86 protein-coding genes and 6 tRNA genes are annotated in these 92,156 nt (G+C 61.6%); 46 read left to right on the forward strand and 46 right to left on the reverse strand.

Annotated features, from left to right (window positions below):
* Positions 1 to 269: 269 nt before the first annotated feature.
* The 11 genes from rfbC to F3J44_RS25735 all read right to left on the reverse strand — a co-directional run bounded on the left by rfbC (position 270) and on the right by F3J44_RS25735 (position 17,122).
* A complete protein-coding gene (rfbC, locus tag F3J44_RS25685) occupies positions 270 to 818 on the reverse strand; it encodes a dTDP-4-dehydrorhamnose 3,5-epimerase (protein ID WP_167277242.1) in 549 nt (182 codons plus the stop codon).
* Positions 818 to 1,708, reverse strand: coding sequence for a glucose-1-phosphate thymidylyltransferase RfbA (rfbA, locus tag F3J44_RS25690; protein ID WP_167277244.1), 891 nt, complete (start codon positions 1,706 to 1,708; stop codon positions 818 to 820). The genes rfbC and rfbA overlap by 1 nt, the downstream gene beginning before the upstream one ends.
* Entirely contained in the window at positions 1,705 to 2,610 is a 906-nt protein-coding gene (gene rfbD / locus F3J44_RS25695) for a dTDP-4-dehydrorhamnose reductase (RefSeq protein ID WP_167277247.1), read from the reverse strand. Before rfbD ends, rfbA begins: the two co-directional genes overlap by 4 nt.
* Complete coding sequence (gene rfbB, locus F3J44_RS25700; RefSeq protein WP_167277250.1) at positions 2,607 to 3,683, reverse strand: dTDP-glucose 4,6-dehydratase; 1,077 nt, start codon at positions 3,681 to 3,683, stop codon at positions 2,607 to 2,609. Before rfbB ends, rfbD begins: the two co-directional genes overlap by 4 nt.
* A gap of 320 nt (positions 3,684 to 4,003) precedes the next feature.
* Complete coding sequence (locus tag F3J44_RS25705) at positions 4,004 to 5,290, reverse strand: hypothetical protein (RefSeq protein WP_167277252.1); 1,287 nt, start codon at positions 5,288 to 5,290, stop codon at positions 4,004 to 4,006.
* Entirely contained in the window at positions 5,287 to 7,881 is a 2,595-nt protein-coding gene (locus F3J44_RS25710) for a rhamnan synthesis F family protein (RefSeq protein ID WP_167277254.1), read from the reverse strand. The genes F3J44_RS25705 and F3J44_RS25710 overlap by 4 nt, the downstream gene beginning before the upstream one ends.
* Positions 7,882 to 7,900: 19 nt before the next feature.
* Positions 7,901 to 9,778 (reverse strand): hypothetical protein, encoded by a 1,878-nt coding sequence (locus F3J44_RS25715; protein ID WP_167277256.1) that lies wholly within the window; start codon positions 9,776 to 9,778, stop codon positions 7,901 to 7,903.
* Between the two features lie 51 nt (positions 9,779 to 9,829).
* Positions 9,830 to 12,217, reverse strand: a complete 2,388-nt coding sequence (locus F3J44_RS25720; RefSeq protein WP_167277258.1) for a glycosyltransferase — start codon at positions 12,215 to 12,217, stop codon at positions 9,830 to 9,832.
* On the reverse strand, positions 12,214 to 14,724 hold the full coding sequence (locus tag F3J44_RS25725; protein WP_205300191.1) for a glycosyltransferase family 2 protein: 2,511 nt from the start codon (positions 14,722 to 14,724) through the stop codon (positions 12,214 to 12,216). The genes F3J44_RS25720 and F3J44_RS25725 overlap by 4 nt, the downstream gene beginning before the upstream one ends.
* 104 nt (positions 14,725 to 14,828) lie before the next feature.
* The gene (locus F3J44_RS25730; RefSeq protein WP_167277261.1) at positions 14,829 to 16,286 is read right to left on the reverse strand and encodes a DUF4214 domain-containing protein; all 1,458 of its coding nucleotides are present in this window, start codon (positions 16,284 to 16,286) and stop codon (positions 14,829 to 14,831) included.
* A gap of 17 nt (positions 16,287 to 16,303) precedes the next feature.
* Positions 16,304 to 17,122 carry a hypothetical protein gene (locus F3J44_RS25735; protein WP_205300192.1) on the reverse strand — a complete coding sequence of 273 codons (819 nt, stop codon included), beginning with the start codon at positions 17,120 to 17,122 and terminating at the stop codon, positions 16,304 to 16,306.
* A 651-nt stretch (positions 17,123 to 17,773) separates the two neighbouring features.
* Here F3J44_RS25735 and F3J44_RS25740 point away from each other — a divergent pair.
* The 11 genes from F3J44_RS25740 (at position 17,774) to F3J44_RS25790 (ending at position 31,572) form a co-directional block, all read left to right on the forward strand.
* Positions 17,774 to 19,597 carry a type I secretion system permease/ATPase gene (locus tag F3J44_RS25740; protein ID WP_167277263.1) on the forward strand — a complete coding sequence of 608 codons (1,824 nt, stop codon included), beginning with the start codon at positions 17,774 to 17,776 and terminating at the stop codon, positions 19,595 to 19,597.
* A 12-nt stretch (positions 19,598 to 19,609) separates the two neighbouring features.
* Positions 19,610 to 20,935, forward strand: coding sequence for an HlyD family type I secretion periplasmic adaptor subunit (locus tag F3J44_RS25745; RefSeq protein ID WP_167277265.1), 1,326 nt, complete (start codon positions 19,610 to 19,612; stop codon positions 20,933 to 20,935).
* 2 nt (positions 20,936 to 20,937) lie between these two features.
* Positions 20,938 to 22,347, forward strand: a complete 1,410-nt coding sequence (locus tag F3J44_RS25750) for a TolC family outer membrane protein (protein ID WP_205300193.1) — start codon at positions 20,938 to 20,940, stop codon at positions 22,345 to 22,347.
* Positions 22,348 to 22,807: 460 nt separating this feature from the next.
* The gene (gmd, locus tag F3J44_RS25755) at positions 22,808 to 23,839 is read left to right on the forward strand and encodes a GDP-mannose 4,6-dehydratase (RefSeq protein ID WP_167277270.1); all 1,032 of its coding nucleotides are present in this window, start codon (positions 22,808 to 22,810) and stop codon (positions 23,837 to 23,839) included.
* Positions 23,840 to 23,844: 5 nt separating this feature from the next.
* On the forward strand, positions 23,845 to 24,735 hold the full coding sequence (locus F3J44_RS25760) for a GDP-mannose 4,6-dehydratase (RefSeq protein ID WP_370526789.1): 891 nt from the start codon (positions 23,845 to 23,847) through the stop codon (positions 24,733 to 24,735).
* A complete protein-coding gene (locus F3J44_RS25765) occupies positions 24,732 to 25,877 on the forward strand; it encodes a glycosyltransferase family 1 protein (protein WP_167277275.1) in 1,146 nt (381 codons plus the stop codon). Before F3J44_RS25760 ends, F3J44_RS25765 begins: the two co-directional genes overlap by 4 nt.
* The gene (locus tag F3J44_RS25770) at positions 25,874 to 27,001 is read left to right on the forward strand and encodes a glycosyltransferase family 4 protein (RefSeq protein WP_167277278.1); all 1,128 of its coding nucleotides are present in this window, start codon (positions 25,874 to 25,876) and stop codon (positions 26,999 to 27,001) included. The genes F3J44_RS25765 and F3J44_RS25770 overlap by 4 nt, the downstream gene beginning before the upstream one ends.
* 143 nt (positions 27,002 to 27,144) lie before the next feature.
* Positions 27,145 to 28,077: an SDR family oxidoreductase gene (locus F3J44_RS25775; protein ID WP_167277281.1), complete on the forward strand. Its 933-nt coding sequence runs from the start codon at positions 27,145 to 27,147 to the stop codon at positions 28,075 to 28,077.
* Positions 28,074 to 29,078, forward strand: coding sequence for a glycosyltransferase family 4 protein (locus tag F3J44_RS25780; protein ID WP_167277283.1), 1,005 nt, complete (start codon positions 28,074 to 28,076; stop codon positions 29,076 to 29,078). The genes F3J44_RS25775 and F3J44_RS25780 overlap by 4 nt, the downstream gene beginning before the upstream one ends.
* A 42-nt stretch (positions 29,079 to 29,120) precedes the next feature.
* Positions 29,121 to 31,130 (forward strand): nucleoside-diphosphate sugar epimerase/dehydratase, encoded by a 2,010-nt coding sequence (locus F3J44_RS25785; RefSeq protein WP_167058483.1) that lies wholly within the window; start codon positions 29,121 to 29,123, stop codon positions 31,128 to 31,130.
* Positions 31,131 to 31,248: 118 nt separating this feature from the next.
* On the forward strand, positions 31,249 to 31,572 hold the full coding sequence (locus F3J44_RS25790; RefSeq protein ID WP_167058480.1) for a ComEA family DNA-binding protein: 324 nt from the start codon (positions 31,249 to 31,251) through the stop codon (positions 31,570 to 31,572).
* A 143-nt stretch (positions 31,573 to 31,715) separates the two neighbouring features.
* On the opposite strand, the gene F3J44_RS25795 is transcribed toward F3J44_RS25790, so the two are convergent.
* Positions 31,716 to 31,883, reverse strand: a complete 168-nt coding sequence (locus tag F3J44_RS25795; RefSeq protein WP_016500979.1) for a DUF2897 family protein — start codon at positions 31,881 to 31,883, stop codon at positions 31,716 to 31,718.
* Positions 31,884 to 32,033: 150 nt separating this feature from the next.
* Here F3J44_RS25795 and pyrF point away from each other — a divergent pair, with 150 nt between their 5' ends.
* Entirely contained in the window at positions 32,034 to 32,735 is a 702-nt protein-coding gene (pyrF, locus tag F3J44_RS25800; protein WP_167277285.1) for an orotidine-5'-phosphate decarboxylase, read from the forward strand.
* Between the two features lie 104 nt (positions 32,736 to 32,839).
* Positions 32,840 to 34,030: an O-antigen ligase gene (locus tag F3J44_RS25805; protein ID WP_167277287.1), complete on the forward strand. Its 1,191-nt coding sequence runs from the start codon at positions 32,840 to 32,842 to the stop codon at positions 34,028 to 34,030.
* Here the strand turns inward: F3J44_RS25805 and F3J44_RS25810 are convergent.
* The 4 genes from F3J44_RS25810 to F3J44_RS25825 all read right to left on the reverse strand — a co-directional run bounded on the left by F3J44_RS25810 (position 34,027) and on the right by F3J44_RS25825 (position 38,023).
* Positions 34,027 to 34,938, reverse strand: a complete 912-nt coding sequence (locus F3J44_RS25810; RefSeq protein WP_304622160.1) for a glycosyltransferase — start codon at positions 34,936 to 34,938, stop codon at positions 34,027 to 34,029. The two genes, F3J44_RS25805 and F3J44_RS25810, sit on opposite strands and share 4 nt — an antisense overlap.
* Before the next feature lie 217 nt (positions 34,939 to 35,155).
* Positions 35,156 to 35,998, reverse strand: a complete 843-nt coding sequence (gene kdsA, locus F3J44_RS25815; RefSeq protein ID WP_167058472.1) for a 3-deoxy-8-phosphooctulonate synthase — start codon at positions 35,996 to 35,998, stop codon at positions 35,156 to 35,158.
* A gap of 37 nt (positions 35,999 to 36,035) precedes the next feature.
* Positions 36,036 to 36,875, reverse strand: coding sequence for a lipopolysaccharide kinase InaA family protein (locus tag F3J44_RS25820; protein ID WP_167058469.1), 840 nt, complete (start codon positions 36,873 to 36,875; stop codon positions 36,036 to 36,038).
* Between the two features lie 146 nt (positions 36,876 to 37,021).
* Positions 37,022 to 38,023 carry an NADP-dependent oxidoreductase gene (locus F3J44_RS25825; RefSeq protein ID WP_167277289.1) on the reverse strand — a complete coding sequence of 334 codons (1,002 nt, stop codon included), beginning with the start codon at positions 38,021 to 38,023 and terminating at the stop codon, positions 37,022 to 37,024.
* A gap of 169 nt (positions 38,024 to 38,192) precedes the next feature.
* Between F3J44_RS25825 and F3J44_RS25830 the strand changes: the two genes are divergently transcribed.
* Positions 38,193 to 38,954, forward strand: a complete 762-nt coding sequence (locus F3J44_RS25830; protein ID WP_167277291.1) for an SDR family oxidoreductase — start codon at positions 38,193 to 38,195, stop codon at positions 38,952 to 38,954.
* A gap of 501 nt (positions 38,955 to 39,455) precedes the next feature.
* Here F3J44_RS25830 and F3J44_RS25835 read toward each other — a convergent pair.
* Complete coding sequence (locus tag F3J44_RS25835; protein ID WP_167058460.1) at positions 39,456 to 40,646, reverse strand: benzoate/H(+) symporter BenE family transporter; 1,191 nt, start codon at positions 40,644 to 40,646, stop codon at positions 39,456 to 39,458.
* A gap of 144 nt (positions 40,647 to 40,790) precedes the next feature.
* Here F3J44_RS25835 and F3J44_RS25840 point away from each other — a divergent pair, with 144 nt between their 5' ends.
* Positions 40,791 to 41,393, forward strand: coding sequence for a glutathione S-transferase family protein (locus F3J44_RS25840; RefSeq protein ID WP_167058457.1), 603 nt, complete (start codon positions 40,791 to 40,793; stop codon positions 41,391 to 41,393).
* Between the two features lie 70 nt (positions 41,394 to 41,463).
* Here F3J44_RS25840 and F3J44_RS25845 read toward each other — a convergent pair whose 3' ends face one another.
* The 5 genes from F3J44_RS25845 to F3J44_RS25865 all read right to left on the reverse strand — a co-directional run bounded on the left by F3J44_RS25845 (position 41,464) and on the right by F3J44_RS25865 (position 44,191).
* On the reverse strand, positions 41,464 to 41,829 hold the full coding sequence (locus F3J44_RS25845; RefSeq protein WP_167058454.1) for a glutaredoxin: 366 nt from the start codon (positions 41,827 to 41,829) through the stop codon (positions 41,464 to 41,466).
* Positions 41,830 to 41,887: 58 nt separating this feature from the next.
* Positions 41,888 to 42,433, reverse strand: a complete 546-nt coding sequence (folE, locus tag F3J44_RS25850) for a GTP cyclohydrolase I FolE (RefSeq protein WP_167058452.1) — start codon at positions 42,431 to 42,433, stop codon at positions 41,888 to 41,890.
* Positions 42,434 to 42,503: 70 nt separating this feature from the next.
* The gene (locus F3J44_RS25855) at positions 42,504 to 43,064 is read right to left on the reverse strand and encodes a Smr/MutS family protein (protein WP_167058450.1); all 561 of its coding nucleotides are present in this window, start codon (positions 43,062 to 43,064) and stop codon (positions 42,504 to 42,506) included.
* 125 nt (positions 43,065 to 43,189) lie between these two features.
* Positions 43,190 to 43,510, reverse strand: a complete 321-nt coding sequence (locus F3J44_RS25860) for a hypothetical protein (RefSeq protein ID WP_167058447.1) — start codon at positions 43,508 to 43,510, stop codon at positions 43,190 to 43,192.
* A gap of 90 nt (positions 43,511 to 43,600) precedes the next feature.
* Entirely contained in the window at positions 43,601 to 44,191 is a 591-nt protein-coding gene (locus F3J44_RS25865; protein ID WP_167058444.1) for a cysteine hydrolase family protein, read from the reverse strand.
* A 179-nt stretch (positions 44,192 to 44,370) separates the two neighbouring features.
* Here F3J44_RS25865 and prmB point away from each other — a divergent pair, with 179 nt between their 5' ends.
* Positions 44,371 to 45,279, forward strand: coding sequence for a 50S ribosomal protein L3 N(5)-glutamine methyltransferase (gene prmB, locus F3J44_RS25870; protein ID WP_167058442.1), 909 nt, complete (start codon positions 44,371 to 44,373; stop codon positions 45,277 to 45,279).
* 91 nt (positions 45,280 to 45,370) lie between these two features.
* Here the strand turns inward: prmB and F3J44_RS25875 are convergent, their stop codons facing one another.
* The gene (locus F3J44_RS25875) at positions 45,371 to 46,159 is read right to left on the reverse strand and encodes a hypothetical protein (RefSeq protein ID WP_167058439.1); all 789 of its coding nucleotides are present in this window, start codon (positions 46,157 to 46,159) and stop codon (positions 45,371 to 45,373) included.
* Positions 46,160 to 46,329: 170 nt separating this feature from the next.
* Positions 46,330 to 47,289, reverse strand: a complete 960-nt coding sequence (locus F3J44_RS25880) for an alpha/beta hydrolase (RefSeq protein WP_167277293.1) — start codon at positions 47,287 to 47,289, stop codon at positions 46,330 to 46,332.
* 177 nt (positions 47,290 to 47,466) lie between these two features.
* Between F3J44_RS25880 and aroC the strand changes: the two genes are divergently transcribed.
* The 3 genes from aroC to F3J44_RS25895 all read left to right on the forward strand — a co-directional run bounded on the left by aroC (position 47,467) and on the right by F3J44_RS25895 (position 50,361).
* Positions 47,467 to 48,558: a chorismate synthase gene (gene aroC / locus F3J44_RS25885; protein ID WP_167277294.1), complete on the forward strand. Its 1,092-nt coding sequence runs from the start codon at positions 47,467 to 47,469 to the stop codon at positions 48,556 to 48,558.
* A 112-nt stretch (positions 48,559 to 48,670) separates the two neighbouring features.
* The gene (locus F3J44_RS25890; protein WP_167277296.1) at positions 48,671 to 49,828 is read left to right on the forward strand and encodes an MFS transporter; all 1,158 of its coding nucleotides are present in this window, start codon (positions 48,671 to 48,673) and stop codon (positions 49,826 to 49,828) included.
* Positions 49,825 to 50,361, forward strand: a complete 537-nt coding sequence (locus tag F3J44_RS25895) for an oxidase (RefSeq protein WP_167277297.1) — start codon at positions 49,825 to 49,827, stop codon at positions 50,359 to 50,361. Before F3J44_RS25890 ends, F3J44_RS25895 begins: the two co-directional genes overlap by 4 nt.
* Positions 50,362 to 50,471: 110 nt before the next feature.
* Here the strand turns inward: F3J44_RS25895 and F3J44_RS25900 are convergent, their stop codons facing one another.
* Complete coding sequence (locus F3J44_RS25900) at positions 50,472 to 50,744, reverse strand: DUF3509 domain-containing protein (RefSeq protein WP_167058424.1); 273 nt, start codon at positions 50,742 to 50,744, stop codon at positions 50,472 to 50,474.
* Positions 50,745 to 51,011: 267 nt separating this feature from the next.
* On the opposite strand from F3J44_RS25900, the gene F3J44_RS25905 reads away from it, so the two are divergent.
* The 6 genes from F3J44_RS25905 (at position 51,012) to F3J44_RS25930 (ending at position 55,677) form a co-directional block, all read left to right on the forward strand.
* Positions 51,012 to 51,530, forward strand: a complete 519-nt coding sequence (locus F3J44_RS25905; protein ID WP_167058421.1) for an ankyrin repeat domain-containing protein — start codon at positions 51,012 to 51,014, stop codon at positions 51,528 to 51,530.
* Positions 51,531 to 51,589: 59 nt separating this feature from the next.
* The gene (locus tag F3J44_RS25910; protein ID WP_167277298.1) at positions 51,590 to 52,120 is read left to right on the forward strand and encodes a hypothetical protein; all 531 of its coding nucleotides are present in this window, start codon (positions 51,590 to 51,592) and stop codon (positions 52,118 to 52,120) included.
* 125 nt (positions 52,121 to 52,245) lie between these two features.
* A complete protein-coding gene (locus tag F3J44_RS25915) occupies positions 52,246 to 52,437 on the forward strand; it encodes a PLDc N-terminal domain-containing protein (protein WP_167058414.1) in 192 nt (63 codons plus the stop codon).
* A gap of 155 nt (positions 52,438 to 52,592) precedes the next feature.
* Positions 52,593 to 54,647 carry an LTA synthase family protein gene (locus F3J44_RS25920; protein ID WP_167277299.1) on the forward strand — a complete coding sequence of 685 codons (2,055 nt, stop codon included), beginning with the start codon at positions 52,593 to 52,595 and terminating at the stop codon, positions 54,645 to 54,647.
* A 275-nt stretch (positions 54,648 to 54,922) separates the two neighbouring features.
* Positions 54,923 to 55,159: a hypothetical protein gene (locus F3J44_RS25925; RefSeq protein ID WP_167058409.1), complete on the forward strand. Its 237-nt coding sequence runs from the start codon at positions 54,923 to 54,925 to the stop codon at positions 55,157 to 55,159.
* A gap of 185 nt (positions 55,160 to 55,344) precedes the next feature.
* Positions 55,345 to 55,677 (forward strand): ribonuclease E inhibitor RraB, encoded by a 333-nt coding sequence (locus F3J44_RS25930; RefSeq protein WP_167058406.1) that lies wholly within the window; start codon positions 55,345 to 55,347, stop codon positions 55,675 to 55,677.
* Positions 55,678 to 55,755: 78 nt separating this feature from the next.
* Here the strand turns inward: F3J44_RS25930 and F3J44_RS25935 are convergent, their stop codons facing one another.
* Together F3J44_RS25935 and F3J44_RS25940 are read right to left on the reverse strand one after the other, a co-directional pair.
* A complete protein-coding gene (locus F3J44_RS25935; RefSeq protein ID WP_167277301.1) occupies positions 55,756 to 56,556 on the reverse strand; it encodes a cytochrome c in 801 nt (266 codons plus the stop codon).
* A 66-nt stretch (positions 56,557 to 56,622) separates the two neighbouring features.
* Positions 56,623 to 56,907 (reverse strand): hypothetical protein, encoded by a 285-nt coding sequence (locus F3J44_RS25940; protein WP_167057890.1) that lies wholly within the window; start codon positions 56,905 to 56,907, stop codon positions 56,623 to 56,625.
* A 174-nt stretch (positions 56,908 to 57,081) separates the two neighbouring features.
* Here F3J44_RS25940 and F3J44_RS25945 point away from each other — a divergent pair, with 174 nt between their 5' ends.
* A complete protein-coding gene (locus F3J44_RS25945; protein WP_167277302.1) occupies positions 57,082 to 57,816 on the forward strand; it encodes an amidotransferase in 735 nt (244 codons plus the stop codon).
* A gap of 75 nt (positions 57,817 to 57,891) precedes the next feature.
* Here F3J44_RS25945 and F3J44_RS25950 read toward each other — a convergent pair whose 3' ends face one another.
* From F3J44_RS25950 to F3J44_RS25960, 3 genes are all read right to left on the reverse strand, one after another.
* The gene (locus F3J44_RS25950) at positions 57,892 to 58,863 is read right to left on the reverse strand and encodes a magnesium and cobalt transport protein CorA (RefSeq protein ID WP_167058398.1); all 972 of its coding nucleotides are present in this window, start codon (positions 58,861 to 58,863) and stop codon (positions 57,892 to 57,894) included.
* A gap of 64 nt (positions 58,864 to 58,927) precedes the next feature.
* Complete coding sequence (locus F3J44_RS25955; protein WP_167277304.1) at positions 58,928 to 59,647, reverse strand: 1-acyl-sn-glycerol-3-phosphate acyltransferase; 720 nt, start codon at positions 59,645 to 59,647, stop codon at positions 58,928 to 58,930.
* Positions 59,648 to 59,780: 133 nt separating this feature from the next.
* A complete protein-coding gene (locus F3J44_RS25960) occupies positions 59,781 to 60,470 on the reverse strand; it encodes a crotonase/enoyl-CoA hydratase family protein (RefSeq protein WP_167277305.1) in 690 nt (229 codons plus the stop codon).
* 290 nt (positions 60,471 to 60,760) lie between these two features.
* Between F3J44_RS25960 and F3J44_RS25965 the strand changes: the two genes are divergently transcribed.
* Positions 60,761 to 60,850, forward strand: a tRNA-Ser gene (locus F3J44_RS25965).
* A gap of 225 nt (positions 60,851 to 61,075) precedes the next feature.
* Here the strand turns inward: F3J44_RS25965 and F3J44_RS25970 are convergent.
* The 3 genes from F3J44_RS25970 to F3J44_RS25980 form a co-directional block, all read right to left on the reverse strand.
* Positions 61,076 to 63,214 (reverse strand): TonB-dependent siderophore receptor, encoded by a 2,139-nt coding sequence (locus F3J44_RS25970; RefSeq protein ID WP_167277306.1) that lies wholly within the window; start codon positions 63,212 to 63,214, stop codon positions 61,076 to 61,078.
* Positions 63,215 to 63,362: 148 nt separating this feature from the next.
* Entirely contained in the window at positions 63,363 to 63,740 is a 378-nt protein-coding gene (locus tag F3J44_RS25975; RefSeq protein WP_167277308.1) for a hypothetical protein, read from the reverse strand.
* Positions 63,741 to 63,861: 121 nt separating this feature from the next.
* Positions 63,862 to 65,049, reverse strand: a complete 1,188-nt coding sequence (locus tag F3J44_RS25980) for an MFS transporter (RefSeq protein ID WP_167277309.1) — start codon at positions 65,047 to 65,049, stop codon at positions 63,862 to 63,864.
* Between the two features lie 103 nt (positions 65,050 to 65,152).
* On the opposite strand from F3J44_RS25980, the gene F3J44_RS25985 reads away from it, so the two are divergent.
* A complete protein-coding gene (locus F3J44_RS25985) occupies positions 65,153 to 66,034 on the forward strand; it encodes a LysR family transcriptional regulator (RefSeq protein WP_167058378.1) in 882 nt (293 codons plus the stop codon).
* Between the two features lie 182 nt (positions 66,035 to 66,216).
* On the opposite strand, the gene F3J44_RS25990 is transcribed toward F3J44_RS25985, so the two are convergent.
* The 3 genes from F3J44_RS25990 to F3J44_RS26000 are packed head-to-tail and all read right to left on the reverse strand — an operon-like array spanning position 66,217 to position 67,706.
* Positions 66,217 to 66,780 carry an SDR family oxidoreductase gene (locus F3J44_RS25990; RefSeq protein ID WP_167277310.1) on the reverse strand — a complete coding sequence of 188 codons (564 nt, stop codon included), beginning with the start codon at positions 66,778 to 66,780 and terminating at the stop codon, positions 66,217 to 66,219.
* Positions 66,781 to 66,825: 45 nt separating this feature from the next.
* On the reverse strand, positions 66,826 to 67,296 hold the full coding sequence (locus tag F3J44_RS25995) for a GreA/GreB family elongation factor (RefSeq protein ID WP_167277312.1): 471 nt from the start codon (positions 67,294 to 67,296) through the stop codon (positions 66,826 to 66,828).
* A gap of 2 nt (positions 67,297 to 67,298) precedes the next feature.
* Positions 67,299 to 67,706: a hypothetical protein gene (locus F3J44_RS26000; protein ID WP_167058368.1), complete on the reverse strand. Its 408-nt coding sequence runs from the start codon at positions 67,704 to 67,706 to the stop codon at positions 67,299 to 67,301.
* 131 nt (positions 67,707 to 67,837) lie between these two features.
* On the opposite strand from F3J44_RS26000, the gene earP reads away from it, so the two are divergent.
* Both earP and efp read left to right on the forward strand, forming a co-directional pair.
* Complete coding sequence (earP, locus tag F3J44_RS26005) at positions 67,838 to 68,971, forward strand: elongation factor P maturation arginine rhamnosyltransferase EarP (protein WP_167277313.1); 1,134 nt, start codon at positions 67,838 to 67,840, stop codon at positions 68,969 to 68,971.
* A 48-nt stretch (positions 68,972 to 69,019) separates the two neighbouring features.
* A complete protein-coding gene (efp, locus tag F3J44_RS26010; protein ID WP_013971530.1) occupies positions 69,020 to 69,589 on the forward strand; it encodes an elongation factor P in 570 nt (189 codons plus the stop codon).
* Between the two features lie 177 nt (positions 69,590 to 69,766).
* Here efp and F3J44_RS26015 read toward each other — a convergent pair whose 3' ends face one another.
* From F3J44_RS26015 to F3J44_RS26025, 3 genes are all read right to left on the reverse strand, one after another.
* The gene (locus F3J44_RS26015) at positions 69,767 to 70,195 is read right to left on the reverse strand and encodes an organic hydroperoxide resistance protein (protein ID WP_167058362.1); all 429 of its coding nucleotides are present in this window, start codon (positions 70,193 to 70,195) and stop codon (positions 69,767 to 69,769) included.
* 141 nt (positions 70,196 to 70,336) lie between these two features.
* Complete coding sequence (locus F3J44_RS26020; protein ID WP_167058359.1) at positions 70,337 to 70,792, reverse strand: MarR family winged helix-turn-helix transcriptional regulator; 456 nt, start codon at positions 70,790 to 70,792, stop codon at positions 70,337 to 70,339.
* Positions 70,793 to 70,847: 55 nt separating this feature from the next.
* Positions 70,848 to 71,804: a LysR family transcriptional regulator gene (locus F3J44_RS26025; protein WP_167277314.1), complete on the reverse strand. Its 957-nt coding sequence runs from the start codon at positions 71,802 to 71,804 to the stop codon at positions 70,848 to 70,850.
* A 114-nt stretch (positions 71,805 to 71,918) separates the two neighbouring features.
* On the opposite strand from F3J44_RS26025, the gene F3J44_RS26030 reads away from it, so the two are divergent.
* Positions 71,919 to 72,668: a sulfite exporter TauE/SafE family protein gene (locus F3J44_RS26030; protein ID WP_167277316.1), complete on the forward strand. Its 750-nt coding sequence runs from the start codon at positions 71,919 to 71,921 to the stop codon at positions 72,666 to 72,668.
* 18 nt (positions 72,669 to 72,686) lie between these two features.
* Here F3J44_RS26030 and F3J44_RS26035 read toward each other — a convergent pair whose 3' ends face one another.
* Positions 72,687 to 73,538: a LysR substrate-binding domain-containing protein gene (locus F3J44_RS26035; protein ID WP_167058350.1), complete on the reverse strand. Its 852-nt coding sequence runs from the start codon at positions 73,536 to 73,538 to the stop codon at positions 72,687 to 72,689.
* Between the two features lie 96 nt (positions 73,539 to 73,634).
* Between F3J44_RS26035 and F3J44_RS26040 the strand changes: the two genes are divergently transcribed.
* A complete protein-coding gene (locus tag F3J44_RS26040) occupies positions 73,635 to 73,853 on the forward strand; it encodes a DUF1127 domain-containing protein (protein WP_167277317.1) in 219 nt (72 codons plus the stop codon).
* Between the two features lie 120 nt (positions 73,854 to 73,973).
* A complete protein-coding gene (locus tag F3J44_RS26045; protein ID WP_167277319.1) occupies positions 73,974 to 75,188 on the forward strand; it encodes a winged helix-turn-helix domain-containing protein in 1,215 nt (404 codons plus the stop codon).
* Here the strand turns inward: F3J44_RS26045 and F3J44_RS26050 are convergent.
* Positions 75,169 to 76,515 carry a class II 3-deoxy-7-phosphoheptulonate synthase gene (locus F3J44_RS26050; protein ID WP_167277320.1) on the reverse strand — a complete coding sequence of 449 codons (1,347 nt, stop codon included), beginning with the start codon at positions 76,513 to 76,515 and terminating at the stop codon, positions 75,169 to 75,171. The two genes, F3J44_RS26045 and F3J44_RS26050, sit on opposite strands and share 20 nt — an antisense overlap.
* Before the next feature lie 116 nt (positions 76,516 to 76,631).
* Here F3J44_RS26050 and F3J44_RS26055 point away from each other — a divergent pair, with 116 nt between their 5' ends.
* Together F3J44_RS26055 and F3J44_RS26060 are read left to right on the forward strand one after the other, a co-directional pair.
* On the forward strand, positions 76,632 to 77,387 hold the full coding sequence (locus F3J44_RS26055; protein WP_167277321.1) for a spermidine synthase: 756 nt from the start codon (positions 76,632 to 76,634) through the stop codon (positions 77,385 to 77,387).
* Between the two features lie 472 nt (positions 77,388 to 77,859).
* Complete coding sequence (locus tag F3J44_RS26060) at positions 77,860 to 79,539, forward strand: DEAD/DEAH box helicase (RefSeq protein WP_167058335.1); 1,680 nt, start codon at positions 77,860 to 77,862, stop codon at positions 79,537 to 79,539.
* Positions 79,540 to 79,641: 102 nt separating this feature from the next.
* On the opposite strand, the gene F3J44_RS26065 is transcribed toward F3J44_RS26060, so the two are convergent.
* Positions 79,642 to 80,409 (reverse strand): class III extradiol ring-cleavage dioxygenase, encoded by a 768-nt coding sequence (locus F3J44_RS26065; RefSeq protein ID WP_167277323.1) that lies wholly within the window; start codon positions 80,407 to 80,409, stop codon positions 79,642 to 79,644.
* 102 nt (positions 80,410 to 80,511) lie between these two features.
* On the opposite strand from F3J44_RS26065, the gene F3J44_RS26070 reads away from it, so the two are divergent.
* Positions 80,512 to 81,162: a thiopurine S-methyltransferase gene (locus tag F3J44_RS26070; protein WP_167277324.1), complete on the forward strand. Its 651-nt coding sequence runs from the start codon at positions 80,512 to 80,514 to the stop codon at positions 81,160 to 81,162.
* Between the two features lie 104 nt (positions 81,163 to 81,266).
* Here F3J44_RS26070 and htpX read toward each other — a convergent pair whose 3' ends face one another.
* Together htpX and F3J44_RS26080 are read right to left on the reverse strand one after the other, a co-directional pair.
* A complete protein-coding gene (gene htpX, locus F3J44_RS26075; protein ID WP_167058326.1) occupies positions 81,267 to 82,154 on the reverse strand; it encodes a protease HtpX in 888 nt (295 codons plus the stop codon).
* Between the two features lie 262 nt (positions 82,155 to 82,416).
* Positions 82,417 to 83,628: a pyridoxal phosphate-dependent aminotransferase gene (locus tag F3J44_RS26080; RefSeq protein ID WP_167058323.1), complete on the reverse strand. Its 1,212-nt coding sequence runs from the start codon at positions 83,626 to 83,628 to the stop codon at positions 82,417 to 82,419.
* A 168-nt stretch (positions 83,629 to 83,796) separates the two neighbouring features.
* Between F3J44_RS26080 and msrB the strand changes: the two genes are divergently transcribed.
* Positions 83,797 to 84,198, forward strand: a complete 402-nt coding sequence (gene msrB, locus F3J44_RS26085) for a peptide-methionine (R)-S-oxide reductase MsrB (RefSeq protein ID WP_167058320.1) — start codon at positions 83,797 to 83,799, stop codon at positions 84,196 to 84,198.
* Between the two features lie 2 nt (positions 84,199 to 84,200).
* Positions 84,201 to 84,689: a glutathione peroxidase gene (locus tag F3J44_RS26090; protein WP_167277325.1), complete on the forward strand. Its 489-nt coding sequence runs from the start codon at positions 84,201 to 84,203 to the stop codon at positions 84,687 to 84,689.
* Here the strand turns inward: F3J44_RS26090 and F3J44_RS26095 are convergent.
* Positions 84,679 to 86,994 (reverse strand): response regulator, encoded by a 2,316-nt coding sequence (locus F3J44_RS26095; RefSeq protein ID WP_240158530.1) that lies wholly within the window; start codon positions 86,992 to 86,994, stop codon positions 84,679 to 84,681. The genes F3J44_RS26090 and F3J44_RS26095 overlap by 11 nt on opposite strands.
* A gap of 182 nt (positions 86,995 to 87,176) precedes the next feature.
* On the opposite strand from F3J44_RS26095, the gene F3J44_RS26100 reads away from it, so the two are divergent.
* The gene (locus tag F3J44_RS26100) at positions 87,177 to 88,064 is read left to right on the forward strand and encodes an ATP-binding protein (RefSeq protein WP_167058311.1); all 888 of its coding nucleotides are present in this window, start codon (positions 87,177 to 87,179) and stop codon (positions 88,062 to 88,064) included.
* Positions 88,065 to 88,066: 2 nt separating this feature from the next.
* Positions 88,067 to 88,549: a GAF domain-containing protein gene (locus F3J44_RS26105; protein WP_167277329.1), complete on the forward strand. Its 483-nt coding sequence runs from the start codon at positions 88,067 to 88,069 to the stop codon at positions 88,547 to 88,549.
* 112 nt (positions 88,550 to 88,661) lie between these two features.
* Here F3J44_RS26105 and F3J44_RS26110 read toward each other — a convergent pair whose 3' ends face one another.
* A complete protein-coding gene (locus F3J44_RS26110; protein WP_167277331.1) occupies positions 88,662 to 89,429 on the reverse strand; it encodes a hypothetical protein in 768 nt (255 codons plus the stop codon).
* 316 nt (positions 89,430 to 89,745) lie between these two features.
* On the opposite strand from F3J44_RS26110, the gene F3J44_RS26115 reads away from it, so the two are divergent.
* From F3J44_RS26115 to F3J44_RS26140, 6 genes are all read left to right on the forward strand, one after another.
* Positions 89,746 to 89,821 (forward strand) — tRNA-Glu (locus F3J44_RS26115).
* Between the two features lie 4 nt (positions 89,822 to 89,825).
* A tRNA-Gly gene (locus F3J44_RS26120) sits at positions 89,826 to 89,901 on the forward strand.
* Between the two features lie 90 nt (positions 89,902 to 89,991).
* Positions 89,992 to 90,067 (forward strand) — tRNA-Glu (locus F3J44_RS26125).
* A 3-nt stretch (positions 90,068 to 90,070) separates the two neighbouring features.
* A tRNA-Gly gene (locus tag F3J44_RS26130) sits at positions 90,071 to 90,146 on the forward strand.
* A gap of 47 nt (positions 90,147 to 90,193) precedes the next feature.
* A tRNA-Gly gene (locus tag F3J44_RS26135) sits at positions 90,194 to 90,269 on the forward strand.
* Positions 90,270 to 90,685: 416 nt separating this feature from the next.
* Positions 90,686 to 92,044 (forward strand): hypothetical protein, encoded by a 1,359-nt coding sequence (locus F3J44_RS26140; protein ID WP_167277333.1) that lies wholly within the window; start codon positions 90,686 to 90,688, stop codon positions 92,042 to 92,044.
* Positions 92,045 to 92,156: the final 112 nt, after the last annotated feature.

Genomic DNA, 92,156 nt, shown 5'->3' on the forward strand with positions numbered 1-92,156 from the left:
GGAACGCCTGCCGCAGGCGTGCTCAGTGGATGATTACGAAGCCTTGCTGCCGTGGAACTGCACGCCTCATTTGCATAGCTAAGCGCTCGCCCATCTTTGGATAGGTGGGGTTCATGGAGCGCTTACAGACTAGGGCCCTGCTTGGGCAGCCGCAACGGAAAATAGCAGGGGAGAGTATCTTTGGGAAAAGGACTACAGGAAAGGTAAAAATTCTGACTTTTTCGCGGGAAAACGAGGCTGCGCTGACCCGCGCAGCCCCGCTGAAGCTATCAATCGAACAGTTCGGCGTCGCCCAGTGCCACACCCAACTGATCCTTGCCGGACAAGCTAGGCGCGAAGTCGATGGGCCATTCGATCGCGATTGCCGGGTCGTCCCAGGCAATGCAACGCTCGCTACGCGGCGAGTAGAAATCGGTGGTCTTGTACAGGAACTCGGCGGTTTCACTCAGGGTGACGAAGCCATGCGCGAACCCTGGCGGAATCCACAGCTGGTTCTTGTTCTCGGCAGACAGCACGGCACCGACCCACTTGCCGAACGTTGGCGAAGAGCGACGGATATCTACCGCCACATCAAACACCTCGCCCTGAATCACACGCACCAGTTTGCCCTGGGCGTGGGGCGGCATTTGGTAGTGCAGGCCGCGCAGCACGCCTTTCACCGAACGCGAGTGGTTGTCCTGAACGAAGTCGGGACGTTGGCCGGTCACCTCGCTGAAAACGTTGGCGTTGAAGCTTTCGTAGAAGAAGCCACGGTCATCGCCGAACACCTTGGGGGTGAACAGGAAGACGTCGGGAATTGCCAAGGGAACAGCGTGCATCAGAACACCTTTTCTTTGAGCAAGTTTTTCAGGTACTGACCGTAGCCGTTTTTCAGCAACGGTTGGGCCAAGCGCTCAAGCTGCTCGGCATCGATCCAGCCTGCGCGATAGCAGATCTCTTCCGGGCAGGCGACCTTCAGGCCTTGGCGGCGCTCCATGGTAGCAATGTACTGGCTGGCATCCAGCAGGCTGTCATGGGTGCCGGTATCCAGCCAGGCATAGCCACGCCCCATGATCTCGACTTGCAGCTGTTCTTTCTGCAGGTAGAGGTTGTTGAGGTCGGTGATTTCCAATTCGCCACGAGCGGATGGCTTCAGGTCACGGGCTAGGTCGACGACCTGATTGTCATAGAAATACAGCCCGGTTACCGCATAGCTAGATTTCGGAGTCTTGGGCTTCTCTTCAAGCGACAGCACACGACCTCTGTCATCGAATTCGGCCACGCCGTAACGCTCCGGGTCCTGCACGTGGTAGGCGAAGACTGAGGCCCCAGTTTCACGTTTATCCGCACTAACTAGCAGCGATTGGAAGTCGTGGCCGTAAAATATATTGTCGCCGAGTACCAGCGCAGATGGATCATTGCCAATGAAGTCAGCGCCAATGGTGAACGCTTGCGCCAATCCGTCTGGGGTTGGCTGGACTGCGTAGGAAAGGTTCAGGCCCCACTGGTTGCCGTTACCCAGCAGCTGTTCGAAACGCGGTGTGTCCTGCGGTGTGGAAATGATCAGGATGTCGCGGATACCAGCCAGCAGCAGTGTGCTGAGCGGGTAGTAGATCATTGGTTTGTCATAAACGGGCAACAATTGCTTCGAAACAGACAGCGTCGCTGGATGCAGACGAGTCCCCGAACCACCAGCGAGAATGATCCCTTTACGATTGGTACTGTTCATTTGTTAAGAGCTTCCATGAGCATGCGTGTGACGCCACTTTGCCAATCCGGCAAGTGTAGGGCAAAAGAGTCGCGAAGCTTGGTTGTGTCCAAGCGTGAATTCAGCGGGCGACTGGCCGGTGTAGGATACTCGGTCGTGGCAATCGGGGTAACTGTTTCCACCGCCAACAGCTCGCCATGGCTGCGCGCAAAATCAATAACATAGCTGGCGTAGGCGTGCCAGGTGGTTTCGCCAGTAGGCGCCAGATGGTAGATTCCTGCCAGCTCCGGGTTCTGCTGGGCTTGCTGGAGCGCAGCGACAGCCACATCCGCCAGCAGATCGGCACCTGTGGGCACCCCCGCTTGGTCTGCAATAACACTGAGCGTTTGGCGGTCCTTCGCTAGGCGTAGCATGGTTTTGGCAAAATTGTTACCACGCGCCGCATACACCCAGCTGGTGCGGAAGATCAGGTGCTTACAGCCCGAAGCCTCTATCAGCTTTTCGCCTTCAAGCTTCGTAGCGCCGTAGTAGTTCACTGGCGCAACCTTGTCTGTTTCTCGCCACGGAGCAGAGCCGGCACCGTCAAAAACGTAGTCGGTGGAGTAGTGCACCAGCCATGCGTCGAGGCGTTTGGCTTCGTCAGCCATCACCTGGCTAGCCAGTGCGTTCACCTTGTGCGCCAGTTCACGGTCACTTTCTGCTTTGTCCACCGCGGTGTAGGCTGCTGCGTTGACAATAACCTCAGGCGCTATTGCCCGGATCGTTTCACGCAAACCACTAAGGTCCGAGAGATCTCCAGCCAACTCGCCATAGGCTGTCTTAGCTGGATGACGGTCAAGGGCCACCACCTCACCGATTACGCTCAGCGCACGTTGCAGTTCCCAGCCGACTTGGCCATTTTTCCCAAGTAGGAGAATCTTCATGGATTATCCGCTCGCTTGGAGTAGTTGGTATCCAACCACTGCTGATAGCTGCCGCTCTTCACGTGCGCAACCCATTCAGGGTTGTCCAAATACCACTGCACGGTCTTACGAATCCCTGACTCGAAGGTTTCTTCCGGCGCCCATCCCAATTCGCGTTGGATTTTGCTGGCATCGATAGCGTAACGCAGGTCATGGCCCGGACGATCCTGTACGTAGGTCAGCAGCTCTGCATGAGGACGGAATGCCGAATCTGGTCGTAGCTCATCAAGCAGCTCACAGACGGTGCGCACTACCTCAATATTTTGTTTCTCGTTGTGACCGCCGATGTTGTAGGTTTCGCCCACCTTACCTTCGGTTACCACCTTGTACAGCGCACGGGCATGGTCTTCGACGAACAGCCAGTCGCGAACCTGATCGCCCTTACCGTAGATTGGCAGGGGCTTGCCCTCTAGTGCATTGAGGATCACCAGCGGAATCAGCTTTTCCGGGAAGTGGAACGGACCGTAGTTATTCGAGCAGTTGGTGACCAGAGTGGGCATTCCGTATGTACGTGCCCAGGCGCGCACTAGGTGGTCGGAACTGGCCTTACTAGCGGAGTACGGCGAGCTTGGCTGGTAGGGGGTGGTTTCGGTGAACAGGTCTTCCGGGCTTTCTAGGTCGCCGTACACTTCATCGGTGGAAATGTGGTGGAAGCGGAACGCCGCTTTGCGGGCTTCGTCCAGCGTTGCCCAGTATCCACGTGCGGCCTCCAATAGGTTGTAGGTGCCGATGATGTTGGTTTGGATGAATTCAGATGGGCCGCTGATTGAGCGGTCAACGTGAGACTCCGCGGCCAAGTGCATCACTGCGTCGGGCTGGTGTTCACTGAAAACGCGGTCGAGCTCATAACGGTCGCAGATGTCTACGCGCTCGAAGGCGTAGCATGCACTCTTATCGATGGATTGCAGCGACTCCAGATTGCCGGCATAGGTGAGCTTGTCGACATTGACGACCGAATCATGTGTTTCGGAGAGGATGTGGCGAATTACAGCGGATCCGATGAAGCCCGCACCACCTGTAACTAAAATCTTCACGAGTGTTTTCTACCTTGAGGTTCAGACGGAAGCTAAAGGATTCCGCAATGTCCATGATGGAAGCGTTGATCACATGAGTAGTGAGTATACCTCATAGAATTCAAAATTGCGGCCATCTACCGTTGTCATGAACAATTTTATCCACTAATTGACAGTCATAGCAGCTTGCCTTCCATTGCCAGCTAGGAGGAATACTGCTGTAGAGTGAGCGACTAGTGTGTGCAAAATATTTGTGCGTCCTAATGCGAACCATCTTTGTGGACTCTGTATTTAGCTGCGCTCCTCGAATGAGAAATGAGTGAGTGCGCAAAAAATGACTGTCATTCAGTATGATCTAATAAATAGCTTAGTTGTGATAAGTAATATTGGTTTTTGCTATCTCTCCAATGGCTCTCTGTTAGGCTTAGAATGCTAGATAACTCTGCGGGAGAGCATGTTCGAAGCTTTCTGATGATTTCCGATTCGATCCGGAAGTCAGGTCTTGGTGCTCTGATCAAGAAACGGCTTGCGAATACTACAAGAATGCAAGAAGGGGATTCCTGGTCTACAATATTCCAGTCAATATCTGCCCCGGAAAAAACCCGAACGACTCTACTAAATGTGGCGGTGAGTTGAATGGCTACAGACTCAGAAGATGATGAGCCAAATATTAGGCAAGTTTCATCTTTCGCGGCGCAAGGGTTAGTTAAAACTATGATGTTCCCTCTTACCGGAATGAGGTTGTTAAATGGTTGGCACGCAAGTTTTGTTCGGTCCACTACATAGAGGTGTTCAGTTTTTTGTGGGTTAAATTTTATTCCTAGATCGCCCGTCGTTTGAGTTAGTAAATACGGAAAGTTAGCTCTCAGATAAGTGATATTTAGTCTGTCGCAAATGAGTTCTGCGACAACCTGAGCGCCAAAATCAGTCCAGTGAGTGTCATTTTTTGAATATGTAAGATGACGCTCTGATGAAAGTTTTTCAAGAGGATCAATTATAGTCGAATGACTTTGAAACTCTGAGGTAAATTGGTCGTAGGGAGTCAATCCTAACCGTCGGTTTGGGTAGGCGTCAGGATAAACATACTCTTTTGCAGGGGCGATACAGAATCCAAACTTAATCCGATTTGTATCTAATTTTCTTCTTATTTCAATGAAGTAGTCGCGCCAAGCATCAATGTTCGTTTTGTCGATGCAATGCCTTCCGGTGTATTGCGCAATACTTTCATTGTCATCGTTATCAAGGAAAAGATAACCGTTGTGACCCTCTAGAACTGAGAGCGGAGTTAGCTCAACTGAGGCTAGCCAAGTTACAGCGTTGTTATGAATGACACCAAATTGAAAGCTGTGGCGCATTGGGAGGATGATGTTTATCCCGCAGAGAGTTGGTGCCTCTGGATAGAAACTTTTTACATCTGTCCTGGTCGTGTTAGGAGCTACATGTTGATCTGGGTTGAAATCAAAGACAAATTGAAGTGGGGCAGAGTCAGTTGCGAACGCCCACGCACGAAATGGAAGAAAGCTTGCGTCCGCTACTTCAAAGGTTTCAGTGCGCGGAAAGTCGATGGAAAACTTAAATGCGCTCTTGTCAAATTTTTTTGAATGTATTCTTGCTGTTAGTTTTGTCATGCTAAAATTATTGCCTCATCGCGAAAATTAAGAAGCTCCTTGGTTTTCTCAATCGCTTCGGTCATGAGCAAACCTTCGCCAAAATTAGCATCCATGATGGTCGAACTGTCGTAGATCGACTGCTCGCTAGCTCGGTTAACTGCTTTTATGAGGAAGTTTGAAATGTCTTCAGGTGTTCCGTTACCCATATGCAAATTTGGGGAATCACAAATCTTAAGTTTATTATCATAATTATTGGTGTAAGTTTTGAGGCCGGCGGCGAGCATTTCAAATGGAGGGTAGCTTGGGTGCGGGGAAACCATCAAAGATATACCAATCTTCGATTTTGCTAATAGCGCGGCATATTCTTCGAGGCTGACTTTGCCTAGAACTTGGATGCCCATTTCGTCAACTAAAATATGTTCATACTGTTGGCCTAGTGAAACAATCTTCCATTCTTGGCTTTCTGGGTGGTTTCGTTGCCATATCGAAATTGCCTCCAGTAGGATTTCGTTGCAGTTGCGTTCAGCGAAAGGTCGGCCATATACGAGAATTATGTTCTCTTTAGCAGTATTGTTGAGCTTTGTTAATTCAGTTTTGATGCTGGCATTTAATTCAGGCTTTAAAATGATAGTGTTTCCGCTGGACTTTTCTCGCAGGTTAAAGTATTGCTGTAATAAATCTGTATTGTAAACCTTTATCCAGTTGTTCCGATATGTCTCATCCGCCAATTGTGATTTTGAGGACCACCCATAGAAATGAGGCTCATAGTCTTGGACTAAGTAGACGTGCTGGTTGCATTTATTGAACGTAGTTTCTTGGAATGAGCAAATTTGTTGTAGGTGATTTGCGGACCACCATGATGTGGCAATAAATATATCGTTTTTCCGGATCTGGAGATCTCCCTCTGAGCGGGGGACGCCCGATACGATTTGTAGATGGTCCTCGTCTACGCAATATTTAAGTGTAAAGCATGAGTACGTTGGGAATTTTTTTAGAAATAGTGGAGATGATGCGCCGTCAGTAGTAATAATGCGAGCATCGAACCCGCAGGCTATTGCAAGCCTTTTATAGAAATCAAGTGCTGTAGCGATGCCTCCGAAGATGTGCACCGGATCAATGGTAGGGACGAGTAAATTTATTCTTGGTTTTAATATAGGTGACGCGGTGAGCGAAAAAGGAGTTAGCTCGGGATAAAAATGCCGAAGCGCAAGATTGTAGCTATCGGTGCTCTTTTTTATTTCTTGTATGGCTGGTACTGGAGTCCGCTTGTGCTCAGCGAAGTCGAAATACTGCGACGTGGATTTTCGGATTGGAACTAATGTTCTATTTGATTTTAGAACATACATGCCAAATATACGTTCATAAGCATGTGCGAGCGTGCCGTCAACCTGACCATTTTCAAACTCAAAAGAATATGGTGACACCTTAAGTTCAAATATTGGGATCAAATCCTTTGTCCGGAACCAAAACATGGAGCCAGCAGGAAAATCGAGCCTGTCTGTCATTTCCAGGGAGTGCCCTAGCATGGACATCAAAGATTTAGCGCGGCTAAAATTATGACCCCAGTTCATTTGCTCTTTAATAAAGTCTGGTGGTTCTGGATATATTATAGCGGCAGTCTTGTGCTTTTGAAAAATATCATCAATTTTGTCAATGTTTCCGAGCAGGGACTCAACACAGTAGCCCATCCAATCTGATCGGGCGGATCCGTAATGAAGCGATTTTTTTGTATGGAGATGAAGTGCAAATTCATATCTCTTGATCTCCTCTGTAAAGCCGGTCACAAATGGGGCAATATCTCTTCCCCTGTTTGGGAAAATCTTATAGTTTATACTATCGGAATACTTGTCTATCAAGTAACTGTAGTCCGTGCCTTCAATGAGTGCAGCGTAGACGTCTAGCCCGGAATTTAAGCATTGAGCAATGGTGTCGTCTGCTATGTCAATATAAAAGCAGTGCAGGAAAACCGCGCAGTTCATGCGTGTTTTTGTTGTTTTAGTGCTGGCAAATTTTATTGTGGGTTGTGTTGTTTGATATCTTTGCTGAAATGAAATCATAGGGTTAAAGAAAAGATTTCTCTTTTCTTTAAAGCCGATTGCGCAAAAATGAGAAAGCGGACTCTGGTTGGAGGATATAAAGAACTCCATAAGCCCAGCTTCGGACTCTAAATACGCAGATGTAGAAAATAACGGGCTAGGATCCTCTCCCTTTTTCCATCCTGTAGTGTGATAGTGTTGGAGCCAGTCGATCGAAGGGTCATCGTCGTAGTTATACGTCTTAACGTACCAATCTCTTCGAAAAATGTCTGACGCTTTTGGTTGTGTTGGAAGTGTACTTCCAGGGCAGGGTTCAATTTTAAGAGATAAAACATTCTCAATGCGGGACACAGTCTCAGATGAGGGCTGCTCAGTTAAGAGGGAGGTGTCACTGGAGGTTGTCGCTATTTTGGCCTTTCGCTCAGCATAGCTGATACTGTTCAAAATGAATTTGGCCATAGCGGGCTGTTCTTTCAGTGCCGCTTTGTAATGCTCAATTGCACGGATATAATTTTGAGCTTTTGTGGCTTCATTGCCTAGCTTCAAAGAAGTTGGGGTGGTTTTGCTTTGCATAGAGGTTTGTCTTGTGAGTTTAGGCTTTTGTTTGTCGTTTAGAAGAGTAAGCGCTAGACAACGTGACTTTCATGAAGTCAGCAACCTCGCACCACTCTTTCCAAGCTACATTTGCCGCTGGGTTCATCCTACTAATTTGGAGTACTTGATTTTTGAGATTTGAGATCAGTGCTGATATAAAAATTTGATCTTGGCCAGATAACTTCGACCAGATATTTGTGTCCATTTGATTGGGTTGGCTAAATCTTAGCTCAAGGCGCGCTCCTCGCTCATCAGTGCTCTCGGGAAACCAGCTCTGGAGTATTTGGCGTGTGCTTTCGGGGAACTCTAAACGAGGATGCATACCAAATTTTTTACCAGCTTCATTGACGGTCGCTAATCTAAAATCGAAACTATTAATCTCGATATGGCCTAGGTTTATATTTTTTAATGATATTCCAATGGACTGGTATTCTCCGATGTGAATCGTGTCGGATAATTGAATCTCATCATATCGAAGTGTTAGTGGCCAGTTCTGAATGCGGTTATAGAATGCTTGAGCGCCGTTGAGTAAGTTGTTTTTTGCACGAGCCTTAACTGATTTGGGTAGAAGTTTGGCTTCGCAGCGACCAATGATGCGTTCAAGTAAAAAGTTCAGTTTGCTCCAGTCAGAGGGGCCTAGATTATTAAGGTATTGTGTCTGTGAGGGATCATTGCTTGGGTGGTGAAATAAAATTTGGTCTGCGTTTTCGTTGGGTAGTTTTGAGAGTGGAAAAGATGCGCCGTTTGACTTGTCAAGGCACAAGTTGAATTGGTTTTCAGTGCTGCTGGTTTTAAAGCTGAGTTTGTTGATTTTTGTATTGCTGATGTATGCGTCTGTCAACAACCACTCGAGACTATTTCCTTGCTCTATCGGGGAAATAATAATGTCGTTACATTCCCAATAATGAGGGTTTTGCTGTAAGATGTTTTCTAGGCGATTTGATATCTTGTCAAGGTTGCTGTTGGTGATCTTTCCTGCTAACAGCTGATTCTCGTAAACCTCTTGGATTTCATGAAGTTGAGAAATTAAAAACTGATTCTCGCTCTCTAACTCAGAGATGAGCTCTGCGTTTTCAGCTTGGCTATGAGTGTTAAGCTGTGCTGCTTTTGCGATTTTTCGTAAATCTTCTGAAAATTTCAGGTTTTCTTGTTTAATTGCCAGGTAGCTCGAAATTATATCGTCAGCAGATTGGTTTTGGTCAATTGTAGGCAGGTATTTCGCTGATTTGTTTTCAGCTTCCAATATTGGTTGGCTGTCAATTGCATAGCTTCTAACTAGGCGGTTTAGAATTGGATCGATTTTGGCGGAGAAATGCCACTGTGCAGTTGTTTTAAGTGCTGAGCAAAAAGTATTATTGATTTTGCTGAGAAGTGGTGCATAATTCTGTGGGATAGTGCGAGAATTTATTAAAGTTGTTCTCTCTGGGTAGCGTTCATGCAAATCAAAAATTGCGCCAGACGCGGAGCACCATTCGTCTGACTTGCTCAGTGCTTTATATGTGGATATGGAGTCTGCTGTTACTGTAGTGCAAACATAATCTTCGTAAGGGGTGTATACAAGAAGGAAGTGAATGCCTGGGTCAAAACTGAGCCAATACTCTGCGGCACGAAGGCTTTCCGTGGTGCTCCAATGCCATAGGCCATGGCTGCGGTTAGCTAGAAAAATATCGACCGCCATCTGATCCCAGAGCTTTCCAACCTGAAGAGTTGAGAAATTTTCAGGTTGCGACCTTAGAACGTGTTCATGCCAAACACGTAAGTTTATTTCAGGGTCGCGCTTAGATGGCAGGGCTTCTTTTAATCCGCTGAGAACCAAGTTATGACATAGTTCGTCAATATGTGGTTGCGAGTTTCCAGTAATGCAAATTGCTTTCATTTTGTGTGAGTGTCGTAGATAGTGAGTGGTTTTTTCTTCGTCAACTAATTACTAGCTGCGAGGGTCTAGGGCTCCCGTGTTACTTAGAGCTAGCGCGAGCCCCCCATAAGGTCCTGTGAGATAGTCATGGCTAATCGCTGGATGATAAAATTCATCCATAAAGCCGTCTTTGGTCCATTGGCTAATAAAGTTATCTTGCTCTCGCTCGGCGCGTGCACGTTTTTCTTTTTTGTCATCTTTGCCTCTGCTGGCAGATTCGGCGTGGATGAGCTTAGCAAATGGTGTCCACGTTATTTTTAAATCAGCCTTTCGCAAACGCATGCAATAATCAACATCATTGAAGGCCACTGGGAACGAAAGTTCATCTAGGCCTCCTTGTTCTTCATATGTTTTCTTGTATGTTAGCAAGCATGCTGCAGTAACTGCGGACTGGCACCGGGCGAGCTGATTAAAGCCAAGATAGCCCGCATCTAAATCCTGTAAATTATTGCCTGAATGTGCAGCTAGCCCATTGATACCAACAACGACACCTCCGTGTTGCACCATACTGTTGGGCCAGATCAATTTAGCTCCTACGGCTCCGACATTTGGCCTAAGTAAACGAGACACCATCTCTTGAAGCCAGTCGTTATGGGTGATTTCAATGTCATTGTTAATCAGGCCAATTAAATCTCCGCTAGCATGCTTGACGGCTCGATTGTTAATGGATGAATAATTGAATGGATAAGGGTGGGGTAGCACAATTACCCCCCGAGATTTAATGTGTTCTAAATAGTTTAGTGTTTCAGGGTCGGTGGTTTGGTTATCAACTACGATAATCTCAAGGTTTGGATATTCAGTTTTGCTAAGGAGGCCTTCAATACAGGCTTGAAGCAATCTGAACTGATCCCTTGTGGGGACAATCAGACTAACCTTTGGAAGTTTTTTTGGCAGCGGCCAATGGACTCTGAGTAGAGAGGGGTATATTGGCAGCCGGCTAACGGTAGCGCTAGAGTCTAGTTGCTGACAAAGCCATTCAATTGCAATCAATCGATCGGCCGATGCTTCTGCCATTTCAGGGCTGATCGGAGTGTCAACAGAGCGATGGTATGCAATGCGTGGAAGATGTAATACTTTGGCTTCAGTTACTTGAGACATAAATGCGACACTCGCCAGCAGGTCGTGCCAGTTCACCTTTGATGATTCAATTCGGCTCGCAAGTTTTGCTAATGCTTGGATGAGAATCTCGGATCGAAAAATTGCGCCCGGAGTGTAGATATCTGCTCCAATGAATAAATCGATATCCCACACCGGCTTCAGCCATGGCAGGCTACGCTCGCCTTGGGGGCCGTCGCGGTCGCAGTCGGCAAATGCCCACGCAGTGCCATCATCCAGCAGAGCGCTGAGGTGAGGCAGGGCAAACGGTGCCAGTCGATCCCCGGCATGAATCGGCAAGATGCGATCGCACCCTGCCGATAGCAACCGGCCAAGCGCCGGCGCAAGGTCAGCCGATGGTGCGGTAGCGACTTCATGAATATCCGCACGGTTGGCGGCCAGGCTTTCCAGGCTGGTTTGTTCCAGCGCTGCATCCCCCTCGCTGACCAACAGCAGGCCGAGTTTGCCCTGCAGAGCAGGGGAGTCCTTTTCATCCAAGCGCTGGAACGCTTCGAACCACTGCGGATAACTCTCCCAGCCAGCACTCTTCGGCAAGCGCAGGCTTTGTTCATTGGCAACTGCAGTCAGCAGTTCCAGCGTTGCCTTGTCCTGGGTCGGGTCGAGCTTGCGAATCAACCCTTCCACGCCCTCTGGCCAGCAGCACAAGCGAATCGGGCTGCCCGCCAGGGGCTGCCCAAGGTCGTTGACCACATCCAGTATGTGCACTTTGCCGTCAGCCAATTCCCACGGCAGGTCGATCGCAAAGCCGTGGTCGCTGGTCGCCCGGTACGCCAAAGCTTGGTTGTGTACGTTGCAGGTGCCCTGGCCGACCACTTGGTTGCCTTCACGCACCGTCACTTGTACATGGCGGCGCGGTGCCTGTGGGTCCCAGCACCAGCCACCCACCCGCAGGCCGCCGGTGTGCCACACCTGCGAGGCGATGGAGGCGCTGTCTTGGCTGGGCGCGGTGGGCAGCAGTATCTGGCCTTCCAGGCTGAACCCCTGGTTGGCAACTTGTGCAGTGATAACCCGCGCTTCATCCAGCCAGTTCTGGCGCAACTGCACCACGAACCCGTGGTACTGGTCGCCGGCGCTGGCCTGTGGCTCGTACTGGTCGGCACGCACAAGGGCCACGCTGGCACCGTCGACGAACACCTCGATGGCCAGGCGTTGCTCTGGCTGCGCGTTGTCCATGGCCCAGCCATGCAGCACGTCACCCTGCAGGCCAAGAATGGCGCCGCTGAACGCAGGCAGGGTGACGGGCTGTTGCGCCGCCTGTGGTTGGTCCAGGAGGTGTTGGGTCATCGGTCCAGGCTCGGGGTAAAAGGCAAAGAGGTAAGGGCAGTTGCGCCGGCTTCGCTTGCCAGCAGGCCGGGGTGGGCGTACAGGGGTTGGGCCAGTTCATCGGCCAGCGCCGGTGCGCACCAGTCGCTGCCGGGGTGCTCGGCCAGGCTCAGCACGCCATCGCAGCCCGCCGCCTGGGCGCGTTCGGCCAGGCTGAAATCATGCAGCTCAGGCAGCTCGTGCACGGCGCCGGTGGCGCGCAATTGCTTGAGCCATGGGCTATTGCCCTGGGCCAGCAAGCGCAGGGGTAACTGCTCGCGGTGGATATGCCGGGCCAGCTTCAACCAGCGCTGGGCTGTGCCTGCATCTCGCAGGTGGTCACCGATCAGCAGTGCCTTGGGCATGCTGGCGGGTGCGCTGCCGCATGCCGGGTGGGCGAGTGCAAGCAACTGGGAGCCCGGCAGGGCACTGGCGTAGGTCGCCTGCAGCGCCTGCCAAGGCAGCTGCACGCTAGCAGCTTCGCGGGCAAAGCGTTGCCAGTCGTAATCGCCTTGCTGGCTGAGCAGGCGGTCGTCGTGGCAGAGAATGCGGTAGGGGATGGCCAGCAGGGCAGGGAGGTCGCACAAGGCTACCGGGCAGCGTGCCAGTTGCTGGAATACCAGGGTTTGCAGCGGCAGCTTGCGTAGGCTGTCTACCAGGGCGCCGAGCTCGTCTGGCAGATCGAATTCAAGGTTCAGGGCCAGCGGCTGCAAGGGCGCGCGCAGTACGGCCCACTCGCGATGGCTGTCGCGGTGGTAGCTCAGGCTGAAGTCGGCGCTGTCGTTCGTGCCGTCGTGAATGTACAGGGCTTTGTCGGCTTGGGCGGCCCAGCACGTGTGTTGCTCGCTCGCCGTCTTGCTTGCCAGGTGCTCAAGGCGTGCCTGCTGCAGGGCCTGGCGGGCCGGCTTGATCGGGTCGCGCAGGGTGAAGGCGTTGTAGCGCGCCGAGGCATCGGGGTAGCGTTTGCGCAGGATGGCGTTGTTGTGCGCCACGCGCATGACCTTTTCGGCACCAAACGAGATGCCGCCCTGGTGGGCGACGAACACATTGGGCGCCCCCATGTGCCGCCAGCCGTGCTCGCGGGCACGCAGGCACCAGTCGGTTTCTTCACCGTAGCCGCGTGCCAGGTGCACTTCGTCCAGGTAGCCCACCTGGTCCAGTGCGGCGCGCTTGATGTACAGGCAGAAGCCGCAGCCGGTTTCGATTTCCATGGGCGCGCTGTTCACCTGGCGGGCCAGTTCATCCAGCTCAGCCTGCGCCTGGGCGCTTGGCATGTCATGGCACACCTGGCTGCGCGGGAAGCTCATCAGCTCGCCGTTATTGGTGAAGGGCGTAACCGAGGCGATGTCTTCAGCGCCGTAGGCCACCTGGCGCAGGCGGTCGAGCCACGCGCCGTGCACGCGGGTGTCGGCGTTCAGCCACACCACGTCCTTGTTCGGGCTCAGGGCCATGGCGCGGTTCATGGTGCGGATGAAGCCCAGGTTCACGGCGTTGTGCACCAGGGTGATCTTGCCCTTGGCGGCCAGCACTTTCAGGGCCTTGGTCAGCTTGGGCTGTGGCGAGGCGTCATCCACCACCACCAGGCGGTGCGGCGTGCGGTTGAGCTTGCGGGCTTCCAGCGCGCTGTTGATGCACGCCAGGGTTTCTTCCAGGCCGTCGTACACCGGGATCAGCACGTCGACCGGTTGCTGCAGGCCTCCACCGCTGGCAGCAGGGGGTGGAACCAAAGCCGGCATGGCGTACACCGGGCTGCCCAGCAGGGGTGAGCCATCGGTAAAACGCACGTGCACGGCGGCTGTCGGGTTTGGCACGCTGATGCAGATGCCGCCATGGGTGGCAGGCAGGCCGGCGGCGCTTAGCAGTGGGTGAGGGGCGCTGGCACTGGTCGCGACCTTGGCGCCGTTGGCTTCCAGCTGCAGGGTCACAGGTGTTTGCAGGCTGCGCAGGTCGATGGCCCAGCCATGGATTTCACGGCGTTCCTCTACATAGCGCATCACGCCGAGGGTGCGGGGGGCGCCGGGCTGGGTGGCCAGCAGTTTGAGCAGCAGGGCCAGCTCCTTGCCGGAACTGATTTCGGGCAGGTAGGCCAGAATCATCCGGCGCAGCTCGGCAGGTGCAAGCGCTTCGCTGCGGGCCTGCCACAAGGTCATGCGAATGGCGGCTTCGTTGGGCTGTTGCTGCCAGGCAGTGGTCAGGTACTTGCAGGCCAGGGCGCTGTGCCCCTGGGCCAGCAGGCTACGGCCGATCAGCGCGTGGACGTCGGCGCGCTCGGGCAAGGCCCGGGCAGCGTTGGCGAAAAATAAAAAGGCCAGCTCAGGCGCCTGCGGCAGGGCCGCGATGCCTTTCCACAATTGAGCTTCCGGCCGGTACTCGGCGGTTTGCAGGGCGCGCTCGAGTGCGGCAGCCGCCAGGTCGTGCGCATTGGCCTGCCGATGGCGGTGGAAGGTGTCCATGAGCGTTTCGCGCCCATGGTCAAGAATTCTGGACATAAGCTTGGCTTGGCTACAAAAAATAAAAAGAGGGGCGACCCGAAAGTCGCCCCTTTGCATACACCCGGCCTTGCGGCCGGGCATACGCGCTACAGCAGGGCTAGTTACACCTGGCCGTGCAGCACAACGACGTTGTCGATGTGCGCGATGGCTTCGTCGGAACCAACGATGCCCAGGGCAACGTCGGCGTGGGTGCCGCCGTTGTCCAGCACAGCTTGCCATGCAGCTTTGCCAGCTTCGTCAGCGGCGCGGCCGGTAGCCGACAGGTACAGGCTGTCGATGAAGTCGCTGTCGGACTTCAGAGCAGCTTCGGCCGAGCCAACGATGCCAGCAGCCACTTCAGCACGGCTGGTGCCGCTGAACAGCTGGGATACCCAAGCGTCCAGGCCTTCTTGCTCAACTTCGCGGCCCAGTACGTTCAGGTACAGTTCGCGGACGAAGTCGCCGTTGGACTGGTCTGCAGTTACAGCTTCATCCGACAGCGCGATGCCTGCTGCCACGTCGCTCAGCGAACCACCGTTGGCCAGTACGGCTTGCCATGCAGCGGAGCCATCTGCGTCAGCGTCGCGGCCCAGCAGCGCTTGGTACAGCTCGTTGATGTCGGCAGCGGTATTGGCGCCACCGAACTCAGCCGAGTTCAGGAACTGGTTGGCGATGTCAGTCAGCGAAGTGCCATCGTTCACCAGACCAGTGAAGGCTTTGGCGCCGCCTACATCAGCGTCGCGGCCCAGGATGCCTTGGTACAGGCGCAGTGCAGCTGCTTCGTCTTCGCTGTGAGCCAGGGCCACAGTTTCAACGGTGTCACCATTGACGAAGGTCAGGAACTCAGCGTTGCTGATCAGGGCAGTCTGGCCAACGCCTTCAGCCGAAGTCAGGTTAACGCTGTAGTTGCTGCCAGTGGTGAAGTCGTAGTTGGTGCGCGAGCCGTCCAGTTGGACTACGTCATAGCCAGCACCGGTGTCAACGATATCGGTGTGGTTGACGCCGCTCAGTACGATGGTGTCGTTACCCGAGCCGGTGGTGACGTTGTTGTTGCCTGCGCCAGCGATAACGGTGTTGTTACCGTTGCCAGTCACGATGACATCGTTGCCGTCGCCAGCGTCGATGTGGGTGTTCTGGTCGCCTTTGATGGTGATGGTGTCGTTGCCATTGCCGGTTGCAACAACCAGTTCAGGCGCCGAGGTGTCAGCAGCCACTGCAATGTCAGCAACGCGGGCAGCGAACAGCTGCACAGGCGCGGCGGCCGGGGCGTCTACGGTGACGACCAGGTTGGCATCGCTCTGCAGGAAGATTGCGCGAGCGCCAGCGTTCACTGCTTCGTTCACATCTACGACAACTTGGTCATTCTGTGCGCCAGCAACGGTGCCGTGAACGACGTCGACACTGCCGGTGGTCGGCAGCACAACGGTGTTGCCAACAACGCCGGCTACGCCAACCGATTCTACGGTGTCCAGGCCCAGCAGGGAGGAGATGGCGTCAACGGTCGCGGCCGAAACATTGGCATCTACGTTGTTCAGCGATTGCAGAAGGCTTTCGCTCGATACGGGGCTATCGTATTGCATGATGTATTCCTGTTACTTCAAGCCGGTAGGCTTGCTGTACTGATTTTCTGCGGTTGCGCAGAGTGTTCCCACGGAGATTTAGAGCGGGCAGCGTTCATCTTCGTAACGGGAGTTATGGCGATATGCAGCGCCACCAGAGGCTCGGTGCCAGTGGGGCCATGCATCATCTGATTAGTTACCAGGCTTTGTGGCTCGGCGGTGCCGAACACAATGTGGCCTGTGAGTTCGTAGTGTTTGCGTTGCGGGCCGACCAGGCTGAAGCCGGCGCAAATCAGCGGCAGGCCTTCGCCACGCACGCCAACGAAAGTGCCGGTGGACACGTTGCGGCTAGGGCCGGAGCCGGCGACCATGCAGGTGTACAGCAGGTCGACACCGGCCGGCTTGTTCGGCCAGTTCACGGCAAAGCTTTCAATGAATTCGTTGCTGTTCGGGGTGCCGACCCAGCCTTCCTTGGAAGTTACTTCACCTGTGGTTTGCAGGTGGGCGGTCAGCTCCAGCGGCAGAGGCGCTGTGCTGCCGGCGATAGCTGGGGTCGGTTCACCGCCGGCCACCACGGCAAAGGTGCGCATGATGGCGGGGGAGGTGTCGATGCGGTCGATGCGCAGGTCGATTGGGTCGATCACCGCGTCGAACATGTGGTACTCGGTGATCAGGACGGTGGTGACGCCACCTTTCACACGGGCCACGATGGTGTCGCCCAGTTTGGTCAGCATGTTCTTGCTGACACCTTCGGCGGGGAAGAAGTCGATGGAGCCTTTGCCCAGCGGCGCTTGTTGCAGCGCGATGCAAACCGGCTTGTCGGCAGGGGGCTGCGAGGCATAGCGGAAAATGTACATGCCCGGCTCGAGTAGCGTCACTCGCGAGCTGATTTTCAAACCATCTAGGGTTTGCGAAGGCATAGACATGGCGTTGTTAAGCTCCTTTTAAACACACTGGCAGCTCACTTGCTCAAACCCGTGCATACACCAAACGGCCTTACTGGCCTTTCCCTGCGAAGGGGCGAAGATGCAGTGGTGTGAAAAAGTTGTCAACCGCAGTGGGTAAAAAAAATTTCATCAAAAAAGTGAACTAAATCACCTTGTTCGTGCTCCGGAGCGGTCTGGGAAGGTGGTTGAAGGGCCATCGCCAGGCAGCCTTTTTGCGTTCTAAGTAACTTGAAATCAAGAGCTTACAGGCTTTTAGTTGACTTGGGTCAAGCCTTCTGTTTTTTTGGCGCCGAAATACTGTCGCTCGTCGGGTCAGGCTACCGTCTGTCGGCATGTGTGCCGCCGCATGTGGCAATCTGATGTGTAACTAAGGTTAGGGTCGAGCCCGTCGGGCAGGGCCCTATGCCTGCATTTCTCAGCCGGTTAGCAAGTTTCATCAATCAGCCGCCAGTGGGTTGTGTATCGGGTGCCAGGTCAATGACTTGAGGAAACGAACACGCCGCTCGTCTAGACGGGTGGTACACTGCCGGCCGTTTTCGCCTTTCCTCGCGTATGGATACTATGAGTTCACTATCCGAAAATAACCTGCAGTCCGCCCTCAAAGCCTGTAAAAGCAGCTTCCTTTCGGTCGGTTTCTTCAGCTTCTTCGTCAATGCCCTGATGCTGGTACCCACCTTCTTCATGATTCAGGTGTCGGGTCGGGTTATTCCTTCGAGTAGTACCTCCACCCTGCTCATGCTGACGCTCATCTTGACGGTGCTGTTGGTGACCATGGGGGCGTTGGAGTGGGTGCGCTCACGCATCATGGTGCGCATCAGCAACCGTCTGGATGTGATGCTTAGCCGAGATGTGTACCGAGCCAGCTTCAAGCGAGCGCTAAATAGCGGTGGTGCTGATGCCACGGCGCAGTCGCTCAATGATCTGACTTCGTTACGCCAATTTTTCACCGGTTCCGGCATGTTTGCGTTCTTTGATGCTCCGTGGTTCCCGATCTACACCATCGTTATGTTTCTGTTCCATCCTTGGTTTGGCTGGATGACCGTTGCGTGTGGGGTGGTGCTTACCGTATTGGCTGTGGTCAACCATCGCGTAACGGGAAGGGCGCTAGCGACAGCGAACAAAGAAAACGTTGCATCCAACGTGATCACTACCAAGACTCTTCGCAATGCTGAAGTGATTGAGTCTATGGGGATGCTCGAAACACTCATGAATCGTTGGGCCAAGCGTCAGCGAAATATCATGCTGTTGCAGTCCGAGGCCAGCGATAAGGGCGGTACAGTCAGCTCCACATCAAAGACCTTCCGCACCTGGGCGCAATCAATAATGCTGACTATCGGTGCATATCTGGTGGTCACCCATGAAATCAACCCGGGCTTGCTGATGGCGGGCTCTTTGTTGCTCGGTAGGGCGCTGGCGCCAATTGACCAGATGATTGGTAACTGGAAAGGGTTTGTTTCCGCCAAGGTGCAGTACGACCGCCTGAGCAAGGTAATGGACGACCTGAAAAACGAACCCGAGCGCATGCCGCTGCCGGCCCCCGAAGGCCACATCCAGGTCGAAAACCTGATCGTTACCCCGCCCGGCGCCAAAACCCCGGTCCTGCGCAGCATCAACTTCGTGACCCCAGCCGGTTCCATTGTCGGCATCGTCGGCCCAAGCGCCGCCGGCAAGTCCACCTTGGTGCGTGCCCTGATGGGCATTTGGCCGCCACAGCACGGCGTGGTCCGCCTCGACGGCGCCGATATCGCCAGCTGGGACAAACAAGCCCTGGGCCCATACGTCGGCTACCTGCCCCAGGACATCGAGCTGTTCGAAGGCAGCATCAGCGAAAACATCGCCCGCTTCGACAAAGTCGACCCGGAAAAGGTCGTGCAGGCCGCGCAAATGGCTGGCGTGCACGAAATGATCCTGATGCTGCCCGACGGCTACGACACGGTCATCGGCAGCGACGGCATCAACCTCTCCGGCGGCCAGCGCCAGCGCATCGGCCTGGCCCGTGCGCTGTACGGCAACCCGCGGCTGATCGTGCTCGACGAGCCCAACTCCAACCTCGACGACATCGGCGAGCGCGCCCTAGGCGTGGCCCTGCAGAAGCTCAAGGAAACCGGCGCCACGGTGTTCATCGTGTCGCACCGGCCCAATATCCTCACGCGCCTGGACCGCATTCTGGTCATGGCCGGCGGCACCGTGTCGCTGTACGGCGAGCGTGACCGGGTCATTGCCGAGTTGGCTGCCCAGCAGGCCAAGGCCCAAGCCCAGGCCCAGCAGCGTGTTGCCCAGCCGTCGGCCCCGCAACCACCGGCGGCCGCCCCCGCCGCGCCTCACCCGGTTTCCCCCGCGGCCCCTGCCGCTGCGCCCGCAGCTCCTGCCGGCACTGGCGCGTAAAAGGATTTTCAGATGAGCAGTAAAGCGATCACCACGTTCGACCACAATTTCGACGACATGCCCACCTCCGACCGCGGCATCCGCCGCATCGGCCTCACCATTGTGTTCGTCACCTTCGGCATCTTCGGCACTTGGGCGGCGTTCGCCCCGCTCAGCAATGCCGTGCATGGCTCCGGCACGGTTACCGTGCAGAACTACCGCAAGACCGTGCAGCACCTGGAAGGCGGCATCGTCAAAGAACTGTATGCCCGTGACGGCGACTTGGTGAAGAAGGGCGACCCGCTGATCGTGCTGGACGAAAGCCAGCTCAGCTCCGAATACGAGTCCACCCGCAACCAGTTGATCGTCGCCCGCTATAAAGAGGCGCGCTTGCGCGCCGAGCGCGACGGCCTACCGGCAATTCCGGCCGTGACCATGGAAGGCACCGATTCGGACCGTGCCAGCGAGGCGCTGGCCGGTGAACAGCAGGTGTTCAAGGCTCGTCGCGACTCCTTGCAAGGTGAGATTTCGGTCAACCGTGAGCGCATCGAGCAGATGAAACAGCAAATCGCCGGCCTTAACGACATGATCCGCACCAAAACCGGCCTGGAAAAATCCTACAGTGGCGAGATCAAGCAACTGAAGGAACTGCTCGCCGAAGGCTTCGTCGACAACCAGCGACTGCTGGAACAGGAACGCAAGCTGGACATGCTCAAGACTGAAGTGGCCGACCACCAGTCGAATATCACCAAGACCAAGCTGCAGATTGGTGAAACCGAGCTGCAGATTGTGCAGTTGAAGAAGAAATTCGACTCCGACGTGGCCAAGGAGTTGTCCGATGTGCAAGCTCAGGTCTTCGACCTGCAGGAAAAAGAAGCTGCGCTGCGTGATCGGCTGTCGCGTGTGGTGATCCGTGCGCCGGAAAGCGGCATGGTGCTGGATATGAAAGTGCACACCATCGGTGGTGTAGTCAGCGCTGCGACTCCGTTGCTGGACATTGTACCGGCCTCTTCGGAGCTGGTGATCGAAGCCAAGGTCGCGACCAAGGACATCGATCGCCTTGAGCTGGGCAAAACCGCAGACATCCGCTTCAGCGCCTTCAACCAGGCTACTACTCCAGTGATTGAGGGCACCCTGACGCGCATCTCAGCGGATAGCCTAATTGAAGAGCGCACCGGCGATCCTTACTACCTCGTTCGGGTCAGCGTCACCGAAGACGGCATGAAAAAGCTCGGCAACCGCAAACTGCAGCCCGGCATGCCGGCTGAAGTCCTGATCAACGCAGGCGACCGCACCATGCTGCAGTACCTGTTGAAACCGGCGCGCAACATGTTCGCTGAATCGCTGATCGAGGAATGATTGTGCTGCGTTTGCTCCCCGGTGTACTGATGTGCATGGCCGCCTGGCAGGCGGTGGCGGTTGAAAACCAGGGCCCCAAGGGGGTGTCGGCGTCTACCTATGCGCTGGACCTCGCCGGCCTGTACCGCGAGGCCCGGCTGGAAGACCCGCGCGTGCTGATAGGCTACGCCAAGGCGCGTTCGGCGGCCGAGAAGCAGCGCGAGGCCTTCGGCCAGTTGCTGCCACAGGTGTCGGCCAATGCCAACGCCAGCCGCGTGCTGCGCAAGAATGAAACCGCTCGCGACATCTACAACAACGAAACCTATTCGCTGAGCCTTACCCAGTACCTGTACAACAAGCCGGCCTGGGAGCGCTACCAGAAGTCCAAGAGCGTCAAGGCCCAGCAGGGCCAGCAGGCCGAGGACACCCTGGCCGAGGCCACGGTAGACCTGGCCAAGCGTTACTTCGTCGCCCTGGCAGCGGACGACGAGCTGGCGCTGGTGCAGGCCGAGCGCCGGGCCACGCAGAAGAACCTCGACCGGGTGAGCATGATGTTCGACCGGCAGATGGCCAAGATCACCGACAAGCTCGACATGCAAGCGCGGGTCGACTTCCTGGCGGCGCAAGAGGTAGACGCGCGCAACCAGGTGCAGGTGAGCCGCGAGGCGCTGGCCGAAATCGTAGGCCGGCCGGTGAACGAGCCGCTCAGCCGGGTGCGTAACGACGTTGCCCTGCAGGCACCGACCCGGCCTTTGCAAAGCTGGATCACCCAGGCGATTGAAACCAACCCGATGCTCAAGGCTTCGCAAAGCGGCGCGGAGGCTGCGAATGCGGCGGTGCGCGAGGGCAAGGGCGAGCATTACCCGCAACTGGCCTTGAGCCTGAGCGCGCAACAGTCCGACCAGGGTTACGACAACACCCAGGCGCCGCGCAGCGACAGCTACGTGGCCTCGCTGGGGGTGAAAATCCCGCTCTACAGCGGTGGCTCCACCTCGGCCCGGGTGCGTGGCCTGTATGACGACCAGCTGGCGGCCGAAGAGCAAGCCGAAGGCGTGCGCCGGCAGGTGGTGAAGGAAACCACCACGGCCTACCTCACCGCCCAGTCCAGCGTCGAGAAAATCCGCGCCAACCGTAATGCGCTGTCGTCGGCGCAGAAGTCGAGCCTGGCGGCGCAGAAGGCCTTCAGTTTCGGCGTCGTGAATGCGGTAGACGTGCTGAATGCGGTGCAGAACGAGTTCAAGGCCCGGCGTGACTTGCTCAAGTCGCAGTACGATTTCATCACCAACCTGTTCCTGCTCAACCGGTGGGCAGGGGAGCTGAACCAGGACAGCGTCGACCATGTGAATGTGTGGTTGAGCCCCGTTCCTGAAACCAGTTTGCCCGGCGGTGATGTGGCCCAGGTGGACGGCGCCGCAGAGCCGCTGCGCCGCTAACCGCTCAGGGAACATTGCCCGCACCCGCACCGCCCCCCCCCCCCGTGTAGGAGCGGGCTTGCCCCGCGAACACCGGCGAAGCCGGTGCCATGCACCGCGGTGCCTGCTTCGCGGGTCAAGCCCGCTCCTACAAACCAGATGTGCACGGTATGTCCCCTGAGGCCGGTGGCGGGGAAATTCAGAAATTTCCTACGCCCATTCCGCTGGAATTGACTGTTCCCGGAACTTATCCTACGCCCCATGTCGAATAGCGTTCGGTTGTAGGGAAAAAACCGCGCTTGTACGCTGTGCAGGGGGCATTGATACCACCTGGCGAGCGCCGGCTTTTTCCAAGTCGAGCGCACCGTCCAACAGATGTATACTCCGTCATCGAACCTTAAAGTGCGCGTGGCAGGATTCGCCCGCGCCGGTCTGACATTCACACATGCCCGCACGGCACTATCGGAGTTGGTTAAGTCGCATGAAAGCAATCGTCACTGGGATCACTGGTCAAGACGGCGCCTACCTGGCGGAACTGCTGCTGGAAAAGGGCTACACCGTCTACGGCACCTACCGTCGCACCAGCTCGGTCAACTTCTGGCGCATAGAAGAGTTGGGTATCCACACCAACCCCAATCTGCACCTGGTCGAATACGACCTCACCGACCTCTCGGCCAGCATTCGCCTGCTGCAAACCACTGAAGCCACCGAGGTGTACAACCTCGCGGCGCAGAGCTTCGTGGGCGTTTCCTTCGAACAGCCCATCACCACCGCCGAAATCACCGGCCTGGGTGCGGTGAACCTGCTCGAAGCCATCCGCATCGTCAACCCGAAGGTGCGCTTCTACCAGGCGTCCACCTCGGAAATGTTCGGCAAGGTCCAGGCCATTCCGCAGGTCGAGGATACCCCGTTCTACCCGCGTAGCCCCTACGGTGTGGCCAAGCTGTACGCCCACTGGATGACCATCAACTACCGCGAGTCGTACGGCATCTTCGCCACCAGCGGCATCCTGTTCAACCACGAGTCGCCACTGCGCGGCCGTGAGTTCGTCACCCGCAAGATCACCGACTCGGTGGCCAAGATCAAACTCGGCCTGCTCGACAAGCTGGAGCTGGGCAACCTCGACGCCAAGCGCGACTGGGGCTTTGCCAAGGAATACGTCGAAGGCATGTGGCGCATGCTGCAAGCCGAAGTGCCAGACACCTTCGTGCTCGCCACCAACCGTACCGAAACCGTGCGTGACTTCGTGTCCATGGCTTTCAAGGCCGCCGGCATCGAAATCACCTGGGCGGGCAAGGACGAAGCCGAGCAGGGCACCTGCGCCGCCACTGGCAAGGTGCTGGTCGTCATCAACCCGAAATTCTATCGCCCTGCGGAAGTCGAGCTGCTGATCGGCAACCCGGCCAAGGCCAAGGAAGTGCTGGGTTGGGAGCCAAAAACCAGCCTCGAAGAGCTGTGCCGCATGATGGTCGAAGCCGACCTGCGTCGTAACGAAAAAGGGTTCTCGTTCTGATGCAAATGGCCAGCAAACGCGCGCTCATCACAGGGATTCAGGGCTTCACCGGCCGCTACATGGCAGCCGAGTTGCAAGCCCGTGGTTATCACGTCATAGGGACTGGCAGCCAGCCGTCGCAGGCACCTGACTACCATCAGGTCGACCTCACCGACGGCCCTGGCCTGCGTGCATTGCTGGCCGAACTGCAGCCGGATGTCATCGTGCATCTGGCTGCCATCGCTTTTGTCGGGCACGGCGCCGCCGATGCGTTCTACCAGGTGAACCTGGTGGGCACGCGCAACCTGCTCGAAGCCATCGCGGCCTGCGGCAAAACACCAGACTGTGTGTTGATCGCCAGCAGCGCCAACGTCTATGGCAATGTTTCCGAAGGGATGCTGGGCGAGCAGACGCTGCCCGCACCGGCCAATGATTACGCGGTCAGCAAGCTGGCCATGGAATACATGGCCCGGCTGTGGTTCGACCGCCTGCCAATCGTCATCACGCGCCCCTTCAACTACACCGGTGTCGGGCAGGCAGAGAACTTCCTGCTGCCCAAGATCGTCTCGCACTTCCAGCGCAAGGCCGACACCATCGAACTCGGCAACCTTGATGTATGGCGCGATTTCAGCGACGTGCGCGCCGTGGTGCAGGCCTACCGTGGCCTGATCGAAGCACGCCCGGTGGGGCAGACGGTGAACGTCAGCTCCGGGCAAACCCACTCGCTGCGCGAAGTGATCGCCAAGTGCTCGGCCATCACCGGCCATGCTATCGAGGTGCAGGTCAACCCGGCGTTCGTGCGCGCCAACGAGGTCAAAAGCCTCTGTGGTGACAACAGCCTCCTGCGCGCCCTGGTACCGGGCTGGCAAACCCCGTCGTTGGATGAAACCCTGGGTTGGATGCTTACGGGTAAATGAAGCTCATCCTTTCCGTCGAGCCGGTCCGCTTCCCGCTGACCGGCATAGGGCGCTACACCTACGAACTGGCCACGCGCCTGCAGAACAGCAGCGCAATCACGCACCTTGAGTTCTTTGCCGGGCGGCGCTTCCTGCCGGCCTTGCCCCAGGCGGCTGAGCAGTCCGATGCGGTGCACGGGCTCAAGCGCCTGGTGCAAAAGAACGGCTTGGCCGTGGAGGCCTACCGGCGGCTGATGCCTTACCTGCGCAAGCGTGCGCTGAAAGGGCATGAGGACCACCTCTACCACAGCCCCAATTACTACCTGCCGCCGTTCGCTGGGCGCAGCGTGGCAACGTTTCATGACCTGTCGCCCTTTACCTGGGCGCACTGCCAGGCCCCGCAGATTGCACGCTACCTGCAGAAAGAACTCAAGCAGACGCTGGCACGTGCAGACGCGCTGATCACCGATTCGCGCTACACCCGCCAGGAGCTGGCCGATTACTTCGCCTGGCCCATCGAACGCATCCATGCAGTGCCCCTGGCCAGTTCGCCGGAATTCTACCCGCGCAGCGCCGAGGCCCTGCGTGAAACGCTGGCCCGCCATGGCCTGGTGCCGGGTGGCTACAGCTTGTATGTCGGCACCATCGAGCCGCGCAAGAACCTGGAAACCCTGCTGGATGCCTACGGCAAGCTGCCATTGGCGCTGCGCCAGCGCTGGCCCCTGATCCTCACCGGCTACCACGGCTGGCGCAGCGAGGCCATTCACCAACGCATCGCCCAGGCGCAGCAACAAGGTTGGGCGCGCTACCTGGGCTTTGCCGCCAGCGAAGAGCTGCCGCTGCTGTATGCCGGCGCGCGCTTGTTCACCTTCCCCTCGCACTACGAAGGCTTCGGCCTGCCGGTGCTCGAAGCCATGAGCTCGGGCGTGCCGGTGGTGTGCTCCAACAGCTCCTCGTTGCCAGAAGTGGCAGGGCAGGCCGCACTGATGTGCGCGCCGGACGACGTCGATGGCCTGAGCGCCCTGTTGCAGCAAGGGCTTGAGGACGAAGCCTGGCGCCAGTCGGCCGTGCAGCAGGGCTTGCAGCACGCCGCCGGGTTCTCCTGGGAGCGTTGTGCCCAGGCCACCATCGAGGTCTACCGCAAGGTCAGCGAGGGACGATGATCAAGGTACTGCACTTTTTCAAAACCTATTACCCCGACTCCATGGGCGGTATCGAGCAGGTCATCTTCCAGATCGCCGAAGGCACCCGCACCCACGGTATCGAGTCCGAAGTGCTTTACCTCAGCGACCGCGGCGCGGCGCGCAACGAGCCAGTGGCGAACCACCTCACGCACCGTGCCAAGCTCGACCTGCACCTGGCCTCCACCGGTTTTTCCGTGTCGGCGCTGAAGGATTTCACCGAGCTGGCCCGCCAGGCCGACATCGTGCATTACCACTTCCCCTGGCCCTACATGGACCTGGTGCACTTCCTGGCCCGCCTGAACAAGCCGACCGTGGTCAGCTACCATTCGGACATCATCAAGCAAAAGTGGCTGCTCAAGCTCTACCAGCCGCTGATGCACCGGTTTTTCGCAAGCGTCGACCGGGTGGTGGCATCCTCGCCCAACTACGCGGCCCACAGCCCGGTGTTGACGCGCTTCAAGGACAAAGTCTCGATCATTCCCTATGGGCTGGATCGGGCCACCTATCCGCAGGCGTCGGCCAGCAAGCTGGCCTACTGGCGCGAGCGGCTGGGTGAGCGGTTCTTCCTGTTCGTGGGGGCACTGCGTTACTACAAGGGCCTGGATTACCTGCTGCAGGCGGCCAAGCTCAATGGGTTGCCGGTGGTGATCATGGGTGGCGGTTTCCTTGAGGCCGAGTTGAAGCAACAGGCAGCCGACCTTGGCCTGGGCAATGTGCATTTCCTGGGCGGCCTGCCGGACGAAGACAAGGCCGCATTGCTCGAACTGTGCTACGGCTTCGTGTTTCCCTCGCACCTGCGTTCGGAATCCTTCGGTATTTCCTTGCTGGAAGCGGCGATGTACGGCAAGCCGTTGATTTCCTGCGAAATGGGCTCGGGCACGACCTTCATCAACCTGGCCGACCAAACCGGCCTGGTCATACCGCCACGCGACGCCCCGGCACTGGCCCGGGCCATGCAGCGCCTGTGGGATGACCCAGCCATGGCCCAGGCCATGGGCGCCAAGGCCCTGGAGCGCTACGAGCAGGTGTTCACCGCCCCGGCCATGGCCGCGGCCTATGCCGATTTGTACCGAAGCCTGCTGGACCACCGCCAGCCTTCGTAATGCATCACGGCCCTTGTAGGAGCGGGCTTGCCCCGCGAAGCAGGCGCCGCGGTGCCGGGCACCGGCTTCGCCGGTGTTCGCGGGGCAAGCCCGCTCCTACAACGGTCGCGCCAGATTTTGGATTAGCGCTAAGAATACTATTCATGGACAGACGAACAATTCTTGTCACCGGCGCCAGCGGTTTCGTAGGCAGCGCCCTGTGCCGCCAGTTGAACGCCTCCGGCGCCTTCAGCGTCCGCGCCCCGTCACGCCGTGACGGTGAACTCGGCGCCGCGACCGACTGGGCCCCGCTGCTGGCAGGTGCCGACGCGGTCATCCATGCCGCCGCCCGGGTGCATGTCATGCAGGAAAATGCCAATGACAGCCAGGCCGAACACCGCCGGGTCAACACCGAAGGCACGCTGAACCTCGCACGCCAGGCTGCGGCCGCCGGTGTGCGCCGCTTCATCTTCATAAGCTCGATCAAGGTCAATGGCGAACTCAGCCAGCCCGGCCAGCCCCTGCGCGCCGATGACCCGCCCGCGCCCCAGGACGCCTATGGGGTGTCCAAGCACGAGGCCGAGCAGGGCCTGCTGCAACTGGCGGCGGCTACCGGCATGGAAGTGGTGGTGGTACGCCCGGTGCTGGTCTACGGGCCAGGGGTGAAGGCCAACTTCCTCAGCATGCTGCGCTGGGTGCAGCGCGGCGTGCCGTTGCCGCTGGGCGCACTGCGCAACCGCCGCAGCCTGGTGTTCGTGGACAACCTCGTCGACCTGGTAATGACTTGCCTCGATCACCCGCAAGCGGCCAACCAGGTGTTTCTGGCCAGCGACGGCCAGGACGTGACCCTCAGCGAACTGCTGCGCGCCCTCGGCCAGGCACTCGGGCGCCCGGCGCGCCTGCTGCCAGTGCCACCTGTGCTGCTGCACATGGCGGCGCGGGTGCTTGGGCGCGGCGACCTGGCGCAACGCCTGCTAGGCTCGCTGCAAGTCGACATCGCCAAGAACCGGCAACTGCTGGGCTGGGCACCTCCCTACACGCTGCAACAAGGACTCAACGTGACCGCCCGCGCTTTCCTGGATGCCCAACCTCGATGATCTGGCTGATGCTGGCCGCAGGCCTCGCCGCCCTGGCAATGACCGCGGGCCTGCGCCGTTACGCGCTGTCCCGCAGCCTGCTGGACATCCCCAACGCCCGCAGCTCGCACAGCCTGCCGACCCCGCGCGGTGGCGGCCTGTCGTTCGTCATCACGTTCATGCTGGCGGCACTGGCCCTGGGCTGGAACGGCCTGCTAGCGCCGTCGCATTTGGCCGGCCTGCTGGGTGCCGGCGGGCTGGTAGCGGTGATCGGGTTCATGGACGACCACGGCCATATCGCTGCGCGCTGGCGCCTGCTCGGGCACTTCCTGGCCGCTGGCTGGGGGCTTGCCTGGCTGGGTGGCCTGCCGCCGCTGCTGGTGTTCGGTTGGGAGCTTCACAGCGCCTGGCTGGGCGCTGTGCTCGGTGCGCTGTACCTGGTGTGGCTGCTCAACCTGTACAACTTCATGGACGGCATCGACGGCATCGCCAGCATCGAGGCCATCTGCGTGTGCCTGGGCGGCTGCCTGCTGTACGCGCTGGTGGGCCACCCCGAGGCGCTATGGTTGCCGCTGTTGCTGGCGGCCACGGTGGCCGGCTTCCTGTTCTGGAACTTCCCGCCAGCGCGCATTTTCATGGGGGACGCCGGCAGCGGTTTCCTCGGCATCGTGCTGGGTTTGCTGGCGTTGCAGGCAGCCTGGATAAATCCGCTATTATTCTGGGGATGGTTAATACTTTTGGGTGTGTTCGTGGTGGATGCCACGTTCACCCTCGGGCGCCGCTTGCTGCGCGGTGAGCGCGTCTACGAGGCGCACCGCAGCCATGCCTACCAGTATGCCTCGCGCCAGCACGGCAGCCATCGGCCGGTCAGCCTGGCGGTGGCGGCAATCAATCTGGGCTGGTTGCTGCCGGTAGCGTTGGTGGTGGTAGCGTTCCAGCTCGACGGGGCAACGGGAACCCTGGTGGCCTATGTGCCTCTTATACTGCTGGCGGTCAAATACCATGCTGGGAAGCGCGAGTAACATGATCACGGCTAGCGGGCATGGCACCTTGAGGAGGGCCGGATGAGCGAGGCAAACAACGACAGCGTGCGCCAGTTCCTGGTGAACCTGTCACGTCGGCAAAAACGCCTGATCCAGGTGTGCACCGACGTGCTGCTGATCTGGCTCGCCCTGTGGCTGTCGTTCATCGTGCGCCTGGGCATCGACGAGATGTACAACCCGATCCTGGAGCACACCTGGCTGTTCCTGGCTGCGCCCACCGTGGCGGTGCCGCTGTTCATCCGCTTTGGCATGTACCGGGCGGTGATGCGCTATTTCGGCAATGACGCCCTGGTCACCATCATCAAGGCGGTGACCCTGTCGGCGTTGATCCTGGCGGTGGTGGTGTACTGGTACAGCAACCACAAGGAAGTCGTGCCGCGCTCGATCATCTTCAACTATTGGTGGCTGAGCCTGGTGATCATCGGTGGCTTGCGCCTGGTCATGCGCCAGTATTTCCTCGGTGACTGGTTCACCGGCAACCATCAGATTCCCTTCGCCAACCGCGACGATGGCCAGATCAAGGTCGCCATCTATGGCGCCGGTACTGCTGGCAACCAGCTGCTGGCGGCCCTGCGCATGGGCCGGGTGATGCGCCCGGTGGCGTTCATCGACGATGACGGCGACCTGGCCAACCGGGTTATTTCCGGGCTGCAGGTGTACAAGCCCAAGCACCTGCAGCAGATGATCAAGGAAAGCGGTGCCCAGGAGATCCTGTTGGCGCTGCCACGCGCCTCGCGCTCGCGGCGCAAGGAAATCCTCGCCTTCCTCGAACCGTTCCCGCTGCACGTGCGCAGTGTGCCGGCCTTCGCCGACCTTGCCAGCGGCCGGGTGAAGGTCGATGACATCCAGGATGTCGACATCGCCGACCTGCTGGGGCGCGACCCGGTGCCGGCCCAGGAGGAACTGCTCGAACGCTGCATCAAGAAGCAAACGGTGCTGGTCACCGGCGCTGGTGGCTCGATCGGCTCGGAACTGTGCCGGCAGATCATCGGCTCGCAGCCCAGAACGCTGCTGCTATTCGACCACAGTGAGTTCAACCTGTACAACATCCTCAGCGAGCTGGAGCAACGCATTGCCCGCGAGTCGCTGCAGGTGCGCCTGTTGCCGATTCTGGGTTCGGTGCGTAACCAGCAGCATTTGGCCGACATCATGGGCACCTGGCGGGTCGACACGGTCTACCACGCCGCCGCCTACAAGCATGTGCCGATGGTCGAGCACAACATGGCCGAAGGCATTCTCAACAATGTCTTTGGCACCCTGTGCACGGCCCAGGCGGCCTTGCAGTCGGGGGTGGCGAACTTCGTGCTCATTTCCACCGACAAAGCCGTGCGCCCCACTAACGTGATGGGCAGTACCAAGCGCTTGTCCGAGCTGATTCTGCAGGCGCTCAGCCGCGAGGCGGCGCCGGTGATGTACGGCGACAGTGCCAAGGTATCCCGGGTGAACAAAACCCGCTTCACCATGGTGCGCTTCGGCAACGTGCTGGGTTCTTCCGGCTCGGTGATCCCTCTGTTCCACAAGCAGATCAAGGCCGGTGGGCCGTTGACAGTCACCCACCCGAAAATTACCCGCTACTTCATGACCATTCCGGAAGCCGCGCAACTGGTGGTGCAGGCCGGGGCCATGGGGCAGGGCGGCGACGTGTTCGTGCTGGACATGGGCGAGCCGGTGAAGATCGTGGAGCTGGCCGAGAAGATGATCCACCTGTCGGGCCTGAGCGTACGCAGCCCAAACAACCCCCATGGCGATATCGCCATCGAGTTCAGCGGCCTGCGCCCTGGCGAGAAGCTTTATGAGGAACTGCTAATCGGCGATGACGTGGCGCCAACGCTGCACCCGATGATCATGACCGCCAACGAGGATTATCTCGCCTGGGACCTGCTGCGCGAGCGGCTGGGCGCCTTGCTCAAGGCGGTGGCCGAGGATGACTTCAGCCGGGTTCGGCAGTTGCTGCGCGAGCTGGTCAATGGCTATACGCCCGAAGGCGATATCGTCGATTGGGTGTACCAGCAGCAGCGCCAGGACAGGTAGGGCGCTTTCCTACAGCCTGCGCTGTTTCTGGCGCTATCTCGCCGCACTTCGAGGCGTTAGTTTTACCGGGCAGCCAAGGAAACGCTGCCTTGTAAACTGACTCGAAGGAGTGCCTGTCATGCGCAATAACGTTCTGTCCTACCTGTTTCTGCCCCTGTTCGCGGGCCTGTCGTTTTCCGTCAATGCAACGCCCACCACTGCACCTGAGCCGGTGCCGTTGGTGAGCCAGCAAGCCATGGCCTCGGCCATGCTTAACCTGAACCAAGCGGATGCAGTTACGTTGCAAAAGGAGCTGAGCGGCATTGGTAAAGCCAAGGCCGAAGCCATCGTGGCCTACCGCGAGGCCAACGGGCCGTTCGCTTCGGTGGATGAACTGTTGGAAATCAAAGGCATCGGCAATGCGCTGCTGGAGCGCAACCGTGGCAAGTTGAGCGTGGAGTAAGCACCCTTACCCCCGTAGGAGCGAGCGTAGCTCGCGATGGGCTGCAAGGCAGCCCCTGGGGCCGCTGCGCGGCCCATCGCGAGCTTTGCTCGCTCCTACGGGAATCACAGGGAATCACAGGAAATTGCGGGGTCGCTGTCCTCCTACCGATCCTGCGCATCCTTGGCATCGGCCTCGGCATTGCGCTCGTGCACCTTGCGCAATTGCTCATCCGTCAACGGCAGCTTCTTCGCCGTATCACGCAGCATCATCAGCCCGCCGACGATCGAACCCAAGGCTATGATGAGTATCAGCCAGGCATACCAAGGCATGTGTGTTTCTCCCATTCTCAAAAAGCGCATCGCTTGTAGGAAATTCGAGCAACTGCGCCATTGGTTGGTTCCATTATAGGATCCTGCCCCCTGGCCGACCAAATCTCGCGTACAATGCGCGCCGTTTTGACTTGCCAAAGAGACCTCGACATGTCCGCCTGCCAGACGCCCCTGATCGTCGCCCTGGATTTCCCTACCCGTGACGCCGCCCTCAAGCTGGCCGACCAGCTGGACCCGGCCCTGTGCCGCGTCAAGGTGGGCAAGGAGCTGTTCACCAGCAGTGCCTCCGGCATTGTCGAAACCCTGTGCCAGAAGGGCTTCGAGGTGTTCCTCGACCTCAAGTTCCACGACATTCCCAACACCACCGCCATGGCCGTGAAGGCGGCCGCCGAGATGGGCGTGTGGATGGTCAACGTGCACTGCTCCGGTGGCCTGCGCATGATGTCGGCCTGCCGCGAAGAACTGGCCAAGCGCAGTGGCCCGCAGCCGCTGCTGATCGGCGTGACCGTGCTCACCAGCATGGAGCGTGAAGACCTGGCTGGCATCGGCCTGGATGTCGACCCGCAAGAGCAGGTGCTGCGCCTGGCCGCACTGGCCCAGAAGGCCGGCATGGACGGCCTGGTATGCTCGGCCCTGGAAGCCCCGGCGCTGAAAGCCGCGCACCCGGCGCTGCAACTGGTAACCCCAGGCATTCGCCCCGCCGGCAGCGCCCAGGACGACCAGCGCCGCATCCTCACCCCGCGCCAGGCGCTGGACGCCGGTTCCGACTACCTGGTAATCGGCCGCCCGATCAGCCAGGCGGCCAACCCGGCCGATGCACTGAGGGCCGTCGTGGCTGAAATCAGCCGCTGAAACCCGCCGCTGTGTCGCCCCCATGGATGATGTTCATCAAAACCTGAGATGCTGAGGGCCCGGCGCACGGGTGCGCCAAATCTCCATTTGCAAGAGGACGCTAGATGCAAACTGATGCACTGACCGCTTCTCCAGCTCAACGATGGGGTGCCCTCATCACGCGCTACGTGTTGCCGCTGGGCTGGCTGTCGATCATGACGGGCATGTTCTGGGTTGGCGACCGGGCGCTGTACCACAAGCTTTTCTACATCCTGCTGGCTGCACCCACGCTGGTGGCGCTGATCCTCCAGCCACGGGTCGCCAAGGCGCTGTTCAGCAACCCGCTGTTCATCGCTTTCCTGGTGTTCAGTGCCTACACCATGCTCACCGTGGCCTGGGCCGATACCGAAAACTCGTTGGGCAGCTTGCTCAAGCGGCCGCTTTACGTGGCCATGCTGCTGATGTCGGCGGGCATGATCTGCCTGCAGTCACCGCCGCTGTTCCAGCAATGCGTGCGCCTGGCTGCCGTGATAGCGGCGCTGGCCACGGCCCTGATGCTGGCGTACTTCGCCTACCATCCAGATGCCAGCGGGCGCTTCACCGGCTATGGGGCGTTCTACAACCCGCTGCTGACGGCCCACGTGCTGGGCACCTTCGCCGCCATCTGGCTGGTGGTATGGTTTCAGGGGCCGCGTGTGTTCAACCCGCTGGCGCTGGCGAGCCTGGCGGTACTGCTGGTGGCGGTGCTGGCCACCGGCTCTCGAACCCCTCTGGTAGGGCTGGCCGCAGCGTTAGGCTGGCTGCTGATGGTCAGTGACCGGCGCCGTGGCCTACTGGCCGTTGGCTTGGTGGTGCTGGGCCTGGTGGGCGTTGCCTTGGCTTACCCCGAGGCGATCCTACAGCGCGGTGTGTCCTACCGCCCGGCCATCTGGATGGAGTCGCTGCGCCAGATCGGCGAACACCCGTGGTTCGGCCATGGCTACGACACGCACATGACCGTGATCATCCCAGGCCTTGAGCAGACCTTGGCCGACCCGCACAACATCGAACTGGGCGTGCTGTACGCCGGTGGCATCGTAGGGTTGGTACTGTGGATGGCAATCTATGGCCTGGCCATGCACTTCTGCTGGCGCAACCGGGCGCAGCCCTTCGTGATGCTGGCCGCCACCTGGATGATCTTCGGGTTCGCCTCGGGCCTGACCGAAGGCAGTGCGTTCATGTCACGCCCGAAAGAGCATTGGTACCTGATCTGGATGCCGCTGGCGCTGGTGTATGGCCAATGGCTGTTGCAGCAGGCGCGCCAGCGCCTGGCTTAAGACCACACCAGGCGCCACAGGCCGCGCAAGGTCTTCCTGTTCCAATACTTCACCGGGATGTTCGAAAGGATTTCCCGGGCGAGTGGCTTGTCCCGGTTGGCGTACTTGAGCAGCATGGAGTTGCGAAAGCGCATGCACACCTGTTCGTAGCTTGGGTGGTCGCTGAAGATCGCGTAGGTCTTGAGTACGTTGTCGATCATGAAGCGGCCGTTCTTGAAGGTGTTGGTGGGGTGGTCGCGGTATTGCGCCAGCACCTCGCCCAGCACATCGATGAAGTAGCCGGCGTGGGCAATCGACAGCTCGATGTACACATCCTCCAGGCGGATCTGGTCATGGAACCCGCCCACTTTCTCCAGCGCCTCGCGGCGTAGCATCAAGGTGGCCGCCATCGGCCCGGGCTTGCGGTCCAGGAACAGGTCGTCGAAGTCCAGGCGGCGGAAGGGCAGGTTGCGGTTGCGCTGCTCGCGGGCGCCCATGACCTTGCCGTCCTGGTCGATGGTTTCGATGTTTGCCGAGCAGATGCCAACTTCCGGTTTGCCTTGCATGTAGGCCACCTGGGTGGCGATACGGTGCGGGACCATGATGTCGTCAGAGCCGAACGGCACGATCAGGTTGCCCTTGGCGCGGGCGATCGCCTGGTTCAGGGTGCGCGCCAGGCCCTGGTTGGCCTGCAGCTTCAGGTCGAAGCCATGTTGCTGCTGCAGCTGTTGCAGCAGGCGGGGACTGTCGTCCTTGGAGCCGTCGTCGATGACCAGCAGCTCGATGTTGTCGTAGGTCTGGTTGATGACGCTGAGGATGCTTTGCTCGATGTACCTGGCATGGTTATAGGACGCTATGATCACGGTCACCAGGGGTGACTCATTGGCAGGGTGTTCGGCGTGCATGTAGAAGCCTCTAAACAGGGTCATCGCTGCATTCATTCATTGCAGCTCACTTATCGCCTTTTTGCTCAAGCTTGAGGCTCACGGTCGGCAGTATTTGCCAAGGGTACTGCAAGCGCCGGGGCGGCGCGACCATTGGGCCCCTGGCGTAGCACGTTGTTACGCTCTGCGGGCAATTTATACCTATCACATGATGAAAAGGCCGACACGCGGGTGCGTGCCGGCCTTTTGGGCGGGCGGTCGATCAGGCGATAGTCAGGGGTGGGAACGACTTCACCAGGTCGTCCAGCGCCTTGATCTGCGCCAGGAACGGCTCCAGCTTGTCCAGCGGCAGGGCGCTTGGGCCATCGCACTTGGCTTGGTCGGGGTTCGGGTGGGCTTCCAGGAACAGGCCAGCCAGGCCAACGCCCATGCCGGCGCGTGCCAGGTCGACCACCTGCTCGCGGCGGCCACCGGAGGCGGCGCCCGACGGGTCGCGGTTTTGCAGGGCGTGGGTCACGTCGAAGATGATCGGCAGGTTGTCGCAGGTGCGTTTCATCACGCCAAAGCCGAGCATGTCGACCACCAGGTTGTCGTAGCCCATGCAGGTGCCGCGGTCGCACAGGATCAGCTGGTCGTTACCGGCTTCCTTGAACTTCTGCACGATGTTCTGCATCTGCGACGGGCTGAGGAATTGCGGCTTCTTGATGTTCACCGGCTTGCCGGTTTTGGCCAGGGCCACCACCAGGTCGGTCTGGCGTGCCAGGAAGGCCGGCAGCTGCAGCACGTCGACCACTTCGGCCACCGGGGCGCACTGGTGAATTTCATGCACGTCGGTGATGATCGGCACGCCGAACTCGGCTTTCACCTTTTCGAAGATGCGCAGGCCTTCTTCCATGCCTGGGCCACGGTAGGAGTGGATCGAGGAACGGTTGGCCTTGTCGAAGCTGGCCTTGAATACGTAGGGGATGCCCAGTTTCTCGGTTACCCGAACGTACTCGGCGCAGGCGGTCAACGCCAGGTCCTCGGACTCGAGCACATTGATGCCGCCGAACAATACGAACGGGGCGGTGTTGGAGCATTCGATAGTCTGGGTGATCTTGATCATTTTCTACTCTGTGAAGTCATGGGGTAGCCATGACGCTCTACCAGCGGCTTTCGAGCACACCACTGGTGAAGATTTCTCGGCGCTTCAAGCGCCCGATTTCTTCATGCTTGGCGAGCGCATACACCCGGTTGAAGGCGGCGCGTTGCACATCCGGGAAGTACTCGGCGAGCGCGCATTCTACCGCAGCATCATAGTCCGCTTCGGTGATGTAGCGGTAGATTTCTCGAAAGTAGAAAAAACCGAACTGAAAGCCCAACGTTTCGCTCAGGTAGTCGGTAGGCTCCGAGAAGCTGTTCTCCAGGTCGATCGCCTGGGCTTCGCCGCGCTTGGGTAGCATGACGTTCGCCGCCCACAGGTCCATGTGGGTAATACCCTGGGCGTGCAGGGCATGCAGCAGCTCGAAGGTTGCCCGTATCACGTGGTGTACGGATTCCGGCGCCTGGCGAACGGTGCTCATGCCGTCCACGTGCCCGGTCAGCAACTCGGTAATCAGGATGAAGTCTTGCATCAGGCCGAGTTTCGAGCGGCGGTAGCCGAAGCCTTTCAGCGCGGGGACGCGGGCGCCGCGCCTGGCTGCTTCGTGGGTGTTGATCAATTCTTCCAGCGACCAGTCGTACATGCCATTGCGCTTGGGGCTGCCACGCTGCATTCGCCATTTCTTGCGCAGCGAGTCGAGTTGTTCGCGTTTGGTGAACAGTTTGCTGGCAGAGCACGCCAGCGGCGCGCTCACCCGTTTGGCTGCAGGCGTTTGCTCAACCAGTTGTTCGAGCGCCTTGCGGGTGTGGGCCGGGATGGGAGACTGAAAGTGCAGGGTGGTGTCGCGAAGCTGCACGGTGTGAGGGAATTCGTCCTGCCATTGCTGTGTATTACCTACCACGCATCGTCCTTGTAGTGCCAAAAAGCCATAATCATTGGATCCAATGATACTGAGTTTTCACAATTTCACTACAATTTATTCACAATTGATTAATGCCTATGTGCTAGCAACCGAGGAACCGGCAGGGGCTCCCCGGTTGCAAGGGGTCAAACTTTCAACACCAGCTTGCCGAAGTTTTCACCGCTGAAGAGTTTCAGCAGCGTCTCGGGGAAGGTTTCCAGCCCCTCGACCACATCCTCCTTGCTCTTGACCTTGCCACTGGCCAGCCAGCCGGCGATTTCCTGCGCGGCCTTGCCATAGTCCTTGGCATGGTCCATTACCACGAAGCCTTCCATGCGTGCGCGGTTCACCAGCAGCGCCAGGTAGTTGGCCGGGCCTTGCACGTTCTCCTTGTTGTTGTACTGGCTGATTGCGCCGCAGATGACGATGCGCGCCTTGAAGTTGATGCGCGTGAGCACGGCGTCGAGGATTTCCCCGCCCACGTTGTCGAAGTACACATCCACGCCTTTGGGGCACTCGCGTTTAAGGCCTTCGAGCACGTTCTCGGCTTTGTAGTCGATCACCCCGTCGAAGCCCAGTTCGTCCTTCAGGTACTGGCATTTCTGCGCGCCGCCGGCAATGCCGACCACGTGGCAGCCCTTGAGCTTGGCGATTTGCCCGACGATGCTGCCCACCGCACCGGCGGCGGCGGAGATCGCCACGGTATCACCGGCCTTGGGCTGGCCGACGTCGAGCAGGGCAAAGTAGGCGGTCATGCCGGTCATGCCCAGGGCCGACAGGTAGCGTGGCAGCGGGGCCAGGCGCGGGTCGATCTTGTGCAGGCCCTGGGGTTCGCCGGTGAACAAATCCTGCACGCCGAGGGCGCCGCTAACATGATCGCCAGGCTTGAAGTCGGGGTGCTTGGAGGCAACCACTTCACCAACGCCCAGGGCCCGCATCACCTGGCCGAGCGCCACGGGCGGGATGTACGACTTGCCCTCGTTCATCCAGCCGCGCATGGCCGGGTCCAGCGACAGGTACAGGTTGCGCACCTGCACCTGGCCGTCTGCCGGCGCTTCGGCAGGCACGCGCTCAAAGGTGAAGTCGTCGCGGCGCACGGCGCCCACTGGGCGTTTGGCGAGCAGGAAGCGGCGGTTGGTCTGGGTCATGGCAGGGGTCCTTTGTGGGCTGAACGGTCAATTTAACCTGCTTATGCAGGCGGGTCCGTAAAATCACTGGTAAGCATGGTAGCTCAACCGCTGCCCTGATGATGCTGCCCTGCCGGGCAGCCGGGTGGCTAGACTCGGGCCGGTATCCCATCCCCTTCAGGAGCAGACGATGAGCATGACCTTTTCCGGCCAGGTAGCCCTGGTCACCGGTGGCGCGGCGGGCATTGGCCGGGCAACGGCGCTGGCCTTCGCCGGCGAAGGGCTGAAGGTGGTGGTGGCCGACCTCGACCCGCTGGGCGGTGAAGCAACCGTGGCGCAGATTCGCCAAGACGGTGGGCAGGCGCTGTTCGTGGCCTGTGACGTGACCCGCGATGCCGAGGTGCGCCAGCTGCATGAACAGGTCATCAAGGCTTATGGGCGGCTGGACTACGCCTACAACAACGCCGGCATCGAAATCGAGCAGGGCCGCCTGGCCGAGGGCAGCGAAGCTGAGTTCGATGCCATCATGGGCGTCAACGTCAAGGGCGTGTGGTTGTGCATGAAATACCAGCTGCCGTTGCTGCTGGCCCAGGGTGGCGGGGCGATCGTCAACACCGCCTCGGTGGCGGGCTTGGGCGCGGCGCCGAAAATGAGCATCTACAGCGCGTCCAAGCATGCCGTGATCGGGCTGACCAAGTCGGCGGCCATCGAGTATGCCAAGAAGGGCATTCGCGTGAATGCGGTGTGCCCGGCGGTCATCGACACCGACATGTTCCGCCGCGCCTATGAAGCCGACCCGCGCAAGGCCGAGTTCGCCGCCGCGATGCACCCGGTGGGGCGCATCGGCAAGGTCGAGGAAATCGCCAGCGCGGTGCTGTACCTGTGCAGCGATGGCGCGGCCTTCACCACCGGCCATTGCCTGACGGTGGATGGCGGGGCGACCGCGATCTGAGCCAACGGCCTCCGCGCGGCGCTAATCATAACTGTCTGATTTAACGGAATATCCTGTAGGAGATAACCCAGCCCTCGCGGGCTGCGCTGTCGCGCAGGGAACATTGCCAGCCGCCGCGCCGCAATGCGTGAGTGTCCAAAATGCGATACGCGAACACCACCGATTGACCTACACCGCAACCCTGGCCTGCCGAACCAGCGCCCATCTCCAGGCCAGCGCCGCCCCGGTAGGAGCGAGCACAGCTCGCGATGGGGCGCGCAGCGGCCCCAGGTCTTCAGCTTCGCAACTCATCACGCTGGGGCTGCTTTGCAGCCCATCGCGAGCTGCGCTCGCTCCTACCGGGTCCTGTGGGGCAGGCGACGCGGTGGATGGCACCGGCTACGCCGGTGTTCGCGGCGGTTCGACGCCTCGACAAGCCCGCTCCCACAGGATTCATTTTTAAATCAGATAGTTACGATTTTTTCCATAGGAGCGGGGTTACCCGCGACGGCGATAAAGGCTTCAGGCCTTGCGCGGGCTAAGTATCACCAAGGTCACCACCCCCGCCACAATCCCCCAGAACGCCGAGCCAATCGAAAACAAGGTAAACCCGGAGGCCGTCACCATGAAGGTGATCAACGCCGCCTCCCGCTCACGCGCCTCGCCCATGGCCACGGTCAGGCCGTTCATGATCGAGCCAAACAGCGCCAACGCGGCAATCGACAGCACCAGCTCTTTGGGCAAGGCCGCGAACAGCGCCGCCAGGGTGGCGCCGAATACCCCGGCAATGCCATAGAAAATCCCGCACCACACGGCCGCCGTATAGCGTTTGCGCGGGTCTTCATGGGCATGCGGCCCGGTGCAGATCGCCGCGCTGATCGCCGCCAGGTTCACCCCGTGCGAGCCAAACGGCGCCAGCAGCAAGGAAGCGAAGCCGGTGGCCGAAATCAGCGGCGAGGCGGGCACCTGGTAACCGTCCGCCCGCAGCACCGCCACGCCGGGCATGTTCTGCGAGGTCATGGCCACCACGAACAGCGGAATACCGATGCTGATGGTCGCAGCCAACGAGAAACTGGGCGTGGTCCACACCGGGGTCGCTACTTCCAGCGAGAAGCCGCTGAAGTCCAGCAGGCCCAGCACGCCCGAGAGCAGCGTACCCACCAGCAACGCCGCCAGCACGCAGTAGCGCGGCGACAGGCGCTTGACCAGCAGGTAGCTGAAGAACATGCCCAGCACCAGCAACGTGCGATGCTGGGCGGCAACGAAGATTTCGCTGCCGATCTTGAACAGGATGCCGGCCAGCAGGGCAGAGGCCAATGACGCTGGAATGCGCTTGACCAGGCGCTCGAAGCTGCCGGTCAGGCCGCAAATCACCACCAGCAACGCGCAGGTGATGTAGGCGCCGATGGCCTCGGGGTAGCTCACCCCGCCCAGGCTGGTAATCAGCAGCGCCGCCCCTGGCGTGGACCAGGCCACGGTGATCGGGGTGCGGTAGCGCAATGACAGGCCGATGCTGCACACCGCCATGCCGATCGACAGCGCCCAGATCCACGATGAAATCTGCGCCGAGGTCAGGCCGGCAGCCTGGCCGGCCTGGAACATCAGCACCAGCGAGCTGGTGTAGCCGGTGAGCATGGCGATGAAACCGGCAACTACCGCTGAAGGGGCACTGTCTGCCAGGGGCCGCAGGGGGGCGGAGGTGGCATCGGTCATGGGAGGGGTCCTTGTCCATGTGTAAGCATTTTTTCAGCCTAACGCGGGTGGCATCTATCGTTGCCATACAGCAGGCATTGCTTTTAGCCGTACAGTCGCCAACTATTGGGCACTATTGCGTAACTGCACGGGAGGGGCGGGGCGATGTACAAGGTCTATGGCGATTACCAGTCGGGCAACTGCTACAAGGTCAAGCTGATGCTCAGCCTGCTGGGCCGGCCGTATGAATGGCAGCCGGTGGATATCCTCAAGGGCGAGACCGAAACACCCGAGTTCCTGGCCATGAACCCCAACGGCAAGGTGCCGGTGCTCAAGCTTGAAGACGGCACCTGTCTGTGGGAGTCCAACGCGATTCTCAACTTCCTCGCCGACGGCAGCGAGTACCTGCCCAGCGAGCCGCGCCTGCGTACCCAGGTACTGCAGTGGCAGTTCTTCGAGCAGTACAGCCATGAGCCGTACATTGCCGTGGCGCGGTTCATCCAGTTCTACCTGGGCCTGCCAGACGCGCGCGTGGAGGAGTACCGCAAGCTGCACAAGGGCGGTTACAAGGCGTTGAAGGTGATGGAGCGGCAACTGCAGATGACCCCGTACCTGGTCGGGGAGCAGTATTCGATTGCCGATGTGGCGTTGTATGCCTACACCCATGTGGCCCACCAGGGTGGCTTCGACCTTGGCGATTACCCAGGGGTGCGGGCCTGGTTGGCCAGGGTGGCCAGCCATCCGCGGCATGTGCCGATGGTTGAGTAGGGCAGGTCTGGCTTTTTCGCGGGGCAAGCCCGCTCCTACAGCAGGGGCTTGTTCCGCGAAAAATTGGCGCTTAGGCGAAGCGCTTGTCCAGGTAGGCAATGATGGCCTTGGACTCGTACATCCAGGTCACCTTGCCTTCTTCCTCGATGCGCAAGCACGGCACCTTCACCCGCCCGCCACCTTCGAGCAGCGCCTGGCGGTGCACCTCGTCGTTCTTCGCATCGCGCAGCGCCACCGGCACGTTCAGGCGGTGAAGGGTGCGGCGGGTTTTCACGCAGAACGGGCAGGCATGGAACTGGTACAGCGCGAGGCCCTTGGCCTCCTGCTCGACACGCGCCTGGGTCGCCGCATCGCGCTTGCGCTTGGCCGGGCGGCTGATCCAGTCGCCGAACACGATGAGCTGGCCAAGGCCAACCCGCAGGGCTTTGACGATCATGGGCTACTCCTGAAATGAAAAAGCCGACCCCAGGGGGCCGGCTTGGGTCACGCGCCGATCACTTGATCAGGCTAAGGAACTCGCTGCGGGTGGAGGCGTTCTCACGGAACTCACCCAGCATCACCGAGGTGAGCATGCTCGAATTCTGCTTCTCGACACCGCGCATCATCATGCACATGTGCTTGGCTTCGATCACCACGGCAACGCCTGCGGCGCCGGTAACCTGCTGGATGGCCTCGGCGATCTGGCGGCTGAGGTTTTCCTGGATCTGCAGGCGGCGGGCGAACATGTCGACGATCCGCGCTACCTTGGACAGGCCCAGCACCTTGCCCTTGGGCAGGTAGGCCACGTGGGCCTTGCCGATGAACGGCAGCATGTGGTGTTCGCACATCGAATACAGCTCGATGTCCCGGACCAGCACCATCTCGCTGTTGTCGGAGGTGAACAGGGCGCCGTTGGTGACTTCTTCCAGCGTCTGCTCATAACCGCGGCAAAGGTACTTCATGGCCTTTGCAGCCCGTTTGGGCGTGTCGACCAGGCCCTCACGGGAGACGTCCTCGCCAAGTTGGCTGAGGATCTCGGTGTAGTTCTGTTCCAGGGACATGTATCTACCTGTGGGTAAAAATCGCAAAAAAGAAGGGTACGGCGACGCGGGCGGCGCTGCAAGCGCGGCGTTACTCGTCGCGGCCCTCCATCATGGTTCGCTTGAGCATCACGTACACCGCGCCGGTGCCGCCGTGGCGGGCCTGGCACGAGGTGAAACCGAGCACCTGCGGGTGCTGGCGCAGCCAGGTGTTGACGTGGCTTTTGATCATCGGGCGCTTGCCGTCAAGGCGCGCGGCCTTGCCATGGGTTACCCGCACGCAGCGCACTTCAAGGCTTGTGGCCTCGGCAATGAACGCCCACAGGGTTTCGCGGGCCTTCTCCACGCTCATGCCGTGCAGGTCGAGGCTACCCTCGAACGCGATCTGGCCGAGCTTGAGCTTGCGGATCTGGGTTTCCTGCACGCCGTCGCGGCGCCACATCAACTCGTCTTCGGCGCCGACGTCGATCACGAACTGGTCGGACAGGCCGTCGATCACCAGGGCCTGGCCGCTGCGCACGGTCGCGGCCTGGCGCAGGCCGGCCAGTTGCTGGCGGTCGGTTTTCGGTTTGCCCACGTCGGCGCGGTCGTGCTTGATCGGCTTTACGCCGCGCACTTCGGCGCTGAACAGGGAAAAATCGTCGTCTTGCATGGTGCCTCCACGTGGGCGGCGTAGTTTACGCGAGTGTGACCCGGCGTGCAGCTATGTGTCGCCAGTGCCGGCCCATTCGCGGGGCAAGCCCGCTCCTACAACGAAAGGGCCGGTAGCGCAAACCCCTAATCATGCTTTTTCATCAGGTGCGGCGACAGGTTCAGCTCGCGCCCACGGCGCAGGCGAATGCGGCTACGGCGCCAGAAGCGCACGCCGAAGTACAGCAACAACAGGCCCACCACCGCCAGGGTACTGGCCAGCGGCCGGTTGGCGTTGAGTTCGGCCAGGGCTGCATAGTTGCCCAGCAGCCCGGCGACACCGGCCATGGCCAGCAACACGCCGAGCGTGGCAAGCAGGGCCGACAGCCCGGCGGCAATTCGGGCGCCCCAGTTGCGCGGTTGGCGCGGGCGCAGGCGTTTGGCGTCGAAACTGCCTTTTAGCTTCATTCCAGGTTCCTCTGTGAACAACCTGAATTCGACCTGTGCGCGGGCCGTCTGGTTCCGCCCGGCTGCCGGGCGGTCATGTGGCTACCTGCCTCAGATCAAGCTGGCGGTAGGGGCAACGCAGGCGAAGTTGTCGGCCATCACGGCCATTTCGCACTCGTGGATCTGCGCGGCGGGAATCACCCGGTCCTTCAGTGCCAGGTCGCGGGTGGCCGAGGCGTCTTCCACCAGGGTGCAACGGTAACCATAGTCCTTGGCGCGGCGCACGGTGGTGCTGACGCTGGAATGGCTCATGAAACCGCACACGATCAGGTCCAGGTGCCCCAGCGCCTGCAGGGTTTCATGCAGCTGGGTGTTCTTGAAGGCGTTGGGCATGCGTTTTTCGATGACGATTTCACCCTCATGCGGCTCAAGGCCCGGGATGAACTGGCCAGCCGTACCCTGCGGGTCGAAGCGCCCGCCAACGGTGCCGAGGTGGCGAACATGGATGATCGGACGGCCAGCCTTGCGGGCGGCGTCGAGCAACCGGGCGATGTTGGCCACGGCCTCGTCCATGCCCGACAGTTGCAGGGGACCACTGAGGTACTCCTTCTGCGCATCGATGATGATCAGGCTGGCTTGGCTCAGCTTGGCCGGCGGATAGTCGCGGCCAGTGAGGCGGAACATCGTGGTTGGAACAGACATCAAGGGCTCCTTGGAAGGGCTTTTGTATACCTATTCTCCCTTGCCTTGGCGCCAATGGGAATGGTTGACAACGCAAGTGGCGTGATTACTGGCCTGTGGCTATCCGTTGGGGCATTGCGCGGAAGAAATGTGCGGGTTGGGCTGTTAGACTTTTGTACGGTCTGAATTAGGAGTCCCCCGTGATCACATCTCGTCTGCGCACCCTGCGCGACCACATCCGCTGGGCGGTCAGCCGCTTCCACGAGCATGAGCTGTTCTTCGGCCACGGTGCCGACAATGCCTGGGACGAAGCCCGCCTGCTGGTGTTGGGTGCCGTGCACCTGCCTTGGGAAATCGCCGACAGCTACCTGGACTGCCAGCTTGAGGACGACGAGCGGGTTCGCCTGCAGCACCTGCTCAAGCGCCGTATCGAGGAACGCGTGCCCACCGCCTACCTGCTGGGCGAGGCGTGGTTCTGCGGCATGTCGTTCATCGTCGACGAGCGCGTGCTGGTGCCCCGTTCGCCCATCGGCGAGCTGATCGAGAAGCGCTTCGAGCCGTGGCTGGCCGCCGAGCCTGCGCGCATCCTCGACCTGTGCACCGGTTCTGGCTGCATCGGCATCGTTGCCGCTGAGGTGTTCCCCGACGCCGAGGTGGTGCTGGCCGACCTGTCGTTCGAGGCGCTGGAGGTGGCCAACCAGAACATCGAGCGCCATGGCCTGGACGAGCGCGTGTTCACGGTGCAGGGCGACGGTTTCGCGGGCCTGCCGGGGCAGCGCTTCGACTTGATCCTGTCCAACCCGCCGTATGTCGATGCCGAAGACTTCGGCGACATGCCGGCCGAGTACCACCACGAGCCGGAAATGGGCCTGGCCTGTGGCAATGATGGCCTGGACCTGGTGCGGCGCATGCTGGCCGAGGCGGGCGACCACCTGACCGAGAAAGGCCTGCTGATCGTCGAGGTGGGCAACAGCCAGGTGCACGTCGAGGCGCTGTACCCTGAGGTGGACTTCGCCTGGCTGGAGTTCGAGCGTGGCGGGCATGGCGTGTTCATGTTGACCGCCGAGCAGTGCCGCCGCCACCAGGAGCTGTTCAAGGCCCGCGTGTGATTCATCGCGTGCTACGCTCGCGCCTACAAGGTGAATACGCCCCTTGGTAGGAGCGAGCGCAGCTCGCGAAGCGCCGCTCGCGGCGCCATGTCTACCGGGTAGCAATCCAAATCAACAACCCCGCCTGGAACACCGCAAACGCCACCAGGCAGGTGATGGTAAAGCGCAACCCGCTGTCCTCACGCCGGTACTTGGCCACCCGCTCATCGCGCTCGCGCAGTTGCCCGTCTTTCTCCAGCAACTGCTGCTCGGCCTGCTGCAGCATGCCCGCCGCATCCAGAATGCCCACCAGCTGCAATTTCTCGCTGTTCCAGCCGGCCTTGAGCTGGCTCACCTGCGTATCGAGCGTGCGGCCCTTGAGGTGCTGCGCATCGGCGTACTCAACCTCGATACCGCTGGCGGCCAGGAAGCGGTCACGGCGCAGGCGGGTGTCTTCGTTCAGCGCGTCCTTGTTCGCCAGCGCCATGCCCTCGACCCGGTAGTTCGGCCACTTGCGCTGCAGCCATTGCACCGCCTGGCCCAGCAGGAAACGGCCGAGGCCGCGGTTGAGTGGTTCCAGCTGCAGGCCGTTGTCGCTGCCGATGCTGACCTGGCGCAGGGCATGGTCAACCCGCACATCCAACTGGTTCTGCTCCTTGCGCACCTTCTGCCCCGGCAGGCGGATTTCCATGCGCAACAGGCTGTGGGCCTTGTCGTGGCGCTCGGCGTAGGCGAACTCAACGAACCGCAGCGGCCGTGCGCCACTGTTGCGGTCGGTGGGCAGGGGCGCCAGGCGCACCAGCTGGAAGTGTTCAACGGCAAGGTCTGCCCAGGGCAGGTTGGACGGTTCCGGGGCTTGCGGCTCTTCGGCCGGTTCTACAGCGGCGGGGGCTTCGCTCATCAAGGCATGTCCTCAGGTACGGGCGGGCGCTGGCCAAGGCTGCCGTGCAGCCCATTCGCAGGCTAAACCCACCCCCCTGTAGGAGCGGGCTTGCCCCGCGAATGGGCCGCAAAGCGGCCCCGAATCGCACCAATACCGCGTTATCGGCAGCCGCTGCCGATGTTTGAGGGTCAGGCCGAGGGCAACTGGTGAATGAAGCTGACCATCCGTTCACCCAGCTCACGCGCCAGTGGCAGCTCTGGGTTCAGGTAGCTGTCGCGCTGCTGGTGCATGCTTTTCGGGCTGATGCGCAGCATATGGTTCATGCCATCGATCAGCACCAGCTGGGCGTCCGGTTTGGCTGCCTTGAGGCGCTGGGCATCGGCCACGTCGACCTGCACGTCGTTGCGGCCCTGGATGATCAAGGCTGGCATCGGCAGGCGGGCGAAGGCCTTGGCCGGGTCTTGCTGGAACAGCGAAATCAGGTAGGGCTGCACGCTGGGGCGAAACACCTGGCGCAACGGTGCCGGCACGTCCAGGCTGGTTTGCCCGGCCTGCAGGCGGTCGAGCAGGGCGCTGCCGCGCGCCAGTTGTGCAGCCGGCATGCGCTGGGCCAGTTGCTCGCGCAGCACGTCGGCCATTGGCCGGCCGCTGCCGGCCAGGGTAATCACCGCGCTGGCGCCGGCACGTTCGGCGGCCAGGCTTGCGATCAGCGCGCCTTCACTGTGGCCCACCAGGATCAGCGGGCCAAAGCGTGGGTCGGCCTTGAGCTGGCGGCTCCAGGCCACCACGTCGTCGACGTAGCGCTGCACGCTGAGATCGCGCTCATCCGGCGCTGCCGGCTGGCTGGCGGCCACGCCGCGCTTGTCGAAGCGCACACTGGCGATGTGCGCGTTGGCCAGCAGCAAGGCCAGGCGCTTGAGGTTGTCGATGCGCCCGGAGGCCGGGTTGTTGCCATCGCGGTCAGTGGGGCCGGAGCCTGCAATGATCAGCACCACCGGAGGCGGCACGGCCTGCTGGGGCAGCAGCAGGCTGCCATGCAGCACACCCTGGCCGGTATCGAGGTCGATGGGGCGTTGCGACACGGTGGGGGCGGCCTGGGCCAGGCCGGTGCACAGCAGGAGCAGCAGGGCGACGAAGCGCGACATCATGCGGTACTACAGTGGGGAGATGAGGGTTTGACCCAGTGATTGGGGGAAGGTTCGCTGCTCAACGCCGTGACCATCCCGTAGGCGCGGGCTTGCCCCGCGAAGAGGCCCGCACAGGCGGCCATTCCATCTGTATACTGCCCGCTTTCGATCACTTCAGGCAGAACTCGCGGAGCGTCCATGTCCGGCAATACCTACGGCAAGCTGTTCACTGTCACCACCGCAGGCGAAAGCCATGGCCCGGCGTTGGTCGCCATTGTCGATGGCTGCCCGCCAGGCCTGGACATCTCCCTTGCCGACCTGCAGCATGACCTCGACCGGCGCAAGCCCGGCACCAGCCGGCACACCACCCAGCGCCAGGAAGCCGACGAGGTGGAAATCCTCTCCGGTGTGTTCGAAGGCCGCACCACCGGTTGCTCGATCGGCCTGCTGATCCGCAACACCGACCAGAAGTCCAAGGACTACTCGGCGATCAAGGACCTGTTCCGCCCCGCCCACGCCGACTACACCTACCACCACAAGTACGGCATCCGCGACTACCGCGGCGGTGGCCGCAGCTCGGCGCGTGAAACCGCCATGCGCGTGGCGGCCGGCGCCATCGCCAAGAAATACCTGGCTACCCAGGGCATCCAGGTGCGCGGCTACATGAGCCAGCTGGGCCCCATCGAAATCCCGTTCAAGACCTGGGACTCGGTGGAAGAGAACGCCTTTTTCAGCCCCGACCCAAGCAAGGTGCCGGAACTGGAGGCCTACATGGACCAGCTGCGCCGTGACCAGGACTCGGTGGGCGCGAAGATCACCGTGGTGGCCGAAGGCGTGATGCCGGGCCTGGGCGAGCCGATCTTCGACCGCCTGGATGCCGAACTGGCCCACGCGCTGATGAGCATCAACGCGGTCAAGGGCGTGGAGATCGGCGCCGGCTTCGCCAGCATCAGCCAGCGTGGCACCGAGCACCGCGACGAACTGACCCCGGAAGGCTTCCTCAGCAACAACGCCGGCGGCATCCTCGGTGGCATCAGCTCGGGCCAGCCGATCGTCGCGCACCTGGCGCTCAAGCCAACGTCCAGCATCACCGTGCCGGGCCGCTCGATCGATGTGAACGGCAACCCGGTGGATGTGATCACCAAGGGCCGCCACGACCCGTGCGTGGGCATTCGCGCCACGCCTATCGCCGAGGCAATGATGGCCATCGTGCTGATGGACCACCTGCTGCGCCACCGTGCGCAGAATGCCGATGTGAACGTCGCCACCCCGGTGCTGGGCCAGCTCTGATTTAGCCAGGGCCAGCCTCTTCGCGGGGCAAGCCCGCTCCTACACACCTCTTTTTTGTAGGAGCGGGCTTGCCCCGCGAAGAGGCCGGCACAGGCAGCCAAAAGGCCCCCCCATGTCCCAAATCCCCTACTGGCGCCTGTCCAGCTTCTACCTCTGCTACTTCGCCCTGCTGGGCGCCACCGCCCCCTTCCTGGCCCTGTACCTCGACCACCTGGGCTTCCCCCCGGCACGCATCGGCGAGCTGGTGGCCATTCCCATGCTGATGCGCTGCATTGCCCCCAACCTGTGGGGCTGGCTAGGCGACCGCACGGGCCAGCGCCTGCTGATCCTGCGCCTGGGCGCGTTGTCGACCCTGGCCACCTTCTCGCTGATCTTCGTCGGCAAGAGCTACGCCTGGCTGGCGCTGGTGATGGCGTTGCACGCCTTCTTCTGGCACGCGGTGCTGCCGCAGTTCGAGGTCATCACCCTGGCCCACCTGCACGGCCAAACCTCGCGCTACAGCCAGGTGCGCCTGTGGGGCTCGATCGGCTTCATCATCACCGTGGTCGGCCTGGGCCGCCTGTTCGAATGGCTGAGCCTGGACATCTACCCGGTGGCGCTGGTGGCTGTCATGGCCGGCATCTTCGCCGCCAGCCTGTGGGTGCCCAATGCCCAGCCGCTGGAGCATGGCGAGCGCCGCGAGGCGGGCGGCTTCCTGCGCCAGCTGGCCGCACCCGGTGTCATTGCCTTCTATATCTGCGTGGCGTTGATGCAACTCAGCCACGGGCCTTACTACACCTTCCTCACCCTGCACCTGGAGCACCTGGGCTACAGCCGTGGCGCCATTGGCCTGTTGTGGGCGCTGGGGGTGGTGGCCGAGGTGCTGATGTTCATGGTGATGAGCCGTGTGTTCGCGCGGTTCAGCGTGCAGCGGGTGCTGCTGGTGAGCTTCCTGCTGGCTTCGCTGCGCTGGTTGCTGCTGGGTAATCTGGCCGGTGACCCTGCGCTGCTGATTTTCGCCCAGCTGCTGCATGCGGCAACCTTCGGCTGCTTCCACGCCGCGTCCATCGCCTTCGTGCAGGCCAGCTTCGGCGCCCGCCAGCAAGGCCAGGGCCAGGCGCTGTATGCGGCGCTGTCGGGCACCGGCGGCGCATTGGGTGCGTTGTATTCGGGCTACAGCTGGAAATTGCTGGGGCCGACCTTCACCTTTGGTATGGCGAGCGCCGCAGCACTGGCGGCAGCCGTTATCATTGCCACTCGTTCGAAACCGACCAGGACCAGCAGCCGATGAGCATCCTCTGTGTTTTCCACCCGTCCAGCCCGGGCTTGCCGAACAAGGTGCTGACCCACCACGACGACATTGCCGCGACCCTGGCCGAGCAGGGCGTGCGCTTCGCTCACCAGCCCCATGCGCTGCGCGTGCGCCCAGGCAGTGCCCAGGGTGAAGTGCTGGAGGCGTGCCGCGCTCACCTTGACCTGTTGATGACCGAGCACGGCAGCGCTGCCTACAGCCTGCTCAACCGCGATGGCGCGGACCCGGCGCAGGTGGATGTGCGCGATGAACATGTGCACGAGGCCGAGGAAGTGTTTGCCGTGGTCAGCGGGCGTGCCCAGGTGGGGTTGCGCTTGGGTGAGTATGTGTATTCGGTGTTGTGCGAGAAGGGCGACCGGCTGGTGGTGCCAGCAGGGGTGCGGCGTTGGGTGGAGCTGGGGGATACACCGTTTTGCCTGGCGTTTCGATTGTTCGCCAGTGAGCGGGGGGGGGAGCCGCGGTTTACCGGTGATGAAACGGCTCGGGCGTTTCTTGGGATTGACGAGTTGTAGTGCCTGGGCTGGCCTCATCGCGAGCTGCGCTCGCTCCTACCGGGTCGTAATCCGTACCCGTACCCGTAGGAGCGAGCAAAGCTCGCGAAGAGGCCCGTACAGAAAAACCCTTAACGGTAGGTCGGCAAGGCAAACCGCTGCTGGCTCTGCAGCATCGAAATCACTGGCAATTCACTGGCCTGCTCGGCCAAGTCACGGCGAATGGCGCTGATTGCCCAGGACAGTTGCTCGGCACTGTGCAGTTGGCCATAGGTCAGCACGCGGCGGGTCACTTTGCCATCGGCGGCACGCAGGGTCAGCAACACACCACCGTCGGGGCGAGCCTGGGTGGCGACCTGGTAGGCCGAGAACACCGAGACGAACTTTTCCTGGATAAGGTCCATATCAACTCCTGACTGTTGTAGTGGCAGACGTGAGTTGACTGTTGCAGTGACCGTGCCAGTAATCGAATTCGGTAAAAACTCAATGAATACAGGTGTTTGCGGCGTTTTTGCAGAAGCACCTTCGTGCAGTCTGCATGGTCGTGCATTTTGCACAGTGCATTTTGCACGGTTGGCCAGTTGGCTATCGGCCCCATAGATTCTGAACCTTTGACCCCATGGCCATGCCTGACAAACACTTGGGCAATCTTTTCTGCCAGGAGGTTCCAGATGTCTGACCAACCCGTCGCCATGACCGATGACGAAACCGCAGCTTTCGCCGAGCAGGTGTTCGACCGCGCCCGCCAGGGCGATGCCCAGATGCTGCAGCGCTTGCTCGCCAGCGGCCTGCCGGCTGACCTGCGCAACCACAAGGGCGACACCCTGCTGATGCTGGCCAGCTACCACGGCCACCTGGAGGCGGCGCGCGTGCTGCTGGAGCATGGCGCCGACCCGCTGATTGCCAACGACAACGGCCAGTTGCCCATTGCCGGCGCAGCGTTCAAGGGCGACCTGGCCATGATCCGCCTGTTGCTGGCGCACGGTGTACCGGTGGATGCCGCCGCCCAGGACGGGCGCACCGCGCTGATGCTGGCAGCCATGTTCAACCGTGGCGAAATCCTCGACTTCCTGTTGGCCCAGGGCGCCGACCCTGCGCACCAGGACGCCCGTGGCGCCACCGCGCTGATGGCGGCACAAACCATGGGGGCAGTGCAGGCCACCGAGCGCCTGCAAGCGCTGGCCGGCTAACCCTGCGGGGGCGTTTGCGGCTATCCTTGGCGCCTTTTCACCCGCCGCAGGCCCCCTTCATGAAAAACCAGTTGCTCGAACTCATCAGCCTCATTGCCGCCGGCTGCATGCGCGATGAGGACATCGAGCGCATCGCCGACGAAGCCGCCCAGGCCTACGCCGACCCCGCCGCCTTCCTTGCCGCCAACCCGGACATCAACTACGACGACAGCTTCCCGATGCCGCTGGGCGAATGGGTGGTGCTCGGCAGCCTGCCGGACACGGTGGTGTTCCAGGCCGACAGCTATCAGGACTTGTTCCAGCACATCAGCGACTCGTTCGACAAGAGCGTGGCGTTCACCCTCAAGCCCAAGCAGCTGGCGCGTACCGAACCGCTGACCGCGCTCAACCGTATCCAGGTACAGATGGGCGCCTTGAACAAGGAAGCCGGGGGCTATGTGCTGCTGAACTTCAGCCAGTTGCTCGACGACGAGCTGCAGATGGTGATGGTGGGGCAGCAGGACCTGGACCGCGTACTGGCCCTGGGGGCCGAGGTGGGCATCAAGCTGGAGCCTGCGCTGGAGGCCCTGAAGGTCGCCGTTCACGTCTGAATCGCATCGCTCCTGCCTGGGTACATGAACCCCGTAGGAGCGAGCGCAGCTCGCGATGCGCCGCGAGGCGCGCAATCCCCAACTATGCTCAGCGCCATGGCTTACGTTCAAAGGAGCGCTGTGCAATGGGGTCCACCTTCAACGGCCTGGTCGGCCTGATCATCCTCGCCCTGGACATCTGGGCGATTCTCAACGTGATCAAGAGCAATGCCGAAATCGGCATCAAGGTGTTGTGGATTCTGCTGATCGCCTTGCTGCCGGTGATTGGCCTTATCATCTGGGCAATTGCCGGCCCCCGGGGCAATGTGCGGCTCTGACCCGGGCGCGGAAGGGCCGGCGCAGACAAAATCTGCAACAGCCCCGTGACAAAATTTTCACATTGGTTTAAACAGAATCCGCACCCGCACAATGCTGCGTTGGTCCAGTACCAGCGCCATCTCCGCAAACCCGCAATCCTAGGACTTCCCCATTCATGGCTAACACGGATGCCTTGAAGCAACAGGGCGCGCGAGCTTTCACGCCGACCTTGAAATCACACCTGGCCTACATGCTGCTCAGCGGCCTGGTGATCATGCTGATGCTCAGCCTGGTGCGCCTGGCGTTGCTGGTCTACAACAGCGACATGATCGGCGACACCCCGTACTCCACCGTTGCCGAAGGCTTCTTCAACGGCCTGCGCTTCGACCTGCGTGTGGTGGTGTACCTGAGCATTCCGCTGTTGCTGGCCACCCTGAGCCCCTGGCTGATGGCCCGGCGCGGGCTGTTCCGCTTCTGGCTGACCATCAGCTCCAGTGTGGTGATGTTCCTTGGCCTGATGGAGATGGACTTCTACCGTGAGTTCCACCAGCGCCTGAACGGCCTGGTGTTCCAATACATCAAGGAAGACCCCAAGACCGTACTGAGCATGCTCTGGTACGGCTTCCCGGTGGTGCGCTACCTGCTGGCCTGGCTGGTCGGCACCTGGTTGCTGAGCCTGCTGTTCAAAGGCATCGACCGCGCCACCCGTGGCTCGGGCCAGCGCGTGGCTGCCTGGTACAACCGCCTGGCGGTGTTCATGGTGATTCTGCTGGTGGCGGTGGTCGCTGCCCGTGGCACCCTGCGCCAAGGCCCGCCGATGCGCTGGGGCGATGCCTTCACCACCGACTCCAACTTCGTCAACCAGCTGGGCCTGAACGGCACCCTGACCCTGATCGACGCTGCCAAGAGCCGCTTCGGCGAAGACCGCGCCAACATCTGGAAGCCGGTGCTCAAGCAGGACCTGGCCACCGACACCGTGCGCAAGCAACTGCTTACCGCCAACGACGTGCTGGTGGATGCCGACGAGGCCGCCGTGCGCCGTGACTTCACCCCGCCAGCCGACCGCACCCTGGCGGTGAAGAACGTCGTGGTGATCCTCATGGAAAGCTTCGCTGGCCATTCGGTAGGCGCCCTGGGCAGCCCGAACAACATCACCCCGTACTTCGACAAGCTGGCCAAGGAAGGCCTGCTGTTCGACCGCTTCTTCTCCAATGGCACCCATACCCACCAGGGCATGTTCGCCACCATGGCCTGCTTCCCCAACCTGCCAGGCTTCGAATACCTGATGCAGACCCCGGAAGGCGGCCACAAGCTGTCGGGCTTGCCGGCACTGCTCAGCGCCCGTGATTACGACGACGTCTACGTGTACAACGGCGACTTCGCCTGGGACAACCAGTCCGGGTTCTTCGGCAACCAGGGCATGACCACCTTCATCGGCCGCAACGACTTCGTAAACCCGGTGTTCTCCGACCCGACCTGGGGCGTGTCCGACCAGGACATGTTCGACCGTGGCAACGAGGAACTGGCCAAGCACGACCAGAAGAAGCCGATCTACGCGCTGCTGCAAACCCTGTCCAACCACACCCCGTACGCGCTGCCGGCGAACCTGCCGGTCGAGAAGGTGACCGGCCAGGGCCGCCTGGACGAGCACTTGACCGCCATGCGCTACTCCGACTGGGCGCTGGGCCAGTTCTTCGAGAAGGCGCGTAAAGAGCCGTACTTCAAGGACACCCTGTTCGTCATCGTCGGCGACCACGGCTTCGGCAACCACCAGCAGGTCACCGAGCTGGACCTGGGCCGCTTCAACGTGCCGCTGCTGTTGATTGCCCCGGGCATCCAGGAGAAATTCGGCGCGGTCGACCACACCGTGGGTACCCAGGTCGACATCGTGCCGACCATCATGGGCCGCCTGGGTGGCGAAACCCGGCACCAGTGCTGGGGCCGCGACCTGCTCAACCTGCCTGCCGGTGACCCGGGCGTGGGCATGATCAAGCCCTCGGGCAGCGAGCAGATCGTGGGCCTGGTCAAGGGTGACCACCTGCTGATCGAGTCCAAGGACATGAGCCCGCGCATGTACCGCTACCAGCTGGGCAGCGAGTTCAAGGCCGAGTTGATCGAAAGCCCAGAGCAGCCGCAAATGCTGCAGCAGCTCGAAGCGTTCATCCAGACGGCGACCAAGAGCCTGCTGGACAACACCGCCGGCGTGGTCCACGGCACGCCGAAGAAGTAAGCCCCCGGGCCGCGTTGCGGCCCCTTTCCTGGGCGATACACCTGGTAGGAGCGAGCGCAGCTCGCGATGGGCTGCAAGGCAGCCCCGGCGTAATCAGCCGCGACGCTGAACCCCTGGGGCCGCTGCGCGCCCCATCGCGAGCTACGCTCGCTCCTACCACGCTTGCGCAAACCTCTTGCGAAGAGGCCGGCACAGACTGAACAAATCCCCGCGCCCAAGGTCAAGCATTTACAGGCATCACGTATTCCGTGTCCTTTGCTTGAGAGGGCTATTCAATGAAAGAGTGGGAAGTCATCTTTGCCGATCAGAAGGGCGAGCCGACCACACTGCTGCTGCACGGCGAGCAGTGCCCCAGCGAGGAGGAAGCGGCCCGCGCCATTCGTTCGCACTTGTTTCCGGTCATGGACGAACTGGACCTCAACGACTTCCAGGACCGCGCCCCATCCCCCACCGCCCGATGGCTCAAGGAGCAGAACGGCGTGGTGATCACCCGCATCCAAGAAGCTTCCTGACCTGCAGGTTGGCCCAGGGTTGGCGTAGTGCTATTGCAGGCGCTACGCTACACCCAGGCGCAGGCCTTTTCTGCGGGCCTGCACCTGTTCAATTCGCGTCTTGCATCAGCTCGAACTGCTGGCCTTGCCAGCAGGTGCGTAGTGCACGGAAAGTCTATCCATCGCTTCATTCGGGAGGACGATTCATGAGCAGCCTGAACGACGATATCAGCAGCAATGTCCTGCGCCAGATGAAAGCTGGCGGTTTCGATTTCACCCGTATCCACCCCATCGAGTTCTACGCGGTATTTCCCGACGAAGCCGGCGCCCGGCGTGCGGCTGGGCAGTTTCGCGGCGAGTCGTTGAATGCCCAGGTGCATGAGCGGGACGATGGCGCCTGGCACCTGGAACTGAGCAAGGTCATGTATGCCACCTATGGTGGGATTGGCGACTTCGAGGAGGCCTTCGAGCAGGTTGTTTCGCCCTATGGCGGTGAGGTCGAGGGGTGGGGCGTCAAGCAAGAGCGGCCTATTGCCTGAGCTATTCGCGGGGCACGCCATGCCTGTGTAGGAGCGGGCTTGCCCCGCGAATGGGCTGCGCAGCAGCCCCCGACAATCTCACCCCCTACGCCCAGCCATGTGCTTGAGGTAAGCCAACAACGCCTCCAGCTCCTGGTCACTCAACACATCCACACCAAACCCCGGCATCTTCGCCTGGGGCCAGCGTCGCAGCCCCTGCGGGTCGCGAATGTACATCCGCAGGAATTCAGGCCGGAAATACTCGGTGGGGTTATGCGGCACGTTCAGGTCAGGCCCAAACTGCGCATCCCCCGCGCCATTGAGCCGGTGGCAGGCCAGGCAGTTTTGCTGGAACAACGAAAACCCCTGGCGCACCGGGTCGTCGGCGGCCAGCTTCGGGTCGGGCAACAACGCCGGAAAGCGTTGCTCCACCGATGCCAGGCGGCGCAGGGTTGTGATCTGGAAGGGCCACTGCTCGGGGCGAATGCCGCTGGCCTGGGCATGGGTCCATACCAGGTAGAACGGCCCCGCGCTGGGCTTGCCATCGGCCAAAGGTGGCCACGGCTTGTCCGGGTCTTCAACCGCCAGCCAGGCCCGCGCCGGCCCCGCCTGCAGCAAAGGCCCGGCGGGCATCTCGGCGGCGAACCCGTCCAGCGCCACGGCCTGCAGGTGGTCGCCTGCCGTTACCCCTTCAAGCAGCGCCGCCAGGGGCACGGCGCGGTAGTGCATGGCCCGTTTGTAGGCCACATCCTGCTCGATGTCGATCTCGCGCGCCTGCGGGTGCTTGAGCAGCGCCGCGCTGTCCAGGCTGCGCACGGCGCCGCCCAGCTCCAGCTGCAATTGCGCCGCCCACAGGGGCAGGCTGACCAGAAGGGTAAGCAGGGCAAGGCACTGGCGCATAGGCAATCTCCGACCGTCAAGGCCGGCAGGTTACCTGTGCGTTGCCGAAAAAGGCTACAGCCACTGTTAGCCGAACAAGCGTGTCAGGTTCGGCAGAATCAGCAGCAACGTGGTAGCGAATAGAATGAGCCCAGCTTGGCGTAGCTTCGATTGACTGAACATGGCGGACCGCCTTCTTGTTGTTATTCCTGAATACCCGTTGGCTTCCTTGTCGCGTCGCGGGTCGATCGCAGCGGGGCGGGTGGCGCCGTTGCTGCTTGCCTCATGTATGTGGATATAAACCACGCACAGCGCCAGCGTCATCCGTGAGCCAGAACCCTTTGTTCTAAATGCTTGTTGGTTGATCTCCATTGGCTATGAGGCCATGGGCCATCCCGCTGGCATGCTCTGGCTAGACAGCGGCGTATTCACCGTTGGCGTGCCGACGAAATGTGACCGTTCGTCAGTGCGACCTACTTGCTTGTACGTGGCTTTCGCGTCAGTCTCTACAGCAGATTCCCACCCATGTCGTTCAGGACTATCCCTATGTCGTTACGCATCTGCATCCTTGAAACCGATGTCCTGCGACCGGAGTTGACCGCGCAGTACCAGGGCTACGGAAGGATGTTCGAGCAGCTCTTCTCGCGTCAGCCGATCGCCGCCGAGTTTCGTGTGTACAACGTCATGAACGGCGACTACCCGCCCGACAGCGAACGCTTCGATGCCTACCTGGTTACCGGCAGCAAGGCCGACTCGTTTGGCAGCGACCCATGGATCCAGACGCTCAAGGCGTACCTGCTGAAGCTGTACCAGCGTGGCGAGAAACTGCTGGGTGTGTGTTTCGGTCACCAGTTGCTGGCGCTGACCCTGGGTGGCAAGGCCGAGCGCGCCGACCAGGGCTGGGGCGTGGGTGTGCACCGCTATTCGCTGGCCGCCCATGCGCCGTGGATGGACCCGCAGGTTTCCGAACTGAGCCTGCTCATCAGCCACCAGGACCAGGTGACCCAGCTGCCCGAAGGCGCCACGGTGATTGCCTCAAGCGATTTCTGCCCGAACGCGGCGTACCACATTGGTGACCAGGTGCTGTGCTTCCAGGGCCACCCGGAGTTCGTGCATGACTATTCGCGGGCGCTGTTGGATGCGCGCCAGGCCTATCTGGGCGACGAGGTGTACCACAAGGCCATCGCCAGCCTGGCTACCGAGCACCAGGGCGACCTGGTAGGGGAGTGGATGCTGCGGTTCATTCAGCAACCCCGCAAGGCAAGCGACAGCGCTGCCTGAGCGAATCGCGAGCTACGCTCGCTCCTACAGGCCTTGCGCAGGCCCGGTAGGAGCGAGCGCAGCTCGCGATAGGCCCTAAAGCCAACCCGACTTCTTGAAGCTGGCATACAACCCCGCGCACCCCAGCCCAATCACCCCCAGCACGGCAAAATAGCCGTAATGCCAGCTCAGCTCCGGCATGTTCTGGAAGTTCATCCCATACACCCCGGCAATCGCCGTGGGAAACGCCAGAATCGCCGCCCACGCGGCAAACTTGCGCTGCACGATGCTCTGGCGCGACGACTCCAGCAGCATGCCGATCTCGATGGTTTGGCTGGCGATGTCACGGATACTGGCCAGGTCTTCCATCTGCCGGGTGACGTGAATCTGCACATCCTTGAAGTACGGGCGCATGTTCTTGTCGATGAACGGGAAGCTCAGGCGTTGCAGTTCCTCGCTCACTTCCACCATCGGCGCCACGTAGCGGCGCAGGCGCAAGATGTCGCGGCGCAGGCTGTGCAGGCGGCGGATGTCGTCTTCCTGCAAGGAATTGCTGAGCACGCTCTGCTCCAGCTCCTCGATTTCGCCATGAATGGCCTCGCTCACCGGCTGGTAGTTCTCGGTCACGAAGTCGAGCAACGCATACAGCACGAAGTCTTCGCCATGCTCCAGCAGCAGCGGGCGTGCCTCGCAGCGCTGGCGTACCAGGGCATAGGATTTCGAGTGGCCGTTGCGGCAGGTGATGATGTAGCCGTTGCCGGCGAAGATGTGGGTTTCGATGAACTCCAGCTTGCCTTCATGGCGCACCGGCGAGTAGGTGACGATGAACAGCGCGTCACCAAAGGTTTCAAGCTTCGGCCGGCTGTGTTTCTCCAGCGCGTCCTCGATGGCCAGTTCGTGCAGGTTGAACTGGCACTGCAGGTTGGCCAGCTCCTCGGCGTTGGGTTCTTCCAGGCCGATCCACACGAAATGCCCCGGCTTGCGTGCCCACTCGCTGCCTTCATCGATATTGATATTGGTGACCTTCCTGCCGGCGGCATACACCGCCGATGCCACGACTCGTCCCATGGTGATCCACTTATTCGGTTGCAGACGCCCTACAGCTTAACCCGTGGGGCAGAGCAGCGCCCGCCTAGGGCTCCACCAATTCCCGTTCCATATGGTCGATGCAATGCTGCATCTGGCTGCGGCACTGCTCGATCAACGCGGGCAGGTCTTGCTGGCTGAGGCCGGCAGTCGCAATGGGCGGCAACGAGCGAACGATCACCGTGCGCCGCCGCCAGCTGTTCAGGCTCAGGCGCCGGGCATAGCGGCTGACGCACACCGGCACGATTGGCACGCCGGCTTCGACGGCCATGTGGAACGCGCCTTTCTTGAAGGCCAGCAACTGCTGTTCGGGGTTGCGCGTGCCTTCCGGGAAAATCCAGATCGAGGTGTCGTCGCGCAGTATGCGTGTGGTGGTTTGCATCGCCTTGCGCGCCTGGTAGGCGTTCTTGCGGTCGACCAACACGTTGCCGCCCAGCCAGAACAACTGGCCGAACAGTGGAATCCAGCCCAGGCTTTTCTTGCCAATGGCCACGGTGCGTTGCGGCACCACATGGCCGAGCACGAACAGGTCGAAGTTGGATTGGTGGTTGGCGACGATCACGCAGCCAGGTGGCTGGTCCCACAGCGGGCCGACCTCGGCCTTGACCTTGATGCGCAGCAGCCAGGTGGCCGGCAGGCTGTAGAGGCGGGCGAATACCCGGCTGTTGTCGCGGTTGAACGGGCGCAGCAGGCCAATCAGCAGGCCGATGGCCCCCACCAGCACGAAGTGCGACGCCAGCAGGAACATGCGAAGGGAGTAGAGCATGGTACGACTCACACCAGACAGTCGCGGGGCAGTGTACGGGTGTGCACTGGCTGGGGCAAACCTTGGTGTGAGCCTGGGCGGGCCCTATCGCGACCTGCGGTCGCTCCTACCAGTCGCGATGGGGCCTACGAGGTCACCCCATATGCCCCTGGTCCAGCAAGATCGCTTCGTCCAGGGTATCGAGCAACGCCTTGCGTACCTTCAACTTGGTGTTCTTGTGCGCCAGCATGTTCAGCTTCTTCAATTCCCGGGCAACGCCCTGGGCCACTTCCAACAGCTGTTCGGCCGGCACCACCCGGTCGAGGAACCCGGCCTCCAGGGCCTCCTTGGGTGCGAACATCTCGGCGTTGATCACCGAGCGGTGGAAGGCCGCGCGGCCCAGGCGGTCGCGCGCCAGTTCGATGCCGGCGTGGTGCATGGTCATGCCGATCTGCACTTCGTTCAGGCCAATCTTGTACGGCCCTTCGACGCCGATGCGGTAGTCAGCCGACAGCAGCAGGAAGGCGCCCTTGGCCACGGCATGGCCAGGGCAGGCGACGATCACCGGGAACGGGTGCGCCAGCAGGCGGCGTGCCAGGGTGGAGCCAGCCGTCACCAGGGCTACGGCTTCCTTGGGGCCGGAGGTCATCACCTTGAGGTCGTAACCGCCGGAAAGGATGCCCGGCTGGCCGGTGATGATCACCACCGCACGGTCCTGCACGGCGCGGTCGAGCGCGGCATTGAAGGCGGCGATGACATCCGGCGAGATGGCGTTGACCTTGCCGTTGTTCAGGGTCAGGGTGGCGATGCCGTCTTCGGCGTGGTAGGTAATCAGCTCGCTCATGGCAGAGTCCTTTGGGGGGCGTGGCGACGACGTTACCCAGCGCCGCGGGCCAGGTAAAGCGGCAAGGCTGACTGGCCAGTCAGCGGCGGCGCCCTATGCCTTGCTGGGCGAGGGCAGGGCGCTGGCACCGGGTAAAAGCGCAGGCGAGATTGGCAGCTTTGCCCTGGCAACCTGCGCGTTTCAGTGGTTTGGCATAAATACATGAAAAATTTGAAAAAAATGCTTGCCAAAGAAAAGCTCTTCCACTAAATTAGCGCGCCTCGACAGGGTGAATGCCTTGAAGGGAAAACGGTGAAGTGTCCGAGTGGTCGAAGGAGCACGCCTGGAAAGTGTGTATACGAGAAATCGTATCAAGGGTTCAAATCCCTTCTTCACCGCCACATTCTGCGAAGAGCCCCCGAACTGAAAAGTTCGGGGGCTTTTTGCTTTCTGGCCCCTGCTCCCCAGGCCCCCTGGTAGGAGCGAGCGCAGCTCGCGATGCGCCGCTTGCGGCGCTCGATCTCAACCCCAGCGCCTCTCCATGGAACTAGCGCCGCGCGCGGCGCATCGCGAGCTGCGCTCGCTCCTACATGGAGATCGGCGGCCTGGGGGAGAATAGGGGGCGGTTAGAAACTCACCGATGCCGACAACCGTGCCGTGCGCGGCGCGCCCTGGAACAGGTAGTTGTCGCCCAGGTAATCGCCCACATCGCGCCAGTAGCGTTTGTCGAAGACGTTATCCACGGTCAGGCGCAGCACCGTGTCATACCCCCCGATCTGCGTGCGATAGCGGCTACCCACATCGAACACGGTGTACCCGCCCACCTGCACATTGCCCGCCTGGCTCGCATACTTGCTGGCGCTGTAGCGTGCCCCGCCAAGCAACGCCAGGCCTGGCACCGGCAGGCTGTAGTCGGCCTGCAGCGCTGCGCGCAGGCGCGGTACGTTGATCGCCTGGTGCCCTTCGTAGGCCTCTGTGCCGCTGTTGTGCACCCGTGCGCGAATCGCCGCGGCACTGGCCTGCAGCTGCAAGTTCGAGGTTACCCAGCCACTGGCGCCCAGCTCCAGGCCGATGTTCTTCTGCTGGCCCTGCTGCACGTAGCTGAAACTGCCATCCCCTTCAGGGCGCGCATACTGGTAAGCCTGGCGCAGCTGGAACAGCGCCGCACTGAAACTCATGCGTTGCCAGTCCTGCTTGATACCCAGCTCCAGTTGGTGGGAGAGAGTCGGGGCAAGAATCTCGGCCGCATTGTTCGCGTACCACGGCGCCGTGCCGCCGGCCGACAGGCCCTTGGCGTAGCTGGCATACAGGGTGGTGTCCGGGCGCGGCTTGTAGATCAGCGCAGCGTTTGGCAGCAACTGGTACTGGCGGGTATGCCGGCCGGCGTTGCCGTCCTCGTCCCAGGTGCGTTCGTCCAGGCGTATTTCGCGGGCACCGATCACGCTCTGCCATTGCTCGTTGAAGGTGATCCGGTCGCTGGCGAACAGGCCGTACTGGCGGCTGTCCAGGCGCCGCTGGCTCGCGCCCACGGGGTCGTCCGACGGGTCCACCGCCGGCGCGCCGGTGTAGATATTGCCGCTGCCTACCAGCGCGTTGTAATACGGGCGCTGGTCGAGGGTGCGGCGCTGGGCGCTGGTGCCCACGGTCAGCGCGTGGCCAACCCCCAGTGCGTCGAAGTGGCCTTCGAGCATGGCCTGGGCTTCGTCGGTGCGGCGGGTGTCGTCGGGGCTGCGGAAGTCGTAGATGTCGTAGTCGCCTTGCGGGCTGAAGTGCGACTGCCAGCCACCCTCGCTGCCCCAGGCGAACGAGCTGTAGTCATCGATCACCACCTGGCTGCGCGAAGCGCTCAGGGTGCCGGTCCAGTTGTCGTTGAAGCGGTAGGCGAAACGCCCGCCCAGGTTCAGCGAGTCGTTTTGCACAGGCTTGGCCCACTGCTGGTAGGCCAGGCGGTCGTGCGGGTCGATGCCGTGGGGCAGTTCGCTGCCGCCCAGCAACTGGTAGCCCGGCACCGAGCGCTGTTCGCGGTGCTGGTACTCGGCGTCGAGCTGCAGGGTGGCATTGGGGTTGATCTGCCAGTCGAAGGCCAGCGAGGCGAAGTCGCGCTTGCCATCGGCGTGGTCGACATAGGAGCGGATATCTTCGTGGGCCAGGTTCACCCGCACGCCGAACTGCCGTTCGCTGCCGAACCAGCCGCCCAGGTCGGTGGCCAGGTAGCGCTCGCCCTGGGCATTGGTGGCCACGCTGATGCTGCGCACATCGGCGGCGCGCTTGGTCACGTAGTTGATCAGCCCGCCGGGCGCCGAAACGCCGCTTTGCAGGCCGGCCAGGCCCTTGAGCAGTTCAACCTGCTGCTTGTTTTCCAGCGCCACGTTCTGCTCGCCGGCGATGGTCTGGCCGTTGATGCGGTAGCTGCTGGCGGCATTGAGTTCGAAGCCGCGCACGTTGAAGTTTTCGTAGTAGCCGATGGGTGCGTAGCTTTCGCCAACCGAGGCGTCGCTGTGTAGCACTTCGCTGAGCTGGCGCACCTGGCGGTCTTGCAGCAGGGCCTGGCTGAACACGCTGACCGAGGCCGGGGTGTCGAGCAGCGGTGCGGCCTGGAAACCGCCCACGGCCGCCTCGCGGGCCTGGTAGCCGCTGTCGTCGTAGGTGTCGGACACCTGCACGGGGGCCAGGGTGATGCTGTCTTCGGCCAAGCCATGGGGGCTGTGCAAGGCCAGGCCCAGGCTGAGCAGGCTCAGGGGCAGGTGAGGGCGAAGCAGGGGCATGCGGAGGGCGTCCTTGGGGCGAAGACCGCGCAGGCTTCATTCGCGGGGCAAGCCCGCTCCTACAACATCCTTGTAGGAGCGGGCTTGCCCCGCGAAAGCGCCGGAACAGGCAAAAAAAGGTGCGCTATCTTACCAGCCTCGAAGCCTTTCAGTCCGCAGGCGGACGCCGATGCTGGCGCCAGGTGTCATCGATTTTCGACCAGGTCTTGCCGTCGGTAATGGCCAGCAGTTTGCGGCCATCCTTGAACGTGGCCAAAAAAGTCACTTCCTCTTCCTTGCCGCCTAGCCAAAGGCCGGCCAGCAAGCCCACCGGGCCGGCCACCAAGGCCCCGGCCATGCCCCAGCCAAGGGCGCTGCCCAGGCTGCGGCTCGACTCCAGGCTGGCCAGGCGCAGGTCGACGACGCGGTTGAGTGAAATACGTTCGCCCGGCGAGGGGCTGCGTGGGGTCTTGAGCGTGAGCGATCCATTGCGAAACTCGCCTTCACCTTGCAAGAAGTCGCCGGATTGCACCGTGAGTCTTGTCATTGAATGATCCTTCGGGATAGGGCTAGACCAACGCCTACTGAGCGCCGCAGGGGCAGGCAAGTCAACGACAAGACGACGGAGGGTCGTGTGGCGGGTGGCCGCAGCGGCCACCCTGTCCCCTTCAGACAACGTGCAGGGCCAGCTTGCGCTTGCGCTCCGCCAACCCCCACACCACCAGCGCCACTGCGCCGATGGCCAGGCCTGCTGCCACGATCCCCTGCCATCCCTGGCGCTGGAACAATTGCGTACCCAGCAACGAGCCTAGCGCACCGCCGATGAAGTAGCAGGTAATGTAGCCCGCATTAAGCCGGGTACGGGCCTCGGGGCGCAGGGCGATTACCGCGTTCTGGTTGCTCACGTGCACCAGCTGCACGGCCAGGTCCAGCACCAGCACGCCCACCAGCAAGGCCAACAGCGAACTTTGCGCAAAGCCCAGCGGCACCCACGCCAGCAACAGCGCCACCAGCCCCACGGTAGTGCCCAGCGACCCTTTGCCGCGGTCGGCCAGGCGCCCGGCCCAGTTGGCCGACAGCGCACCGGCGGCGCCAGCCAGGCCGAACAGGCCGATCACCGCGTCGGAATACTGGTACGGCGGCTGCGCCAGGAGGAAGGCCAGGGGCGTCCAGAACAGCGCGAACAGGCTGAACGACAATAGCCCAAGCAGCGAGCGCAGGCGCAGCACCGGCTCCTCGATGAACAGGCGGAACACCGAGCCGATCAGCGCCGGGTATTTAAGCCCCGCATGGCTATGGTGTTGCGGCAGGCTGCGGTACAGGGCCAGGGCGGTGATTGCCATCAATACCGCGGCCAGCACATAGATGCTGCGCCAGCCACCCAGTTCGGCCATCAGGCCTGCTGCGGTGCGCGCCAGCAGAATGCCCAGCAGCAGGCCGCTCATCAGCGTGCCCACCGCGCGCCCACGCTGGTGGGGTTCGCTCAAGGTTGCGGCCATGGGCACCAGAATCTGTGCCACCACCGAGAACAGCCCGGTGAGCGCGGTACCCAGAATCAGCCACGGCAGGCTGGGGGAGCAGGCGCTGATCACCAGGCCCAGGGTGGCGATGGCGCTCATCACCACGATCAGCCGACGCTGTTCGAATAAATCGCCCAGCGGCGCCAGCAGCAACAGGCCGGCGCCGTAGCTCAGCTGGGCGGCGATGACGATGCTGCCAGCGCTCGCGGTGCTCAGGCCGAAGTGCTCGGCGATGCTGTGCAGCAGGGGTTGTGCGTAGTAGTTGCTGGCCACGGCCAGGCCGGTGGCGGTGGCCATCAGCAGGATCAGGGCGCGGCTCAGGGTTGGCGTATTCATGGGGAATCTCGTGGGGCGGTCAATGGTGAGCAGTATCGGGAAGTATCAGGCATGACACCAATGTATAGTTTTCAACCTATTCATCTTGAAAGCAGATAGATCGATGAACCTCAAGCAGCTCGAATACGCCCTGGCCGTTGCCGATACTGGCAGTTTCACCCGCGCTGCCGAGCGCTGCCATGTGGTGCAGTCGGCCCTTAGCCACCAAGTGGCGCGGCTGGAGGCGCAGTTGGGTGTCAGCCTGTTCGAGCGCAGTTCGCGGCGGGTGCGCCTGACCCCGGCGGGTGAAGCCTTCGTGCTCAGCGCCAAGCCAGCGGTGGAGGCTGCCAGGCGCATTGCCGATGACGTGGCGGCGGCCTGCGGCCAGGTACGGGGGCGCTTGTCGATTGGCGAAATCAGTTCGCTGACCGCACTGGACCTGGTGGAGGTGCTGGCGCTGTTCCATGGCCGTTATCCGCAGGTGGACGTGCGCTGGCTCACCGCCAAGAGCGAGCTGCTGGTGGCGGACGTGTGCGAGCGGCGGCTGGATGTGGGCTTCATTGGCTTGTGGCAGGGCGAGCAACTGCAGGGTGTGCAGCATCGCCTGCTGGCACGCGAAGCGCTGGTGGCCGTGCTGCCGCCCGGGCACCGGCTGGCGGGCAGGGCGCCGCTGGCGTTGGCCGACCTGGCCGACCAGGTATTGGTGGACTTTCCCGAAGGCACCGGCGCGCGGCGCCAGACCGATGAGGCGTTCCAGGCGGCGGGGGTGGTGCGGCGGGTGCAGTTCGAAATCGGGCATATTCGCCTGGTGGAAAAATTCGTGCAGCGGGGCATGGCGGTGGGTTTGGTGCCGGAGCGGGTGGCCCAGGGGTTTCAAGGGGTGGCGGTGGCGGCGCTGGTGGATGCCCCGGTGCGCCACCTGTATGCCGTGTGGGCCCATAGCCCGACCCCGGCGGCGCGGGCGTTTCTGGAGGTGATGGAGCAGAGCCTGGGGGTTGAGGGCTGACCTGGGCGAAGGCATCGCGTTTTCATGCGTTGGCGGTAGGCCCGGTAGGAGCGAGCGCAGCTCGCGATGGGCTGCAAAGCAGCCCCGGCATCCTGGGCTGCGAAGCTGGAAACCCGGGGCCGCTGCGCGCCCCATCGCGAGCTACGCTCGCTCCTACCAAGCGGGTGCAAACCAGGCTGGCCTCAGGCGGCAAACCCACCATCGACCGTCAAACTGGCCCCGGTGATGTAACCGGCCTCAGGCCCGGCCAGGTACGCGACGAAACTGGCAATCTCATCGGCCTGCCCGTACCGCCCAACCGCCATCAACGGAATCAGGCTTTCGGCAAACTCGCCGCTGGCCGGGTTCATGTCGGTGTCCACCGGCCCAGGCTGCAGGTTGTTCACGGTAATACCCTGTGGCCCCAGGTCACGCGCCATGCCCTTGGTCAGCCCCACCAGCGCCGACTTGCTCATGGCATAGGGCGCGCCGCCGGCGAAGGGCATGCGCTCGGCGTTGTTGACCAGGATATCGAGGCGGCCAAAGGCCTTTACCGCGTCGTCCACCGCCAACTGCAAGGCGGCGGCGTCGGCGCTGTCGGCGCGCAGGGCCAGGGCCTGGCCGCCTGCGGCCTTGACCTCCTCGGCCAGCGCCTCGGCGGGGCCGGCGGAGCTGACGTAGGTAAAGGCTACCTGCGCGCCTTCGCGGGCCAGGCGGCGCACGATGGCGGCGCCGATGCCGCGGGAACCGCCTTGAACGAAGGCCACTTTGCCTTTGCTGTAGGAGCGGGCTTGCCCCGCGAAGAGGCCCTGTCAGGCAACCTCAACGATGTAGAACACCTGCGCCCCCAAGCTAACCTCATCATCAACCCGCTTGCCCACCAATAACTGCCCCAAGGGCGAACGCGGGGTAATGACGGTCACCAGCCCCTCACCTTCACCCACCTTCAACCCCGCCGCCTCCGGCCCGAGAAACAACCGCCGCCGCCCGCCATCTTCATCTTCCAGGGTCACCAGGTTGCTCACCTGCACCCCACGCGCCGGGTCGTACTCGCGCAACAGCAACTGCTGGTAGGTGACCAGCGCCTGGCGTATTTCGGCCGTGCGCCGCGCCTGCCCGGTGGCCAGGTACGACGCCTCCAGCCCCAGGGTGTCGTACTTGTTCTCAGCAATGTTCTCTTCGGCGGTGGCGGCTTCGTAGGCGGTTTGGGCGGCGCGGCGCAGCACCTCCATGTCGGTTTCCAGGGCCGCGACGATGCGCGTGAGCAGGGTGGCCTTGTTCATGGTCAGTAACAGAACTCCAGCACCGCGGCCTGGCTCTTGTCGGTGGGCGCAGTGCGGTTCTGCGCCAACCAGAACTGGCACTTGGGGCTATTGAGGTTGCGCGGGTTGCCCTGGGCGGCCTCGGCGGCCTGCTGCACTTGCTGCTGGTGCAGGATGTCCTTGTAGCGTTCGAACATCTCGCTCTGCGCATCCTGTGGTGGTTGTGCCACGGGCGCTGAAAGCCTGGCAGCCGGTGGCGTCACGGCTGGCACCACCACCTGGGCGACCGGTTGCACGTGTTCGGGCCACAGCCGCAACGCCAGCCACAGGCTCAGGGCAATGGCCACGGCGCCGAGCCACAGGCCAAAGGCCACGCAGAAAATCAGTTGCAGCGGTTTAAGGGTGATCTTCAGTTCACGGTGGCGCGGCATGGCAGCCTCCTGGCAGGGCGGGTGAAGGTGCCATTGTCGCATGGCCACCGGGTTTTTTCCGTGCGGTGCTTTTGTCGGCGGGCATTTATCCGCAGAATTCGGGGTTTTAGCGCTGGGCGTAGGCAGGGCACATGAAAACCACCTGGGACATCTTCTGCACCGTCGTCGACAACTACGGCGATATCGGCGTTACCTGGCGCCTGGCCCGGCAGTTGGTGGCCGAGCACGGCCTGGCCGTGCGCCTGTGGGTGGACGACCTCAATGCCTTCGTGCCGCTGTGCCCAGGCAGCGACGCCAATGCGGCGCGGCAATGGCAACAGGGCGTGGAGGTGTGCGCCTGGCCTGCCACATGGCAGCCCGCCGAGCCTGCAGATGTGGTGATCGGCGCGTTTGCCTGCCAGTTGCCACCGGCCTACGTCGAAGCGATGCGCGCCCGCACGGTGCCGGTGCTGTGGCTGAACCTCGACTACCTCAGCGCCGAGGCCTGGGTGGAAGGGTGCCATGGCTTGCCCTCTCCCCAGGCCAACGGCCTGCGCAAGGTGTTCTTCTTCCCAGGGTTCACCGCCAAGACCGGCGGCCTGTTGCGTGAAGCCACGCTGCTGGCGCGCCGGCAGGCCTTCGAGCAGTCGGCCGAGGCCCGCACGGCCTTCCTGCAGGGGCTGGGTGTACAGGCCCGGCCCGGTGCATTGCTGATGTCGCTGTTTGCCTATGAAAACGCACAGCTGGGCGGTTGGCTGGATGCGCTGGCCGTCGATGCCGGCCCGGTTCACCTGCTGGTGCCCCAAGGGCGCATCCTTGGCGACCTGGCGCGTTGGCTGGGGGTGCAGGCGCTGGCCGTGGGCGAGGTGCACCAGCGCGGCTCGCTGACCGTGCAGGTGCTGCCGTTCGTCAGCCAGGACGACTACGACCGCCTGCTGTGGAGCTGCGGCTTCAACGCCGTGCGCGGCGAAGACTCGTTCGTGCGCGCCCAGTGGGCCGGCCGGCCGATGCTGTGGCACATCTACATCCAGGACGAAAATGCCCACTGGGAAAAGCTCGAAGCCTTCCTTGCGCTTTATCGCCAGGGTTTGTCGGACGACGCCAGCGCGGCACTGATGGCATTGTGGCGCGCCTGGAACATGGACGGCGACATGCACGCGGCCTGGCAAGGCGCCCGCAAACACTGGGCGCAACTGCAGCAGCACGCCCAGGATTGGGCCGCCAGCCAAGCCGCTCGGCCGGACCTTGCCAAGGCGCTGGTACAGTTTTACCGAAATTGGCTATGATATGCGGCCTCGATTTTTATAAATCCATCCAGATTCGGATACTTCGTAATGAAAACTGGTAAAGAACTGAAACCCGGTACCGTACTGCGGATCGACAACGACCCGTGGCTGGTTCAGAAAGCCGAGTTCACCAAGTCCGGTCGCAACAGCGCGATCATGAAGACCAAGCTGAAAAACCTGCTGACCGGCTACAAGACTGAAACCGTCTACGGTGCAGACGACAAGCTGGACGACGTGATCCTGGATCGCAAAGAAGCGACCCTGTCGTTCATCAACGGTGATGAATACACCTTCATGGACACCACCGACTACACCATGTACGAACTGAACGCCGAGGACATCGAAGCCGTTCTGCCGTACATCGAAGAAGGCATGGAAGACGTCTGCGAAGCCGTGTTCTTCGAAGGCCGCCTGGTATCGGTTGAACTGCCGACTACCATCAGCCGTCAGGTTGTCTACACCGAGAACGCTGCTCGCGGCGACACCTCGGGCAAGGTGATGAAGCCTGCCAAGCTGAAGAACGGTACCGAGATCTCGGTTGCCGACTTCATCCAGATCGACGAGTGGATCGACATCGACACTCGCGACAACAGCTTCAAAGGCCGCTCCAAGAAGTAATTCTTCTTGTGAAACGCAAAAAACCCGGCCTTGGCCGGGTTTTTTTTTGATCGTAAAAAGCTACTGCTGTAGGAGCGGGCTTGCCCCGCGAACACCGGCGAAGCCGGTGCCATGCATCGCGGTGCTGGCTTCGCGGGGCAAGCCCGCTCCTACAAGGGGATTGCAGCCCTGCAGGGCTTACACGGTTACGTGCAGGCGGACGTCTACGTTACCGCGGGTGGCGTTGGAATAAGGGCAGACCTTGTGCGCCTTCTCCACCAGCCCTTCGGCGTCAGCCTGGGCCAGGCCTGGCAGGTTGATGTGCAGGTCGATGTCCAGGCCGAAACCACCTGGAATCTGGCCGATGCCGACCTTGGCAGTGATCGAGGCGTCGGCGGGCAGGGCTTTTTTCTCCTGGCCGGCCACGAACTTCAGCGCACCGATGAAGCAGGCCGAATAACCGGCGGCGAACAGCTGCTCTGGGTTGGTGCCTTCACCGCCAGCGCCGCCCAGTTCCTTTGGGGTGCTCAGCTTGACTTCCAACTTGCCGTCGCTGGCGCGGGATTTACCGTCGCGACCGCCAGTGGAGGTGGCTTCTGCGATGTACAGCGGAGTGACCTTTTGCATCTTGAGCCTCACGTGTGTGCTGTGCGCCCCTGTCGATCAGGTGGCGTCATGTGGATACGGGATTTAAATTAGCGCGCAATTAGTTTGCGCGCAAGATAAATTTTCACCACTCATCCGAATGAGCATCACACAGCGTAGCCGTCAGAGGTTTTTTTGCAGGCTGTCGCGCAGTTCCAGCAGCTCGGCCTGCAGCTGTTGCAGGCGCTCCAGGCTCCGGCCGCTGGCCTTGAGGATGCAGCGTGGCACCTCGCGGGCCTGCTGTTGCAGGGCGCGGCCCTTGTCGGTGAGCTGCACCAGCACCACACGCTCGTCTTCACGGCTGCGGTTGCGCTGCAGCAGGCCTTCGCTTTCCAGGCGCTTGAGCAGCGGGGTCAGCGAGCCCGGGTCGGTGAGCAGGTGCTGGCTGATTTCGCCCACGGTCAGGCCGTCCTGCTCCCACAACACCAGCATGGCCAGGTACTGCGGGTAGGTCAGGCCCAGGGCCTGGAGCAACGGTTTGTAGACCTTGGTCATCAGCAACGAGGTGGAATGCAGGGCAAAGCAGACCTGGTTGTCCAGCAGCAGCTCGTCACAGGAAGCTTGGGAGGTGGCGTTCATGCAGGTCCTTGAATGTCATCGATTGAGGAATCTAGCACGCTAAAGGTTGGCGCGCTTATTGCCAGCGCAGCTCACTGCGCAGCGCCAGGTCCCAGGGTGGAATCGGGCTGAAGCGGCTCTTGAGAAATTCGAGCAGCAAACGGCTGCGAGAGTTCGTTTCATGTTCCAGGCGCAATGCATAAATGCCACTGGTTTCGGCCATCGGCAGGCCGTTGTGGCAGAACAGCGGCACCAGCTCGCCGCGCAGCAGGTAGTCGCTGATCAGCCAGGTGGGTAGGTGGGCGATGCCAAGGCCGGCGAGGGCACCGAACAACAAGGTTTCGGCATTGTTGGCCGCCATGCGCATGCGCGACGGGCGGTACAGGCGCTGCTGGCCGTCGACCTCGAAGCGCCAGGCGAAGGGCGGCGCCAGGCCGTCCCAGTCCAGGCCGTCGTGCCCGGGCAGTTCGCTGGGGCAAGCGGGCAGGCCGCGGCTGGCAAGGTAGGCGGGGCTGGCGCAGGCAATGCGCACCATATAAGCCAAGGGCGTGGCCACCAGGCGGGTATCGGCCAGGGGGCCGGCGCGCAGCACCAGGTCGACTTCACCCAGGTGGCTGCCGTGCAGGTCGACGAAGCTGTCGATCAGGCGCAGTTGCACATCCAGGCCAGGGTAGGCCACCAGGAAGTCGGCGATGGCCGGGGCCAGGTGGCGGCGGCCGAAGGCGGCTGGGGCATCGATGCGGATCAGCCCTTCCGGGGCATTGCTCAGCGACACCGCCTCGGCGCGGGCCAGGCGCAGTTCCTCGATGATGCGCCGGGCGCGCTCGGCGAAGGCATGCCCGGCGGGCGTGGCCCGTACCGCATGGGTACTGCGGGTGAACAGGCGGCTGCCCACGGCGTTTTCCAGGTTGTCGATGCGCCGGGCCACGGCGGACGGGGTGAGTGGGTGGCGGCGGGCGGCGGCGGAAAAGCTGCCGCTTTCCAGCACATCCAAAAACAGGCTCAGCTGGTCGGTGAGGGTATCGGGGCTCATGGCATCTCTGGCTATGCGAAAAACGCACAGCCATTTTGCGCTGCTGTGCGTTTCCCCGCCAGAGCGCAGTGGTTAGCATGCTCGCATTCAAAACAGCTGGCGGACGAGGCCCTGATGATCGAGTGGTTGTTGTATGTGGTGCTGGGCGCGGGCCTGGGCACGATGGGTGGTTTGTTTGGCATCGGCGGCGGCTTGATCGCCATTCCGGCGCTAGGGGTACTGTTCGGGCTCGACCAGCAACTGGCCCAGGGCACGGCGCTGGTGATGGTGGTGCCAAACGTGCTGCTGGCGCTGTGGCGCTATCACCAGCGCAACCGCATCGAGCTGCGCCATGCCGTGCCGCTGTCGCTGTGCAGTTTCCTGTTTGCCTGGCTGGGGTCGATGTGGGCGGTGGGTATCGATGCCCAGTCCATGCGCCTGGGCTTTGTCGGCTTCCTGGTGGCGCTGGCGGTCTGGAACGTGGTGCGGATGTTCCTCAAGGTGGCGCCGCCCAGCGCCGAGCTGCGCTATGCCTGGCCATGGCTGGGCGTGCTGGGTGGTTTTGCCGGCACCATGGGCGGGCTGTTCGGTGTGGGCGGGGCGGTGGTGGCCACGCCGATCCTGACCTCGGTGTTCGGCACTACCCAGGTGGTGGCGCAAGGGCTGTCGCTGGCGCTGGCGGCGCCCAGCACCCTGGTGACCTTGGTCACCTATGGGGTGCACCAGAGTGTCGATTGGGGCGTGGGCATTCCATTGGCGGTGGGTGGGTTGCTCAGCATCAGCTGGGGGGTGAAATTGGCCCATGCGTTGCCAGAGAAAGTGTTGCGGGCGATGTTCTGTGTGTTTCTGGTGGTGTGTGCGGTGATGTTGGGGTTTGAATTGTGACAGCGGCGTGGCCGCCAGTTACATGAACCCTTCGACGATGTAGTCAGCCATGCAATCGGTGATCGGTGACTGGCTTTGGCTGTTGCGCAGCAGCATCACGTTGGCCACTGGCAGCTGCGGCAGGCCATCGCTTTCGCCAAGGATGCGGATATGGCCGCCCACCAGGCTTTGCAATTGCGCCGTCACCGCAAGCCCTGCGCTGACGATGGCGAAAATCGCCGCCAGGCTTGGGCTGGTGTAGGCGATGCGGTAGTCGATGCCCTGGGCCTCCAGGGCATTGCAAGTCCAGGCGCGGCAGAAACAGTCGGTGTTGAACAGTGCCAACGGCATCGGCCTTTGCTCCTGGGGGCAGAAGCCTTCGGCGGCGGCCCATACCAGGCGTTCCTGGCGCAGCAGCTGGCCCACTTCGTTGCCCGGCTCGCGGGTGACGATGGTCAGGTCCAGGTCCTGGCGCAGCATCAGTTGTTTGGACGAATCGCAATGCACCTCCACCTGCACCAGCGGGTAGGCCTGGGCGAAGCTCGACAGAATGGTGGGCAAGAAGCGCATAGCGTAGTCGTCGGGGGTGCCGATGCGCACCAGGCCGACCATGTGCGGCATGCGCAGGGTGTTGAACACCTCGCCATGCAGCTTGAGGATGCGCCGCGCATAGCCCAGCAGCACCTGGCCTTCGGCGGTGAGCCGCACCTGGCGGCCTTCGCGTTCGAACAGCTGGCGCTGCAGGATGTCTTCTTCCAGGCGTTTCATCTGCATGCTGACCGCCGACTGGGTGCGGTTGACCACTTCCCCGGCGCGGGTGAAGCCGCCTTGCTCGGCGATGGCGACGAAGGTGCGCAGCACGTCGGCATCGAGGCTCTGGTACTGGGACATTGCATCAATCTCCGAGATGCATGGCATCAGAAACATTCGTTGGATTGATCTTATGCCTGGGCAGAGACTGAAGCCATCAACACGGAGGGCTTCACGATGAAAGGTCATGCCAGCAGCACCCAGCAACCTGCCTTTTCCCTGAACCACCTGTGGCACGCAGCGCTGCAGCGCCCGGTGCGTTGGTTGCAGTTGCACCGCCAGCGTGATGAGCTGGCCAGCCTCAGTGATGCGACCTTGCATGACCTGGGGTTGAGCCGGGCGGATATTCAGCAAGAGGCGGATCGGCATTTTTGGGATGATCCGTTGCGTAAGTAGGCTACACCTTTAAGGGCCCTTTCGCGGGGCAAGCCCGCTCCTACAAGCATCGCACGCATCCCTGTAGGAGCGGGCTTGCCCCGCGAAAGGGCCGCATCAGGCACCGCAAGGAGATCAGGTTTGCCCCTAGAGCTGTCCAACCACCAGGCCCGCCGCCTGGCCCTGTCCGCCCAAGGATTCGGCAAGCAGCCCGGCTCGACCCTGCCCGCCCTCAAACGCATGTTGAACCGCCTGGGCGTGGTGCAGATCGACTCGGTCAACGCCGTGGTCCGCTCCCACTACCTGCCGCTGTTCTCACGCCTGGGCGACTACCCCATGCCCTTGCTCGACCAACTTGCCTGGGGCCGTGGCCGCCAGCGCCAACTGTTCGAATACTGGGGCCACGAAGCCTCGCTGCTGCCGCTCAACCTCTACCCCCTGCTGCGCTGGCGCATGGCCCATGCCGCCGAGGGCCGTGGCATCTACCGCCAGCTGGCGCAATTTGGCCGTGAACACCCAGCGGTGATCGCCCGGGTACTGGCCGCTGTGCGCGAGCAGGGCGCCCTGGGTGCGGGCAGCCTGTCCACCCGCCAGGAACGGGCCGGTCCCTGGTGGGACTGGAGCGCGGAAAAACTCGCCCTGGAGTGGCTGTTCGCGGCCGGTGAAGTGACCGTGGCGGGCCGGCGCGGTTTCGAACGACTGTACGATGTGCCGGAGCGGGTGCTGCCCAAGGCCATTCTTGACCAGCCGCTGCCCGGCGAGGCCGAGGCGCATCAAGGGCTGATGCTGCATGCCGCCAGCGCCCTGGGCGTGGCCACCGAGCGCGACCTGCGCGATTACTTTCGGCTGGAGCCGGGGCAGGGCAGGGCGGCGCTGGCCGAACTGGTCGCCGATGGCCGCCTGCAGCCGGTGCAAGTCCAGGGTTGGAAGCAGCCCGGCTACTGCGCCGGCACGCCACGCATTCCCCGGCGCCTAGCGGCCAGTGCGCTGTTGTCGCCATTCGATTCGCTGGTTTGGGAGCGCAACCGCACCGAGCGGCTGTTCGACTTTCACTACCGCCTGGAAATCTACACCCCGGCGCACAAGCGGGTGTACGGCTACTACGTGCTGCCTTTTCTGTACCGCGAACGTATCGCCGCCCGGCTGGACCTGCGCGCCGAACGCGCCCAGGGGCAACTGGCCGTGCATGCCGTGCACGCGCAGCCTGAAGCCCTGGACGAGGAGGGCTACCAGGCCCTGGCCGTGAACCTGTTGCGCCTGGCCCGGTGGCTGGGCCTTGAGCGGGTACAGCTGAACTGCCCCCGCGCCGAGGGCAGCCAGTTGCGCGCGGCCTTGCTCAGCGCCGCACTTGCTTGAGGGTTTCAGCGATCAGGAAAGCCAGCTCCAGTGACTGGTCGGCGTTCATGCGCGGGTCGCAGTGGGTGTGGTAACGGTCTGACAGGGCGTCTTCGGTGATCGGCCGGGCGCCGCCGATGCACTCGGTCACGTTCTGCCCGGTCATTTCGATATGAATGCCGCCGGCATGGCTGCCCTCGGCCTGGTGCACCTGGAAGAACTGCTTCACCTCGTCGAGGATCTGCGCAAAGTCGCGGGTCTTGTAGCCGCTGCTGGCCTTGATGGTGTTGCCGTGCATCGGGTCGGAACTCCACAGCACCTTGCGCCCTTCGCGCTGCACCGTGCGGATCAGCCCTGGCAGGTGGGTGCCGACCTTGCCCGCACCCATGCGCACGATCAGGTTCAGGCGCCCGGGGTCGTTGGCCGGGTTGAGCGTGTCGATCAGGCGAATCAGCTCCTCAGGGTCCATGCTGGGGCCGACCTTGACCCCAATCGGGTTGTGTACACCGCGCAGGAACTCGACGTGGGCACCATCGAGCTGGCGGGTGCGGTCGCCAATCCACAGCATGTGCGCCGAACAGTCGTAGTAGTCGCCGGTCAGGCTGTCCTGGCGCACGAAGGCTTCTTCATAGTTGAGCAGCAGCGCCTCGTGGGCGGTGAAGAAACTGGTTTCGCGCAGTTGCGGCGCGTTGTCCAGGCCGCAGGCGCGCATGAAGGCCAGGGTTTCGTCGATGCGGTTGGCCAGCTGGTGGTACTTGTCGGCCAGCGCCGAGTTGGCGATGAAGTCCAGGTTCCACTTGTGCACCTGGTGCAGGTCGGCAAAACCGCCCTGGGCGAAGGCGCGCAGCAGGTTGAGGCTGGCGGTGGCCTGGTGGTAGGCCTGCAGCAGGCGCTCGGGGTCCGGGATGCGGCTTTTTTCGTCGAAGCCGATACCGTTGACGATGTCACCACGGTACGCCGGCAGGGTGACGTTGCCGATGGTTTCATCGCCCGAGGAGCGCGGCTTGGCGAACTGCCCGGCCATGCGCCCCACCTTGACCACTGGGCAGCCGGCGGCAAAGGTCATGACAATGGCCATTTGCAGCAGCACCTTGAAGGTGTCGCGAATCTTCGCCGCCGAGAACTCGGCGAAGCTTTCGGCGCAGTCGCCGCCCTGCAGCAGGAAGGCACGGCCCTCGGTGACCTCGGCAAACTGCCGGCGCAGCTCGCGGGCTTCGCCGGCGAACACCAGCGGCGGGTAGCTGGCCAGGGTTTGCTCCACTTTGAGCAGGTGCGCGGCGTCGGGGTAGGTCGGTTGCTGCTGGATCGGCAGGGCACGCCAGCTGTCGGGGCTCCACGGTCGGTTCATCACGGGCTCGAAGGGTTCGTTATAGGCTGTTTGCCATGGTAGCAGTGGCGCGGCGCTTGTTGCATCCAGGGCGTTGGCGGACAATGCGCGTTTTTGCGCGGGTGAGTGGCAGGTAGATGACGACGGAGCGGGAAGAGAAGCTGTTGGCCCGGGTCGAGGATGCCTTTGGCGTGGTCAGCGTGTACGAGGTGGACGACTACCGCTTCCTTGAGTTCGGCGATGCCATCGAGCAGAGCTGCGTGTTCACCGCCGACCCCAGCTGGCTGGAGTACGACTACACCCGCGCCATGCTGGTGGGTGCGCTGTGCCATGCGCAGCCGGAAAGTGCGCTGTTCCTGGGCCTGGGCGCCGGCACCCTGACCCAGGCGTGCATGAAATTCCTGCCGCTGGACGACATCGAGGCCATCGAGCTGCGCCCCGACGTGCCGCGCCTGGCCATGCAATACCTGGGGCTGGATGACGACCCACGGCTGTACGTGCGCATTGGCGATGCCCTGGAGCTGCTGCCCACGGCAGAAAAAGCCGACCTGTTGTTCGTCGACCTGTACACCGACCATGGGCCGGGGGTTGGCCACCTGGCGTGGAACTTCCTTGAAAGCTGCCAGCAGCAGCTCAACCCTGGCGGCTGGCTGGTGATAAACCAGTGGGCCACCGATGACGGCAAGCCGCTGGGGGCGGCGCTGTTGCGTGGGCTGTACCACCGGCATTACTGGGAATTGCCGGTGAAGGAGGGCAATGTGATCCTGCTGGTGCCGGCGGACCTGGAGCAGGCGCTGGACCTTGACGGCTTGCGCGCACGGGCCGAGGCGTTGGCGCCGCGGTTGGGGTATAGCCTGGATGGGCTGATTGGCGAGATTCGGCCGGCTAGCTGAAGGCCTGGGCCTGCGCCGCTCTTCGGTAGGAGCGAGCGTAGCTCGCGATGGGGCGCGCAGCGGCCCCAGGGATTCAGCTTCGCGGCTCATCACGCCGGGACTGCTCTGCAGCCCATCGCGAGCTGCGCTCGCTCCTACAGGGGCGGCACTGCGGGCTTCCAGAAAAACGATTCAGCCCTGGCCAGTTGATGGCGCGATACTGGCCAAGCGGCCAGAAAAATTTACTCACCCCCCCCTCATTAATTCGGGTATAGTACGCGCCGGTCTTTTAGCGGACCTCAAAATCAGGTGGTGCAAATCCTCCGAGTCCAGCTTCGGCTGCACGTCCGCTAGGCGGACCTTCCCACGTATTCTTTTTCAATCGTTTTCGCAAATCCCCGCCGCCAAAGCTGCCTGGGTGACCGTTCCGGTCTTTCAAGGCATGTGCAGCTTTGGAGCATGGGTCTTTGCGGATGCACCTAGAGGCAGACCCATGACCCAGGAAACCGGCGGCTTCGCCGCTCTCGATCTGAACCCGAACATTGTTGCTGCCGTCCTGGCTACCGGCTATGAAGAGCCGTCGGCCATTCAGCAACAATCGATCCCGATCATCCTCGCCGGTCACGACATGATCGGCCAGGCGCAGACTGGCACCGGCAAGACCGCTGCCTTCGCCCTGCCGATCCTCAACAAGATCGATGTGAGCAAGCGCGAACCGCAAGCCCTGATCCTGGCGCCAACCCGTGAGTTGGCGCTGCAAGTTGCTACCGCTTTCGAAACCTACGCCAAGCAGATGCCAGGCGTGAACGTCGTGGCCGTTTACGGCGGTGCCCCGATGGGCCCGCAGCTGCGGGCCATCCGCAACGGCGCGCAAATCGTCGTCGCTACCCCAGGCCGCCTGTGCGACCACCTGCGTCGTGACGAAAAAGTCCTGTCCACCGTGCAGTACCTGGTGCTGGACGAAGCCGACGAAATGCTCAAGCTGGGCTTCATGGACGACCTCGAAGTGATCTTCGATGCCATCCCGGCCAGCCGCCAGACCGTGCTGTTCTCCGCGACCCTGCCGTCGTCGATCCGCTCGATCGCCGAACGCCACCTGCGCGAGCCTAAGCACGTCAAGATCCAGAGCAAGACCCAGACCGTTACCGCGATCGACCAGGCGCACCTGATGGTGCACGCCGACCAGAAGATCCCGGCTGTGCTGCGCCTGCTGGAAGTGGAAGAGTTCGACGCGCTGATCGCCTTCGTGCGTACCAAGCAAGCCACCCTGGACCTGGCCGCCGCGCTGGAAGCCAAAGGCTACAAGGCTGCCGCGCTGAACGGCGACATCGCCCAGAACCAGCGTGAGCGCGTCATCGACTCGCTCAAGGATGGCCGCCTGGACATCGTCGTCGCCACCGACGTCGCTGCCCGTGGCCTGGACGTACCGCGCATCACCCACGTGTTCAACGTCGACATGCCGTACGACCCAGAGTCCTACGTTCACCGTATCGGCCGTACCGGCCGTGCCGGTCGCGATGGCCGTGCGCTGCTGCTGGTCACCCCGCGTGAGCGCCGCATGCTGCAGGTGATCGAGCGCGTTACCGGCCAGAAAGTGGCCGAAGCCCGCCTGCCGAACGCCCAGGCCGTGCTGGACGCCCGCATCAAGAAGCTGACCAACAGCCTGGCGCCGCTGGTGGCCGAAGCAGAAGCCACCCATGGCGAGCTGTTCGACCGCCTGACCGCTGACCTGGGCTGCAGCGCCCGTGCCCTGGCTTCGGCCCTGCTGCGCAAGGCCACCAACGGCCAAGCGCTGGACCTGGCCACCGTTGAACGCGAGCAACCGCTGGTACCAAGCTTCGCCCCACGCGGCGAACGTACCGAGCGCGGTGAGCGCAGCGACCGTGGTGACCGTGGTGAGCGCGAGCGTCGTGCGCCACTGCCGCTGGCCGAAGGCCGCGTGCGTTGCCGCACTGCCCTGGGTGCCCGTGACGGCATCGCCGCCAAGAACCTGCTGGGCGCGATCCTCAACGAAGGCGGCCTGGCCCGCGACGCCATCGGCCGCATCCAGGTGCGCGACAGCTTCAGCCTGATCGAGCTGCCGGAAGATGGCCTGGAGCGTCTGCTGACCAAGCTGAAGGACACCCGCGTTGCCGGCAAGCAGCTGAAGCTGCGCCGTTACCGCGAAGATTGATCCTGAAGCAATAAAAAAATCCCCGGCCTAGGTCGGGGATTTTTTTGCCAATGAAAACGCCACCGCCCTGGTAGGAGCGAGCGCAGCTCGCGATAGCGATCTTCAGCCGAACCGATAAATGTCCATCCCCAGCGCCCCCAGGGTAAACCCCTGATGCACCACGCCAAACCGCCCCCCAGCCCCCAAGGCAAAGTACAACGGCAGCAAATGCTCATCACTGGGGTGGTTGCGCACCGCAAACGGCGCCTGTTTCCGGTAATCCAGCAAGGCCGCCTGGTCATCCGCTTGCAGCCGCTGCACCACCCAGTCCCGAAACGCCAACGCCCAAGGCTCGATCACCTCTGGCCCGGCATGCCAGTCCAATTCACCCAGGTTGTGGGTAATGCTCCCCGAGCCCACCAGCAGAATGCCTTCACTGCGCAACCCCGCCAGCGCCTGGCCCACCTTCAGCTGCAGGGCCGGCCCCGCCTGGCTGGGCAAGGACACCTGAATCAGCGGAATATCCGCCTGCGGGTACATCAGCGACAGCGGCACCCAGGCGCCATGGTCGAATGGCCGCTGTGCATCCAGGCGCGCAGGCAGGCCGGCCGCGTTCAGCAGCTCGCTGACCTGCCCAGCCAGTGCAGGCTCGCCCGGCGCCGGGTACTGCACGGCATACAGCGCCGGCGGGAAGCCATGGAAGTCGTGCCAGGTTTCAGGGTGGGCGCTGCCGGTTACCAGCAGCTCACGGCTTTCCCAGTGCGCCGACACCACCACCACCGCCTTGGGCCGGGGCAGGGCGCGGGCCAGGGCGGCCAGGGCCGGCCCGCTGGCGCCGGGCTGCAGGGCGAGCATGGGGGAACCGTGGGAAATGAACAGGCTGGGCAACATGGTTGGGGTCCTGAGGTTTAAGATGTCATCATCTTCGGCCAACTAAACATCGAAATCCAAACCAAGTTTTACCCTAAACCCATCTAAAAATCAGGAGTAATCATGGAAGCTGCGTTCTGGCAAAAGCGTTGGGCCAACAACCAGATCGGTTTTCACCGCACGGACGTAAACCCTTTCCTGCAGGCGCATTGGCCCACCCTGGGGCTGGCGGCGGGCAGCCGCGTGCTGGTGCCGCTGTGCGGCAAGAGCCTGGACATGGCCTGGCTGGCGGAGCAGGGGCATCGGGTGGTGGGGGTGGAGCTGTCGCGCCTGGCGGTGGAAGACTTTTTCCGTGAGCAGGGGCTGCAGCCTGAGGTGGCGCAGCAGGGGGCGTTCGAGGTGTGGCGCAGTGGCGCTATCGAGGTTTGGTGCGGCGATTTTTTTGCCCTGCGGGCCGAAGACCTTGCCGATTGCCAGGGGCTGTATGACCGGGCGGCGGTGATTGCCTTGCCACTGGAGATGCGTGGGCGCTACATGGCGCATTTGGCCAAGGTGTTGCCGGCGGGGTGCAAGGGGGTGTTGCTGACCATGGTTTACGACCAGCAGTTGGTCGATGGGCCGCCGTTCTCGGTGTCGGATGATGAGGTGCGTGCGGGGTATGCCGGGGGGCGGGTGCAGCGGCTGGAAGAGCGGGAAGTGATCGACGAGAGCCCGAAATTTCTGCAGGCTGGGGTGGCCAGTGTGTTGGAGCGGGTGTATCTCGTAGCGTTTTGAGTGGGGGGGTGGCCTGTGCTGGCCTCTTCGCGGGGCAAGCCCGCTCCTACAAACAAAAGGGGGTGTTTTTTGTAGGAGCGGGCCCCGCGAAAGGACCCTGTGGATCAACCGCGGCGGCGCAGGGCCTCGATGCGCTCTTCCAGCGGCGGGTGGCTCATCAGCAGGCCGGCCAGGCCGTGCTTGAGGCCACCGTTGATGCCGAAGGCCTTCATGGTGTCCGGCATGTGCACCGGCAGGCCTTGCTCCACGCGCAGGCGCTGCAGGGCGCCGATCATGGCGGCGGTGCCGGCCAGTTGGGCGCCGGCTTCGTCGGCGCGGTATTCGCGGCGGCGCGAGAACCACATGACGATCATGCTGGCCAGAATGCCCAAAATCAGTTCGGCAACGATGGTGGCCACGTAGTAGGCGATGCCCTGGCCTTCCTCGTTCTTGAAAATCACCTTGTCGACGAAGTTGCCGATGATGCGGGCGAAGAACATCACGAAGGTGTTCACCACGCCCTGCACCAGCGCCAGGGTGACCATGTCGCCATTGGCCACGTGGCCGATCTCGTGGGCCAGCACGGCGCGCACTTCATCGGGCGAGAAGCGCTCCAGAAGGCCCTGGGACACGGCCACCAGGGCGTCGTTGCGGTTCCAGCCGGTGGCGAAGGCGTTGGCCTCGTAGGCCGGGAAAATACCCACCTCGGGCATCTTGATGCCGGCCTCGCGCGACAGCTCCTCCACCGTTTGCAACAGCCACTGCTCGTGGCGGGTGCGCGGCTGGGTGATGATCTGGGTGCCGGTGGACATCTTCGCCATCCACTTGGAGATGAACAGCGAAACCAGGGAGCCGGCAAAGCCGAACACGGCGCAGAACACCAGCAGGCTGCTGAGGTTCAGGTCAACCCCGTTGGCGGCCATGAACCCGTTGAAACCGAACAGGCTCAGGGTAATGCTTGCAACCAGCACCACCGCGAGGTTGGTGGCTACAAACAACAGAATGCGCATCATGGTTGTTACGTTCTCCTGACGGATGAGTCATTGCTTACTGCGGGGTATATAAGGTGCCGGCCGCGCCGATTCAATCGGGCGACTATTACAAACTGTGTACGGCGCAGTATGGCAGAGGATGGTGCGGGGGCTGTGGGATAGAGCGTTGCAGGATGTAAGAATTGGTGAAGGGGCGCCGCAGTGCGGCGCATCGCGAGCTGCGCTCGCTCCTACCAGGGGTTCACCTGTGCCGTAGGAGCGAGCAAAGCTCGCGATGAGGCCATTACTGCGAATAGGTACGCAGGAAATTGCCAATCCGCCCAATCGCCGCTTCCAGGTCATCCACCCGCGGCAAGGTCACCACGCGGAAGTGGTCTGGCCACGGCCAGTTGAACGCCGTGCCCTGCACGATCAGCAGCTTTTCCGACAGCAGCAGGTCGAGGGCGAATTTCTCGTCGTTGAGAATCGGGCACACTTTCGGGTCGATCCGCGGGAACGCATACAGCGCGCCCATCGGCTTCACGCAGCTGACGCCAGGAATATCGTTCAGCAGCTCATAGGTGCGGTTGCGCTGCTCCAGCAGGCGCCCTGGCGGCAGCACCAGGTCGTTGATGCTCTGGTAGCCACCCAGCGCCGTTTGAATCGCATGCTGGGCCGGCACGTTGGCGCACAGGCGCATGTTGGCCAGCATGTCGATGCCTTCGATGTAGCTCTGCGCGTGGTGCTTGGGCCCGGAGATAATCAGCCAGCCGGAACGGAAGCCCGCCACCCGGTACGACTTGGACAAGCCGTTGAAGGTCAGGCACAGCAGGTCTGGAGCCAGCGAGGCGGTGCTGATGTGCACGGCTTCGTCGTAGAGGATCTTGTCGTAGATCTCGTCGGAGAACACCACCAGGTTGTGCTGGCGCGCCAGCTCCAGCATGCCCAGCAGCAGCTCCTTGGAGTACACCGCGCCCGTTGGGTTGTTCGGGTTGATGATTACCAGGGCCTTGGTGTTCGGGGTGATCTTGGCCTTGATGTCGGCAAGGTCAGGGAACCAGTCGGCCTGCTCGTCGCACAGGTAGTGCACCGGCTTGCCACCGGCCAGGCTCACGGCGGCGGTCCACAGTGGGTAGTCGGGGGCTGGAATCAGCACCTCGTCGCCATTGTTGAGCAGCGCCTGCATCGACATCACGATCAGCTCGGACACGCCGTTGCCGAGGTAGATGTCCTCGATGGTGACGCCTTCGATTTCCTTCTGCTGGCAGTACTGCATCACCGCCTTGCGCGCGCTGAACAGGCCCTTGGAGTCGCTGTAGCCCTGGGCGGTCGGCAGGTTGCGGATCACATCCTGGAGAATTTCGTCCGGTGCCTCGAAGCCAAAGGGCGCCGGGTTGCCGATGTTCAGCTTGAGGATGCGGTGGCCTTCCTCTTCCAGGCGTTTGGCGTGCTTGAGCACCGGGCCGCGAATGTCGTAGCAGACATTGGCGAGCTTGTTCGATTTGCTGAACTGCATGATGTGATCCCGATTGAGAATACGCGGCGCGCCGCCGTCGAAAGGTTTGAAAGGGCGAGGCGCGGGTGCCAGACTGGAAGCCTTGCACACGAAGCCAACTAATATACGTGCCACCCGCGCCAGGGAAAAGACGGCGCGAGGTGAAATTCAGCCTGCCGAGGTTCCCCCATGCAAAAGATTGAAAAGACGCTTGACCAGTGGCGTGAAATGCTCGACCCCGCCCAGTATCAAGTGTGCCGCCTGAAGGGCACCGAACGGCCGTTCAGCGGCAAGTACAACAGCGAGCGCCGCGCCGGCGTGTACACCTGCATCTGCTGTGGCCTGGCGCTGTTCGACTCGCACACCAAGTTCGACTCCGGCTGCGGCTGGCCGAGCTTCTATGCCCCCATCGAGGCCAGCGCCATGGTCGAAATCCGCGACACCTCCCACGGCATGATCCGCACCGAGGTCACCTGCGCCCAGTGCGACGCCCACCTGGGCCACGTGTTCCCCGACGGCCCGCCGCCCACCGGCCTGCGCTACTGCATCAACTCGGTGTGCCTGGACTTCCAGCCCCGCGACGGAGCCTGAGCATGGCCGCCTCGATGCTGGACATCCCCTGCGTGACCCTGGGCGGTGAGCAGAAAACTCTGGCCGATTTCGCCGGCAAGGCGCTGCTGGTGGTCAACACCGCCAGCCAGTGCGGCTTCACCCCGCAGTACAAAGGCCTTGAGCAGCTGTGGCAGGCCCACCGCGAGCGCGGCCTGGTGGTGCTGGGCTTTCCCTGCAACCAGTTCGGCAAGCAGGAGCCGGGCGATGCCGGCGAAATTGCCCAGTTCTGCGAGCTGAACTTCGGTGTCAGCTTCCCGCTGATGCGCAAGGTGGAGGTCAACGGGCCGGGCGCGCACCCGCTGTTCGTCGAACTCAAGCAGCGTGCGCCGGGCTTGCTGGGCTGGCAGAAGATCAAGTGGAACTTCACCAAGTTCCTGGTCGACCCGGCCAGCGGCAAGGTGACGCGCTATGCGCCCACCACCAAACCCCAGGCCCTGGAAGCCGACATCGAGCGCCTGCTCAGCCGCTGACCGGCACCCAATGGTCGATCAGCGCCAGCAGCTCCTCGCGGCGAAACGGCTTGGCCAGGTAGTCGTTCATGCCCGCGGCGCGGCAACGCTCGCGTTCCTCGGGCATGGCGTTGGCGGTGAGGGCAACGATCGGCAGGTCGGTCCAGCGCCCGCTCTGGCGGATGCGCCGGCTGGCCTCGTAGCCATCCATCACCGGCATGTTGCAGTCCATCAGCACCAGGTCGAAGTCTTCCTGTTCCAGCCATTCCAGGGCCTCGACGCCCTGGGTGGCGACCTGCACCTGGCAGCCGAGCTTGGCCAGCATGCCCTTGGCCACCAGCTGGTTCACCGGGTTGTCCTCCACCAGCAGAATGCGCGCCCGGCCCTCGGCGGCGGTCAGTTGCGGAGTGGCCAGCGGGTGCTCCGGCGCATGGCCCTGCAGGGTGCGGCGCAGGGTTTGGTACAGGGCATTGCGCGCCAGTGGGCGGGCCAGCTGGTGCAGCGGTGCCAATTGCGCCGACTGCTCGCTGGGCAGGAAGTTGCCGTAGGCGGTCACCAGCAGAATCGGCACCTTCAGCGCCGGGCGCAGCTGGAACAGGTGCTCCAGGTCGTCGGTAATCAGCAGGTCGGGGGTGGCCTGGGGCAGCGCGGCGGGGTCGTCGTGGCGCTGGTAGCTCAGCCCCCAGCCGGGCAGCAGGCCTTGCAGCAGCTCGCTCAAGCCGCTGCCGGCCGTGCTCAGGGCTGCCACCCGGCCCTGTAGCGGCGCAGGGGCCACCGCCTCGGTGTGGGTGGCCAGCGGCAGGTCGGCGGCAAAGCGGCTGCCTGCGCCTGGCTGCGACTGAATGTTCAAGTGGCCGTGCATGGCCTTGCACAGGTTGCGCGTCAGGGCCAGGCCCAGGCCGGTGCCGCCATATTGGCGGGTGATGCCGGCACCGGCCTGGGTGAAGGGCTGGAAGATGCGCGCCTGGGCGTCCTCGGGAATGCCGATGCCGGTGTCGCGCACTTCCAGGCGCACGCCGCCAACGATGGTCGACAGGCGCACGTCAACGCGGCCAACACGGGTGAACTTCAAGGCGTTGGACAGCAAATTGCTGATGACCTGGCGCACCCGCGTGGGGTCGCCCAGTACCGAGCTTGGGAAGTCGGCAGCCACCAGGCAGGTCAGTTCCACCCCCTGGGCGGCATTTTGCGACAGCAGGTTGGCGGTGTCTTCGACCATGGCGCCGAGGTCGAACGGAATGCGCTCCAGCTCCAGCTGGCCGGCATCGAACTTGGACAGGTCGAGGATATCGTTGAGCAGTTCCACCAGCACCTTGCCCGAGTCGTGGGCGATTGCCAGTTGTTGGCGTTGCTCGCCGGCCAGCGGGCTGTCCAGGGCCAGGGCGATCATGCCGAGCATGCCATTGAGCGGCGTGCGGATTTCGTGGCTCATGTTGGCCAGGAAGGCCGCCCGCGCCTGAGCCATGTCCAGGGCGCGCTGGCGGGCGTCGTCCAGTTCCTGGTTGGACTGGCTCAGGCGGCTGTTGCTGGCCTTGAGCTCGTCGGTGCGCGCCGAAACGATGTCTTCCAGCTCGTTGAGGTACTGGGTCAGGCGGTTTTCCGCGGTGCGCCGCTGCTGGATTTCGGTCGACATGCTGACGAACTGCTGGTTGGCCACCTTCACCAGCACGCCGATCTCGTCCAGTTCGTGCCCCGGCGGGCAGTCCACCCGGGTTTGCCCGGGCTGGCGCGGATCGCGGCTGGTGAGGGCGCTGATTACCGTCACCAGTGGCTTGGTCAGCAGCATGTGGAACAACGCCAGGAGGATGCCGGTGAGCACCAGGCTACGGGCGAAACCGTTGAGCAGGGTGATGCCGGCGCGGTCGAGGAAGCGGCTGCCAAAGGCGTAGGTGTCGACGTCCAGGTACAGGGTGCCCAGGTATTCCTCGGGCATGTGGGTGAGGTACAGGCGTTCCTTGAACTGGCGCTGCTCACCGAACAGGAAATCGCTCAAGGGGCGGTAGCGGTCTTGCAGGGGCGGGCGCTGTACATCGGCCAGCACGGTTTCGTTGTTGTCGATCAGCTGGGCGCGAACGATGGCTGGGGATTGCAGCAGGCCGCGGGTCAGCTCCAGGGCCAGTTCCGAATCGATGTTGTAGGCGATGCGCGAGGCCGGGTTATGGCTGATTTGCAGCAACGCGCGCACTTCGCGGTTGATGGATGCGTCTTCGCTGGCATAATCGATGCCGATCTGGATGAGACTGAGCAATGTACCCAGGATGAAGCCGACCAGGACTGTCAACCGGGCTTGCTTGTATGACAGGCGATTGGTGAACTTGATATCCATGAGTCCCGAGCCGGTTCCACGTTCCTTGCGCTGCGCAAGCATAGCCGAATAGCCACGGCTGCTGGCGGGTCTGTCTGTTCATTTCAGTTGATTACCAAACAGGGGCCGCTGCGCCTGCAGGAGCGGGCTTGACCCGCGATGGGCAGCGCAGGCCCCCATAACTGAAATTTGTAGGAGTCCTCATGGACGCTCGCTTGAATGCTTTCCTGGAACGCGCCGAATCGGTACTGGCGCGCCTTGAACCCCTGTTGCCGGCACCGCGCCCGGACATCGACTGGAACACCACCCTGGCCGCCCGCTGGCAGCGCGATGGCCGCAGTGGCTACCTGATGCCGCTGGAAGTGAGCCTGGACATCCGCCTGACCGACCTGATCGGCGTGGACAAACAGCGCGAGCAACTGGGCCGCAACACCCACCAGTTCATCAACGGCATGCCCGCCAACCACGCCTTGCTGTGGGGCTCGCGCGGCACGGGTAAATCGTCGCTGGTGCGCGCCCTGCTGGCCGAGCATGCCGGCCAAGGCCTGCGCCTGATCGAAATCGAGCGCGACCACCTGGCCGACCTGCCGCGTGTCGTTGAACAGCTGCAGAAGCTGCCCCAACGCTTCATCCTGTTCTGCGACGACCTCTCGTTCGAAGCCGGGGAGGGCGATTACCGGGTGCTCAAGAGCGTGCTCGACGGCTCGCTGGAGCAAGCCCCGGACAACGTGCTGCTGTACGCCACCTCCAACCGCCGCCACCTGGTGCCGGAAAAACAGAGCGACAACGAAAACTGGAAGATGGTCGACGGCGAGCTGCACCCCAACGAGGCGGTGGAAGATAAAATCGCCCTGTCCGACCGTTTTGGCCTGTGGCTGTCGTTCTACCCGTTCAGCCAGGAGCACTTCCTTGACGTGGTCGAGCACTGGATCGGCCAGCTGGCCCGCCCGGCGGGCCTGGCCTGGCAACGTGACGAAGCCCTGGAAATTCTCGCCGTGCGCTGGGCAACCGGGCGCGGCAACCGTAATGGCCGTTGTGCCTATCAGTTCGCCCGCTACTGGGTTGGGCTGCAATTGCTGGAGCAAAAGTAAACATGATCGACCTCAATGCCAGTGGCGCTGGCCTCGATGGCTACCACCTGCTGGCGGCGCAAGTGCAGGCGCTGTTCGCCGACGAGCGCGACTTCATCGCCAATGCCGCGCAGTTCTCGGCGTTTCTCTACAACCAGGTGGATGACCTGAACTGGGCGGGGTTCTACCTCAACCGCAACGAAGAACTGGTGCTGGGCCCGTTCCAGGGCCAGGTGGCCTGCGTGCGCATTCCGTTCAGCAGGGGTGTGTGCGGGGCGGCGGCGGCCACCCGGCAGACCCAGCGGGTGGAAGATGTGCATGCGTTTCCCGGGCATATCGCTTGCGACAGTGCGTCGAACAGCGAGCTGGTGATTCCGCTGGTGAAGGATGGCCGGTTGATTGGTGTGCTGGACCTGGATAGCCCGAAGCTTGGGCGGTTCAGTGAGGCGGATCAGGTGGGGTTGGAGCGGTTGGTGGCGATCTTTCTGGAACTGACTGACTGCTGATGGTGTGTTGCCTGGGCTGGCCTCTTCGCGGGGCAAGCCCGCTCCTACAAAGGACGCATTCCCCCTGTAGGATCGGGCTTGCCCCGCGAAAGGGCCGGCCCAGGCTCACCCCTCAATCATAAATAACCCGCTTCTTCCAGGTCTCGTCCTCATCGGTCTTGAGCCCTTCGGTCAATTCGTTCTGCTCGTTATCCGCCGGCTCCATCTTGTCCAGCACCTGGGCATTGGCGCGGGCCAGCAATTTCTCCAGATACCTCAACTGCTCCTCATACACCTTCGGCTCCGGCTGCTTGCGCAAATACTGCACGCCACGCTCGAAGGCCAGCCGCGCCTGCCCGGGCTGTTCCTGCTGCAGGGCCTGCTGGCCGAGGTTATTGAAGAACTCGATGTGCAACAGCACCAGGATGTGGCGAATCTCCTTCACCCACTGCTTGCCCTCGGCGGTTTGCAGCACGTTCTCCTGGGTGCCCTTGACGATCTGCGTGTGCAGGGCTTCGAGCAGGAAGCGCACGTCCTTGGCCTTGGCTTCGGTCTGGATAGGGCAGGGCGGGTTGTTGACGGCAATCTTGTCGCCCAGGGCCACCTGGCCTTCCAGCTCGGCAATGCGGGCCTTGAGGCTGGCGTTGTGCTTGTCCAGCGCCAACTGGCGCTGATTGAGGTTCAGCTCCAGGCGCGCCAGCAGCCGTTTCAGCCCCGGGGTCATGAACTGGCCGGGGAAGGTCTCGGTGATTTCGCCACAGCGGCGCACACGGTCGGCCAGTTCGATCTTCAGCCGCGCCCGTTCAAGCTTGCTGTTCTCGACCACATTGTTGAGGTAGCCGATCACGATCAGCAACGCGATACCCGCCACGATAAGCAGGGTGATCAGAAGTGGTGTCACCGTTAACGCCTCATTGAAGAAGAATTACACCCTTAGAGTGTAGTGAGTTCGCCTTGGGACGAACAGCGGCTCCGGCCCTTTGCGTGTAGGCGCGGGCTTGCCCCACGAAAGGGCCGGCACAGCCATGCCGCTTTCTATATCGGCCACCGACCCCACATCTGCACCCCCAACCCACCCGGAAGTCATTGATTTAAATAAATTTCTACAAAGGGGTTGACGACCCTTCCAAGCATCCATAGAATGCGCGCCACTTGCAGCGTAAAGCACACAGCGAAACGCGGCAGGGAGTGAAAGCAAGCAGCAATGCTAGCAGCGTGTCCCCTTCGTCTAGTGGCCTAGGACACCGCCCTTTCACGGCGGTAACAGGGGTTCGAGTCCCCTAGGGGACGCCAAATTGCGGGAATAGCTCAGTTGGTAGAGCACGACCTTGCCAAGGTCGGGGTCGCGAGTTCGAGTCTCGTTTCCCGCTCCAGTTTCTCCAGCAGCGCTTCGGCGAGGCAGGAAAAGAAAATCCAGGTTGAACCGTGAGGTTCAGGTTCTGGTGCACTGAAAAGTGTTGTGTGTCCCCTTCGTCTAGTGGCCTAGGACACCGCCCTTTCACGGCGGTAACAGGGGTTCGAGTCCCCTAGGGGACGCCATTTGCGGGAATAGCTCAGTTGGTAGAGCACGACCTTGCCAAGGTCGGGGTCGCGAGTTCGAGTCTCGTTTCCCGCTCCAGTTTTCTAAACTGTGGCGTCTAAGTGCGGTACGGTAGCTTCAAATATGCGGGAATAGCTCAGTTGGTAGAGCACGACCTTGCCAAGGTCGGGGTCGCGAGTTCGAGTCTCGTTTCCCGCTCCAATAAGGCCTTTGCGAAGTATTTCGCAAGGCTAGAATCAAGGCCCTTCGGGGCCTTTTTTCGTTCCTGAATTTTATTGTTTTCTGATTTTTTCCCTTCCTTGGCGGCCCTATCGCAGGCAAGCCTGCTCCTACATCAGAACGCAATCCCCTGTGGGAGCGGGCTTGCCCGCGAAGCAGGCGATGAGGTCGATGGCACCGGCTGCGCCGGTGTTCGCGGGGCAAGCCCGCTCCTACAGAGGGTGGCGGCGCGCGCCAGCGCAGCCCGCAGGGCTGGGGGATTTCCAGCCAGGGCGGGCCCAGCACCACCCCGCCCACCTGGTAATTCTGCCAGTTTTCGGCGCCAGGAATTCCTTATATACCTTGACGAGGCGGGCAGCCTAGGCGGCCTGGACACACAACCCGGCGAGGGCGAATACATGAACTACGAACAAGTAATGCAATGGCTAGGCGAAAAAGACCGGCTCAATGCTTGGGGTTCGATCGCTGTCTTCGATCGCAAGATGGTCAACAAGTTATTGCTGCAGAATTATATCGCCCGGTACAACTCCAACAGCTACCTTAACCCGGTGAGCTTCACCACAGATGGCACGGAAGAGCGCACTCGCCTTGAAAGTATACTGTTAGATAAACCGCGGCTCTCATTCGAGAACGCTGACATCACCGATTCCCGCGGCCGTTTGCGCATGAGTGTGGTGGGCGGCAATATCGTGACGCAAAAGCTGGTCAATGGTAATTGGTACGCCCGCAAGATTGAGTACCTCAGCCCCGTGCAGGGGCCAGAGCTGATGTTGGATGTTAAGTTGCCAGAGACTCCGATCAGTGTCGCCAAAGGCGGCGAACTCATCATGGACTTACGCCATAGTAGTGACTTTCGCCTAATGCATGTTGATAACGAGGACGAACAATTACGGGTCGGCAACCTGTTCAAGATCTATTTCGAGGGCCTTGCCGATGAACAGCGGCGTTACACCTTAGGTGCATTGCCGGAGAATACCGCTAACCCGTTCATGCAGCCCGAATCGTTTTACGCGCGTACGCAAGGAAAGGTTCAGGGTGATGAAAATGGTGCAGTGTTGATGTTCGTTAAAATGCGCAATAGTGGTGCACCGACTTTCCCTGAAGAGTTTCCTTGGCTTCTCGATGACCAAACTTCTGCGGTTGTTTTGTATCAGGGTAAACGCGTTTTTCTGCCCTGGATGGCGAAATCACTTGTCACATATCTTCGTGATTGGCTCTATGAATTCGATGCTCAAGGTTTGCCTAAAAGTGCAGTCATTGAGAGCGCGGCCACCCTTGGACCTGACGTGTATTTCGATTTTCCTCTGCAGCGGCATGGCGAGACTGTGCATATGTCGATAGACGGGTTTTCTTACATATTCAACGATCGTTCCATTAAATTGGAATACGTAGAGTCTGAGTCTGGTCAACCCAGTATGAGGTTGACGGCAGATTGTTACGGCCATCCGACATTCCATTTTTTGAACTCTTATGATGCTCAGGGTAATTCGCTGATTCCGGGGGGCGATGTCCATCACGACGGCTATGTTCCGGAACGGCAAAATACATTCAGCTGCTCGCTCACCAAAAAATACACTGTTTCGAGCACTTATGGTGTTCTAGCGTCGCCAGCGGAATTAAATGACCTGGAAATTACGCTGGGATATAATCCGCATGGCCCGAAGGGCCCTCAAGCTGAAGTCGCTAGTCAACCGTCGTCCGAGATAGCACGTGACAGTGAATCGGAAATTCTCGATTCCATTGTAAGCGCTCCATGAACCCCACATTCAAAGCGCTCAACTGATCCCGGATGCTGTGCTCCCGATTTCTTTCCGGAGCCCGCCGACCATGATGCGACCCGACGCCAAAGTCGAAACAGTCTACCTCTAC

This window comes from Pantoea sp. Tr-811 (assembly GCF_011752535.1).
GTDB lineage: Bacteria > Pseudomonadota > Gammaproteobacteria > Pseudomonadales > Pseudomonadaceae > Aquipseudomonas.

Coding starts and splice junctions, on each gene's coding strand:
- F3J44_RS25835 (WP_167058460.1), bottom strand. CDS start 40,646: ATGACCGATGCCACCTCCGCCCCCCTGCGGCCCCTGGCAGACAGTGCC.
- F3J44_RS26065 (WP_167277323.1), bottom strand. CDS start 80,409: ATGTTGCCCAGCCTGTTCATTTCCCACGGTTCCCCCATGCTCGCCCTG.
- F3J44_RS25760 (WP_370526789.1), top strand. CDS start 23,845: ATGGCCAGCAAACGCGCGCTCATCACAGGGATTCAGGGCTTCACCGGC.
- F3J44_RS25940 (WP_167057890.1), bottom strand. CDS start 56,907: ATGGAGATCAACCAACAAGCATTTAGAACAAAGGGTTCTGGCTCACGG.
- F3J44_RS25765 (WP_167277275.1), top strand. CDS start 24,732: ATGAAGCTCATCCTTTCCGTCGAGCCGGTCCGCTTCCCGCTGACCGGC.
- rfbA (WP_167277244.1), bottom strand. CDS start 1,708: ATGAACAGTACCAATCGTAAAGGGATCATTCTCGCTGGTGGTTCGGGG.
- aroC (WP_167277294.1), top strand. CDS start 47,467: ATGTCCGGCAATACCTACGGCAAGCTGTTCACTGTCACCACCGCAGGC.
- F3J44_RS25860 (WP_167058447.1), bottom strand. CDS start 43,510: ATGAAGCTAAAAGGCAGTTTCGACGCCAAACGCCTGCGCCCGCGCCAA.
- F3J44_RS25855 (WP_167058450.1), bottom strand. CDS start 43,064: ATGCAAGACGACGATTTTTCCCTGTTCAGCGCCGAAGTGCGCGGCGTA.
- F3J44_RS25740 (WP_167277263.1), top strand. CDS start 17,774: ATGAGTTCACTATCCGAAAATAACCTGCAGTCCGCCCTCAAAGCCTGT.
- F3J44_RS25945 (WP_167277302.1), top strand. CDS start 57,082: ATGTCGTTACGCATCTGCATCCTTGAAACCGATGTCCTGCGACCGGAG.
- msrB (WP_167058320.1), top strand. CDS start 83,797: ATGCAAAAGATTGAAAAGACGCTTGACCAGTGGCGTGAAATGCTCGAC.
- kdsA (WP_167058472.1), bottom strand. CDS start 35,998: ATGATCAAGATCACCCAGACTATCGAATGCTCCAACACCGCCCCGTTC.
- F3J44_RS25745 (WP_167277265.1), top strand. CDS start 19,610: ATGAGCAGTAAAGCGATCACCACGTTCGACCACAATTTCGACGACATG.
- efp (WP_013971530.1), top strand. CDS start 69,020: ATGAAAACTGGTAAAGAACTGAAACCCGGTACCGTACTGCGGATCGAC.
- F3J44_RS26090 (WP_167277325.1), top strand. CDS start 84,201: ATGGCCGCCTCGATGCTGGACATCCCCTGCGTGACCCTGGGCGGTGAG.
- F3J44_RS25795 (WP_016500979.1), bottom strand. CDS start 31,883: ATGCCTTGGTATGCCTGGCTGATACTCATCATAGCCTTGGGTTCGATC.
- pyrF (WP_167277285.1), top strand. CDS start 32,034: ATGTCCGCCTGCCAGACGCCCCTGATCGTCGCCCTGGATTTCCCTACC.
- F3J44_RS25865 (WP_167058444.1), bottom strand. CDS start 44,191: ATGTCTGTTCCAACCACGATGTTCCGCCTCACTGGCCGCGACTATCCG.
- F3J44_RS25830 (WP_167277291.1), top strand. CDS start 38,193: ATGAGCATGACCTTTTCCGGCCAGGTAGCCCTGGTCACCGGTGGCGCG.
- gmd (WP_167277270.1), top strand. CDS start 22,808: ATGAAAGCAATCGTCACTGGGATCACTGGTCAAGACGGCGCCTACCTG.
- F3J44_RS26060 (WP_167058335.1), top strand. CDS start 77,860: ATGACCCAGGAAACCGGCGGCTTCGCCGCTCTCGATCTGAACCCGAAC.
- F3J44_RS25845 (WP_167058454.1), bottom strand. CDS start 41,829: ATGATCGTCAAAGCCCTGCGGGTTGGCCTTGGCCAGCTCATCGTGTTC.
- F3J44_RS25810 (WP_304622160.1), bottom strand. CDS start 34,938: ATGACCCTGTTTAGAGGCTTCTACATGCACGCCGAACACCCTGCCAAT.
- F3J44_RS26080 (WP_167058323.1), bottom strand. CDS start 83,628: ATGCAGTTCAGCAAATCGAACAAGCTCGCCAATGTCTGCTACGACATT.
- F3J44_RS26020 (WP_167058359.1), bottom strand. CDS start 70,792: ATGAACGCCACCTCCCAAGCTTCCTGTGACGAGCTGCTGCTGGACAAC.
- F3J44_RS25925 (WP_167058409.1), top strand. CDS start 54,923: ATGAAAGAGTGGGAAGTCATCTTTGCCGATCAGAAGGGCGAGCCGACC.
- F3J44_RS26025 (WP_167277314.1), bottom strand. CDS start 71,804: ATGAGCCCCGATACCCTCACCGACCAGCTGAGCCTGTTTTTGGATGTG.
- F3J44_RS25725 (WP_205300191.1), bottom strand. CDS start 14,724: ATGTCCAGAATTCTTGACCATGGGCGCGAAACGCTCATGGACACCTTC.
- F3J44_RS25960 (WP_167277305.1), bottom strand. CDS start 60,470: ATGAGCGAGCTGATTACCTACCACGCCGAAGACGGCATCGCCACCCTG.
- F3J44_RS25910 (WP_167277298.1), top strand. CDS start 51,590: ATGAAAAACCAGTTGCTCGAACTCATCAGCCTCATTGCCGCCGGCTGC.
- F3J44_RS25920 (WP_167277299.1), top strand. CDS start 52,593: ATGGCTAACACGGATGCCTTGAAGCAACAGGGCGCGCGAGCTTTCACG.
- F3J44_RS26040 (WP_167277317.1), top strand. CDS start 73,635: ATGAAAGGTCATGCCAGCAGCACCCAGCAACCTGCCTTTTCCCTGAAC.
- F3J44_RS25780 (WP_167277283.1), top strand. CDS start 28,074: ATGATCTGGCTGATGCTGGCCGCAGGCCTCGCCGCCCTGGCAATGACC.
- F3J44_RS26100 (WP_167058311.1), top strand. CDS start 87,177: ATGGACGCTCGCTTGAATGCTTTCCTGGAACGCGCCGAATCGGTACTG.
- F3J44_RS26050 (WP_167277320.1), bottom strand. CDS start 76,515: ATGAACCGACCGTGGAGCCCCGACAGCTGGCGTGCCCTGCCGATCCAG.
- F3J44_RS25805 (WP_167277287.1), top strand. CDS start 32,840: ATGCAAACTGATGCACTGACCGCTTCTCCAGCTCAACGATGGGGTGCC.
- htpX (WP_167058326.1), bottom strand. CDS start 82,154: ATGATGCGCATTCTGTTGTTTGTAGCCACCAACCTCGCGGTGGTGCTG.
- rfbD (WP_167277247.1), bottom strand. CDS start 2,610: ATGAAGATTCTCCTACTTGGGAAAAATGGCCAAGTCGGCTGGGAACTG.
- rfbC (WP_167277242.1), bottom strand. CDS start 818: ATGCACGCTGTTCCCTTGGCAATTCCCGACGTCTTCCTGTTCACCCCC.
- earP (WP_167277313.1), top strand. CDS start 67,838: ATGAAAACCACCTGGGACATCTTCTGCACCGTCGTCGACAACTACGGC.
- F3J44_RS25775 (WP_167277281.1), top strand. CDS start 27,145: ATGGACAGACGAACAATTCTTGTCACCGGCGCCAGCGGTTTCGTAGGC.
- F3J44_RS26035 (WP_167058350.1), bottom strand. CDS start 73,538: ATGTCCCAGTACCAGAGCCTCGATGCCGACGTGCTGCGCACCTTCGTC.
- F3J44_RS25790 (WP_167058480.1), top strand. CDS start 31,249: ATGCGCAATAACGTTCTGTCCTACCTGTTTCTGCCCCTGTTCGCGGGC.
- F3J44_RS26015 (WP_167058362.1), bottom strand. CDS start 70,195: ATGCAAAAGGTCACTCCGCTGTACATCGCAGAAGCCACCTCCACTGGC.
- F3J44_RS25840 (WP_167058457.1), top strand. CDS start 40,791: ATGTACAAGGTCTATGGCGATTACCAGTCGGGCAACTGCTACAAGGTC.
- F3J44_RS25950 (WP_167058398.1), bottom strand. CDS start 58,863: ATGGGACGAGTCGTGGCATCGGCGGTGTATGCCGCCGGCAGGAAGGTC.
- F3J44_RS25710 (WP_167277254.1), bottom strand. CDS start 7,881: ATGCAAAGCAAAACCACCCCAACTTCTTTGAAGCTAGGCAATGAAGCC.
- F3J44_RS25955 (WP_167277304.1), bottom strand. CDS start 59,647: ATGCTCTACTCCCTTCGCATGTTCCTGCTGGCGTCGCACTTCGTGCTG.
- F3J44_RS25825 (WP_167277289.1), bottom strand. CDS start 38,023: ATGACCCAGACCAACCGCCGCTTCCTGCTCGCCAAACGCCCAGTGGGC.
- F3J44_RS26140 (WP_167277333.1), top strand. CDS start 90,686: ATGAACTACGAACAAGTAATGCAATGGCTAGGCGAAAAAGACCGGCTC.
- F3J44_RS26030 (WP_167277316.1), top strand. CDS start 71,919: ATGATCGAGTGGTTGTTGTATGTGGTGCTGGGCGCGGGCCTGGGCACG.
- F3J44_RS25995 (WP_167277312.1), bottom strand. CDS start 67,296: ATGAACAAGGCCACCCTGCTCACGCGCATCGTCGCGGCCCTGGAAACC.
- F3J44_RS26000 (WP_167058368.1), bottom strand. CDS start 67,706: ATGCCGCGCCACCGTGAACTGAAGATCACCCTTAAACCGCTGCAACTG.
- F3J44_RS26095 (WP_240158530.1), bottom strand. CDS start 86,994: ATGGATATCAAGTTCACCAATCGCCTGTCATACAAGCAAGCCCGGTTG.
- F3J44_RS25985 (WP_167058378.1), top strand. CDS start 65,153: ATGAACCTCAAGCAGCTCGAATACGCCCTGGCCGTTGCCGATACTGGC.
- F3J44_RS25705 (WP_167277252.1), bottom strand. CDS start 5,290: ATGACAAAACTAACAGCAAGAATACATTCAAAAAAATTTGACAAGAGC.
- F3J44_RS25785 (WP_167058483.1), top strand. CDS start 29,121: ATGAGCGAGGCAAACAACGACAGCGTGCGCCAGTTCCTGGTGAACCTG.
- folE (WP_167058452.1), bottom strand. CDS start 42,433: ATGTCCCTGGAACAGAACTACACCGAGATCCTCAGCCAACTTGGCGAG.
- F3J44_RS25895 (WP_167277297.1), top strand. CDS start 49,825: ATGAGCATCCTCTGTGTTTTCCACCCGTCCAGCCCGGGCTTGCCGAAC.
- F3J44_RS26070 (WP_167277324.1), top strand. CDS start 80,512: ATGGAAGCTGCGTTCTGGCAAAAGCGTTGGGCCAACAACCAGATCGGT.
- F3J44_RS25735 (WP_205300192.1), bottom strand. CDS start 17,122: ATGTACATTTTCCGCTATGCCTCGCAGCCCCCTGCCGACAAGCCGGTT.
- F3J44_RS25875 (WP_167058439.1), bottom strand. CDS start 46,159: ATGAGCGAAGCCCCCGCCGCTGTAGAACCGGCCGAAGAGCCGCAAGCC.
- F3J44_RS25930 (WP_167058406.1), top strand. CDS start 55,345: ATGAGCAGCCTGAACGACGATATCAGCAGCAATGTCCTGCGCCAGATG.
- F3J44_RS25720 (WP_167277258.1), bottom strand. CDS start 12,217: ATGACCCAACACCTCCTGGACCAACCACAGGCGGCGCAACAGCCCGTC.
- F3J44_RS25715 (WP_167277256.1), bottom strand. CDS start 9,778: ATGAAAGCAATTTGCATTACTGGAAACTCGCAACCACATATTGACGAA.
- F3J44_RS25905 (WP_167058421.1), top strand. CDS start 51,012: ATGTCTGACCAACCCGTCGCCATGACCGATGACGAAACCGCAGCTTTC.
- F3J44_RS25975 (WP_167277308.1), bottom strand. CDS start 63,740: ATGACAAGACTCACGGTGCAATCCGGCGACTTCTTGCAAGGTGAAGGC.
- F3J44_RS26105 (WP_167277329.1), top strand. CDS start 88,067: ATGATCGACCTCAATGCCAGTGGCGCTGGCCTCGATGGCTACCACCTG.
- F3J44_RS25970 (WP_167277306.1), bottom strand. CDS start 63,214: ATGCCCCTGCTTCGCCCTCACCTGCCCCTGAGCCTGCTCAGCCTGGGC.
- F3J44_RS25770 (WP_167277278.1), top strand. CDS start 25,874: ATGATCAAGGTACTGCACTTTTTCAAAACCTATTACCCCGACTCCATG.
- F3J44_RS26055 (WP_167277321.1), top strand. CDS start 76,632: ATGACGACGGAGCGGGAAGAGAAGCTGTTGGCCCGGGTCGAGGATGCC.
- F3J44_RS25880 (WP_167277293.1), bottom strand. CDS start 47,289: ATGATGTCGCGCTTCGTCGCCCTGCTGCTCCTGCTGTGCACCGGCCTG.
- F3J44_RS25915 (WP_167058414.1), top strand. CDS start 52,246: ATGGGGTCCACCTTCAACGGCCTGGTCGGCCTGATCATCCTCGCCCTG.
- F3J44_RS25890 (WP_167277296.1), top strand. CDS start 48,671: ATGTCCCAAATCCCCTACTGGCGCCTGTCCAGCTTCTACCTCTGCTAC.
- F3J44_RS25935 (WP_167277301.1), bottom strand. CDS start 56,556: ATGCGCCAGTGCCTTGCCCTGCTTACCCTTCTGGTCAGCCTGCCCCTG.
- F3J44_RS25900 (WP_167058424.1), bottom strand. CDS start 50,744: ATGGACCTTATCCAGGAAAAGTTCGTCTCGGTGTTCTCGGCCTACCAG.
- F3J44_RS25730 (WP_167277261.1), bottom strand. CDS start 16,286: ATGCAATACGATAGCCCCGTATCGAGCGAAAGCCTTCTGCAATCGCTG.
- F3J44_RS25980 (WP_167277309.1), bottom strand. CDS start 65,049: ATGAATACGCCAACCCTGAGCCGCGCCCTGATCCTGCTGATGGCCACC.